General features: G+C 68.5%; 103 protein-coding genes, 1 tRNA gene, 1 other RNA gene and 2 riboswitches (2 of these 107 only partly in view). Of the genes, 62 read left to right on the top strand and 43 right to left on the bottom strand.

Annotation, left to right across the window (positions count from 1 at the left end; genetic code table 11):
• Both BW949_RS09110 and BW949_RS09105 read left to right on the top strand, forming a co-directional pair.
• On the top strand, positions 1-608 hold the 3' portion of the coding sequence (locus BW949_RS09110) for a DNA alkylation repair protein (RefSeq protein WP_076365318.1). It extends 85 nt beyond the left edge of the window; the window shows 608 of its 693 coding nt (coding positions 86-693); the start codon falls outside the window, past its left edge; it ends in the stop codon at positions 606-608.
• 218 nt (positions 609-826) lie between these two features.
• On the top strand, positions 827-1,702 hold the full coding sequence (locus BW949_RS09105) for a hypothetical protein (RefSeq protein ID WP_076365316.1): 876 nt from the start codon (positions 827-829) through the stop codon (positions 1,700-1,702).
• A 255-nt stretch (positions 1,703-1,957) separates the two neighbouring features.
• Here BW949_RS09105 and BW949_RS09100 read toward each other — a convergent pair whose 3' ends face one another.
• The gene (locus BW949_RS09100) at positions 1,958-3,034 is read right to left on the bottom strand and encodes a Hint domain-containing protein (RefSeq protein WP_076365314.1); all 1,077 of its coding nucleotides are present in this window, start codon (positions 3,032-3,034) and stop codon (positions 1,958-1,960) included.
• 914 nt (positions 3,035-3,948) lie between these two features.
• Between BW949_RS09100 and BW949_RS09095 the strand changes: the two genes are divergently transcribed.
• Positions 3,949-5,430, top strand: coding sequence for a cobyric acid synthase (locus BW949_RS09095; RefSeq protein ID WP_235816260.1), 1,482 nt, complete (start codon positions 3,949-3,951; stop codon positions 5,428-5,430).
• A gap of 74 nt (positions 5,431-5,504) precedes the next feature.
• Entirely contained in the window at positions 5,505-6,950 is a 1,446-nt protein-coding gene (locus tag BW949_RS09090) for a cobyric acid synthase (RefSeq protein ID WP_083947691.1), read from the top strand.
• A gap of 209 nt (positions 6,951-7,159) precedes the next feature.
• Here BW949_RS09090 and BW949_RS09085 read toward each other — a convergent pair whose 3' ends face one another.
• The 3 genes from BW949_RS09085 to BW949_RS09075 all read right to left on the bottom strand — a co-directional run bounded on the left by BW949_RS09085 (position 7,160) and on the right by BW949_RS09075 (position 12,874).
• Complete coding sequence (locus BW949_RS09085; RefSeq protein WP_076365310.1) at positions 7,160-7,495, bottom strand: cysteine-rich small domain-containing protein; 336 nt, start codon at positions 7,493-7,495, stop codon at positions 7,160-7,162.
• A gap of 92 nt (positions 7,496-7,587) precedes the next feature.
• A riboswitch (cobalamin riboswitch) is annotated at positions 7,588-7,777 on the bottom strand.
• Between the two features lie 263 nt (positions 7,778-8,040).
• Positions 8,041-8,898 (bottom strand): aldo/keto reductase, encoded by an 858-nt coding sequence (locus BW949_RS09080; protein ID WP_076365308.1) that lies wholly within the window; start codon positions 8,896-8,898, stop codon positions 8,041-8,043.
• Positions 8,899-9,199: 301 nt separating this feature from the next.
• A complete protein-coding gene (locus tag BW949_RS09075) occupies positions 9,200-12,874 on the bottom strand; it encodes a vitamin B12-dependent ribonucleotide reductase (RefSeq protein ID WP_083947680.1) in 3,675 nt (1,224 codons plus the stop codon).
• A gap of 1,179 nt (positions 12,875-14,053) precedes the next feature.
• Between BW949_RS09075 and BW949_RS09070 the strand changes: the two genes are divergently transcribed.
• A complete protein-coding gene (locus tag BW949_RS09070; protein ID WP_083947679.1) occupies positions 14,054-16,204 on the top strand; it encodes a sigma 54-interacting transcriptional regulator in 2,151 nt (716 codons plus the stop codon).
• A 258-nt stretch (positions 16,205-16,462) separates the two neighbouring features.
• On the opposite strand, the gene guaA is transcribed toward BW949_RS09070, so the two are convergent.
• Entirely contained in the window at positions 16,463-18,022 is a 1,560-nt protein-coding gene (gene guaA / locus BW949_RS09060; RefSeq protein ID WP_076365306.1) for a glutamine-hydrolyzing GMP synthase, read from the bottom strand.
• 93 nt (positions 18,023-18,115) lie between these two features.
• Positions 18,116-18,784: a transcriptional regulator BetI gene (gene betI / locus BW949_RS09055; RefSeq protein WP_076365304.1), complete on the bottom strand. Its 669-nt coding sequence runs from the start codon at positions 18,782-18,784 to the stop codon at positions 18,116-18,118.
• Between the two features lie 142 nt (positions 18,785-18,926).
• Between betI and choX the strand changes: the two genes are divergently transcribed.
• Positions 18,927-19,847: a choline ABC transporter substrate-binding protein gene (choX, locus tag BW949_RS09050; RefSeq protein ID WP_076365302.1), complete on the top strand. Its 921-nt coding sequence runs from the start codon at positions 18,927-18,929 to the stop codon at positions 19,845-19,847.
• The gene (locus tag BW949_RS09045; RefSeq protein WP_076365300.1) at positions 19,844-20,761 is read left to right on the top strand and encodes an alpha/beta fold hydrolase; all 918 of its coding nucleotides are present in this window, start codon (positions 19,844-19,846) and stop codon (positions 20,759-20,761) included. The genes choX and BW949_RS09045 overlap by 4 nt, the downstream gene beginning before the upstream one ends.
• Before the next feature lie 72 nt (positions 20,762-20,833).
• Here BW949_RS09045 and BW949_RS09040 read toward each other — a convergent pair whose 3' ends face one another.
• The 9 genes from BW949_RS09040 to ssrS form a co-directional block, all read right to left on the bottom strand.
• Positions 20,834-21,571 (bottom strand): ABC transporter permease, encoded by a 738-nt coding sequence (locus BW949_RS09040; protein WP_076365298.1) that lies wholly within the window; start codon positions 21,569-21,571, stop codon positions 20,834-20,836.
• Positions 21,568-22,293, bottom strand: coding sequence for an ABC transporter ATP-binding protein (locus BW949_RS09035; RefSeq protein WP_076365296.1), 726 nt, complete (start codon positions 22,291-22,293; stop codon positions 21,568-21,570). The genes BW949_RS09040 and BW949_RS09035 overlap by 4 nt, the downstream gene beginning before the upstream one ends.
• Positions 22,290-23,228, bottom strand: coding sequence for an ABC transporter substrate-binding protein (locus BW949_RS09030; RefSeq protein WP_076365294.1), 939 nt, complete (start codon positions 23,226-23,228; stop codon positions 22,290-22,292). Before BW949_RS09030 ends, BW949_RS09035 begins: the two co-directional genes overlap by 4 nt.
• Positions 23,229-23,505: 277 nt before the next feature.
• Positions 23,506-23,595: riboswitch (TPP riboswitch) on the bottom strand.
• A 129-nt stretch (positions 23,596-23,724) separates the two neighbouring features.
• Positions 23,725-23,801, bottom strand: a tRNA-Val gene (locus BW949_RS09025).
• Between the two features lie 201 nt (positions 23,802-24,002).
• Positions 24,003-25,001, bottom strand: a complete 999-nt coding sequence (locus BW949_RS09020; RefSeq protein ID WP_076365292.1) for a helix-turn-helix transcriptional regulator — start codon at positions 24,999-25,001, stop codon at positions 24,003-24,005.
• Between the two features lie 153 nt (positions 25,002-25,154).
• Complete coding sequence (gene tpiA / locus BW949_RS09015; RefSeq protein ID WP_076365290.1) at positions 25,155-25,901, bottom strand: triose-phosphate isomerase; 747 nt, start codon at positions 25,899-25,901, stop codon at positions 25,155-25,157.
• Positions 25,902-26,022: 121 nt separating this feature from the next.
• Positions 26,023-26,367, bottom strand: coding sequence for a HesB/IscA family protein (locus BW949_RS09010; RefSeq protein WP_076365288.1), 345 nt, complete (start codon positions 26,365-26,367; stop codon positions 26,023-26,025).
• A gap of 11 nt (positions 26,368-26,378) precedes the next feature.
• The gene (locus BW949_RS09005; RefSeq protein ID WP_076365286.1) at positions 26,379-26,759 is read right to left on the bottom strand and encodes an SUF system Fe-S cluster assembly protein; all 381 of its coding nucleotides are present in this window, start codon (positions 26,757-26,759) and stop codon (positions 26,379-26,381) included.
• A gap of 189 nt (positions 26,760-26,948) precedes the next feature.
• Positions 26,949-27,105: non-coding RNA, 6S RNA (gene ssrS, locus BW949_RS17800), on the bottom strand.
• Between the two features lie 277 nt (positions 27,106-27,382).
• Here ssrS and BW949_RS09000 point away from each other — a divergent pair.
• The 4 genes from BW949_RS09000 to BW949_RS08985 all read left to right on the top strand — a co-directional run bounded on the left by BW949_RS09000 (position 27,383) and on the right by BW949_RS08985 (position 29,252).
• Positions 27,383-27,805 carry an MmcB family DNA repair protein gene (locus tag BW949_RS09000; RefSeq protein WP_159440058.1) on the top strand — a complete coding sequence of 141 codons (423 nt, stop codon included), beginning with the start codon at positions 27,383-27,385 and terminating at the stop codon, positions 27,803-27,805.
• A gap of 146 nt (positions 27,806-27,951) precedes the next feature.
• A complete protein-coding gene (locus tag BW949_RS08995; protein ID WP_076365282.1) occupies positions 27,952-28,302 on the top strand; it encodes an H-type lectin domain-containing protein in 351 nt (116 codons plus the stop codon).
• A 29-nt stretch (positions 28,303-28,331) separates the two neighbouring features.
• Positions 28,332-28,820 carry a lytic transglycosylase domain-containing protein gene (locus BW949_RS08990; RefSeq protein WP_076365468.1) on the top strand — a complete coding sequence of 163 codons (489 nt, stop codon included), beginning with the start codon at positions 28,332-28,334 and terminating at the stop codon, positions 28,818-28,820.
• A gap of 225 nt (positions 28,821-29,045) precedes the next feature.
• Positions 29,046-29,252: a cold-shock protein gene (locus tag BW949_RS08985; protein ID WP_076365280.1), complete on the top strand. Its 207-nt coding sequence runs from the start codon at positions 29,046-29,048 to the stop codon at positions 29,250-29,252.
• 176 nt (positions 29,253-29,428) lie between these two features.
• Here the strand turns inward: BW949_RS08985 and BW949_RS08980 are convergent, their stop codons facing one another.
• From BW949_RS08980 to BW949_RS08970, 3 genes are all read right to left on the bottom strand, one after another.
• The gene (locus BW949_RS08980) at positions 29,429-29,944 is read right to left on the bottom strand and encodes an alkylphosphonate utilization protein (protein ID WP_076365278.1); all 516 of its coding nucleotides are present in this window, start codon (positions 29,942-29,944) and stop codon (positions 29,429-29,431) included.
• A gap of 140 nt (positions 29,945-30,084) precedes the next feature.
• Positions 30,085-32,040 carry a DNA topoisomerase IV subunit B gene (gene parE / locus BW949_RS08975; RefSeq protein ID WP_076365275.1) on the bottom strand — a complete coding sequence of 652 codons (1,956 nt, stop codon included), beginning with the start codon at positions 32,038-32,040 and terminating at the stop codon, positions 30,085-30,087.
• 250 nt (positions 32,041-32,290) lie between these two features.
• On the bottom strand, positions 32,291-32,950 hold the full coding sequence (locus tag BW949_RS08970; protein WP_076365273.1) for a glutathione S-transferase family protein: 660 nt from the start codon (positions 32,948-32,950) through the stop codon (positions 32,291-32,293).
• Positions 32,951-33,067: 117 nt separating this feature from the next.
• On the opposite strand from BW949_RS08970, the gene ppk2 reads away from it, so the two are divergent.
• From ppk2 to rpoN, 18 genes are all read left to right on the top strand, one after another.
• The gene (gene ppk2 / locus BW949_RS08965) at positions 33,068-34,135 is read left to right on the top strand and encodes a polyphosphate kinase 2 (protein ID WP_083947678.1); all 1,068 of its coding nucleotides are present in this window, start codon (positions 33,068-33,070) and stop codon (positions 34,133-34,135) included.
• Between the two features lie 97 nt (positions 34,136-34,232).
• Positions 34,233-34,826 (top strand): SAM-dependent methyltransferase, encoded by a 594-nt coding sequence (locus BW949_RS08960; RefSeq protein WP_076365271.1) that lies wholly within the window; start codon positions 34,233-34,235, stop codon positions 34,824-34,826.
• A 116-nt stretch (positions 34,827-34,942) separates the two neighbouring features.
• Positions 34,943-36,334 carry an MATE family efflux transporter gene (locus BW949_RS08955; protein WP_076365269.1) on the top strand — a complete coding sequence of 464 codons (1,392 nt, stop codon included), beginning with the start codon at positions 34,943-34,945 and terminating at the stop codon, positions 36,332-36,334.
• A gap of 283 nt (positions 36,335-36,617) precedes the next feature.
• Positions 36,618-37,493: a nitrogenase iron protein gene (gene nifH / locus BW949_RS08950; protein ID WP_076365267.1), complete on the top strand. Its 876-nt coding sequence runs from the start codon at positions 36,618-36,620 to the stop codon at positions 37,491-37,493.
• A 78-nt stretch (positions 37,494-37,571) separates the two neighbouring features.
• A complete protein-coding gene (gene nifD, locus BW949_RS08945; RefSeq protein ID WP_076365265.1) occupies positions 37,572-39,050 on the top strand; it encodes a nitrogenase molybdenum-iron protein alpha chain in 1,479 nt (492 codons plus the stop codon).
• A 119-nt stretch (positions 39,051-39,169) separates the two neighbouring features.
• Positions 39,170-40,690, top strand: coding sequence for a nitrogenase molybdenum-iron protein subunit beta (gene nifK, locus BW949_RS08940; protein ID WP_076365263.1), 1,521 nt, complete (start codon positions 39,170-39,172; stop codon positions 40,688-40,690).
• 69 nt (positions 40,691-40,759) lie between these two features.
• On the top strand, positions 40,760-42,226 hold the full coding sequence (gene nifE / locus BW949_RS08935) for a nitrogenase iron-molybdenum cofactor biosynthesis protein NifE (RefSeq protein WP_076365261.1): 1,467 nt from the start codon (positions 40,760-40,762) through the stop codon (positions 42,224-42,226).
• Position 42,227: 1 nt separating this feature from the next.
• Positions 42,228-43,610: a nitrogenase iron-molybdenum cofactor biosynthesis protein NifN gene (gene nifN / locus BW949_RS08930; protein ID WP_076365259.1), complete on the top strand. Its 1,383-nt coding sequence runs from the start codon at positions 42,228-42,230 to the stop codon at positions 43,608-43,610.
• 13 nt (positions 43,611-43,623) lie between these two features.
• A complete protein-coding gene (gene nifX / locus BW949_RS08925; protein WP_235816254.1) occupies positions 43,624-44,073 on the top strand; it encodes a nitrogen fixation protein NifX in 450 nt (149 codons plus the stop codon).
• A complete protein-coding gene (locus BW949_RS08920) occupies positions 44,070-44,546 on the top strand; it encodes a NifX-associated nitrogen fixation protein (RefSeq protein WP_076365255.1) in 477 nt (158 codons plus the stop codon). The genes nifX and BW949_RS08920 overlap by 4 nt, the downstream gene beginning before the upstream one ends.
• Positions 44,547-44,649: 103 nt before the next feature.
• Positions 44,650-44,952 carry a ferredoxin III, nif-specific gene (gene fdxB / locus BW949_RS08915; protein ID WP_076365253.1) on the top strand — a complete coding sequence of 101 codons (303 nt, stop codon included), beginning with the start codon at positions 44,650-44,652 and terminating at the stop codon, positions 44,950-44,952.
• Entirely contained in the window at positions 44,945-45,523 is a 579-nt protein-coding gene (locus tag BW949_RS08910) for a nitrogen fixation protein NifQ (RefSeq protein WP_097177015.1), read from the top strand. The genes fdxB and BW949_RS08910 overlap by 8 nt, the downstream gene beginning before the upstream one ends.
• A 190-nt stretch (positions 45,524-45,713) precedes the next feature.
• Positions 45,714-46,034, top strand: a complete 321-nt coding sequence (locus BW949_RS08905; RefSeq protein WP_076365249.1) for an iron-sulfur cluster assembly accessory protein — start codon at positions 45,714-45,716, stop codon at positions 46,032-46,034.
• A 14-nt stretch (positions 46,035-46,048) separates the two neighbouring features.
• Positions 46,049-46,903, top strand: a complete 855-nt coding sequence (locus BW949_RS08900) for an iron-sulfur cluster assembly scaffold protein (protein WP_076365247.1) — start codon at positions 46,049-46,051, stop codon at positions 46,901-46,903.
• A gap of 24 nt (positions 46,904-46,927) precedes the next feature.
• A complete protein-coding gene (nifS, locus tag BW949_RS08895) occupies positions 46,928-48,109 on the top strand; it encodes a cysteine desulfurase NifS (RefSeq protein ID WP_076365245.1) in 1,182 nt (393 codons plus the stop codon).
• A complete protein-coding gene (gene nifV, locus BW949_RS08890; RefSeq protein ID WP_456238430.1) occupies positions 48,106-49,293 on the top strand; it encodes a homocitrate synthase in 1,188 nt (395 codons plus the stop codon). Before nifS ends, nifV begins: the two co-directional genes overlap by 4 nt.
• Positions 49,294-49,337: 44 nt before the next feature.
• Positions 49,338-49,700 (top strand): nitrogenase-stabilizing/protective protein NifW, encoded by a 363-nt coding sequence (locus BW949_RS08885; protein WP_076365242.1) that lies wholly within the window; start codon positions 49,338-49,340, stop codon positions 49,698-49,700.
• A 490-nt stretch (positions 49,701-50,190) separates the two neighbouring features.
• Entirely contained in the window at positions 50,191-51,573 is a 1,383-nt protein-coding gene (gene rpoN / locus BW949_RS08880; protein WP_076365240.1) for an RNA polymerase factor sigma-54, read from the top strand.
• 156 nt (positions 51,574-51,729) lie between these two features.
• Here rpoN and BW949_RS08875 read toward each other — a convergent pair whose 3' ends face one another.
• A complete protein-coding gene (locus BW949_RS08875) occupies positions 51,730-52,335 on the bottom strand; it encodes a 50S ribosomal protein L25/general stress protein Ctc (protein WP_076365238.1) in 606 nt (201 codons plus the stop codon).
• Between the two features lie 162 nt (positions 52,336-52,497).
• Positions 52,498-53,661, bottom strand: a complete 1,164-nt coding sequence (locus BW949_RS08870; protein ID WP_076365236.1) for an alpha-hydroxy acid oxidase — start codon at positions 53,659-53,661, stop codon at positions 52,498-52,500.
• A gap of 199 nt (positions 53,662-53,860) precedes the next feature.
• Between BW949_RS08870 and fabG the strand changes: the two genes are divergently transcribed.
• Positions 53,861-54,598 (top strand): 3-oxoacyl-ACP reductase FabG, encoded by a 738-nt coding sequence (gene fabG / locus BW949_RS08865; RefSeq protein ID WP_076365234.1) that lies wholly within the window; start codon positions 53,861-53,863, stop codon positions 54,596-54,598.
• Between the two features lie 238 nt (positions 54,599-54,836).
• Positions 54,837-55,070, top strand: coding sequence for an acyl carrier protein (locus BW949_RS08860; RefSeq protein WP_076365232.1), 234 nt, complete (start codon positions 54,837-54,839; stop codon positions 55,068-55,070).
• Positions 55,071-55,261: 191 nt separating this feature from the next.
• Here BW949_RS08860 and BW949_RS08855 read toward each other — a convergent pair whose 3' ends face one another.
• The 8 genes from BW949_RS08855 to BW949_RS08825 form a co-directional block, all read right to left on the bottom strand.
• Positions 55,262-55,504, bottom strand: coding sequence for an FmdB family zinc ribbon protein (locus BW949_RS08855; protein ID WP_076365230.1), 243 nt, complete (start codon positions 55,502-55,504; stop codon positions 55,262-55,264).
• A gap of 295 nt (positions 55,505-55,799) precedes the next feature.
• Positions 55,800-57,437, bottom strand: coding sequence for an MORN repeat-containing protein (locus tag BW949_RS08850; RefSeq protein ID WP_083947677.1), 1,638 nt, complete (start codon positions 57,435-57,437; stop codon positions 55,800-55,802).
• Positions 57,438-57,641: 204 nt separating this feature from the next.
• Positions 57,642-58,637, bottom strand: a complete 996-nt coding sequence (dusA, locus tag BW949_RS08845) for a tRNA dihydrouridine(20/20a) synthase DusA (protein ID WP_268875846.1) — start codon at positions 58,635-58,637, stop codon at positions 57,642-57,644.
• 171 nt (positions 58,638-58,808) lie between these two features.
• Complete coding sequence (locus BW949_RS16785; protein WP_143524431.1) at positions 58,809-59,141, bottom strand: hypothetical protein; 333 nt, start codon at positions 59,139-59,141, stop codon at positions 58,809-58,811.
• Between the two features lie 36 nt (positions 59,142-59,177).
• The gene (locus BW949_RS16780) at positions 59,178-60,299 is read right to left on the bottom strand and encodes a hypothetical protein (RefSeq protein WP_143524430.1); all 1,122 of its coding nucleotides are present in this window, start codon (positions 60,297-60,299) and stop codon (positions 59,178-59,180) included.
• A 164-nt stretch (positions 60,300-60,463) separates the two neighbouring features.
• Positions 60,464-62,173: an ABC transporter permease gene (locus BW949_RS08835; RefSeq protein ID WP_076365223.1), complete on the bottom strand. Its 1,710-nt coding sequence runs from the start codon at positions 62,171-62,173 to the stop codon at positions 60,464-60,466.
• A complete protein-coding gene (locus tag BW949_RS08830) occupies positions 62,173-63,102 on the bottom strand; it encodes an extracellular solute-binding protein (protein WP_076365221.1) in 930 nt (309 codons plus the stop codon). Before BW949_RS08830 ends, BW949_RS08835 begins: the two co-directional genes overlap by 1 nt.
• A gap of 42 nt (positions 63,103-63,144) precedes the next feature.
• Complete coding sequence (locus BW949_RS08825; protein WP_235816253.1) at positions 63,145-64,164, bottom strand: ABC transporter ATP-binding protein; 1,020 nt, start codon at positions 64,162-64,164, stop codon at positions 63,145-63,147.
• Between the two features lie 248 nt (positions 64,165-64,412).
• Here BW949_RS08825 and BW949_RS08820 point away from each other — a divergent pair, with 248 nt between their 5' ends.
• The 5 genes from BW949_RS08820 to BW949_RS08800 all read left to right on the top strand — a co-directional run bounded on the left by BW949_RS08820 (position 64,413) and on the right by BW949_RS08800 (position 69,328).
• Positions 64,413-65,171 (top strand): DeoR/GlpR family DNA-binding transcription regulator, encoded by a 759-nt coding sequence (locus BW949_RS08820; RefSeq protein WP_159440057.1) that lies wholly within the window; start codon positions 64,413-64,415, stop codon positions 65,169-65,171.
• Positions 65,168-66,235 (top strand): ABC transporter ATP-binding protein, encoded by a 1,068-nt coding sequence (locus BW949_RS08815; RefSeq protein WP_076365215.1) that lies wholly within the window; start codon positions 65,168-65,170, stop codon positions 66,233-66,235. The genes BW949_RS08820 and BW949_RS08815 overlap by 4 nt, the downstream gene beginning before the upstream one ends.
• 60 nt (positions 66,236-66,295) lie before the next feature.
• On the top strand, positions 66,296-67,555 hold the full coding sequence (locus BW949_RS08810) for an ABC transporter substrate-binding protein (protein WP_076365213.1): 1,260 nt from the start codon (positions 66,296-66,298) through the stop codon (positions 67,553-67,555).
• A 76-nt stretch (positions 67,556-67,631) separates the two neighbouring features.
• Positions 67,632-68,525 (top strand): carbohydrate ABC transporter permease, encoded by an 894-nt coding sequence (locus BW949_RS08805; RefSeq protein WP_076365211.1) that lies wholly within the window; start codon positions 67,632-67,634, stop codon positions 68,523-68,525.
• Positions 68,522-69,328 (top strand): carbohydrate ABC transporter permease, encoded by an 807-nt coding sequence (locus BW949_RS08800; protein ID WP_076365209.1) that lies wholly within the window; start codon positions 68,522-68,524, stop codon positions 69,326-69,328. Before BW949_RS08805 ends, BW949_RS08800 begins: the two co-directional genes overlap by 4 nt.
• Before the next feature lie 58 nt (positions 69,329-69,386).
• Here BW949_RS08800 and BW949_RS08795 read toward each other — a convergent pair whose 3' ends face one another.
• Together BW949_RS08795 and BW949_RS08790 are read right to left on the bottom strand one after the other, a co-directional pair.
• Positions 69,387-70,331 carry a PHP domain-containing protein gene (locus BW949_RS08795; RefSeq protein ID WP_076365207.1) on the bottom strand — a complete coding sequence of 315 codons (945 nt, stop codon included), beginning with the start codon at positions 70,329-70,331 and terminating at the stop codon, positions 69,387-69,389.
• A 182-nt stretch (positions 70,332-70,513) separates the two neighbouring features.
• Positions 70,514-71,962, bottom strand: coding sequence for a tryptophanase (locus tag BW949_RS08790; protein ID WP_076365205.1), 1,449 nt, complete (start codon positions 71,960-71,962; stop codon positions 70,514-70,516).
• A gap of 219 nt (positions 71,963-72,181) precedes the next feature.
• Here BW949_RS08790 and BW949_RS08785 point away from each other — a divergent pair, with 219 nt between their 5' ends.
• Positions 72,182-73,081 (top strand): AEC family transporter, encoded by a 900-nt coding sequence (locus tag BW949_RS08785; protein ID WP_083947676.1) that lies wholly within the window; start codon positions 72,182-72,184, stop codon positions 73,079-73,081.
• A 534-nt stretch (positions 73,082-73,615) separates the two neighbouring features.
• Positions 73,616-73,897 (top strand): hypothetical protein, encoded by a 282-nt coding sequence (locus BW949_RS17165; protein WP_179747539.1) that lies wholly within the window; start codon positions 73,616-73,618, stop codon positions 73,895-73,897.
• A gap of 458 nt (positions 73,898-74,355) precedes the next feature.
• Here BW949_RS17165 and BW949_RS08775 read toward each other — a convergent pair whose 3' ends face one another.
• The 9 genes from BW949_RS08775 to BW949_RS08735 form a co-directional block, all read right to left on the bottom strand.
• Entirely contained in the window at positions 74,356-74,745 is a 390-nt protein-coding gene (locus BW949_RS08775; RefSeq protein ID WP_076365201.1) for a hypothetical protein, read from the bottom strand.
• Positions 74,742-75,128, bottom strand: a complete 387-nt coding sequence (locus BW949_RS08770; RefSeq protein ID WP_076365199.1) for a response regulator — start codon at positions 75,126-75,128, stop codon at positions 74,742-74,744. Before BW949_RS08770 ends, BW949_RS08775 begins: the two co-directional genes overlap by 4 nt.
• Positions 75,119-75,997 carry a CheR family methyltransferase gene (locus BW949_RS08765; protein ID WP_076365197.1) on the bottom strand — a complete coding sequence of 293 codons (879 nt, stop codon included), beginning with the start codon at positions 75,995-75,997 and terminating at the stop codon, positions 75,119-75,121. The genes BW949_RS08770 and BW949_RS08765 overlap by 10 nt, the downstream gene beginning before the upstream one ends.
• Before the next feature lie 11 nt (positions 75,998-76,008).
• A complete protein-coding gene (locus tag BW949_RS08760) occupies positions 76,009-76,476 on the bottom strand; it encodes a chemotaxis protein CheW (protein ID WP_076365195.1) in 468 nt (155 codons plus the stop codon).
• A gap of 5 nt (positions 76,477-76,481) precedes the next feature.
• Complete coding sequence (locus BW949_RS08755) at positions 76,482-78,743, bottom strand: chemotaxis protein CheA (RefSeq protein ID WP_076365193.1); 2,262 nt, start codon at positions 78,741-78,743, stop codon at positions 76,482-76,484.
• A gap of 12 nt (positions 78,744-78,755) precedes the next feature.
• A complete protein-coding gene (locus tag BW949_RS08750; protein ID WP_076365191.1) occupies positions 78,756-79,121 on the bottom strand; it encodes a response regulator in 366 nt (121 codons plus the stop codon).
• Positions 79,118-79,396: an STAS domain-containing protein gene (locus BW949_RS08745; protein WP_076365189.1), complete on the bottom strand. Its 279-nt coding sequence runs from the start codon at positions 79,394-79,396 to the stop codon at positions 79,118-79,120. The genes BW949_RS08750 and BW949_RS08745 overlap by 4 nt, the downstream gene beginning before the upstream one ends.
• Positions 79,397-79,578: 182 nt before the next feature.
• The gene (locus BW949_RS08740; RefSeq protein WP_076365187.1) at positions 79,579-80,544 is read right to left on the bottom strand and encodes a glucokinase; all 966 of its coding nucleotides are present in this window, start codon (positions 80,542-80,544) and stop codon (positions 79,579-79,581) included.
• A 57-nt stretch (positions 80,545-80,601) separates the two neighbouring features.
• The gene (locus BW949_RS08735; RefSeq protein WP_076365185.1) at positions 80,602-81,951 is read right to left on the bottom strand and encodes a family 1 glycosylhydrolase; all 1,350 of its coding nucleotides are present in this window, start codon (positions 81,949-81,951) and stop codon (positions 80,602-80,604) included.
• Between the two features lie 325 nt (positions 81,952-82,276).
• Here BW949_RS08735 and BW949_RS08730 point away from each other — a divergent pair, with 325 nt between their 5' ends.
• The 7 genes from BW949_RS08730 to BW949_RS17035 all read left to right on the top strand — a co-directional run bounded on the left by BW949_RS08730 (position 82,277) and on the right by BW949_RS17035 (position 89,683).
• Complete coding sequence (locus BW949_RS08730) at positions 82,277-83,641, top strand: ABC transporter substrate-binding protein (protein WP_407947259.1); 1,365 nt, start codon at positions 82,277-82,279, stop codon at positions 83,639-83,641.
• Positions 83,642-83,649: 8 nt separating this feature from the next.
• Complete coding sequence (locus tag BW949_RS08725) at positions 83,650-84,651, top strand: carbohydrate ABC transporter permease (protein ID WP_076365183.1); 1,002 nt, start codon at positions 83,650-83,652, stop codon at positions 84,649-84,651.
• The gene (locus tag BW949_RS08720; RefSeq protein WP_076365181.1) at positions 84,648-85,754 is read left to right on the top strand and encodes a carbohydrate ABC transporter permease; all 1,107 of its coding nucleotides are present in this window, start codon (positions 84,648-84,650) and stop codon (positions 85,752-85,754) included. Before BW949_RS08725 ends, BW949_RS08720 begins: the two co-directional genes overlap by 4 nt.
• 43 nt (positions 85,755-85,797) lie before the next feature.
• Positions 85,798-86,874 (top strand): ABC transporter ATP-binding protein, encoded by a 1,077-nt coding sequence (locus tag BW949_RS08715; protein WP_076365179.1) that lies wholly within the window; start codon positions 85,798-85,800, stop codon positions 86,872-86,874.
• Positions 86,875-86,946: 72 nt separating this feature from the next.
• A complete protein-coding gene (locus BW949_RS08710) occupies positions 86,947-88,491 on the top strand; it encodes a trimethylamine methyltransferase family protein (RefSeq protein WP_083947675.1) in 1,545 nt (514 codons plus the stop codon).
• A 122-nt stretch (positions 88,492-88,613) separates the two neighbouring features.
• Positions 88,614-89,504 carry a GTP pyrophosphokinase gene (locus BW949_RS08705; RefSeq protein WP_076365175.1) on the top strand — a complete coding sequence of 297 codons (891 nt, stop codon included), beginning with the start codon at positions 88,614-88,616 and terminating at the stop codon, positions 89,502-89,504.
• A 32-nt stretch (positions 89,505-89,536) separates the two neighbouring features.
• Positions 89,537-89,683 carry a hypothetical protein gene (locus tag BW949_RS17035; protein ID WP_159440056.1) on the top strand — a complete coding sequence of 49 codons (147 nt, stop codon included), beginning with the start codon at positions 89,537-89,539 and terminating at the stop codon, positions 89,681-89,683.
• Between the two features lie 45 nt (positions 89,684-89,728).
• Here the strand turns inward: BW949_RS17035 and gatB are convergent, their stop codons facing one another.
• From gatB to BW949_RS08690, 3 genes are all read right to left on the bottom strand, one after another.
• On the bottom strand, positions 89,729-91,246 hold the full coding sequence (gene gatB / locus BW949_RS08700; RefSeq protein ID WP_076365172.1) for an Asp-tRNA(Asn)/Glu-tRNA(Gln) amidotransferase subunit GatB: 1,518 nt from the start codon (positions 91,244-91,246) through the stop codon (positions 89,729-89,731).
• 253 nt (positions 91,247-91,499) lie between these two features.
• Positions 91,500-92,021: a DUF1178 family protein gene (locus BW949_RS08695; protein WP_076365170.1), complete on the bottom strand. Its 522-nt coding sequence runs from the start codon at positions 92,019-92,021 to the stop codon at positions 91,500-91,502.
• A gap of 127 nt (positions 92,022-92,148) precedes the next feature.
• Complete coding sequence (locus BW949_RS08690; protein WP_076365168.1) at positions 92,149-93,120, bottom strand: threonine dehydratase; 972 nt, start codon at positions 93,118-93,120, stop codon at positions 92,149-92,151.
• A gap of 398 nt (positions 93,121-93,518) precedes the next feature.
• Here BW949_RS08690 and BW949_RS08685 point away from each other — a divergent pair, with 398 nt between their 5' ends.
• The 14 genes from BW949_RS08685 to BW949_RS08620 all read left to right on the top strand — a co-directional run bounded on the left by BW949_RS08685 (position 93,519) and on the right by BW949_RS08620 (position 108,795).
• Entirely contained in the window at positions 93,519-94,604 is a 1,086-nt protein-coding gene (locus tag BW949_RS08685) for an NAD(P)/FAD-dependent oxidoreductase (RefSeq protein ID WP_076365166.1), read from the top strand.
• Between the two features lie 55 nt (positions 94,605-94,659).
• Positions 94,660-95,007 carry a carboxymuconolactone decarboxylase family protein gene (locus BW949_RS08680; protein ID WP_076365164.1) on the top strand — a complete coding sequence of 116 codons (348 nt, stop codon included), beginning with the start codon at positions 94,660-94,662 and terminating at the stop codon, positions 95,005-95,007.
• 124 nt (positions 95,008-95,131) lie between these two features.
• On the top strand, positions 95,132-95,869 hold the full coding sequence (locus BW949_RS08675; protein ID WP_076365162.1) for an EF-hand domain-containing protein: 738 nt from the start codon (positions 95,132-95,134) through the stop codon (positions 95,867-95,869).
• Between the two features lie 428 nt (positions 95,870-96,297).
• Positions 96,298-97,548, top strand: coding sequence for a Zn-dependent hydrolase (locus BW949_RS08670; RefSeq protein WP_076365160.1), 1,251 nt, complete (start codon positions 96,298-96,300; stop codon positions 97,546-97,548).
• 235 nt (positions 97,549-97,783) lie between these two features.
• Positions 97,784-99,238, top strand: a complete 1,455-nt coding sequence (gene hydA / locus BW949_RS08665) for a dihydropyrimidinase (protein WP_076365158.1) — start codon at positions 97,784-97,786, stop codon at positions 99,236-99,238.
• A 6-nt stretch (positions 99,239-99,244) separates the two neighbouring features.
• Positions 99,245-100,033: an ABC transporter ATP-binding protein gene (locus BW949_RS08660; RefSeq protein ID WP_076365156.1), complete on the top strand. Its 789-nt coding sequence runs from the start codon at positions 99,245-99,247 to the stop codon at positions 100,031-100,033.
• Between the two features lie 151 nt (positions 100,034-100,184).
• Positions 100,185-101,048, top strand: a complete 864-nt coding sequence (locus BW949_RS08655) for an ABC transporter permease (protein ID WP_076365460.1) — start codon at positions 100,185-100,187, stop codon at positions 101,046-101,048.
• Positions 101,045-101,902 carry an ABC transporter permease gene (locus tag BW949_RS08650; RefSeq protein WP_076365154.1) on the top strand — a complete coding sequence of 286 codons (858 nt, stop codon included), beginning with the start codon at positions 101,045-101,047 and terminating at the stop codon, positions 101,900-101,902. Before BW949_RS08655 ends, BW949_RS08650 begins: the two co-directional genes overlap by 4 nt.
• 80 nt (positions 101,903-101,982) lie before the next feature.
• A complete protein-coding gene (locus BW949_RS08645) occupies positions 101,983-102,963 on the top strand; it encodes an ABC transporter substrate-binding protein (protein ID WP_200805136.1) in 981 nt (326 codons plus the stop codon).
• A gap of 105 nt (positions 102,964-103,068) precedes the next feature.
• Complete coding sequence (locus BW949_RS08640; RefSeq protein WP_076365152.1) at positions 103,069-103,506, top strand: hypothetical protein; 438 nt, start codon at positions 103,069-103,071, stop codon at positions 103,504-103,506.
• 98 nt (positions 103,507-103,604) lie between these two features.
• The gene (locus tag BW949_RS08635) at positions 103,605-104,954 is read left to right on the top strand and encodes a helix-turn-helix domain-containing protein (RefSeq protein WP_076365150.1); all 1,350 of its coding nucleotides are present in this window, start codon (positions 103,605-103,607) and stop codon (positions 104,952-104,954) included.
• Positions 104,955-105,119: 165 nt separating this feature from the next.
• Positions 105,120-105,623, top strand: coding sequence for a response regulator transcription factor (locus BW949_RS08630; protein WP_083947689.1), 504 nt, complete (start codon positions 105,120-105,122; stop codon positions 105,621-105,623).
• Complete coding sequence (locus BW949_RS17335) at positions 105,623-106,081, top strand: hypothetical protein (RefSeq protein ID WP_235816252.1); 459 nt, start codon at positions 105,623-105,625, stop codon at positions 106,079-106,081. Before BW949_RS08630 ends, BW949_RS17335 begins: the two co-directional genes overlap by 1 nt.
• Entirely contained in the window at positions 106,081-108,795 is a 2,715-nt protein-coding gene (locus BW949_RS08620; RefSeq protein WP_076365148.1) for an ATP-binding protein, read from the top strand. Before BW949_RS17335 ends, BW949_RS08620 begins: the two co-directional genes overlap by 1 nt.
• Positions 108,796-108,822: 27 nt before the next feature.
• Here BW949_RS08620 and BW949_RS08615 read toward each other — a convergent pair whose 3' ends face one another.
• The gene (locus tag BW949_RS08615) at positions 108,823-109,191 is read right to left on the bottom strand and encodes a DUF6476 family protein (RefSeq protein WP_235816251.1); all 369 of its coding nucleotides are present in this window, start codon (positions 109,189-109,191) and stop codon (positions 108,823-108,825) included.
• Between BW949_RS08615 and BW949_RS08610 the strand changes: the two genes are divergently transcribed.
• The 3 genes from BW949_RS08610 to rpoH all read left to right on the top strand — a co-directional run.
• Entirely contained in the window at positions 109,175-110,224 is a 1,050-nt protein-coding gene (locus tag BW949_RS08610) for an RluA family pseudouridine synthase (protein ID WP_097177014.1), read from the top strand. The two genes, BW949_RS08615 and BW949_RS08610, sit on opposite strands and share 17 nt — an antisense overlap.
• Positions 110,225-110,282: 58 nt before the next feature.
• On the top strand, positions 110,283-111,617 hold the full coding sequence (locus BW949_RS08605) for a hypothetical protein (RefSeq protein WP_076365144.1): 1,335 nt from the start codon (positions 110,283-110,285) through the stop codon (positions 111,615-111,617).
• A gap of 226 nt (positions 111,618-111,843) precedes the next feature.
• Positions 111,844-112,434 carry the 5' portion of an RNA polymerase sigma factor RpoH gene (rpoH, locus tag BW949_RS08600; RefSeq protein WP_076365142.1) on the top strand. 315 nt of this gene lie beyond the right edge of the window, so 591 of the gene's 906 nt are visible here — the first part of the coding sequence; it begins with the start codon at positions 111,844-111,846; the stop codon falls past the right edge of the window.

The raw sequence follows: 112,434 nt of genomic DNA, 5'->3' as shown, positions 1-112,434 counted from the left end.
TGGCACGCCTCTATCTGGGCGTGCCCGTCCCCGAGATCGACGCGCTGGTGGCCGAATGGCGCGCCGCGCACGACATCGACGGGCGCGTGGCGCTGGCGCAGGCGCTGTGGCAGAGCGACATCCACGAGGCCCGGATCGCGGCGGCCAAGCTCTTGACCCAGGCGCGCCTCCGGCCCGATACGGCGGTGTGGGATTGCGTCGCGGGCTGGGTGGATGATTTCGACGCCTGGGCGATTGCCGATCACGCCGCCAAGGCCATTGACCGGCGTCTTCAGGCCGACCCCGGCCGGATCGAGGTCGTTGAGACCTGGCTCGACAGCGCCAACCCCTGGGCGCAGCGCGCGGCGCTGGTGGCGACGCTGCCCTGGACGCGGCAGAACTTTCCCAAGCCCCGGGATCTGGAGATCCGCGACCGCGTTCTGGGCTGGGCTGCGCGTCTGGCCGAGGCGCGCGACCCGCTGCTTCAGCGGGCGGTCGCCTGGTGGCTGCGCGATCTCTCGCGCCACGATCCGGATCGGGTCACGGCCTGGCTGGTCGAACATGGGGACCGGCTCCGGCCCTTTGCCCGGCGCGAGGCGACGCGGCATCTGTCGCCCTCGGGCGGCTGAGCCCGTCGGCCAGGGCGTCCGCCCCGCGCGCAATTCGTGATCCGCCGCGGCTGTGCCGCCCGTTCTGCGCTGAGCCGTTCTGCGTCGCATGGCCGCGCGCCACAATCCTTGCGTGAATTCCGGTTGTCTTGCCGCCCGCATTCAGGGAGGTTTGAAACAAGGTGTGGGTTTCAGATGTTCGATAGTCGTGTTCCGGTGGCGCGCACGGGGGGTCCGCGATGCGGTATTTTCTGGGTCTTTCCGTCCTGGCGGTGATCGCGCTGGAGGTGGGGGCGCGTCTGCTGGGCGCCGTCGATTTCCCGATCTACGACGCAGATAATGTCGTGGGCTATGTGCCCGCCCCCAATCAGTCGGGATCGTTTCTCAACCGCAACGACTGGGTGGTGAATGATCGCGGCATGGGGGTTGCGCAGCCCTGGCAGGATGGGCCCGACGATGTGCTTCTGGTGGGCGACAGCATCGTCTGGTGCGGCAATTCCTACGCGCTTCGGGACCGTCTGGGGCCGCGGGTGCAGGAGGCGCTGGAGGGGGAAGGCAAGACGGTCTGGCCGATCAGCGCCGGCAGCTGGGCCGTGGTGAACGAGGCCAATTGGCTTGAGGCGAACCGCGATGTCCTTGAGGCGGCCGAGACGCTGGTCTTCGTCTTCAACAGCGCCGATTTCGACGCGCCCTCGTCGTGGCAAAGCCCGCTGACCCATCCGCGCGCGCATCCCTTGTCGGCGGTTCTCTATCTGGCGCAGAAGCGTCTGATCCGGCCCGAGGCGGCCCCGACGCCCGCCGATCTACAGGTGCCGAGGCGCGATCCGGTGGCCGCATTGGCCGATGTGGTGGCGGGCTGCGATTGCGACGTGCAGGTCTGGCTTTATCCGACACGCGCGGAATTGGCCGACCCCGATGCGGCGTTCACTGCGCTGGAGGCCGGGTTTGCGCCCTTTGCCGAGGCTCTGGGCGACAGGATCGCGCTCTACCGAGTGGGCCAGATCCCCGGCTGGCGGGCGGCGCTCTATCGTGATCCGATCCACCCCACACCGGAGGGCACGGCGCTTCTGGCCCGGGCCATTGCGGCGGCCCTGCCGCGCGGCGCTCAGCCCTGAGCGGGACGGTCCTTCGGGCGCGGCGCGCGCGGGGGGCATTTGGCGCCTGTGGGCGCGGCTGAGGACGGGGCCGCCTGTGGGGGGGGAGCCCGTCCGCGCGCCATCGAGGCCCGCGGCCGGGCCGCGCCGCCCTTCGGGACGGCGCGGGGCGCGCCTGGTGCGGTTGGGGCAGGTGAAGGGCCCCCGCCTGCGGGGGGCGGGCTCTGGTGGGCGGGGCTCAGGCGGGTTTGGGTGGGCAGGGGCGCGGCGCGCGGCTCAGGCGGCCATGTCGTGGCGCAGGATCGCCGCTTCGGAGCGGGTGAGCGCGCGCCGTGCGGTCGGGCCATAGCCACGCCCGCCAGGATCTTGATCCCGAAGGGTGGCCACCAGGGCGCTGCGATCCTGCGGGGCGATCATCTCGAGCGCGGTGGCGTCGGGGTGGAAGCTTTCGCTTTCGATCCCGTTGGCGCGCAGGATCTGGTGGCGGGCGAACATCAGGTGGACATAATCGACCTCGCGCAGGCCATGGAACACCTGGATCGTGCGGTCGTTGACCAGATCGGCGGCCGCGACCAGCACTTCGGGCGCGTTGAAGAGCGCGCGCGCCGCCTTTCCGCGCAGCACGATCCGGTGGCGCGGCGACACGATCAGATCGGCGTCGGGGCGGGCGGGATCGAGCGCGGCCGCCCTCAGCCGCACCGGACGCAGATGCGGCAGCGCCCGCAGCCGCGCCCCCGACAGCCGCCGGCTGCCGCGCCACAGCACCGGCTGCGGGCCGTCGTCGCAGGTCTCGACCAGATCGCCCGGGGCCAGGGTCTCGACGGGGCGGCGGCCGCGGGGCGTGTCGATCAGCGTGCCGCGGGCAAAGCAGATGACACCGGGCGTCGGGCCGGGGCGCGCGGGCAGATCCAGCCCCGCCGCGCGCTCGACGACCCAGAGCGCGCGGTCGCGCGGCGGCACCGGGCCCGAGAACATCGCCAGGCGGGTGCCGTGTTCGGGCGCCTCGATCACGGTCACGACAAAGGCCATGCGCCCGTCGGTCACGGTGAAGCTGGTGTCCGTTTCGGCAAAGGGCGTGTCGGCGGGGTCGGGAGCGGGCAGCTCGGGCGCGCCCTGGCCGCCCCCCGCCAGCGACAACAGCCGATGCACCGCGCGGGCGGCGCGGGCCCGGCGGGCGCGCTCGCTTTCGGGCCGGGGCAGGCGCAGCACATCGGCGGGGCCGTCGATGCGCAGGGCTTCGCCACGCCAGCGCCATTCAGCGCCGATCTCCAGCGCTGCGGGCGGGGCGCCGCGCAGACCGTCGGTTTCGGTATGCGTCCACGCCACCACGAACGTGCCTGTCAGCCCGGTCATTTCGCCTGTCCTGTCTTCGGGGCCGCGGGGGCCCGATCTGCTCGGGTCGGGCGGGACGTTGCCCGGCCGGTGGCGCCTTGGTGGCACCTTGTGGATAAATCTAGCAAATGCGCAGGGTCTTGCAAAGTCCCGCGGCGGCGGGCGGTGCGGGGCCCCGGAACGCGGTGTGCGGGCGAAGGCCGGGCTCGCGCGAAGGACGGGGCGCCCGCGAAGGACGGGGCGCGCGACGGGGGGCGCGACGGGGGGGCGCGACGGGGGGCGCGACGGGGCGGCGCGGATCACGCCTGCGGGACCGCCCTTCTTTTGGGATGGACAGGCCGGGCCGCTTTGATAGAACGGGCGCGCTCGAAGGGCGCCCTGTCCTGCAAGGGCCCGACGCATGGCCGCGGCCAGGACGGCCGATCCGCTGCCCGTGCGCAGGGCGGCAGATGACACGGGCCCGCCCCGGTCCTGTGGGTCGGGCCGCGCCCGACATGGCACGGGCCGGGTTTCCCGGCGGCGCGGACTTCGGCAGCAATGTCCACGGGCGGGGGGCCCGCGGGCCGGGCCGCTTCCGGTGCCGGCCGTGCCCGTTCCGTCACTTGTCTCGGGTGAAGACCACATGACCAGATCCGTTCCTGCCCTGCCGCCGTGTCCTGCGGTGCCGCTGCGCATGGCGGCGCCTGCGCGCCTGTCCGTCCGCGCGCGGGGATGACGCCGGCCTGCGCGCCCCGGAACGGGCCCCCGCCCGCGGCACACACCGCCCGCAAAGCCCCCGCCCACTGTTCCCATAACCGCCGCGCCCGGCCTTGCCGCCCCGGCGCGCCCCGAAGATGGCTCCGATGACGTCTGAAACGACCCGCCCGATCCCCTCGCTCGATGATCTTGACCTGAGCGCGTTCCACGAGGCCCGGCCGCGCAAGGCGCGCGCGCTGATGATCCAGGGCACCAGCTCGGATGTGGGCAAGTCGCTGCTGGTGGCGGGGCTCTGCCGGGCCTATGCGCGCCGCGGGCTGAAGGTCGCGCCCTTCAAGGCGCAGAACATGTCCAACAATGCCGCCGTCTCGGCCGACAGCGACCTGCCGCCCGCGCCCGGCCCCGATGCGCCGCCCCCCCCGCGCGGCGAGATCGGGCGCGCCCAGGCGCTTCAGGCGCGGGCCTGCGGGCTGCCGGCCTCGATCCACATGAATCCGGTCCTGCTCAAGCCGCAATCGGGCGTGGGCTCGCAGGTGGTGCTGCGCGGCCGGCCGCTGGGCAATTGGCCGGCGCGCGAATATCACCACCTCAAGCCGCATCTGATGCCCGCGGTGCTGGACAGCTTCGCCCGCGTGGCGCGTGACGCCGATCTGGTGCTGGTCGAGGGGGCGGGCGCTGCGACCGAGGTCCATCTGCGCCATTGCGACATCACCAACATGAAGCTGGCGCTGGAGGCCGATCTTCCGGTCGTCCTTCTGACCGACAACGACCGCGGCGGCGCGCTGGCGGCGGTGGTGGGCAGCTGGCTTCTGCACGACGAGGCCGAGCGCGCCCGCGTCAAGGGCTATATCGTCAACAAGTTCCGCGGGCATTTCTCGCTCTATGAACCCGGCTGCAAGGTGATGACGGAACACACCGGCTGGCCGCTTCTGGGGGTGGTGCCGTGGTTCGATGCCGCGGCCCTGCTGCCGGCCGAGGATTCGCTGGCTCTGGCGCGCAACCTTTCGGAGGGCGGGCAGGGGCTGCGCGTTGCGGTCCCGCAACTGGGCCGGATCGCCAATTTCGACGATCTCGATCCGTTGCGCGCCGAACCGGGGGTCGAGCTGATCCTGGTGCGCCCCGGCACCCCGATCCCCGAGGCCGACGTGGTGCTTCTGCCCGGCTCGAAGACCACGCGCGCCGATCTGGAGTCGCTGCGCGCCGAAGGCTGGGATGGCGACATCCGCACCCATCTGCGCCGCGGCGGCCGCGTCGTGGGGATCTGCGCCGGTTTCCAGATGCTGGGCCGTCTGGTCCGCGACCCCGAGGGCATCGAGGGCGAGCCGGGGGTGACGCCGGGCCTCGGCCTTCTGGACATCGAGACCACGATCACGCCCGAGAAACGCCTGACCGAGATCTGCGCGCAGGACAGCCTGTCGGGGACCGAGGTGCGCGGCTACGAGATCCACATGGGCCGCAGCAGCGGCGCGGGGTTGACCCGGCCCTGGCTGATGCTGGACGGCCGCCCCGAGGGCGCGATCTCGGCCGACGGGCATGTGTCGGGCTGCTATGTGCACGGGCTCTTCGGCTCGGACAGCTTCCGCCGGCACTGGCTGTCGGGGCTGGGCGCGGCGGTCTCGGGGCTGGATTACGAGGCCCAGGTCGAGGCCACGCTCGACGCACTTGCCGATCATGTCGAGGCCTCGCTCGATCTCGACGCGCTGCTGGCGCTGGCGCAATGACCTCGGACGCGGGACGCTCGGATCCGGGCCGCTCGGATCTGGGCCGCTCAGGCGCGGGGCCCGCCCGGCGCCTGATGGTGATGGGCACGGGCTCGGATGTCGGCAAGAGCCTGATCGTGGCCGGGCTCTGCCGGGCCTTTGCGCGCCGCGGGCTGAAGGTCGCGCCCTTCAAGGCGCAGAACATGTCCAACAATGCCGCCGTCACCCAGGACGGCGGCGAGATCGGGCGGGCGCAGGCGCTTCAGGCGCGGGCCTGCGGGCTGGCGCCGCTGGTGGACATGAACCCGGTGCTGCTGAAGCCCGAGACCGATGTCGATGCGCAGGTGGTGCTGTCGGGCAAGGTGCTGGGGCGGCATTCGGCGGCGGAATATCAGGCGCTCAAGCCCGGCCTGCGTCCGGCGGTGCGGGCGGCGCTGAACCGGCTGGGGACGGGGCGCGACCTGGTGCTGATCGAGGGCGCGGGCTCGGGGGGCGAACGCTATCTGCGCGCGCAGGACATCTCGAACATGGGGCTGGCCGAAAGCGCCGATCTGCCGGTCGTGCTGCTGGGCGACGAGTCCCGCGGGGGCGTCACGGCGGCGGTGCTGGGCCATCACCTGCTCTGGAGCGCCTCCGAACGCGCCCGTGTCGTGGGCGTTCTGGTCAACAAGTTCCGCGGCGATCCGGCGATCTTTGCCCCCGCCGCGCAGGAGATCGAGGCGGCAACCGGCTGGCCTTTGCTGGGGCTTCTGCGCTGGTCCGAGGCCGCGCGCGCCCTGCCCGAGGAAGACAGCCTTGGCCTGGCCCGCGCCGGGCGGCGCACGGGCGCGCGGCTGCGCATCGTGGTCCCCGAACTGCCGCGGATTGCCAATTTCGACGATCTGGACCCGCTGGCCGCCGAACCGGGGCTTGAGGTGATCTTTGCCCGCCGCGGCGCGCCGCTGCCGCGCGCCGATGTGATCGTGCTGGCGGGCTCCAAGGCCACGCGCGCCGATCTGGCCACGCTGCGCGCCGAAGGCTGGGATATCGACATCCTGGCCCATCACCGGCAGGGCGGGCGGGTGCTGGGCATCTGCGGCGGCTATCAGATGCTGGGGCAGGTCATCGCCGACCCGCAGGGGATCGAGGGCGCGCCGGGGCAGGATGCGGGGCTGGGTCTTCTGAGGGTCGAGACCGTGTTGACGGGCGAGAAGCGTCTCGAACGGATCGCGGCGCGCGACGGGCTGAGCGGCGCCGCGCTCGCGGGCTATGAGATGCACATGGGCCGCACAACGGGCCCCGACCGCGCGCGCCCCTTCCTGCGGCTGGATGGGCGCGATGCGGGCGCGGTCTCGGCCGACGGGCGGGTCGCGGGGTGCTATCTGCACGGGCTTTTCGCGTCGGACGCCTTCCGCGCGGCCTGGCTTGCGCCCCTGGGCGTGGGGGCGCAAACGGCCTTCGAGACGCGGATCGAGACCGCGCTCGACCGGCTGGCCGATGACATCGCCGCCGATCTGGATCTGGACCGGCTCTGGGCGCTGGCCCGCCCGCCCCGGAGCTGAAGGCGCGCCGGGGGCGCCTTGCCGCGGCCCCCCCCCCTTGCCGCCACCCCCCTCACCGCTGCCCCCTTGCAGCCGCGGTCGCCGGCGCCGCCCCGTTCCGGCACGGACGCGCCCGCCAAAGTGGGGGAATGCGCGGCGGGTGGCGGGGGCACGGACGCGCGCGCGCGCGCGCCCCGCGGTCTTCGGATAAGGGGGGGCGGGCGCCGGTGTCAGGCGGCGCCTTCGGGGCGGGGACGGGCGCGCGGCGGATCGGTCTGCGGCTGGCCCTTCCAGACCACGGGATAATCCAGCCATTTCTGGATGAAGTTCCAAGATTGCTGATAGCCGTCATGCGGCAGCGTGCAGGCCGAGCAATCCTTGCGCACCACGCCGTTCGAGCCGGTGAACACCTGATAGGGGCCGGGGCATTCATAGGCGATCAGCGGGCAATAGCAGAACAGGCAGTTGAATTCGCGCTTCACCCCCTCGTGGCAGGGGTGAAAGGGGCATTCGGCATTGGTGAAGCCCTTGAAAGCTTCGTTCTTCGTCAGATCCTTGGGCTCCATGGGCTTCCTCCGCGCCGCTGGCCGAAGGGCGGCGAAGGCGGGCAGGGGGCGCGCCGCGCGCCCCGACCCGGTCTTCGGACCCGTCGTCCGGGGGTGACCGTCATGCCCTGGCAGGTCTCCTGGCTTGCGGGTCAGGGGCCCGCTCCGCCTTCCCGGCCCTTTCGCGGCCAGTGGCAATCGGAGGGGGCCTCGCCGCTCACAGTTGCGGGGGCAGCGCCGGATCTGCACCGGCTTCCCTTTTCACCCCCGCGAACCGGGGGCACCAAAGCTCCCCCAATGTCGTGCAAAGCCCCCGAAGGTCAAGCCCGGCGGCCCGAAATTCCCTCCCCACACACGCTGCCGCGGTCGGGGCTGTCCGGTGGCGGGGGGGGCTGCGGACATGCCAAACGGCGCGCCCCGAGCTTGCGGGACGCGCCGTTCCTTTCGCCTGGTGCACGCGATCGCGCATCGGCGTGCTCACTGGGCCTGATCTGTGGGGGCCCTGATCCACGAGGCCCTGATCCGCGGGGGCCGCTCTCAGCGGTCCCCCTTTCCGCTGACGGGGCTCAGGCCTTGCCGCTGAAGACCGGGAACACGCTCGCATCGCCGTAATCGCGCGCGGTGATCGCCTTGAGCACGTCCATATCGGCGGCCGAGATCTCGAAATCCACCTCGGCATTCGCCTGCATATGCGCCGGATTGCCGGTCTTGGGCAGCGCCAGGCAGTCCAGTTGCAGGATGTAGCGGATGCACAGCTGCGGGATCGACACCCCGTATCTGGCCGCCATCGCGCCGATTTCGGCATTATCGAGGATCTTGCCATGCGCGATGGGCGAATAGGCCTCGACCAGCAGGCCCTTGGACTGGGTGTAGTCGATCAGTTCGAAGGGGGTGTTGCCGATATGGGCCAGCACCTGGTTGATCATCGGCTTGACGGCGGCGTTCTCAAGCAGGTTGTCGAGGTCCGGCACCTGGAAGTTCGACACGCCGATGGCGCGCAGCTTGCCCGCCGCCAGCGCCTCTTCCAGCGCCTTCCACGCCGCCAGATTGCCCTCGAAGAAGCGGTCCTCGACGGCCCATTGGCCCCAGGGCTGCGGGCTGTGGATGATCATCAGGTCGATATAGTCGAGCCCCATCGTCTCCAGCGAGCCCTCGATCGCGGCCTTGGCGCCTTCGTAATCCTTCACCTCGGCGGCCAGCTTGGTCTGCACGAAGATCTCTTCGCGCGGGATCCCGCAGGTGCGCACGCCTTCGCCCACGCCGCGTTCGTTGCCATAGGCCTGCGCGGTGTCGATATGGCGATAGCCGATCTCGACGGCGGCTTTCACGGCCTCAGCGGCCTTGTCATCGTCGATCATCCAGGTGCCCAGCGCGAGCTTGGGGATCGCAACACCATTGGGCAGCGTCATGGTTTCCTTGAGCATGTCTTCGGTCTCCTGTTCCTGCGGCTTTGGCAGGCCGGTTTCGATAGGGCGAAGGGCGCCCGACAGGAAAGGATATAGAGCACCGGGCGCGATGGGATAACCGGGCTGTAATCGCTGGAACTCATGATTGACATTCATCAATCACGCACGCCCCCGGCGGCGATGGCGGCATTTCGGCGGCGCCGGATCGGCCCGGCCCGGAACGCAAAACCCCCGATCCGGAACGCAAAACCCCCGCCGCGCGGCCGGCGCGGCGGGGGCAGGGGATGGGGCGGCATGGCAGGGGCCGCGGGCGGCGGGCTCAGCTGCAGCCCGAGGTGGCGCCGCAGGTGTTGCACTTCATGCAGGTGCCGTTGCGCACCAGCGTGTAGTTGCCGCATTCGCCGCAGGCCTCGCCCTCGTAGCCCTGCATCTTGGCCTTGGCGCGCGCATCCATCGTCACGACCCCCGAGCTGAGCGCGGTGGCCCCGGCCACGGCAACGGCGCTGCCGGCGGTTTCCGGCACCAGCATGTTCAGCGCGCTGACCGGGTCGCCCTGGCTGCCCTGGCCGCCCTGAAGCACCACCAGTTCCTTGGGCAGGCGCTTGCGCAGATAGCCCGAGGACGAGATCTGGCGCAGCACCTCAAGCGATTTCGACGCCGTGCGGTCGGACACTTCGGCCACGTTCGGCCGGCCTTCGCCCTCGCCGCCGCCCAGCTCGTCGAAGCGCGCGCCCTTGGGCGTCACATGCGCCAGGTCGGTGCGGTCGAGATAGCTGACCGCCAGTTCGCGGAACACATAATCAAGGATCGAGGTCGCGTTCTTGATCGAGTCATTGCCCTGCACCACGCCCGAGGGCTCGAACTTGGTGAAGGTGAAGGCATCGACGAATTCCTCGAGCGGCACGCCATATTGCAGGCCCACCGACACCGCGATGGCAAAGTTGTTCATCATCGCCCGGAAGCCCGCGCCTTCCTTGTGCATGTCGATGAAGATCTCGCCCAGGCTGCCATCGGCATATTCGCCGGTGCGCAGATAGACCTTGTGGCCGCCGATGATCGCCTTCTGGGTATAGCCCTTGCGGCGCTCGGGCAGCTTCTCGCGGTGGCTGCGCACGATTTCCTTGACGATGACCTTCTCGACGATCTTCTCGGCCAGCACGGCGGCCTTCTGGGGCGCGGTGCCGGTGGCCAGGATCTCCTCGGCCTCCTCGTCGTCCTCGACCAGCGCCGCGGCCAGAGGCTGGCTCAGCTTCGAGCCGTCGCGGTAAAGCGCGTTGGCCTTGATGCCCAGGCTCCAGCTCAGCTCATAGGCCGATTTGACATCCTCGATCGAGGCGGAATTGGCCATGTTGATGGTCTTGGAGATGGCGCCCGAGATGAAGCTCTGCGCCGCGGCCATCATGCGGATATGCGCCTCGACCGACAGATAGCGCTTGCCGGTCTTGCCGCAGGCATTGGCGCAGTCGAAGACCGGGTAATGTTCGGGCTTGAGGAAGGGCGCACCCTCCAGCGTCATCGTCCCGCAGACATGGTCATTGGCCGCGTCGATCTGGGCGCGCGAATAGCCCAGGTGACGCAGCAGGTCGAAGGTGGGATCGGCCAGCTTCTCGGCCGGGATGCCCAGCGTGCCCGTGCAGAAGTCCTCGCCCAGCGTCCATTGGTTGAAGACGAAGCGGATATCGAAGGCCGAGGGCAGCGCGGCTTCGATCCTGGCGATCTCGGCCGGGCCGAAGCCCTGTGCGCCCAGCGTCGAATGGTTGAGGCCGGGGCAATTGCCCAGCGTGCCGTGACCCACCGCATAAGCCACGATTTCCTCGATCTGGGCGGGGCGATAGCCCAGCGTGGCCAGCGCCGCGGGCACCGAACGGTTGATGATCTTGAAATAGCCGCCGCCGGCCAGCTTCTTGAACTTGACCAGCGCGAAATCGGGCTCGATGCCGGTGGTGTCGCAATCCATCACCAGACCGATCGTGCCGGTGGGCGCGATCACCGAGACCTGCGCGTTGCGGAAACCATGCGCCTCGCCCAGGGTCAGCGCCTCGTCCCAGGCCGAGCGCGCCAGCGCCACCAGACGGTCGTCGGGGCAATGCGCGGCATCGAGCGGGACCGGGGTGACATTCACGCCTTCGTAGGTGTCGCTGTCATGGGCCGCGGCGCGGTGGTTGCGGATCACGCGCAGCATGTGCTGGGCGTTGCGTTCATAGCCGGCAAACGGGCCCAGCTCCTTGGCGATCTCGGCCGAGGTGGCATAGGCGATGCCGGTCATGATCGCGCTCAGCGCACCACACAGCGCCCGGCCCTCGGTGCTGTCATAGCCCATGCCCATGGTCATCAGCAGGCCGCCGATATTGGCATAGCCCAGGCCCAGCGTGCGGAAATCATAGGACCGCTGCGCGATTTCCCTGGACGGGAACTGCGCCATCATCACGCTGATTTCCAGCGTCAGCGTCCACAGCCGGGTGGCGTGGACATAGCCGTCGGCGTCGAATTCGCCGTCGCGCAGGAAGGTCAGCAGGTTCATCGACGCCAGGTTGCAGGCCGTGTCGTCGAGGAACATGTATTCCGAACACGGGTTCGAGCCGCGGATCTGGCCATCCTCGGGGCAGGTGTGCCAGGCGTTGATCGTGTCGTGGAACTGCACGCCCGGATCGGCGCAGGCCCAGGCGGCATGGCCGATCTGTTCCCACAGATCGCGCGCCTTGATGGTCTTGGCCACGCTGCCGTCGGTGCGGCGGATCAGCGCCCAGTCGGCGTCATCGCGCACGGCTTGCAGGAAGGCATCGGTGATGCGCACCGAGTTGTTCGAATTCTGCCCCGAGACCGAGACATAGGCCTCGCTGTCCCAGTCGGTGTCATAGGTCGGGAATTCGATCGCGGAATAGCCCTGGCGGGCGTATTGCAGCACGCGGTTGACATAGGTTTCGGGGATCATCGCCTTCTTGGCGGCGCGGATCGCGGTCTTCAGCGCGGCGTTGCGGGCCGGATCAGTGGCATCCTCGACGGCGCCGTCCCAGCCGCGGATGGCGGCGAAGATCTCGTTGAGCTGGCGCTCGTGCATCTTCGAGCCCGCCACCAGCGAGGCGACCTTCTGTTCCTCGATGACCTTCCAGTTGATGAATTGTTCGATATCGGGGTGGTCGAGATCGCAGATCACCATCTTGGCGGCGCGGCGCGTGGTGCCGCCCGACTTGATGGCGCCGGCCGCGCGGTCGCCGATCTTGAGAAAGCCCATCAGCCCCGAAGACCGCCCGCCGCCCGACAGGCGCTCGCCCTCGCCGCGCAGGTCCGAGAAATTGGTGCCGGTGCCCGAGCCATACTTGAACAGCCGCGCCTCGCGCACCCACAGGTCCATGATGCCGCCGTCGTTGACCAGATCGTCCGAGACCGACTGGATGAAGCAGGCATGCGGCTGGGGATGTTCATAGGCGCTGTCGGACTTGACCAGCTTGCCGGTGCGGTAATCGACGTAATGATGGCCCTGGCTGGGCCCGTCGATGCCATAGGCCCAATGCAGGCCGGTGTTGAACCATTGCGGGCTGTTCGGCGCCGCCATCTGGCGCGCCATCATGTGCCGCATCTCGTCGTAATAGGCGCGGGCGTCGGCTTCGGCGGTGAAATAGCCCCCCTTCCAGCCCCAATAGGTCCAGGCGCCGACCATGCGGTCGAAGACCTGCCGCGCCGAGGTTTCCGAGCCATAGCGATCGGCCTCGGGCAGCGCGGCCAGCGCGGCCTCGTCGGGGACCGAACGCCACAGGAATTCGGGCACGTCCTTTTCGCGCACGCGCTTGAGGCGCGCCGGCACGCCGGCCTTGCGGAAATATTTCTGCGCCAGCACGTCGGCGGCGACCTGGCTCCAGCCCGCGGGCACCTCGACCGCGTCGTTGCGGAACACCACCTTGCCGTCGGGATTGCGGATCTCGGAGGTCGTGACCGAGAATTCCATCCCGCCGTATGCGCCGGTCTCTGCCTGCGTGAACTTGCGTTCGATCTTCATGACTCTGCCCCGTTCTGTGGTGTTCGTTGGCCCCGCGATCGGGCGTTCCGCCCGGCTTGCCGCAAATTCGCACCGACCCGGCGGGCATCTGTCCGCAGACCGCTCCTGCACACCCGGAGCCTTGTCGCCTGAAGGCGGTGAAAACCTGCGGACCCCGTCCCAGATCGTCTTCCCCGCGGGTCTGGCGCTGCTCCGCCGTGGAACCCGAAAGGTTACTACATCTAGTGGTCGCCCTAGCAAGCTTGCACAAATTGGCGCGAAATCTGGCCTCGGGTCAACAGAACTTTAAGCGATTTTGGAGACGATTTTGGGTTGACGGCCCACATCTGGTAGGCGCCTCGATTCCTCCACAGGCAGGGCATGCGCCGCCCGCCGCGCGGGGCAGCGCGATTTTTCCAACTCCCGCACGGGATTGGCCCGAGAAGGTCACCGCTTGGGTGAAGTGATCCACATGGCGCAAAATCTTGTGGGTAACTTCGGGGTGTGGCCGTGATCCCACACTGCCGCGCGCTGCCCGGTGCCGGCCCAGGGCCGAAGCAGGCCGCGGGGGCCCCGGCGCCGAAGGGCCGGGCGAGTCGGCCGTGCCCCGCATCATGTCTTCCCGCGTCATGCCCGCGGCCCGGCGTGTTGGGGCAGGGCGCGCCGCTCCGGGTTCGTGCGGCCGGGTCTCTGCGCTGCGGAAAAATGCGGCGCCTGCACGGGCGGGGCGCCTGTCTCCTGTGCTCCGGTCCCGCGCCGCGACCGATACACGCAACGGTGAGTGCGGGGCTTGTGGACTCGCGCCCGGTTGGGATTACGCTCAGGTCTCGAGAGGGTCTCCCGTCACGATACCAAGCGTTCGACGCGGGGCTGCGTGCAGCGGTCCCCGGCGGTCCCGGCACCGGGGGCGCAGCGCAAGCCGGGTCGGACGGGGCGGCCCCAAATCCCATCGCCGACGCAACCCGATCCGGTGCGCCGACCCGAGTTCCAGACGAGATGACACGCGACCCCTCTGAGACAGCTCCCCCAGTTTCGGCGTCCCCAGTTTCGGGGTCCGCCCCTTCGGGGCCCGCACCTTCGCCCCCCCCTGCATCGGGGCCGGCGGCGTCGGGGGCGCGTCCTGCCGGCCGTGGTCCCCTGCGCAAGGCCGCCGCCGCCCCGGACCCCGGTGCCCCAGCCGCGGAGAAGACAGAGAGACCGATGACGGAGCAGCCCGAAGCCGAATCTGCCGCCCCCCACGACGAATGCTTTCCCATGGATGCGCTGTGCGAGGCCGCGCGCATCCTGACCGGGGCATCCGACCCGATCGCGGCGATGCCCTCGGTGCTCAATGTGCTGTCGTCCTTCATGGGGTTGCAGCTGGGGGCGATGGCGCTGTTGCAGGAAAGCGCGCAAGGCATGGGCGGGGCGGCGCAGGTCAATCCCTATGTCATCGCCGCCACCACCGCCGGATCGACGCCGCGCCCGGCCGGCTGCGGGGCGATCCCGCCCAAGGTCGCGCGGCTGGTGCTGCGCACGGGCGTGGCGCTGGTGTCGCGCAATCTGGTCGACGAATTCGGCGAAGACGCGCTGCCGCCCGGCGCGCCGCATGACCGTTTCGCGCTGCTGGCGGTGCCGATCCGCGATCAGGCGCATTCGCCCTTCGTGCTGGGCGTGCTCTGCGCGCTGCGCGACATCCGCGGCCACGGCGCCGAGCATCTGGACAGCGACCTGCGCGTGATGAACATGATCGCGTCGATCCTCGAGCAGTCGATCCGCTTCCGCCGTCTGGTGGCGCGCGACCGCGACCGGCTGATGCAGGAGGCGCGCGACGCCATCCGTGCCGCCGCCGAGGCCGCCGAGGCCGCCACCCGCGCCGAGGGCGCGCGCGCGCTGGCGCAGCCGATCTCGGGGATCATCGGCCAGTCGCAGGCGATCCATCAGGTGATCGGCCAGATCCGCAAGGTCGCGGCCACCCAGACGCCGGTGCTGTTGCGCGGCGAATCCGGGACCGGCAAGGAATTGTTCGCCCGCGCCGTCCATTCGCTGTCGGACCGCCGCGACAAGCCCTTCATCAAGGTCAACTGCGCCGCGCTCTCGCCCACGCTTCTGGAAAGCGAATTGTTCGGCCACGAGAAGGGCGCCTTCACCGGCGCGGTCTCGCAGCGCAAGGGCCGTTTCGAGATGGCCGACAAGGGCACGCTGTTTCTCGACGAGATCGGCGAGATCGGCCCCGAATTCCAGGCCAAGCTGCTGCGCATCCTCCAGGAGGGCGAATTCGAGCGCGTCGGTGGCCACCAGACCTTGCGCGTGGACGTGCGTCTGGTCACCGCGACGAACCGCAACCTCGAGGAGGCGGTGGCGCAGGGCGCCTTCCGCGCCGACCTCTATTTCCGCATCTGCGTGGTGCCGATCGTGCTGCCGCCGCTGCGCGAGCGCAAGGAGGACATCCCCGTCCTGGCCCAGGCCTTCCTGTCGCGCTTCAACGAGAAGAACGACATGGCCAAGGAGCTGTCGCCCGAGGCGCTGTCGACCCTGGCGGCCTGCAATTTCCCCGGCAACGTGCGCGAGCTGGAAAACTGCATCGCACGGGTGGCGGCGCTGTCGCCCGGCCAGGTGATCGGCTCGGACGATCTGGCCTGTCATCAGGACCATTGCCTGTCGGCGGATCTGTGGCGGTTGCAGACGGCGGACCGCTTCCCCGTGGGCGGGCTGGCCTCGAACCACCAGATCCCGCTGCCGGTGCTGGCGCGCAGGCCCCCGCCGGGTGCGCCGGCCTATGGCGATGTCTATGCCGCCAGCCGCGCGCCCGCGCCGCATGAGCCGCCGGGCGGCTATGCCGGGGCGCAGGGCTATGCCGGTGCACCGGGGTATGCCGGGGGCGATGCGCGCGCGCCGATGTCGCCCCAGCATGGCGCGGTTCAGCATCCGGGGGGACAACATGGCGGGGCGCAACATCCGGGGGCGCAACCTCTCCGACTGCACTCGCATGCCGGCCAGCATGGCGTCCCGCCGCAAGCGCCGGGCTATCCGCCCGCGGGGGGCGGGGCGGCGCAGGCCGGCTATCCCGCCGCGTGTGCGGGGGGCGGCTATCCGCAGGGCTATGGCGCGCCGGGGGGCGCCGCCGTCCCGCCCGCGGGATATGGCCAGCCGCCGCAGCCCGGTTACCCCGCTCCACCGAATGCCCCACAGAATGTCCCGCCGCCCGCGCAGGATGGCCCCGCCGACGAGGAGGACGAGCGCACCCGCCTCATCGACGCGATGCAGCGCGCGGGCTGGGTGCAGGCCAAGGCCGCGCGTCTGCTGGGACTGACCCCGCGCCAGATCGGCTATGCGCTGAAAAAGCACAATATCCGCATCGAGAAATTCTGAGCCCGCGCGCGCGATTCCAGACCCGCGCCTGGTTCCAGACCCGCGCGCGGAATAACCCCGCGCGCGGTTGCGCCGTGCGAGCGCGCGGGGGGAGCGCGCCGTGGGGTTGCGCCGTGGGGCCGCAGCATGCGTCCGGGCAGGGCCATGCAACGCGGGCGGCACATCCCGCCCGCCCCGCAGAGGCCATGTAAAAAGGGGCGGGAAATCCCGCCCCCTTGTCCGTCTTGCCCCTGCCGCGCGACCGCGCCGCCGAAGGGGTCATTCCCATTCGATCGTGCCCGGCGGCTTCGAGGTGATGTCATAGGTCACCCGGTTGATGCCCTTGACTTCGTTGATGATCCGCGTCGCGGTCTCGCCCAGGAAATCGTGGCTGAAGGGGTAGTAATCCGCCGTCATCCCGTCGACGCTGGTCACCGCGCGCAGGGCGCAGGCGTAATCATAGGTGCGCCCGTCGCCCATCACGCCCACGGTGCGCACCGGCAAGATGGCCACGAAGGCCTGCCAGATCTCATCGTAAAGGCCGTGCTTGCGGATCTGGTCGATATAGACCGCATCGGCCTTGCGCAGGATCTCGAGCTTCTCGCGGGTGATCTCGCCGGGGCAGCGGATCGCCAGACCCGGACCGGGGAAGGGGTGGCGGCCGATGAAGCTTTCGGGCAGGCCCAGTTCGCGGCCCAGCGCGCGCACCTCGTCCTTGAACAGCTCGCGCAGCGGTTCGACCAGCTTCAGCCCCATCTTCTCGGGCAGCCCGCCCACGTTGTGGTGGCTCTTGATCGTGACCGACGGCCCGCCCGAGAACGACACGCTTTCGATCACGTCGGGATAGAGCGTGCCCTGGGCCAGGAATTCGGCGCCCTCGATCTTGTTGGCCTCGCGCTGGAAGACGTCGATGAACAATTTGCCGATGGTCTTGCGCTTGACCTCGGGGTCCGAGACCCCCTCGAGCGCGCCGATGAAGAGGTCGGCCTCCTCGGCGTGGATCAGCGGGATGTTGTAATGGTCGCGGAACATCGAGACCACCTCGTCGGCCTCGTTGAGCCGCATCAGCCCGTGATCGACGAAGACGCAGGTGAGCTGGTCGCCGATGGCCTCGTGGATCAGCACCGCCGCGACCGAACTGTCGACGCCGCCCGACAGCCCGCAGATCACCTGCTTGTCGCCGACCTGGGCGCGGATCTTGGCAATCGCGTCGTCCTTGTAGGAGGCCATCGTCCAGTCGCCGGTGAAGCCCGCCAGACGCACGAAATTCTCGTAGAGTTTCGCGCCGCGCGGGGTGTGGTGCACCTCGGGGTGGAACTGCACGGCATAGAAGTTGCGCGAGACATCGGCGGTGATGGCAAAGGGCGCACCGGGCGAGGTGCCATAGACCTCGAAGCCCGGCGCGATGCGGCTGACGTGGTCGCCGTGGCTCATCCAGACCTGTTCACGGCCCTCTGCAAACCAGCCCTCCAGAAGCGGCAGGCGCGTGTCGGTGGGGGTGACGAAGGCGCGGCCGAATTCGGCGGTGTGGCTCTGGCCGGCCTCGATCAGGCCGCCGAGATCCTGCATCATCACCTGCTGTCCGTAGCAGATGCCCAGGATCGGCACGCCCAGCGTGTAGGCGGATTTCGGCGGGCGGGGCGAGCCTTCGCGGGTGACCGAATCCGGGCCGCCCGAGAAGATGATGGCTTGGGGGGCGAAATCGGCCAGGAAGGCGTCGGTGACCTTCTGGTAGGGGTGGATTTCGCAATAGACCTTCAGTTCGCGCAGGCGCCGGGCGATGAGCTGGGTCACCTGCGAGCCGAAGTCGATGATGAGAAGGCGCTGATGCTGGGTCATGCGCTCCCATAGGCCCGCGCCCCTTCGGATGCAAGGGTCGCGTGCGTCTGCGGGGGCGCGCGTGCGGGTCGGGCGCGGTGCGGCGCGGGAATGTCAGGCGGGCGCGCGGTCGCTGCGTCCGCGCGCCTTGATCAGGATGCGGGCCACCTCGCGCATGCGCAGGCGTGCTGCGCGCCGCGCCGCGCTGTCGGGCAGGCGCGCGTCCAGAACCGCCTCCAGTTGCACGCGGGCTTCGTCCTGGCTTACGCCGTCAAGGCTCAGCCCGCAGCGCAGCCAGATCCCGTCGATGGCCGTGGTCATCAGATCCGACATCAGCGCGGCATCCTCGCGGGGGAGAAGCCGGCGCAAGGGGCCCATCAGGTTCGACCGCATGCGCGCATAGATCACCGTCTGGATGCGCTGATAGGCCGGCACATGCGGCACGCCCGCACAGAGCGCGATCCAGGCATGGGCGACCTCGGGGCGGAACGAGGTCGGCGAGAGATTGGTCTCGATCACCGCATAGATCCGTTCAAGCGGGCTGCGGGCCTCGCCCAGCAGAAGCACCGCCTCGCGCAGCAATTCGGCATTGGCATGGCGCAGCGCGGCGGCCAGAAGGGCCTCCTTGGTCTTGAAGTAATGCAGCACATTCGCCTTCGAGGCGCCGGCTTCCTCGGCGACGCGGGCCAGCGACGTGCCCTGGTTTCCGTGCCGCATCAGCGCACGATAGGCCGCGGCCGCATATTCCGCGCGTCGGATCTCGGAAATGTCCCTGCGCCCCATGCCGATGCCCCCCTGTTGCGCGCGCCTGCCCCTTGGCCCGGCGGCCCTTTCGCAAATTAGATTGACTGCACGATCAATCCATTCAGGGATCCAATTGATCAATCTATCGGTTCATAAATTGACCGAAAGGATCATATTCGCCATGGAACCGCGTCTTGCCACGGCCGACGCGATCGCCCTTTGTGCAGCCCTTCCGGCCTGGGCTGATTGCTCCATGGTCCGCATGGCCGAACCGGGCTGGACCGATCTGGCGCTGACCTCGGCGGTCACGCAGGGTCTTCTCGAGGGGATGGGCCATCAGACGCGGGTCGATATCCTGGGGATCCCGGTGATCTACGAATCGATGAAGCGGGGCGATCTCGATGCCTTCATGGGGTATTGGGATCCGGCGATGGAGACCTATTTCAACGCCTACCGCGACAGCGGCGCGATCGAGACCATCCATGTCAATCTGGAAGGGGCCAAGTTCACCTGGGCTGTTCCCGCCTATGTCCATGAGGCCGGGGTGACGTCCTTTGCCGATCTGGCCGCGCATGCCGACCGGTTCGAGCGCACGCTTTACGGCATCGAGCCGGGCTCGAACGAGATCATGCTGGATATCGTCGCCCGCAATGCCTTCGGGCTGGGCGATTGGGAGGTGCGGGAAAGCTCGGAACAGGGGATGCTGGCCCAGCTTGCCCGCGAGGAACGGCGCGGCAACTGGATGGTGTTCCTGGCCTGGGCGCCGCATCCGATGAACACCCATTTCGAGATCCGCTATCTGGAAGGTGGCGATGATTATTACGGCCCCGATTTCGGCGGGGCGACGGTCTCGACCCAGGTGCGCAAGGGTTATGTCGAGGAATGTCCCCAGGTGGGCAAGTTGCTGAACCAGTTGACATTCGATGTCGCGCTCGCGAGCGAGGGCATGGGCTATATCCTCGACGAGGATCCGAGCCCAAGGGACGCCGCGCGCCGTCTGATCGCGCGCCACCCCGAGCGTCTGGAGGGCTGGCTTTCGGGGGGGCGCACGACCGACGGTGGCGATACGCTGCCGGCGGTGAAGGCGGATCTGGGTCTTTGAGCCCCGCCCGCAGCCCGGCGGCGGACCGGTTCGCGGATCTGGACGGGGTCCGGATCTGCTACCGCGCGGACGGGCCGTCCGACGCGCCCGCGGTGTTTCTGATCGCGGGGCTGGGGATGCAGCTGATCGAATGGCCCCCGGCGCTGGTCGCAGGGCTTGCCGCGCGCTTCCGGGTGATCCGCCCGGACAATCGGGATGCGGGGCTTTCGGGGCGCCTGGGCGGCCCGTTCGCCCGGATCCCGCCGGGCTTTTCCTGGGCGGGCAGTGCGCGCGGGCTGGCCGCCTATGACCTGACGCAGATGGCGCGGGACATTCTGGCCCTGGCCGATCATCTGGCTATCGGGCGCTTTGCCTGCGTCGGTTTCTCGATGGGGGGGATGATCGCGCAGTGGCTTGCGGTTCTGGCGCCCGCGCGGGTGACGCGGTTCGTGTCGCTGTCGAGCACCGGGGGCGCGGGCGCGCTCACCGCCGATGACCGATCCTTGCGGCTGATGGAGCGGTTCTTCCTGCCGTTTCCATCCGAGACCGCGGCGATTGCGGCCGTTCTGGACAGCAATGCACATTTCTCGCTGGGGCTGATCCCGAAGGGGGGTGCGGAGAACCACGCGCTGGCCGCGGCGCTGGTCCGCCGCGGGGCGGATGAGGGCGGCTATCTGCGCCAGGCGCTGGCCTTCACCACCGCGCCGCCGTGGGGGGAGGCGCTGGCGGCCCGGGCGACGCCGGCGCTGTTCGTGCATGGCGACAGCGATCCCTGCATCAGCCCGCGGTCCGCCCAGCTTCTGGCCGCGCGCATGCCGCGCGCGCGGTTCCAGGGCCTTGCGGGGCTGGGGCATTGGATGGATGCCCGCACCTGCCAGCACTGCCTTGCGTTTCTGCCCCTCCCTCGCGTGGCGCGCCGTCGACCGCAGGGCTGACGCGCCGAGCGCCGCGGCGGCCGGGGTGGGGGCCGGGGTGGGGGCCGGGGTGGGGGGGGGGGGGGGGGGTGGTCATCCGTCTTCCCAGACAAGCCGGTCGAGGCACCAGCTGGCCAGGCGATAGAGAGCGACGGTCGAAATCGCCAACACCGCCAGGCAGGCAAACATCAGGTCGGTCTTGGCACGACCATTTGCCAGAAGCATCAGATAGCCCAGGCCGCGCGAGGCCCCGACCCATTCGCCGATCACCGCGCCTATGGGGGCGTAGACAAAGGCCATTTTCACCCCCACCGCCAGGGAAGGCAGCGCATGCGGGATGCGCAGCCGCAGCAGCGCCTGCGCGGGGCGGGCATTCATCACCGTGCTCAGGTCGCTCAGCCCCGGCGGCATGCGGGTCAGCCCGTCGTGAAAGGCGCTGAGCACCGGAAAGAAGATGATCAGCGCCGCCATCAGCACCTTGGAGACCATCCCATAGCCGGCCCACAGCGTCAGGATCGGCGCGAGGGCAAAGACCGGCACGGCCTGCGTCAGCACCAGCATTGGCATGATCACGGAACCGAGCCGTTCCGAGCGCGCCAGCATGATGGCGGCCAGCGCACCGATCACGATGCCGAGGCTCAGCCCCAGAAGCACTTCGCTCAGCGTGACGCCTGCGTGTTCGATCAGAAGCGAGCGGTTCTCCCATCCGACATGCGCCACGCGCGCCGGAGACGGCAGGATGAAAGGCGGCGGCGCGGCCAGCCAGACCACGCCTTGCCAGAGCCCGAGACCCAGCGCCGCCGCGATCAGGGCAGGGGGAACCCGGATCATCGCTGCCCCCGCAGGATCGCCATCAGCCCCGCCTGTGCCGCGACGCAGTCGGGCGCAAAGGCGTCGCGCGGCGTTCTGGCCGGGGGCACTGGGTAAAGATGCGCGCCCGCGGCGGTCAGAACCACGATCTGATGCCCCAGCCGGACCGCCTCGGCCGGATCATGCGTCACCAGAAGCACCGTCTTGCCCGCAAGGCTTTCGGCGGCAAGCTCCTGCATGGCCGCGCGCGTTTGCGCATCAAGCGCCGAGAAGGGCTCGTCCAGAAAGGCGATCGGGCGATCTTCGAGCAAGGTGCGCGCCAGGGCCACGCGCTGGCGCATCCCGCCCGACAGCGCGCGCGGCCGCGCCTGCAGATGCGCGCCAAGGCCGATGCGGCACAGCAGCGCGCGCGCCCGCGGCAGATCGGGGGCCTCGCCGCGCAGCCGCGCGCCCAGCACCGCGTTTTCCAGCACCGAAAGCCAGGGCAGCAACAGGTCGGTCTGCGCCATGAAACTGGCGCGCCCGGAGACCGGCTTGCCGTCCGAGGTGGCGATCTCGCCCACAAAGCGGCCCGCGCATGCGAGCCCCGCCACCAGCCGCATCAGCGTGGTCTTGCCGATGCCCGAGGGGCCCAGAAGGCAGGTCCATTCCCCGGCGCCGATCCGCAGCGCGACCGGGGCGAAGAGCGCGCGCCCCGCCACCGCGTGATGGCCGCAAATCGTGATCGCGGGGGCCGTGCTCATGGCGCGGTCACGTCGATGGCGATCTCGGAGGCCGGGGTCGTGGCGGGGATCAGCCCGGCTTCGTGCAAGAACCGTTCATAGGCGTCATAGCGCCCGGCATCCAGCGCCGCGGGCCGCAGGGCAAAGCGCGGCAGCGTGTCGGCCCATGCGCGGCGGTTCAGCGTGTCGTCCAGTTCGGGCGCGGCGGCGGCGAACAGCGCCCAGCTTTCCTCGGGGTGGTTGACGATGAACTGCGTGGCCTTTTCGGTCGCGCCCAGAAAGCGGCGGATGCTGTCACGGTCCATGCGGTCGGGATTGGCAACATAGATCAGCTCGTCATAGGGCGGCAGGCCTTCTTCCTCGACGTTGAAACACCGGCCCGGCACGCCTTCGATTGCCATCTGGGTCAGCTCGAAATTGCGAAAGGCGCCGATCACCGCATCGACCTGACCCGCCATCAGCGCAGGTGACAAAGACCAGTTGACGTTGACCATCTCGACTGCATCGGGCGCAAGGCCATGGGTGGCAAGGATCTGCGCCACCACCGCCTCTTCGATGCCGCCGACCGAAAAGCCGACCTTGCGGCCCCGAAGATCGGCGGGCGTGTGGACCGGGCCGTCCTGCCGCACCAGCAGGCAATTCAGGGGCGTGGCAATCAGCGTGCCGACGCGGCGCAGCGGCAGGCCCTCGTGACGCTGAAGGTGCAGTTGCGGCTGGTAGGAGATCGCCAGATCGGCCTTTCCGGCGGCCACCATCTTGGGCGGGTCGGCAGGGTCGGCCGGGGCGATCACCTCGACCGTCAGCCCGGCCTCGGTGAAATAGCCCTTTTGCTGCGCGATGATGACCGGGCCGTGGTCGGGATTGACGAACCAGTCAAGCACCAGCGTCAGCTTGTCCTGTGCCATGGCGGGCAGTGCGGTCCAGATCAGCAAGGTTGCGGTGAGAAGGGGTTTCATGGGCGTGCTCCTTGGGAGAATGGCTCTGGTTGCGGTGTGGCGGGCGGGCAGGTCACGTGTCGGGGGATGTCCTGTCCCGACGCGCAGAAGGCATGCCGGGGCGATGGCAGGCGGGGGGGGGGGGGGGGGCCGCGGCCCGCACCAGATCGGCGGCGATGCGGATCGCACCGCCAGTGCCGATGATGGGGGGTGCGCGGGCAAGTCTGTCAGAAGGTCTTCGGTCATCGTGCTCTCGCGCCGCGCGGGAAAGACGGTGCGCGCAGATCGAACGACCGAACGCAGACTGACCGTGCTCTCCCTCCGCCGGCATTATCCGGTTCAGGTTCAAAGGGTGCTTCTCAGCCTTTCGGCGCCCCTGGCGAGACCGACCCTATCCGGCCCGCACCGGAAGGTCAAAGCGATTGCGCACGGCCGCGGCGCTCAGGAGAAACGGCACCACAAGCCGCCCAGGGGCGGAGGCGTCAGATGCAAGATGTTGGAGGGAGAGGCTGGTGTGTGGTGGGTGATGAGAGATTCGAACTCCCGACATCCTCGGTGTAAACGAGGCGCTCTGACCAGCTGAGCTAATCACCCCCGGCGCGGTGGCATGGCCATAGCGCTCCGCTGGCGGCCCGTCAATCCGGGGCCAGGCGCGCGGGCCGCGGTTTCAGGGTGCTGCGGTTTCAGGGCCCTTCGGGGGCGGGGTCGTTCGGGGGCTGGGCGTCGGGGCGGATGCGTTCGGGGCGGGGGCTCGCGGGACAGGGTCGCGGGACAGGCAGGAGGAGAGGGGCCGGCTCAGGGCAGGGCGGGGAAATCCGCGCGCCGGTGGGCCTGGGTCAGCGCGCGCAGCGCGGGCGGCGCAAGCACCTCGACCGCATCGCCCCATTGATAGAGATGCCAGGCCATCTCCAGATGCCCGGCGGCGCAGAAGCGCACGACCAGCGATCCGTCGGCCTGATCGGTCATTTCCTGCGCCGGGTGAAAGATGAATTCGCGGGCCACCGCCGCGGCCTCGGGCGCGAACCGCCAGACCACCGGGCCGAACTCGGCCTCGTCGAAATAGGAACCGAAGGCGCGCGCGGCATGCGCGCTCAGGTCAAAGTCGGGGTCGCGCTGGAAGGAGGAGGCGCGCAATTGCGCCTCCACGATCCGGTCGAGCCGAAAGCTCTGCATCCGCCCGCTTCCGCCGACCTCGCGCGCGATCAGATAGCGCCGGGTGCCCAGAAGCAGGCCGTGCGGCTCGATCAGCCGCGGCCGCGGCGCGTCGTCCTGCGCCCCCTGATAGCCGATCGACAGCTGATGCGGGCCCTTCAGCGCCTGGGCGATCACGCGCAGCAGATCGGGGCGCGGGCGCAGGCGGGGGCCGGGCCGCGAGGCAAAACCATGGGCTTCGAGCACCGCCTCGGCGTCGGCCTCGACCCGGCGCGCCATGGCCCCCGGCATCGCCGCCAGAAGCCGGTCGCGCAAGGCTTCCAGCGCGCGCTGCTCGACCGCGGCGCCTTCGCGTGCGGCCCGCCGGATGGCGATCTCGAGCGCGGACAGCTCGCTGTCGCGCACGCCCTGCGCCAGCATCAGCCGGGCGTCGCGCGCGTCGATCTTCCAATATTTGCGGCGGCTGTCGTCGGTGCGGGTGCGGCAATGGGGAAAGGCGGTCTCCAGCGCGCGGGTCATGCGCTGCGCAGTGCGCCGGTCGACGCCGAAGCTGGTCTCGATGTCGCTGAGCGAGACACCCTCATAGGTCGCGCTGGCCATTTCGGCCAGGCGCAGCAGGTCAGTGGCCTTGGCAAAGGACATGGAGGCCCCATCCGTGACAGGTTCTGACACGATGATGGCACAGAGGGCGCACCGGCGCGAGCCAGGAAATGCGCGCCGGGAAACGCGCGCCGGGAAAGGGGCCGTGACGCCCCCGCCGCGGTCGTTTTGGGCGGGGGCGGAAGGCGTGCGCGTTCAGGCGGCGTCGAGCGCCGCGACGATGGCGCCGAAATCGGCGGCCTTGAGGCTGGCGCCGCCGACCAGCGCCCCGTCCACGTTCGACACGGCAAAGATCTCGGTCGCGTTCGAGGGCTTGACCGACCCGCCATAGAGCAGCCGCATCCCCGTGCCTTCGGCGCCGAAGCGCGCCTCGAGGCGGGCGCGCATGAAATCGTGCACCTCGGCGATCTGCTCGAGCGTGGGCGTGCGCCCGGTGCCGATGGCCCAGACGGGTTCATAGGCGATGACGGTGGTGGCGGCCGTGGCGCCCTCGGGCAGCGAGCCGTCGAGCTGCGCGCCGATCACCGCCAGCGTCTCTCCTGCGTCGCGCTGGGCCTCGGTCTCGCCGACGCAGACGATGGCGATCAGACCCGCATCCCAGGCGGCCTGGGTCTTGGCCGCGACCTGGGCGTCGGTCTCGCCGTGATCGGCGCGGCGCTCGGAATGGCCCAGGATGACGTGGCTGGCGCCCGCTTCGACCAGCATGGCCGCGGCGATGTCGCCCGTATGCGCGCCCGAGGTCTTGGCGTGGCAATCCTGCCCGCCCACCTGCACCGGCGTTCCGGCGGCCACCTCGGCCATCGGCGCGATCAGCGTCGCCGGCGGGCACAGCAGAACCTCGCAGCCCGGCGCGGGATGCGCCCCGGCCAGGGCCGTGACCTCGGCCAGCGCGGCGCGCGCGCCATTCATCTTCCAGTTTCCGGCAGCAAGCTTGCGGCGCATGAAATGACCTCCCCTTTTTCTGGTTCGGGGGTTCTTCTATGCGCAACCCGGCCTCTGCGCCAAGCGCAAATGGCCGCGCAATCGGGCGCGCTGCCCGACTTTCATGCGCCGGGCGAACGGATCAGGCCGGGTCCGAGAACTTGATCGATTCGCCGCAGCCGCAGGCTTCGACCACGTTGGGGTTGTCGAAACGGAAGCCCGATTCGACCACGCCGATCGCGTAATCAATGCGCGTGCCGAACAGGAACATCTGCGCCATGGGCGCGATCAGCACCCGCGCGCCGTCCTGTTCGACCGCGGCATCCATCGGGTCGACCTCGGCCTCGGTGACCACCTCGAGGGTGTATTCCATGCCCGCGCAGCCGCCCTTCTTGAGGCCCAGGCGCAGGGCATGGGCGTTCTCGCGCTCCATCAGGCGGCGGATCTCCGCGGCGGCGGCGGGGGTCAGGGTGACGGGCTGGCTCATCGGATCGGCCCTTACATGAAGCCCAGTTCGAGGCGGGCCTCGTCGGACATCATCTCCATGCCCCATTCGGGTTCGAAGGTCAGGTCCACGTCGACCGCGCTCACGCCCGCGACACCGGCCACGGCATCCTGCACCCAGCCGGGCATCTCGCCGGCGACGGGGCAGCCCGGCGCGGTCAGCGTCATGACGATGGCGACCTTGCCCGCGTCCGAGATCTCGATCGTGTAGATCAGGCCCAGGTCGTAGACATTGACCGGGATCTCGGGGTCGAAGACGGTCTTGCAGGCCTCGACCACCTGCTCGTAGAGCGGATGGTCGGTCGAGGACGGGCGGATCATGGGGGCACCGGGAAAGCTGTCGGTTTCGGCGGCGGAAGAAGTCTGTGCGGTCATCGGACCCTCGCGTCAATTGCTGACTGAATATATAGGGAATGTGGCCGCCGGGTAAAGTCACAACGCGGAGCGTGGGGGCAGGGCAGAGCAAGGGGGAAGGGCAGGGTGTGGGGCAGGCTGCGCCCTGCCCCGGCAAGGGCGCGCCTCCCCGAAGCACCGCGGGAACCGCCCCGCCAGGGGCCAAGTGTGGCAGGAACCGCAGCATCCGTGTCGGCGTGAAATTCCCGAGAGCCTGAACATATCAGGTGGGCGCCAGATAACGAGACCAGGATCCCGCCAGAGCCAGCCCCCTCGGAAAGCTTATCGGCCACCGGAATAGGGCCGCGCACGAGAAGAGCAGAAACCTGCCACGAGATCAGATAGTGCGCGTCCGGACCGTCGGCAAGGGGGGCGGATGCCGACCTGCGCCCAGGGGGGGCAGCCCCCCCCCGGTCGTGTGGGGGAAGGTTCCGACCTCCGGCCGGGGGGCAGGTTCCGACCTCCGGTCGTGCGGGAGGCACGGGTTCGGGTCCGCGGCCCAGAGGGGGGGCGCGCATCTTGCGGGCGGGCGCGGGCCGGGGCAATCTGGGCCGATGTTGCCCGCCTCCGGCCCCGCCGCCGCCGTCCCCCTTGATCCCGCCCGCATGAGCCCCGGCCAGCGCATTGCCCGCGGCGTCTGCCGGGAACTGGCCGCGCGCGGTCTGGCCTGCCTGACCGAAATGGTGCCCGCGCCGGGGCTGCGGGTCGATGTCATGGCGCTGGGGCCCAGGGGCGAGATCTGGATCGTCGAATGCAAATCCTCGCGCGCGGATTTCACCGCCGATCACAAATGGCGCGGATATCTGGCCTGGTGCGACCGCTTCCTGTGGGCGGTGCCGCCCGATTTCCCGCGCGAGATCCTGCCCGAGGGGGCCGGGCTGATGCTGACCGATGCCCATGGCGCCGAGCTTCTGTCCGAGGGGCCGCGCGATCCGCTGGCCCCGGCGCGTCGCCGCGCGCTGAGCCTGAATTTTGCCCGCACCGCCGCGCAACGGCTGCACCTTCTGCGCGATCCCGGCGGATCGTGAGTCGGGCACCTGTTTCCACCCGGCGCAGGCTTTCCTTGACGGCAGCCGCGGGCTAGGAAGAGAGACCGGCCCCGATTTCGGCCCCCTTTCCCGGCGGGGGTATGGCGCGCTGGCGAAGGACGTGACGGGAACAGGAAAGGTCAGGAATGCTACGTCTGGACTCGCATGCGATCGGAGTGGGGCGGGGGTCGCTGATGCTCTTTTCCGACTATCAGGACGGCGGGGCGATGTGGACGGGCGAGGGCCCGCGCGAGCTGCGCCGGGTCGTGGAATTCGACGAGGCCTTCATCGACCCGCCGGTGGTGCAGGTGTCGCTTTCGATGTGGGACATCGACCAGAAACACAACGGCCGCATGGATATCTCGTCCGAGATGGTCACCCGCGAGGGATTCGTGATCGTCTTCAAGACCTGGGGCGATACGCGCGTGGCGCGGGTGCGGGCCGATTGGCTGGCCATCGGCGCGATCCGTCACGAAGACGATTGGGTGATCGAATGAGCGCGCCGACGCGGATGGAGGGCGTGCAGATGGGCGTATCGCAGGCGCCGTCGGGCGGCGCGTCGCGCCGCGGGCTTTTGTGCGGCGCGGCGGCGCTTCTGGCGCTGGCGGGATGCGGCGGCGGGCGGCGCAGATCCGCGCCCGTGTCCGGCGGCCGTTCCGGCCGGCCCGAGATCGACGCGCTGATTTCCCGCCACGCGCGGCACTATGGCGTTCCCGAAAGCCTGGTGCATCGCGTGGTCAAGCGCGAGAGCGGCTATAACCCCGCGGCGCGCAACGGCCGGTATGTGGGGCTGATGCAGCTCGATCCGCAGACGGCGCGCACGATGGGCTATCGCGGTCCGGTCGAGGGGCTGTTCGATGCCGACACCAACCTGCGCTATGGCGTTAAATATCTGCGCGGTGCCTGGCTGGTGGCGGGGGGCGATCATGACGCCGCCGACCGCTGGTATCAGCGCGGCTATTACTACGAGGCCAAGCGCCTGGGATTGCTGCGCGAAACCGGCCTGCGCAGCTAGGGCTGCGCCGGGGCGGCGGGCGCAGCTAGGGCCGCGCCGGGGCGGCGGGCCCTGTTTCGCCATTTCGGTCATTAGAGGTTGCGAATTTCGCGCCTTGCGGGTATGAAGGTTGGGCAAAGCTTCTTCCTTCGACCTTCTGTCTCCTTCCGGCTTCAGTTGATCTTATGACGACACTGAGCCAGGCCGCTGCGTCTTGTGGGCGGCACCCAGACAGGAGACATCACGATGGCCAATGGCACCGTGAAATGGTTCAATTCCACCAAAGGTTTCGGCTTCATCGCCCCCGAGCATGGCTCGCGCGACGTGTTCGTGCACATCTCGGCGGTCGAACGCGCCGGTCTGCATCAGATCGCCGACGGTCAGGCCGTGACCTTTGACGTCGAGCGTGGGCGCGACGGGCGTGAATCGGCGACGAACCTCGCCCTTGCGTAAGACGCGGGGATCCCGCGCAGACGGATGACGAACAAGAAGGCGGGCCCCGGTGACGGGTGCCCGCCTTTTCCTTTGGTCAGAGCGCGCTTCGCCCCAACGCACCGCCCCAACACCGCGCCGCTACGGGCGTTGGGGCGGGGGCGGGCCTTCGGTGCGCCGGTCGCGGGCCGTCCTGCTCAGGCCTTCTTGACGAATTGCGTCAGGATGATGATGCGCTGGCCCTCGACCCGGCCCTCGATCTGGCCCTCGTTGTCGGGCACCAGCGAGATGTTGCGCACCGCCGTGCCGCGCTTGGCGGTGAAGCCCGCGCCCTTGACCGGCAGATCCTTGATCAGCGTCACCGTATCGCCCGCCGCCAGCACCGCGCCGTTGCTGTCGCGGTGCACGATCTCGGGGGCGGTGGTCAGGCCCGCCTCGGCCCAGTCCTGCACCTCGGGTTCCAGATAGGCGATATCCAGCAGATCGCGCGCCCAGGCGTCTTCGGGCAGCGCCTTGAGAATGCGCCAGGCCAGCACCTGCACCGCCGGGTCGGGGCTCCAGATCGCGTCGTTCAGGCAATGCCAATGCGGGTCGGATTGCGGCCCCTCGGTCACGCCGGTCAGGCAGGTCGGGCACAGCGCGACGGTCTCCTCGCGCGGGTGAACGGGGACGGGCCGGGCCTCGGCGGCAGAGCAGAGGGCGCATTCGGTCATGGGGATCTCCTGTCGTCGGGCTGCCCCCCCCCGATAGGTGTTCCGCGCGCGCCTGTCCATGCGCGCCTTGGTCTCGGGGGCGCGCATGCGGCGGGCGTCGCCCGCGCCGGGGGGGCAAGGGACGCCCGAGCGCAGGCGGATCAGACGTCGAGGTCTTCGACGAAGCGCGCGTTCGCCTGGATGTATTCGAAGCGCAGTTCGGGCTTCTTGCCCATCAGCCGTTCGACCAGATCGCCGGTCTCGCCCTGCTCGTCCTCGTCGATCGACACGCGGATCAGCTTGCGCGTGGCCGGGTTCATCGTGGTCTCGCGCAGATCCTTGGCGTCCATCTCGCCCAAGCCCTTGAAGCGCTGCACCTCGATCTTGCCCTTGCCGCCCAGCCCCTTTTCCATCCAGCGCGTCTTCTCGGCGTCATCCGAGACATAGAGCCGGCGCGCGCCCTGCGTCAGCCGATAGAGCGGCGGGCAGGCCAGATAGAGATGCCCGCGGTCGATCAGCGGCCGCATCTGGGTGAAGAAGAAGGTCATCAGCAAGGACGCGATATGCGCGCCGTCCACATCGGCGTCGGTCATGATGATGATCTTTTCATAGCGCAGATCATCGACGTTGAAACGCGTGCCCATGCCGACCCCCAGCGCCTGGCACAGGTCGTTGATCTCGGCGTTGCTGCCCAGCTTCGAGGAGGCCGCGCCCAGCACGTTCAGGATCTTGCCCCGCAGCGGCAGAAGCGCTTGCGTCGCGCGTTCGCGCGCCATCTTGGCCGAGCCGCCCGCGCTGTCGCCCTCGACGATGAACAGCTCGGTCCCCTCGCGGTTCGAGGCCGAGCAATCGACCAGCTTGCCCGGCAGGCGCAGCTTCTTGGTGGCCGACTTGCGCGCGGTTTCCTTCTCGGCGCGGCGGCGCAGGCGTTCCTCGGCGCGCAGCACCAGGAAATCCAGGATCGCCCCGGCGGATTTGGTGTCGGTGGCCAGCCAGGTGTCGAAATGGTCGCGCACCGCGCCCTCGACCAGCCGCGCGGCATCGGTCGTGGCCAGCCGGTCCTTGGTCTGGCCGACGAATTCGGGCTCGCGGATGAAGCACGACACCAGCGCCGAGCCGCCGGCCACCAGATCCTCGCGGGTGATCTGGGCGGCCTTGCGGTTGCCGATGCGCTCGCCGTGGGCGCGGATGCCCTTGAGGATCGCGGCCCAGAAGCCGGCCTCGTGGGTGCCGCCCTCGGGGGTGGGCACGGTGTTGCAATAGGACTGGATGAAGCCGTCGCGCGCGGGCGTCCAGTTGATCGCCCATTCGACCGAGCCCGGCACGCCGAATTTCTCGGGGAAGCCGACCTTGCCGGCGAAGGGGCGCTCGGCATAGGTGGTAGCGCCCTCGAGCACCTCGGACAGGTAATCGGCAAGCCCGCCGGGGAAGTGGAAGGTGGCCTCGAGCGGGGTGTCGCCGTCCTCGATCTCGGATTTCCAGCGGATCTCGACGCCCGAGAACAGATAGGCCTTGGAACGCACCATCTTGAGAAGCCGCGCCGGCCGGAAGCGGTGATGGCCGAAGATCTGTTCGTCGGCATGGAAGGTGACGGTGGTGCCGCGGCGGTTGGGGGCGGCGCCGACCTTCTGGACCGGGCCCTGCGGCACCCCGCGCGAGAAGCGCTGTTCGTAAAGCTCGCGGTTGCGCGCGACCTGCACCACCATGCTGTCGGAGAGCGCATTGACCACCGAGGCGCCGACGCCATGCAACCCCCCCGAGGTGGCATAGGCATCGCCCGAGAACTTGCCGCCCGCATGCAGCGTGCACAAGATCACCTCGAGCGCGGACTTGTCGGGAAACTTGGGGTGCGGGTCCACCGGGATGCCGCGGCCGTTGTCGCGCACGGTGACGGAATGATCCGCGGCCAGCTCGACCTCGATGCGGCTGGCATGGCCCGCGACGGCCTCGTCCATGGCGTTGTCGAGGATCTCGGCCACCATGTGATGCAGCGCGCGTTCGTCGGTGCCGCCGATATACATGCCCGGCCGCTTGCGCACCGGCTCGAGCCCCTCGAGCACCTCGATCGAGGAGGCGTCATAGCCGGTGGAGGCATCCGACAGAAGGTCACTCGGCATGGCGGGCCTTTCGCTGCGCGTTGGTCTTGGGGCCGCGGTCTCGTGGGGTCGCGGTCGTTCAGGGCCGGTGTCTTGTGCTGGCTTGCCCCGCAGATACCGCATCTTGGCGGGGCAGGGCAACCGTCCGGGCGCGCGCCGGGCGGGCGGCGCACGGGGGGCGGATCACCGGGGATGGATCACGGGGGGCAGGGTCACGGGGGGCAGGGTCACGGGGGGCAGGGTCACGCGGTTCAGGTTCATGGCGGGCGGGTCACTCGGGTTCGGCCAGCCGCATTTCCCACATGCGCGCGAAGGCCGGCCGGGCGTGACAGGCTGCAAGCCAGCGCGACACCGCCGGATAGGGCGCCAGCGCCGGCCCGTGCGCCTGGGCATAGCGCACCATCTCCGACAGGTTGATGTCGGCCACGGTGAAGCGCTCGCCCATCAGCCAGTCGCGGGTGGACAGATGCGACTCGAGCACCCGCAGCGGCCGTTCCAGCGCCGCCATCGCGCGGTCGATCCGGGCTGCGCCCTCAGGGGTGGCGTGGCTGTCGTCGCGGTAGGCAAACGAGATCTCGAGCGCCGGCCCCTCGATCGCGGTGGCGCCGTAAAGGCTCCATTGCGCGGCCAGCGCGTCTTCCTGCGGGGTCTCGGGGGCCAAGGGCCCGCCGAAGCGGCGCGCAAGATAGAGATTGATCGCCAGCGATTCCGTCAGCGTGAAGTCCCCGTCCTGCATCACCGGGACCGCGCCCTGGGGCGAGATGTCCAGAAACGCCGGGCTGCGGGTGTTCAGCGGCGCATCGGGCGCCAGGGGATCGGGCAGGCGATAGGCCTGGATCACCGGGACCAGCTGCCATTCGGCGCCCAGTTCCTCGAGCAGCCAGATGTTGCGCGTGGCCCGCGACCGGGCGACGCCAAGGATGCGGATCATGTGCTTCTCCCTCGGGGCGTTGTCGGTTTTGCAACATTTGCGTGACAGGGCTTGATGCGCGTCAACGCGTCTTGCGGCAGAATGTCCCATTCTGGGCGCATGTTGAAGGAGAAACCGATGGACGACCTGCCCCCCGCCGCCCCGCTTGGTTCTGCTGCGCCGCTTGCCGATGCTGTCCCGCTGGAAGAGGCCGCGCCCGTGGCCGATGCCACGCCCCTGCTCGAGGCCACGCCCTTGGCCGATGCCGCCCCCCTGGCCGATCCGGCCGCAGAGGCCCCCGCCCCCGCGGGGGAGGACGAAAGCGTGGGGCCGCGCGCCTTTCCCAAGGTGCCCAGGGACAAGCACGGCTTCGAGGCGCGCCGCCATCCCTATACCCGCCGCATGGGGCGCGTGGTCTACGAGGCCGAGAAGGCGCGCCTGCAATCGGAACTGCTGAAGGTGCAGCGCTGGGCGCAGGATACGGGGCAGAAATTCGTGATCCTGTTCGAAGGGCGCGACGCCGCCGGCAAGGGCGGCACGATCAAGCGCTTCATGGAGCATCTCAACCCCCGCTTCGCGCGTGTCGTCGCGCTCAACAAGCCCTCGGATGTCGAGCGCGGGCAATGGTTCTTCCAGCGCTACATCGAGCACCTGCCCACCGCCGGCGAGATGGTCTTCTATGACCGCTCCTGGTACAATCGCGCGGGCGTCGAGCGGGTGATGGGCTTCTGCTCGCCCACCGATTACCTGGAATTCATGCGCCAGACCCCCGAGCTGGAACGGATGTTCGTGCGCTCGGGCGTGCGGCTCTACAAATACTGGTTCTCGGTGTCACGCGCCGAACAGCGCCGCCGCTTCAAGGCCCGCGAGACCGACCCGCTCAAGCGCTGGAAACTGTCGCCCATCGACCTGGCCAGTCTGGATAAATGGGACGATTACACCGAGGCCAAGGAGGCGATGTTCTTCTATACCGACACCGCCGACGCGCCCTGGGTGATCGTGAAATCCGACGACAAGAAGCGCGCCCGCATCAATTGCATGCGCCATTTCCTGTCGACGATCGACTATCCCGACAAGGATCCCGAGATCGCCCAGGCCCCCGACCCGCTGATCGTGGGGCACGCAAGCCATGTCGTGCACAATTCCCAGCATATCCTGGGCACGGCCCTTCACCCCGGCCAGCGCCGCGCCCGTCCGGCATCCTGAGCCGGCCGCGCCGCCCCCTTGGCCGATCCCTGCGCGCCCCTTGCCGGGGGCGCCTTCGGCCCCTAGCTCTGTCTCGGGCAGGGATAAGGGGATTGCCATGTGGGACAAGCGCTTCGCCGGAGAGGATTATTTCTACGGCAAGGCCCCCGCGGCCTTTGTCGCGCGTAACGCGGGGCGCATTGCGCCGGGCGGGCGGGTGCTGAGCCTGGCCGAGGGCGAGGGGCGCAACGCCGTCCATCTGGCGGGGCTGGGCCTTGAGGTGCATGCGCTCGAGCGGTCGCCCGTGGCGCGGGCCAAGGCGCGCAAGCTGGCACAGGAATGCGGTGTGACGATCGCCCTCGAGGATGCGGATCTGACCGCCCATGACTGGCCCGAGGCCGCCTTCGACGCGGTGCTGGGCATCTTCATCCAGTTTTCCGCCCCCGATGACGGCGCGCGCATCCTGGCCGGCGCGGGCCGTGCGGTGCGTTCGGGCGGGCTGGTGCTGCTGCATGGTTTTGCGCGCCGGCAGGTCGATTACGGCACCGGCGGGCCGCCCGATGTCGCCAAGCTGTGGGATCTGGATCTGCTGCGCGCGGCCTTTCCCGGCTGGGCGGTCGAGGTCGCCGAGGATTACGACGCCGATCTGGGCGAGGGCCGCGGCCATGACGGCCGCGCGGCGTTGATCGATTTCGTGGCCCGCAAGCCCTGATCCGCGCGGGCCGATTTGCGCGGGCAGGGCGCGCGCGCCCTGATGGTGCGTCATGGCGCCCTTGCGGGGTGTTCGCAACGCTTGCCGCGGGGCTGGGGCGGGCTTAAGGCTCGGCCATGAGCACGCTTCCTGATCCTCTTGCCGGGCCGCGGACCCGGCCTGTGTCCTTCGCGGCGCATCTGCGCGCCACGATGGTGCTGGGCCTGCCCCTGATGGGCAGCCAGCTGGCGCAGATGTCGCTGCATGTCACCGACACGATCATGCTGGGCTGGTACGGGGTTGCGGAACTGGCCGCGGTGGTTCTGGGCGCGGCCATGCTCTTTGCGCTTTTCGTGCTGGGCTCGGGCTTCGGGGTGGCGGTGCTGGGGCGCGTGGCCGCGGCGCTGGGCCGTGAAGACGACACCCAGGTGCGCCGCGATGTGCGCATGGGGCTGTGGCTGTCGGCGATCTATGGCCTTCTGACCATGCCGGTGATGTGGTTTTCCGGCCCGATCCTGGTTGCCTGGGGGCAGGAACCGCGGATCGCCGAGCTGGCGCAGGACTATCTGCGCATTGCCGGCTGGGGCATGGTGCCTGCGCTCTTCATCATGGTGCTCAAGAGCTATCTGTCGGCCAACGAGCGCACGCAGATGGTGATGTGGGTCACGCTGGGGGGCGTTGTCGTCAACATCGCGCTGAACTGGGCGCTGATCTTCGGCCATTGGGGTGCGCCCGAACTGGGGCTGCGGGGGGCGGCCATTTCGTCGGTGGTGGTGCAGGCAACCGGGGCGTTGGCGCTGGCGCTCTATGCCGCCTGGCTGCCGGCGCTGCGCCGCTTTGCGCTATTTTCACGCTTCTGGCGCCCCGACCGTGAAGGCATGGCGATGCTGTTCCGGCTGGGGGTGCCGATCGGGATCACCGGTCTGGCCGAGGGTTTCATGTTCCAGGCCGCGGCGCTGATGATGGGCTGGATCGGCACGATCGAGCTGGCCGCGCATGGCATCGCGCTCGAGATCACGGCGATGGGCTTCATGTTGCACATGGGCTTGTCGGCGGCGGCCACGGTGCGGGTGGGGCGTGCCGACGGGCGGGGCGACGCGCGCGGGGTGATCGACGCAAGCCTGGCCGCCATCGTGCTGAGCCTTGCGCTCTGTGTCGTGCTGATCGGGATGCTGCTTTTGGTGCCGGGCTTCCTGGTGGGGCTGTTTCTGGACCTGTCGGCGCCCGAAAGCCCCGCGATTGTCGCCTTTGGCGTCAAGCTTCTGGTCGTGGCGGCGGCGTTTCAGGTCTTTGACGCGATGCAGGTCGTGGGGTTGGGCCTCTTGCGCGGGGTGCAGGACACCAACCGCCCGATGTGGCTGGCCACCTTTTCCTATTGGCTGGTGGGGATCCCCGCCAGCTATCTGCTGGCCTTTCCGCTGGGGCTGGGGGGCGTGGGTCTCTGGGTGGGGCTGGTGCTGGGGCTGGCGGCGGCCTCGGTGCTGCTGATGTGGCGCTTCTGGCGCCCCCGCCTGACTGTCCCCGCCTGACATTCGCGTCCGAAAGCGCCCCCCGAAAGTGCCTCCTGATCCCCGCCGTCTGACGGTCGGACACCCTACATATGGCCCTTTGGCGGCTTTTGTCGGCAAATTGTCGGGTTCGTCACATTTCCAGCACAGGCATGCCTTCCGGACCGCTTGGATTTAAAGCCATGAAATAAAACGATATTATAACTTCATTCAGACTTGGCACGCCCCTTGCTGAACAGGGTTTCGAGACCGGCGCGTCCGCGCTTCTCCCCAAACACGGACCCTGCAGCTTGAGGAATACATCATGGGCAAACTGAGACAGATCGCCTTCTACGGCAAAGGTGGCATCGGCAAGTCGACCACCTCGCAAAACACCCTGGCCGCTCTGGTCGAGATGGATCAGAAGATCCTGATCGTCGGCTGCGACCCCAAGGCGGACTCGACTCGTCTGATCCTGAACACCAAGCTTCAGGACACCGTGCTGCACCTGGCCGCCGAAGCCGGCTCGGTTGAAGATCTCGAGCTCGAAGACGTGATGAAGGTCGGCTACAAGGGCATCAAATGCACCGAAGCCGGTGGCCCGGAGCCGGGCGTCGGCTGCGCCGGCCGCGGCGTCATCACCGCCATCAACTTCCTGGAAGAAAACGGCGCCTATGACGACGTGGACTACGTGTCCTACGACGTTCTGGGCGACGTTGTGTGCGGCGGCTTCGCCATGCCGATCCGCGAGAACAAGGCCCAGGAAATCTACATCGTCATGTCGGGCGAGATGATGGCGCTCTATGCCGCCAACAACATCGCCAAGGGCATCCTGAAATATGCCAACTCGGGCGGTGTGCGTCTGGGCGGCCTGATCTGCAACGAGCGCAAGACCGATCGCGAGCTGGAGCTGGCCGAGGCGCTGGCCGAGAAGCTGGGCTGCAAGATGATCCACTTCGTGCCGCGCGACAATATCGTGCAACACGCCGAGCTGCGCCGCGAGACGGTCATCCAGTATGACCCGAACAGCAAGCAGGCCAACGAATACCGCGAGCTGGCCCGCAAGATCCACGAGAACTCGGGCAAGGGCGTCATCCCGACCCCGATCACCATGGAAGAGCTGGAGCAGATGCTGCTCGACTTCGGCATCATGCAATCCGAAGAGGACCGCCTGGCCGCCATCGCTGCCGCGGAATCCTGAGTTTCGAGGGCTGGCGCGCCGATCGCGCGCGCCAGCCGCCGCTTCCCCGATCGCTATCTCTCCCCGAAGGAGCCCTCGATGGCCAAAGACCTCAATGACGCCGATCAGAATGCCAAGCTGATCGAAGAAGTCCTGTCCGCCTATCCCGCGAAAGCCGCCAAGCGGCGCGCCCGCCACCTGAACGTGGCCCAGCCCGCCGAGGAAGGGGACACCGAGATCGTGTCGAAATGCGACACGGTGAAATCCAACATCAAGTCGCTGCCCGGCGTCATGACCATTCGCGGCTGCGCCTATGCCGGCTCGAAAGGCGTGGTCTGGGGCCCGGTCAAGGACATGGTCCACATCTCCCACGGTCCGGTGGGCTGCGGCCATTACTCGTGGTCGCAACGTCGCAACTACTACACCGGCACCACCGGCGTGGACAGCTTCGTGACGATGCAATTCACCTCGGACTTCCAGGAAAAGGACATCGTCTTCGGCGGTGACAAGAAGCTCGAGAAGATCATGGACGAGATCGCCGAGCTGTTCCCGCTCTCGAAAGGCGTCACCGTCCAGTCGGAATGCCCGATCGGCCTGATCGGCGACGACATCGAAGCCGTGGCCAAGAAGAAGAAGGCCGACATCGGCAAGACCATCGTGCCGGTTCGCTGCGAGGGCTTCCGCGGTGTGTCGCAGTCGCTGGGCCACCACATCGCCAACGACTGCATCCGTGACTGGGTGCTCGAGGCCGAAGGCGGCGAGGGCAAGAACCACGAGCCCGGCCCCTATGACGTGAACATCATCGGCGACTACAACATCGGTGGTGACGCCTGGTCGAGCCGCATCCTGCTTGAGGAAATCGGCCTCAACGTCATCGCGCAATGGTCGGGCGATGCCACCCTCTCGGAGATCGAACGCGCCCCGAAAGCCCGGCTGAACCTGATCCACTGCTACCGCTCGATGAACTACATCTGCCGCCACATGGAAGAGAAACACGGCGTGGCGTGGATGGAATACAACTTCTTCGGGCCGAGCCAGATCGCCGCCAGCCTGCGCGCCATCGCCGCCAAGTTCGACCAGACGATCCAGGACAATGCCGAGAAGGTCATCGCCAAGTATCAGCCGCTCGTCGATGCGGTGAAGGCGAAATACATGCCGCGTCTCGAAGGCAAGAAGGTCATGCTCTACGTCGGCGGCCTGCGCCCCCGTCACGTCGTGACCGCCTATCACGATCTGGGCATGGAAATCTGCGGCACCGGCTACGAATTCGCCCACGGCGACGACTACAAGCGCACCGGCGAATACATCAAGGAAGGCACGCTGATCTACGATGACGTGACCGGCTACGAGCTGGAGAAGTTCATCGAGAACATCCGTCCCGACCTGGTGGGCTCGGGCATCAAGGAAAAATACCCGACGCAGAAAATGGGTATTCCCTTCCGTCAGATGCACAGCTGGGACTACTCGGGCCCCTACCACGGCTATGACGGCTTCGCCATCTTCGCGCGCGACATGGATCTTGCGATCAACAACCCGGTCTGGGGTCTGTTCGACGCGCCCTGGAAAAAGTCGGCCTGATCACCGGCTTTTCGGGGGGGTGGCCTGCCCCTCGGGTTCGCCCCCCCGATCCCTCCCTTCCTCACGATACTTCTTGCGGCGCGTCTCGGAATGCGGACGGCCAGCGAAAGGAAACGAAGATGCCTCAATCGGCTGACAAGGTGCTCGACCACGCGGAACTGTTCCGGGAACCCGAGTACAAGGAAATGCTCGACAACAAGCGCGCGAAATTCGAGTGCGGCCATCCCTCGAACATGGTCACCGAGATCGCGGATTGGACCAAGTCGTGGGAATACCGCGAGAAGAACCTGGCGCGCGAAGCCCTGACGGTGAACCCCGCCAAGGCCTGCCAACCGCTGGGCGCCGTCTTCGCCGCGGCCGGCTATGAAGGCACGCTGAGCTTCGTGCACGGTTCGCAAGGCTGCGTGGCCTATTACCGCTCGCACCTGGCGCGCCACTTCAAGGAGCCGTCCTCGGCGGTGTCCTCGTCGATGACCGAAGACGCGGCCGTGTTTGGCGGCCTGAGCAACCTGGTCGACGGCCTGGCCAACGCCTATGCGCTCTATTCGCCCAAGATGATCGCCGTCTCGACCACCTGCATGGCCGAGGTCATCGGGGATGACCTCAACTCGTTCATCATCAAGGCCAAGGAAAAGGAAAGCGTGCCGGAAGACTTCCCGGTGCCCTTCGCCCACACCCCGGCCTTCGTCGGCAGCCATGTCGACGGCTACGACAACATGCAAAAGGGCATCCTGTCGAACTTCTGGAAAGGCGCCGAGCGCACGCCGGGCGAAGGCATCAACATCATTCCGGGCTTTGACGGCTTTGCGGTCGGCAACATCCGCGAACTCAAGCGCATGCTGGGCCTGATGGGCGTCGAAGCCACCATCCTGTCGGATGTGTCGGACGTCTACGACACCCCCTCGGACGGTGAATTCCGCATGTATGCGGGCGGCACCACGATCGACGAGATCAAGGAAGGCCTGAACGCCAGGACCACGATCTCGATGCAGGAATATTGCTCGAAGAAAACCCTCGAGTTCTGCGAGGAAGTCGGTCAGGAAACCGCCTCCTTCAACTACCCGCTGGGCGTGAAGGGCACCGACGAGTTCCTGATGAAGATCGCCGAGGTTGCCGGCGTCGAGATCCCGGAATCGCTGCGTCTCGAGCGTGGCCGCCTGGTCGACGCGCTGGCCGACAGCCAAGCCTATCTGCACGGCAAGACCTACGCCATCTACGGTGACCCGGACTTCGTGCTGGCCATGGCGCAATTCGTCATGGAAATGGGCGGCGAGCCCAAGCACTGCCTGGCCACCAACGGCTCCAAAGCCTGGGCCAAGAAGACGGAAGAGCTGCTGGCGTCGTCGCCCTTCGGGCAGGGCTGCCAGGTCTGGGCCGGCAAGGATCTGTGGCACCTGCGCTCGATCCTGGCGACCGAGCCGGCGGATATGCTGATCGGCAACAGCTACGGCAAGTATCTGGAAAAGGATCTGGGGATCCCGCTGATCCGCCTGAACTTCCCGATCTTCGACCGTCACCACCACCACCGCTTCCCGATCTTCGGCTATCAGGGCGCGATCTCGGTCGTGGTCAAGATCCTCGACACGATCTTCGACAAGCTCGACACCGAGGCAGACATCTCCTTCGACCTCACCCGCTGAGGACGTCGGCGGCCGGCCCCACAGCGGGGCCGGCCTTCTCAATTTCCATCAAGGCTTGAGGGGGCCACGATGAGCGAAGCGTTGAAAAATCAGGTCGCGGCGGTTCTGAACGAACCGGCCTGCGCCACGAACCGGTCCAAGGACGATGCCGCCCGCAAGAAGGGCTGCACCAAGCAGCTGACGCCCGGTGCCGCGGCGGGGGGCTGTGCCTTCGACGGGGCCATGATCGCGCTTCAGCCCGTCACCGATGTGGCCCATCTGGTCCATGCGCCGCTGGCCTGCTGGGGCAACGGCTATGACAACCGCGGCTCGGCCTCGTCGGGTTCGGATCTCTACCGCACCGGCTTCACCACCGACCTGAGCGAGCTGGAAATCGTGATGGGGCAGGGCGAGAAGAAGCTCTTCCGTGCCATCCGCGAAGTCATCGAACAGCAATCCCCCGCCGCCGTCTTCGTCTATTCGACCTGCACCACCGCCCTTGTGGGCGACGATATCGTGCCGGTCTGCAAGGCCGCCGCGGAACGTTTCGGCACCCCCGTGATCCCGATCGACGTGCCCGGCTATGTCGGCTCGAAGAACCTGGGCAACAAGCTCGCGGGCGAGGCGCTCTTCAAATATGTCGTCGGCACGATGGAGCCCGAGGTCTCGACGCCCTACGACATCAACATCATCGGCGATTTCAACCTGTCGGGCGAATTGTGGCAGGTCAAGCCGCTCCTCGACAAGCTGGGCATCCGCATCCTGGGCTCGGTCGCGGGCGACGCGCGCTATGCGCAGATCGCCAAGATGCACCGCGCCCGCGTGACCATGCTGGTCTGCTCGAAGGCGCTGATCAACATGGCGCGCCGTCTTGAGGAAACCTATGGCATCCCGTTCTTCGAGGGCTCGTTCTACGGCATCTCGGACACCTCCGCGGCGATCCGCACGCTGTGCGCGATGCTGGTCGAGCGCGGCGCGCCGGCCGATCTGATCGACCGGGCCGAGGCGCTGATCGCCGAGGAAGAGGCCTGCGCCCGCGCCGCACTCGAGCCGTTCCGCCCGCGCGTGGCCGGCAAGCGCGTGCTGCTCTACACCGGCGGGCACAAGAGCTGGTCGGTCGTCTCGGCGCTGCAGGAGCTGGGCATGGAGGTGGTCGGCACCTCGGTGCGCAAGGCCACCGAGGAAGACAAGACCCGCATCGCCGAGATCATGGGCACCGAAGCCCACATGTTCGAGAACATGGCCCCGCGCGACATGTATGCCGCGCTGCGCGCCGCGCGTGCCGATGTGCTGATGTCGGGGGGGCGTTCGCAGTTCGTGGCGCTGAAGGCGCGCGTGCCGTGGGTCGACGTGAACCAGGAAAAGCATGAACCCTACGCGGGTTACATGGGCATGGTGAACCTGCTCGACGCGATCGACCGGGCCATCAACAACCCGCTCTGGGCCGATCTGCGCACGCCCGCGCCCTGGGATGCGCCGCCCGCACCGGCCGCCCCCGTGACCCCGCTCGATCTGTCGGCCATGGCCGGCACCCGCGCCGATTTCGAGGATTGCTGACATGACCCGGATCACCCATCCCGACCGCGCGCTGTCCACCAATCCGCTCAAGGTCTCGGCGCCCTTGGGCGCGGCCATGGCCTATCTGGGCATCGAAAGGGCGATTCCGCTCTTTCACGGGGCGCAGGGCTGCACCGCCTTTGCGATGGTGCATCTGGTGCGCCACTTCAAGGAGGCGATCCCCCTCCAGACCACCGCGATGAACGAGGTTTCGGCGATCCTGGGCGGCGGCGAGCAGATCGAGGAAGCCATCGAGAACCTGCGCAAGCGCGCCAATCCGCGCTTCATCGGCATCGCCTCGACCGCGCTGACCGAAACCCGCGGCGAGGATGTCGCCGGCGAATTGCGCGCCATGCTGGCCCGGCGCGAGGATTTCGCCGATACCCGCGTGGTCTATGCCGCAACCCCCGACTTCCACGGCGGCCTCGAGGAGGGCTGGGCCCGCGCCGTCGAGGCGATCATCGACGCGATGGTCCCCGAGACCGCCGCCGGCCCGCGGCTGCCGGCCCAGGTCAACCTGCTGCCCGGCAGCCATCTGACCCCGGCCGAGGTCGAGGCCATCGCCGATCTGGTGCGTGCCTTCGGTCTGGACCCGATCGTGCTGCCGGATCTGACGGATTCGCTTGACGGGCATCTGGCCGAGGATTGGTCGGGCTGTTCGCTGGGCGGCACGCCGCTCGCGCGCATCCCGCTGATGGCGCAATCGGGCGCCACCATCGCCATCGGCGAGGCCATGCGCCCCGCCGCGGAACGTCTGGCCAGGCGCGGCGGGGCGGCCCATGTGCTGCAAACGCCGATCGGGCTGCGCGCGACCGACGCCTTTGTCGCTGCGCTGATGGAGATCGCGGGCACGCGCGATGTGCCCGCGCGCCTCAAGCGCGACCGTGCGCGCCTTCAGGATGCCTGTCTGGATGCGCATTTCCACACCGCCGGCCTCAAGGTCGCGCTGGGGGCCGAGCCCGATCTGGCCGCGGCGCTGGGGCAGGCGATGGTGGCTATGGGCGCGCAGATCGTGGCCGCCGTCTCGACCACCTCGACCGCGGCCACGGCGCAGATCCCGGCTGAACAGGTGCTTCTGGGCGATCTGGGCGATCTGGAACGCCTCATCCCCGAGACCGGCGCCAAGATGCTGATCACCCATGCGCAGGGCCGGATGATGGCCGAGCGGCTGCATGTGGCGCATCTGCGCGCGGGCTTCCCCATCTTCGACCGTCTGGGCGCGCAGGATGTCTGCCGCGTGCTCTATGCCGGGTCGCGCGCCTTCTATTACGAGGTCGCCAACCTGGTCCTGTCGCATCCCCATCGTCCTGCGCCCGAGGATTTCGGCGCGCTGCCCATCGACGAGGAGTTCACCCATGCCCCCGCGCCGTCTGCGCGTCATTGAAGCGGAGTCCCCCATGTCCGAGACCGACGATCCCGCCCTGCGTGTCGCCATTGCGACCAACGACCTGGAAAACCTGAACGCCCATTTCGGATCGGCGCGCAACTTCGCCATCTACGAAGTGTCGGCCAGCGCCGCGCGCCTGCTTGAGGTGGTGGCCTTCGACAGCCCCACCGCCCAGAGCGCCCGGCATGACGACGAGGTCGACCGCATCGGCCCCAAGATCGAGGCGCTCGAGGGGGCCGCGCTGATGTTCGTGCTGGCCATCGGCGGGCCGTCGGCCGCGCGGGTCGTGCGCGCCGGCGTCCATCCGATCAAGCGCAAGGAGCCCGAACCGATCTCGGCCGTGATCGAGCAGGTCCAGACCATGCTCAAGGGCAACCCGCCGCCCTTCCTGCGCAAGGCGCTGGGGATGAAGCGGTCGGATTTCCTGGATGACCTGATCAGCGAGGAGAGCGAGGCATGAGCGACACCGCGACCGAAACCGCCCCGCGCGGCGGCGCCTGGCCTGACAGCCCCTTCCTGCGCCAGCTGGCCGCGGTGGTCCGGGCCGAGGACGCCTATGGCAACTGGGAAGGCAAGCCGGATTCCGAGCTTCTGGCCGAATATATCCTGACCGCCGAGGAGCGCCGCGAGATCCCGATCATCGGCGATCCCGACCCCGAGGTGATCTGGCGTATCGAGAAATTCTATACCGCCATCGGGCTGATGCTGGAACGCCAGACCGGCTGCATGGCCGCGCCGATCGCCAAGTTCAACCACGAGGGCTGGGGCCGCATCGTGCTGATCGCGGGCCGTCTGGTCGTGATCTCGAAGCATCTGCGCGACATCCACCGCTTCGGCTTCGAGACCTGGGAGAAACTGGCCGAGGCCGGCGACAAGATGCTGGCCGATGCCAATGACATGACCGAGCGCTTCCCCGAAGCCGCGCGGATGTGACCCCAACTCGGGCGGCGTCCGCCCGAAGATCGACCCTGAGCGGCGCCCGCCGCCCCATGACGCCAACCCCGGCCCGACCGGGGACCAGCCAGAAGGACAAGACATGCGCACCTATCTCACCCGCGGCGGCCAGGAATTTGTCCCCGCCTTCCTGTCGGAGATCGACGCCGAGAAATGCATCGGCTGCGGGCGCTGCTACAAGGTCTGCGCGCGCGACGTGATGACCCTGAAGGGCGTGACCGAAGATGACGACATCGTGGACATCGACCCCGATGACGACGATGACGACGACGAGATCGTGCGCAAGATCATGGTCATGTCGAATGCCGACGATTGCATCGGCTGCGGGGCGTGCAACCGCGTCTGCCCCAAGGATTGCCAGACCTTCGAGCAGCTCGATGCCTGAGCCTGCGGCCCCCGATCCAGCTGCGGCGGCCGCTGCCGGGGCTGGCGCGCCCTTGAACCCCTATGCGGCCGATCCGGCGGCCGATGCTGCCGATCTGGCTGCGATCGTGGCGCATGCGCGCGCCACGATGGAGCCCGAGGGGCTGGCCGCGGCGCTGGGGCTGGCGCCGGCGCGGCTGGAACGGCTGGCCGTGCGCTGGGGGCTCGATCTGCCCGACACCGGGCCGGGCGCCGGCGCGCCCCCCGCCGAGGAGGCGCATTCGATCGCGCTTCTCCTGATGTGGCGCGGCGGGCTGATGGGCGAGGACACCGATGCGATCGCGCAGATCCTGGCGCGTCGCGCGCAGGAGCCGCGGCACCTGTGGGAAGATCTCGGCCTGCCCGACCGGGCCCGGCTGGGCCGTCTGATCGCCCGGCATTTCCCGCGCCTGCACGCGGCCAATGTCAACAACATGCGCTGGAAGCGGTTCTTCTATCGCCAGATCTGCGGCACCGGCGCGGCCCGGCTTTGCCCCGCGCCCAATTGCGAGGCCTGCCCCGAGAAGACGGCCTGCTTCGCCCCGGACGCCTGATCCGGCGGGCGGTGTCGCAAACCCGTCACTCGCCTCCATGTGATGGTCGATAGCCGACAACGCCGCGACCTTCTGCCACCAGACCCCCGAAGCCCCGCGCTTCGGGGGTTTGATTTCGTTAAACAATCATGACTTGGCATGGAGCGTGCTAAACTTCTGGCAGACCCCCTGTCGGTTAAGGAGTAGCCCGATGCTGACCCTCACCCCCGCCGCTTGTGATGCCATCCGCAGCGCCATCGAAGGCGCCGGCCAGCCTGTCGCCGGCCTGCGCGTCATGGTTCAGGAAGGCGGTTGCGCCGGCCTGAAATATGGCATGGCGCTGGAACTGGAAGCCGCCACCGATGATGCCGTGATCGAGGCCTCGGGCGTCACCGTCCTGGTTGACCCCGCCAGCCGTGACTGGCTGACCGGCGCCACCATCGACTTCGTGACCTCGGTCGAAGGCTCGGGCTTCGTCTTCGACAACCCGAATGCCAAGGGCGGCTGCGGCTGCGGCAAATCCTTCTGCTGAAAGGGGGCAGGGCCATGCAGGATTTCTCGGACACGCTGCGCGATCACTTCTTCAACCCCCGCAATGTCGGCACGCTGGACGGCGCCAATGCCGTGGGCGAGGCCGGCTCGATCGAGGCCGGCGCGATGCTGCGGCTGATGTTGCGCGTCGATCCGCAGACCCGCCGGATCGAGGACGCCCGCTTCCAGAGCTTTGGCGGCGGTGCGGTGATCGCCTCGGGCTCGGCGCTGACCGAACTGGTCGCGGGGCGCACCGTGGACGAGGCGCGGGCCCTGACCGAAGACGATATCGACAGGGCCCTGGGCGGGCTGCCCGAGACCCGGCGCGCGGTCTGTGCGCAGGGCCGCGCCGCGCTTGACGCCGCGCTGGCCGATTTCGGGCCCGTGCGCACCGAAGCCGCCGCCATGCCCGACCCCGCCATGCCCGCCCCCGACCGCCAGCCGCCGGCCTATCGCGCGGCCCTGGCCCGTGCGCAGGGCAAGCCGCGGCAGATGCCGAGCGGCATCCCGATGCCCGCCGCCTGGGCCGAGAAGGGGGCCGAGAAGGGGGGCGCGTCGCAACCGACCGCGACCGCCGAGAACCCCGCCGCCTGCCGGAGCCCCGGCGCCGATGACGCGCGCATCCTGCCCGCGACCGAGGCCCAGGAGGCCATCGCCGTCGCCCGCATCATCGAGGAAATGCGCCCGACCTTCCGCGCTGATGGCGGCGATGTCGAGCTGGTCGATTTCACCGGCAACCGCGTCGAGGTGCATCTGTCGGGCGCCTGTGCGGGCTGCCAGCTGGCCTCGATGACGCTGGCCGGCCTTCAGGCGCGCATCATCAAGACGCTGGGTCGCGCGGTGCGCATCGTGCCCGTGGGCAAGAACTGAACGAAACGAAAGGGAGACGGGGCGATGGAGCGCATCTATCTCGATGCCAATGCGACCACCCCGCTTGCGCCCGCGGCGCTGGCGGCGATGATGCCCTATTTCTCCGAGCATTTCGGCAATCCGTCCTCGCAGCATGCCTTCGGGTCTGCTCCTGCGAAGGCGCTGCGCCGGGCGCGGGGACAGGTCGCGGCCCTTCTGGGCGCTGCGCGCGAGGACGAGATCCTGTTCACCTCGGGCGGGACCGAGGCCAATGCCACCGCCATCCGCGCGGCGCTGGCGGCCGATCCGAACCGGCGCGAGATCATCACCTCGACGGTCGAGCATCCGGCGGTCCTGGCCTGTGTCGATGCGCTCGAGCGTGACGAGGGCGTGATCGTGCACCGGATCGGCGTCGATGCCGAGGGGCGGCTCGATCTGGACGCCTATCGCGCCGCGCTCTCCGAGGATGTGGCCCTGGTCACGCTGATGTGGGCCAACAACGAAAGCGGCACGATCTTCCCGATCGAGGGGCTGGCCGAATGGGCCCATGAGGTCGGCGCGCTCTTTCACACCGATGCGGTGCAGGCGGCGGGCAAGCTGCCGCTGGATCTGGCCGCGGCCGGGGTCGACATGGCTTCGGTCAGCGCCCACAAGATCCACGGGCCCAAGGGGGTGGGCGCGCTCTACATCCGCCACGGCACCCGTTTCGCGCCGCTGATCTGGGGCGGCAAGCAGGAGCGCGGCCGCCGCGCGGGCACCGAGAATATCCCCGGTATCGTGGGCTTTGGCGCCGCTGCCGAGATGGCCGATCCGGCCGGGGCCGCGCAGCTTGCCGCGCTGCGTGACCATCTCGAGACCGAGATCACGAAGGCCGTGCCGAAGGTGCGCGTGCTGGGCGACCGGCGCGACCGGCTGCCCAACACCTCGCTGATGGCGTTCGAATTCGTCGAGGCCGAGGCGGTGCTGATGATGCTCGACCGCGCCGGGATCGCGGCCTCGTCGGGCTCGGCCTGTTCGTCGGGCATGATCGAGCCCAGCCATGTCCTGCGCGCGATGGATGTGCCCTTTACCGCCGCGCATGGCGCGATCCGCATCTCGCTGACGCGCGAGACCACGCGCGCCCAGATCGACCGGGTGATCGCCGAACTGCCCCCCGTCGTGGCGCGCCTGCGCGAGATGTCGCCCTTCTGGACGCAGGTCGTCGAACAGGGGGAGGCGGTGTCGTGAACGCGCTTTCTCCCGCGATGGATGTCTTTTCGCCCTCGGGGCCGGCGCCGGTCCTGTGCGACACCACCTTGCGCGACGGCGAACAGACCGCCGGCGTCGTCTTTGACCTGGCCGAACGCTGCGCCATTGCCTCGGCGCTCGATGCCGCGGGCGTGGCCGAGATCGAGCTGGGCGTCGCCGCGATGGGTGCCGCCGAGATCGGCGCCATCCGCCAGATCGCCCGCGGTCTGGTCGCGGCCAGCCCCCTGGTCTGGGCCCGCGCCCGCGCCGAGGATATCGCCGCCGCGCATCAGACCGGCGTGCGCCGGGTGCATGTGGCGGTGCCGCTTTCGCCCTGCCATCTGGCCGGCAAGCTGCGCGTCGATGCCGATTGGGCCCGCACCCAGGTCCGCCAGCTGGTGAGCCTGGCCACCGGCATGGGGCTTGCGGTCTCGGTCGGCGCCGAGGACGGCTCGCGCACCGATCCCGCCTTCGTGGCCGAGATCGCCACCATCGCCGCCGAGGCCGGCGCGATCCGCTTCCGGCTGGCCGATACGCTAGGGGTGCTGGATCCCTTTGCCGCGCATGATCTGGTGCGCCGGCTGGTGGCCACGCAGCCGCTGCCGATCGAATTTCACGCCCATAACGACCTGGGCCTGGCCACGGCCAACACGCTGGCCGCCGCGCGTGCGGGCGCAAGCCATCTGTCGGTGACGGTGGGGGGGCTGGGTGAACGCGCCGGCAATGCCGCGCTCGAGGAAGTGGCCGCGGTCCTGGCCGCGCAGGGCCGGCCCACCGGCGTCGGGCTGGATCGTCTGGTGCCGCTGGCCGAGATGGTGGCCCGTGCTGCCGGCCGCCCCGTGCCCGCGGCCAAGCCCATCGTCGGGCCGGCGGTCTTCTCGCACGAGTCCGGCATCCATGTGGACGGGCTGCTGAAGGACCGCACCACCTACGAATCCGCCGGCCTGCGCCCCGAGGTCTTTGGCCGCGCGCACCGGCTGGTGCTGGGCAAGCATTCGGGGCTGGCGGGCGTGGTCCACGCCCTGCGCGAAGCGGGGCTGCGCCACGACGACGCCTTTGCCCGCGCGCTGTTGCCGATGGTGCGCGCCGAGGCCGAGCGCCTCAAGCGCGCGCTCGAACCCGCCGACCTGATCCGCCTGGCGCGGGGGCTCTGCCCCGGTGCGCAGGGCGTCGCCCAGTCCTGACGCCGTTTTCAACATTGCAGAACCCCGAACCCGGAGACACCGCCATGACCGCCACATCCGCCACCCCGCAAGCCTCGGTTCTGGACGACATCGCGCGTCTGTCCTCGGCCGAGGAGATCTTCACCTTCCTGCTGCTGCCCTTCCGTCAGGACGTGCTGAATGTGGCGCGGCTGCATATCATGAAGGCCTTTGGCCAGAAGCTGCGCAAGATCGACATCGACACGATGGATGCCGACGGCGCCTTCCTGGCCGCGCGCGAGGCGCTCAAGGAAACCTACGAACAATTCGAAAGCTCCAGCCCGCGCGAACAGGGCGTGCTGGCGGTGTTCTCGCGCACCGCGCCCAAGGGGGGCAATTTCGTGCCCTTCACCGCGCTGCGCGGTCCCAAGGCCGATCCGGCGGGGTGAACCGGTGGGGCGGGTCCGGGCCGTCGGGGTCCGGGCCCGCACGGGCCTTCCTGCGTCCTGGGCCGCCTTTGCCTTGGCCGCCTTTGCCTTGGGCGTTGGGCTGCTGAAATGAAAGGCAGTTCCCCACGGGCTGCGCGGCGGTTTGCGCAGGCCCCGGCGCCCGTGGCGGGCGGGGGCGGGCCTCGGCGCGGCGGTGCTCAGGCGGGGTTCTGTCGGTCGGATTTTCAGGGAAGCTCTTTCAAAGCAGGGTCTTGAGAGGGGCGCCATCCTTTGGGGCGCCTTTTTTCACGCCCGCCGTCGCCCCCATCGCCGCCTCTGCCGCGATTCCCGGACGCGCCGCCGGATCTCTTTTTCAAAAGCTGAGGATTTGGGCGATCGACGCCAGCGCATGGGCAGGGGGCAGGGGCAGGGGCATCACAAGCACGTCACTTTCCCCTCTGGCCTCCGTGTCGCAGCCCGCATGCGCGCGTCGGGGCGGTAAGATGGGCACATGGATATGATCCACGCCCAGAGACAGGTCACGCAGCTTGCGATGACCGCCGATATGCAGACCGCGCTGAAGGTTCTGCAAATGACCAACGCCGATCTTTCGGCCTTTCTGGTCGAGGAGGCGCAGACCAACCCCTGCCTTGAGGTCGCGCCGCCCGCGCCGGCCGCGGCGGGCCGGGCTGCCCCTGCACCGGCGGCACGCCGGGCCGAGCTGGAGCGCGGCGCCGCGCGCGCGCCCTCCGATTTCGATCCGGTCGCGGTGCTGCCCGAGGGCAAGCCGTCGCTGCATGATCATCTGTCGCGGCAGATCCTGCTGGAATTCGATCCCGGCCCCGAACGCGAACTGGCGCTGGCACTTGCCGGCGCGCTCGAACCCTCGGGCTGGCTTCTGACCGACCCCGAGATCGTCGCGCTGGGGGTCGACCTGCCGCCCGAGATGGCGCCAGAGGTGCTGCGCCGCTGTCAGGGGCTGGAGCCGACGGGGGTATTCGCACGTAATCTTTCGGAATGCCTGAAATTACAGGCGGAAGAGAAGGGGATACTCGACTGGGGGTTCGGCGTCATTCTCGACAATCTGGATCTTCTGGCGGAAGGGCGGCTTGAGGCGCTGGCCCGCCTTTCGGATGGCACGGTCGCGGATGTGCGCGCCGCCCTGGCCCAGATCCGGCGGCTGAACCCCAAGCCCGGCGCTGCCTTCCAGCATGACCCCGCGCCGATCCTGCCGCCCGACCTCAAGATCCGGCGCGAGGGCGGCGAATGGGTGGTCGAGATGAACCGCGCCAGCCTGCCGGCGCTGCGCATCGACGCCCCGCCCGTGGCCGCCGGGGCGGCCGGGCGCTCCGAGGCGCGGGCCTATCTGCGCAAGGCGCTGTCGCGGGCGCGCTGGCTGGAACAGACCATCGCCCGGCGCGAGGCCACCCTTTTACGCACCGCGGCCTGTCTGATCGCGCATCAGGGGGCGTTTCTGGAACAGGGCGCGCGCGCGATCCGGCCGCTGGGGATGGAGGAGGTGGCCCAGGAGCTGGAGCTGCATCCCTCGACCATCAGCCGCGCCACCGCCGACCGTCTGATCGAGACGCCGCGGGGCACGCTGCCGCTGCGGGCGTTCTTCTCGCGCGCGGTGACGCCGCAGGTGATGCCGGGCGTGGCCGTGCCGGTGGATGAGGCCGTCGAGACCCAGGCGCAGGATGCGCTGATGGCGCTGGTGGCCGAGATCGTGGCCAAGGAAGACCCCGCGCGTCCCTTGTCGGACGCCGCCATCGTCGAGCGCGCCAAGGCCGCCGGGGCACGTCTGGCGCGCCGCACGGTCACCAAATACCGCGAGGCACTGAACATCCCGTCGTCCTATGACCGCAAGCGCCAGGCCTTGTTGCGCACGGCCTGAGCGGGCGTCAGACTTCCATCATTCCTGAATTTCCGTGCATTCCGGGAGGTTTCGGCATCTGATGCCGGTGGTCTAGCCCCCCGAACGGAAAACGCCCCCGACCGCGGGGCCGGGGGCGTTTCCAGTCAGGTTCCGCAAGGCGCGGGCGCCGGGGGATTATTCCTCGGCGGCTTCGGCTTCCGCCGAGGCCAGGCCCTTCGGCGCCGCCAGGTTGGCGATGACGAAGTTGCGGTCGATGGTCGGTTTCGCGCCTTCGGGCAGCGCGATGTCGTTGATGTGGATCACATCGCCGATCTGACGACCTTCCAGGTCCACGGTGAGGTGGTCCGGAATGTCACCCGCCAGCACTTCCAGTTCGACTTCGGGGCGCACCACGGTGAGCGTGCCGCCGCGCTTGAGGCCCGGCGATTTCTCGTGGTTGATGAAGTCCACGTGGATGAACAGGTTGATGCGCGAGGCGCGGTGCAGACGCATCAGGTCGACGTGCGTCGGCAGGTCTTTCACAACGTCGCGCTGAACGCCGCGGCAGATGACGCGGACGTCTTCCTGGCCCTCGACCTTGAGGTTGAAGAGCGTGGACATGAAGCGCCCCGCCTTCAGCATTTTCAGCAGCTTGTTGTAGTTGATCTTGATGGCGAGCGGCTCCTTGCCGTCGCCATAGACGATGCCGGGTACGTAGCCCTCACGACGAGCTTGACGAGCGGCCCCCTTGCCTGTCCCCGTCCGCACCTCGGCCACAAGATCCGGAATCTCTTTGGCCATTGGTCTTCTCCGATAGAGTATGGGAGCGGACATCCTCCAAGGGTGCATGCCCGCGAGCCGCCCGCATAGAGGGGAAAGGCCGTGATTGCAAGGTCAAATGACCCGTGCGCGGCGCTTTTGCAGCGGCGCGGGGGCAGGCGGCCCCCACGCCCTGTGCGGGGCTCATGCGTAGCGGTCGAAGAAGCCCTTGGGCACCAGCAGGTTCTCGCGCGTCATGTCGGACACGTTCTTTTCGCCGCACAGCGCCATGGTGATATCCATTTCCTTGGCGATGATCTCGAGCGCCTTCATCACGCCCTTCTCGCCCATCGCGCCCAGCCCGTTGATGTAGGGCCGGCCGATCCAGGTGCCCTTGGCCCCCAGCGCCAGCGCCTTGAGCACGTCCTGACCCGAGCGGATGCCGCCGTCGATATGAACCTCGGTCTTGCCGCCGACGGCGCGGACGATCTCGGGCAGCATGCGGATCGAGGACAGCGCCCCGTCAAGCTGCCGGCCGCCGTGGTTCGACACGATGATCGCATCGGCCCCGAAATCGGCGGCGCGGCGGGCGTCCTCGGCGTCCAGGATCCCCTTCAGGATCAGCTTGCCGCCCCATTTGTCGCGGATGCGCGCGATCTTGTCCCAGTCCAGGCAGGGGTCGAATTGCTCGGCCGTCCAGGAAAACAGCGACGAGGCATCGGTGACGCCCTTGGCGTGGCCGACGATATTGCCGAAGCTGCGCCGCTTCGTTCCCAGCATGCCGACGGCCCATTCCCATTTCAGCGCCATGTCCATCAGCACCGGCAGCGTCAGCTTGGGCGGCGCCGAGAGCCCGTTCTTGAGATCCTTGTGCCGCTGGCCCAGGATTTGCAGGTCAAGCGTCAGCACCAGCGCCGAACAGCCCGCCTTGCGCGCGCGCTCGAGGATGGCATCCACGAAGTCCTCGTCGCGCATGACGTAAAGCTGGAACCAGAAGGGTTTCGAGGTATGCGCGGCCACGTCCTCGATCGAGCAGATCGACATGGTCGACAGCGCGAAGGGCACGCCAAAGCGTTCGGCGGCGCGCGCGGCCTTGATCTCGCCGTCGGCGCATTGCATTCCCGTCAGCCCCACCGGCGCCAGCGCCACCGGCATGGCGACGGTCTCGCCCACCATCTCGCCCGCGATCGACCGGCCCGACATGTCCACCGCCACCTTCTGGCGCAGGCGGATTTCCGCGAAATCCGAGATGTTGTCGCGGAAGGTCTGTTCGGTGTAGCTGCCGCTTTCGGCGTAATCGTAGAACATCTTCGGCGTGCGCTTGCGGTGCAGTTGGCGCAGGTCGTCGATGGTGGTGATGACGGGCATGGGTGGGGCCTCCGCAGTCGTGATGCCCTTCCTTTAGCGGGGGGCGGCGGCGCTTGTCCACGCCCGCAGCGAGCCCGCGGGTGCGGCGCATGCGGCCGCCCCGGGGCTTCGCGGCCATTCCACGCAAGCGCCGCAAGGATATGGAAACCCCGCGGATCGGCTGCTAAGGGAGCCCGGAGCCGGAATGTAGGAGGCATGAATGTTCGATCTGACGGGGAAGACGGCGCTGGTGACCGGCGCTTCGGGCGGGATTGGCGGCGCGATCGCCGAGGCGCTGCATGCGGCCGGGGCGACGGTGGCGCTGTCGGGCACGCGCGCGGCGCCGCTTCAGGAACTGGCCGAGAAGCTGGGCGACCGCGCACATGTGCTGACCGCCAACCTGGGCGAGGCGGCCTCGGTCGAGGAACTGCCCAAACGCGCGGTCGAGGCGATGGGCGGGCTCGACATCCTGGTCAACAACGCCGGCATCACCCGCGACCAGCTGTTCATGCGCATGTCCGATGACGATTGGGCGCAGGTGCTCGAGGTCAACCTGACCTCGGCTTTCCGGCTGTGCCGCGGGGTCATGCGCCCGATGATGAAGGCGCGCTGGGGCCGGATCGTCAACATCACCTCGATCGTGGGCACGACCGGCAATCCCGGCCAGGGCAATTACTGCGCCGCCAAGGCCGGGCTGACCGGCATGTCCAAGGCGCTGGCCCAGGAAGTGGCGGGCCGCGGCATCACCGTCAATTGCGTGGCGCCGGGCTTCATCGCCACGCCGATGACCGACAAGCTCAACGACGACCAGAAGGGGCGCATCCTGGGCGCCATCCCCGCGGGCCGCATGGGCACCCCCGAGGAGATCGCCGCGGCGGTGCTCTATCTGGCCAGCCCCGAGGCGGGCTATGTCACCGGCACCACGCTGCACGTCAACGGCGGCATGGACATGGTGTAAGCCCTCCCGGTCGCCGGGGCACGTTCGGGCCGCGACAGGTCGCCCGCCGACCCCTTCCGGGGTGCGAAACGGGTTGCCTTCGATCTCGAACATGCTATAGGCGGCAGGGACCGGCCGGGGGGCTCCGTGCCTGTCGGTGGCTTCGCAGGATGCCGACGCAGCCTGCCGGGCAACGAGCCGCTCGGAACGAGCAGGGACATTAGCGATCGGGCGCAAGCCCTGAAATTGAGGACTGGACATGAGCGACATCGCTGAGCGCGTGAAGAAGATTGTCGTCGAACATCTTGGCGTCGAGGAAGACAAGGTGACCGAGGCTGCCTCGTTCATCGACGATCTGGGCGCCGACAGCCTTGACACCGTGGAACTGGTGATGGCTTTCGAGGAAGAGTTCGGCATCGAGATCCCGGACGACGCGGCCGAGACCATCCAGACCTTCGGCGACGCGGTGAAATTCATCACCGAAGCCGCCTGATCCCTTTGGCGTTCTGCCGGGGTCTTCCCGGCGGCACGCATGGATCGACGAATCGAACGGCGCCCTCCTTTGGGGGCGCCGTTTGCATTTTGGCCTGCCGTGAATGGGGGCGAATGCGTTCCAGATGATCGTCCCGCGCGCGCCACCGTCCGGTGCGCGCGCGCGCCGCCCGGTGCGGCGATCTTGTGCGATCAGATCTTGGCATCCTTGCGTTCGGCGCGGGAATAGTTCGAGAAATGCCCCTCGGCCTTGGCCAGCTTGCGCGCCCCGGAAATGATCTTGTCGGTCTGGCCGGGCCGCGCCACCCGCGACAGAAGCCGGCTCAGGCGCGTGCTGCCGCATTCTGGGCAGGCGGGCGGTTCCTCGGCGCCCAGCGATACCAGCTTCTCGAATTCGGCGGTGCAATCTTCGCAGCGATAGGCATAGAGCGGCATTTCAATCCTCTGCGCTGAGGGGCCATGCGGTCGGGCCCGGACAAGAAGGGCCGGCGCAAAGTTGCGGCCGGGGTTCCCCGCGACAGAGCGGCACGCGCTGGCGCCCCGTCAATGGCGCGGGGCGGACGTGCGGCCCGCGCGCGGGGCCGCGGGCGGGCTCTGCCGATGCGCAGGGCAATTCGCCAAAGAGAAAGGCAGCGCGGGAACGGCGCGAGCGCGGGAGCGGCGCGAGCGCGGGAGCGGCGCGAGCGCGGGAGCGGTGGTCCATCATTCTCCGCCCGTCACGTCCCGCCCGTCATTCCCCGCCCGGCGCCAGCGTCGCGGGTGAGGGGGTCTCGTCCGGGCTGGCCGGGGTGGTGCTGGTCGCGCCCGCCGCGGGGGCGGCGGCGGCGGGGTCTGCGGCGGCAGGGTTTGCCGTGGTGGGGCTTGCGGCCGCGGGATCGCTTTGCGGCCCCTGCGCGGGCGTCTCTGCTGCGGTCTCGGCCTGCTCCGTGTCCGCGGCGCTTTCGGTCTCGGCGGGCGGGGGCGTGGTGCCCAGCCAGCGATCGGCCTGCCAATAGCCCTCCAGCCGGCCGCCGTCCTTGCGCGTCAGCACGCCCTTGCCCCAGCGCTGCCCGGCGCGAAAGCCGCCCTCGTAGACATCGCCATTGGGATATTCGGCGCGGCCCTGGCCCTCGATCTCGCCGGCGCGCCACGCGCCCTGGTAGATGAACCCGTCGGGCATCACGATGCGACCCAGGCCCTCGCGGCGGCCGCGGGCAAAGGCGCCCTCGTAGCGGGTGCCGTCGGCATAGAGCGCCGTGCCTTGCCCTTCGCGCAGCCCGTCCACCCAGTCGCCGTCATAGGAATAGCCGTCGGGATAGGTCATCACCCCGCGCCCCTGCGTGCGCCCGGCGCGGAACGCGCCGCGATAGACCAGCCCCGAGGCATAATGTGCCTCGCCCTCGCCGTCGATCTCGCCGGCGTTCCAGTTGCCTTCGTACCACGAGCCGTCGGGATAGGTGATCCGCCCCTGGCCCTGCGGCAGATCATTGGCGAACCGGCCTTCGTAGATCGTGCCGTCGGGATAGGTGACGCGGCCCTGGCCCTCGATGCGGCCGGCCTTCCATTCGCCTTCGTAGACATAGCCGTCGGTGCCGCGGAAGACGCCCTGGCCGTGGCGGCGGTCCTCGGCAAAGCCGCCCTCGTAGATATCGCCGTTGGCATAGCTCACCTTGCCCGAGCCCTGCCGCCGCCCGTCCAGCATCAGCCCTTCGTAGACATCGCCCGTGGGCTGGGTCAGCTTGCCGTGGCCCGACATCTGCCCGGCGTGGAAGCCGCCCTCGTAGATCATGCCGTCGGGCAGGGTCAGCCGGCCCTGGCCCTCGGGCTGGTCGGCCTTCATCGGGCCTTCGTAGATGGCGCCGTCGGGGAAGGTGATGCGGCCCTGGCCTTCCTTGCGGCCGGCGACCCAGTCGCCTTCGTAGACATAGCCCGAGGGGTTCGACAGCCGCCCTTTGCCGTGGTGCAGCGCGCGGCGAAAGCCGCCCTCGTAGAGCGCGCCATTGGCATAGCTGGCGCGGCCCTGGCCGGTGATCTCGCCGGCTTGCCAGTCGCCGTCATAGGTCGAGCCGTCGGGATAGGCGATGCGGCCCTGGCCGTCGGGCTTGCCGTCGGTGAAATGGCCCTCGTAGACGGACCCGTCGGGATAGCGCACGCGGCCCTGGCCCTCGATCCGGCCCTCGACCCAGTCGCCTTCGTAATCATAGCCCGAGGGCAGGCGGTAGCGGCCGTGCCCGTGCTGGACGCCGTTGCGGAATTCGCCCTCGTAGATGCCGCCGTTGTCGTATTGCTTGAGCAGCACCTCGGCCGCGGCGGGCAGCGTCCCCTGCGCAAGGCCCAGCGCCAGCCCCAGCGCAGCGCCGATCACACGTCCCCGATGGCGGTCCTGCATGCAAAGTCTCCCGGAAGGTCTGCCCGCGCGGCTTGGGCCGCTTGTGGCCCCGGAACGGGGCGCGACAAACCTATGCGCCGGCGGGGCGCGTGACAAGCGTCGCGCGGGGTCAGGCAGGTGCGGGGTCAGGCGGGTGCGGGGCCGGCGGGTGCGGGGGTCAGCCGGGGGCAGGGCCCGGCGGGGGGCCGGCTGGGCAGACGCGCGTCAGCCGGGGCGCACGGCGGCCAGCGCGGCGCGATAGACCTCAAGGCCCGCACCGTCGCCCGTGGCGCGTTCGGACAGGATGCGCCGCCAGCCGCGCGCGCCGGGGCGGCCATGAAACAGCCCCAGCATGTGGCGCGTGACCTGATGCAGCCGCCCGCCCCGCGCCAGATGCGCCTCGATCCAGGGTTCCATCGCACGGGCCACGGCAAAGGGATCGGCCGTCCTGGCATGCCCCCACAGCCGGGCATCGGCCGCGCCCAGGATGTTGAAGGGCTCGGCATAGGCGGCGCGGCCCACCATCACCCCGTCCAGCCCCTGCGCCAGCAGCGCCTCGGCCTCGGCCAGGCTGCCCACGCCGCCGTTGAGCGAGATGTGAAGATCGGGAAAGGCGCGCTTCATCTCCAGCACCAGCGGATAATCCAGCGGCGGGATTTCGCGGTTGTCCTTGGGGCTGAGCCCCTGAAGCCAGGCCTTGCGGGCATGGATCGTCAGCCGGCGCAGGCCGATGCCGCGTAGCCGCTCGATCAGGGCGGGCAGGATCTCGCGCGGTTCCTGGTCGTCGACGCCGATGCGGCATTTGAGCGTGACCGGAACCGGGCTTTCGGCCATCATCGCGGCCAGACACTCGGCCACCAGCTCGGGCGTCTTCATCAGCACCGCCCCGAAGGCGCCCGATTGCACCCGGTCCGAGGGGCAGCCGCAATTGAGGTTGATCTCGTCATAGCCCCAGTCGGCGGCGATGCGGGTCGCCTGGCCCAGCTCGGCGGGGTCCGAGCCCCCCAGCTGCAACGCCACCGGCCCGTCGCCGTCGTGGCCCAGCAGGCGTTCGCGGTCGCCGTGGATGACCGCCGGGGCGGTCACCATTTCCGAATAGAGCAGCGCCTCGGAGCTGATGGCGCGGTGAAAGCGCCGGCAGTGGCGGTCGGTCCAGTCCATCATCGGGGCCACCGACAGGCGTGCGCCTCGCTCGGATTTTTGTTTAATTTTTACAGTCACTTGTCAGACCATGGGTTTCGATGCCGTGCGTTCTAGCATACACAACGAGCGGAAATGAGCCACAATATGCAGTCGGAGCAACAAAAGTTGTTCCAAAATGTTGTTTGTTGTTCCGCTTTGTCGCTCCCGTCCGAGATGGGGCGGACAATAGCGTTCCAGATGCAGCACTCCTTAATCGTCGCTTCTAGCCCGCACTTGCGCAGAAATAATGCGCTCCACCCACTCATCATCCTCCCCGAGGGTTTCGACTAATCGCTCTCTGAATTCCGCTGCTTCAATCCCGCTCCTTGCATGCTCAGCTATGTCCTGAAGATGGTTCGGCATCACGTTTTGGGTGGAGACAATGCTGTCGAACGACAACATTTCAAATGCGGCGCGAGCAATGAATTGCGAGGATACTCCATAATAGGCGCCTGTTTCGCTGTGCAGGCATTGAATCGAGTACTGCTCGTTTGGTCTGTATCGCACTTCCCAACCATCTTGCTCGAAACGCCTCGCCAGCAATTTTCCCTCTATGAAGACAAGGATGTAAATTCTGCCTTACAGAAATTCTAATATATGTTCTGAATTTCGAATGGTTAGCAAGAAGGGTAAGTAGAAAGCCCACCCATGGCCATTCTTAAAGTGATTTAGGTCGAATATCTCGGGCGCATCCAAGTCCAGAGATTCAAAAAGCTGATCAAGTTCAAACTTTTCGGACAGTTCACCCGTTTTGATACAGGCAATACTGAAGCCGGCCTCAGGAGAGCATGTGGCAAAACCCTCTGAGTGCGCGCGCTCGATGGTAGCGTTGAGAGCGTCGTCGTAGTATTTGAGTTCGCCAGAAACAATTCTATTCGTAGACCCCCTAAAGCCACGAAAGTCGTTGGCGTTGTCATTTTCAAGAAAGCTATGCAGTTCTTCAAGCTTCGCCTTTTGCCGCTTTCCCCGCTGGTTAAGGCCGGGTGTTGTCTTTACTTCGATGGGAAAAGGGTCAGATTCTCCCAGCAGACATATGTCGCCAAACCTGAGAGTGTTTGTGAGATCGCATAATATCGCAGGCATCCCGTTATTGAGCGCATCATCGAGCACACTCATTTCTGCGATCAGCCCGCTTTTGCCTCCAAGCTGCCCGGCGCCTCGTTTCACCTCGTATTTCGTAGTATCGAAAAACATGTGCTTGATCGACAATGGATCGAGGTAAGTAAATGCTAGCGCGTCGCCAAAACACTTCCAAACGTACACTTGATCATTCTGTGCCCTGATGTATACGTCTGTAAGCTTGATTTTGCGGCGCAACAAATCAGCCTCAACTCTAGAGGGCCTGTCGTTCTTGAGTCGCCTACGCAATTCCTTCTTCTCAGCTGTATGGCGTGCGATTGCTTTTTCGCCTGCGAGCAAGAGATCGATCAACCTGCGATTCAGTTCTCTTACAGCTTCGATGTTGTCACGGTCCTCCTCTATGCTTCTTAGAAGCCCGACCAACTCTCGAAATGCGCGTTTTTTTGCGAATGTACATGGCTTCTTCTCCCAAAGCGCGCCGCAAAAACATACCAAAATTTTGAAGCTAACGCTATTGACAAGTGTAGCCGGTGTCCAATAGAGAAATTGTGGAGCAACATTCGCCGAAGCAACAGTGCAATATTCTGTTCTTATTAGAACTTTTTTACTCTTCAATTCCATCCATCATCGGGGCGACCGACAGGCGTGCGGCCGCGGCGGCCCTGTCGGATGTCTGCGCGTGGTTCATCTGTGCCCCCTCCTGGCGCGGTCGCGGTCTTGCCGCCCCGCCTAGCACAGTCGCGCGCCGGGCAAAACGGCCAGTTCGGGGGGGGAAGGGCGCGCGCTCAGGCCGGGTGCAGGCCGGGCGCACCCTGCCGCGACAGCCGGCGCAGCACCGCAATCAGCGCCAGCGGGATCAGCGTGGTGATGACGATGGCGCAGAAGGCCATGGTCATGCCCATCCCCACCGAGCCCTGATCGAACTGCCGCCAGATATAGACGGCGATGGTCTCGAAACCGATCGGCGCGACCAGCAGCGAGGCGACCAGCTCGCGCGAGGCGACGGCGAAGACCAGGATCATCGAGGTCAGGATGCTGGGCGCGATCAGCGGCAGCACGATCCGCAGGAAGGCGCGGTTCGCCCCCGCCCCCGAAACCTGCGCCGCCGCTTCCAGATTGTCGCCCAGCTGCGAGAGCGCGGCATTGGCATAGCGCACGGGCTGGGGCAGCAGGATGCAGGTATAGGCCAGCAGCAGGATCAGCGGCGTGTTATAGGGCGACAGCGGCAGCCAGGGCTGGTTCCAGGCCAGGATGATGCCGACGGCCACCACCACGCCCGGCATGGCGTTCGGGGTCAGCGACAGCCCGTCCAGAAAGCCGCGCATCCGCCCGCGGCCCTTGACCACCGCATAGGCGGTGATCGCGCCCAGAAGGCCCGCCACCACCGCCGTGCCCCCGCCCAGCGCCAGCGAATGGCCCAGCGCGGTCAGCCCCGATCCGCCGGCATCGAGAAGCGCTGCGAAATTGTCGAGCCCCATGTTGGCCGGGCGCAGCCCGCCCGAGATCGTGCGGCAGAGCGCCGAGGCCAGGATCGCCAGCACGGGGATGAGCGTCGCCAAGCTCGAGACCAGCGCAAAGAGCAGCACCACCGGCACCGTCCAGCCGCCCAAGGGGCGCTTGACGATCATCTGGGGCTTGCCGCCGATGATGCGGAAGTCGCGCCGGCTCAGCAGCCAGCGTTGCAGCACGAAGGCCGCCAGCGCCATCGTCACCAGCACCAGAGACAGCGTGGCCGCGCCGGGCAGGTCGATGGGCCATTCCGACACCCGGTTCTCGATCCCCGTCACCAGCACCTCGAAGCCGATGCGCCGGCCCAGCGCGGCGGGGGTGCCGTATTCCTCGATGGTCATGGCAAAGACCAGCAGCAGGCTGGCGGCGATGCCGGGCGTGGCCAGCGGCAGCGTGATGCGGGCAAAGGCCCGCCAGGGCCCGGCGCCGAACACCCGTCCGACATCGGAATAGCGCGCGCCCACCGTCTCGAAGGTGCGCGAGAGAATGAAATAGACCACCGGAAAGGTGTTCAGCGCCATCAGGATCATGATCCCCGGCACCGAGAACAGCAGCCAGCCCAGGTTGACCCCGGTCAGTTGTTCCATGTAGCCGCGCGGCTGCAAGGTCATGATCCAGCTCAGCGCCGCGATATAGGGCGGGATCATGAAGGGCACCAGCATCAGCACGTCCCACAAGAGCGCGCCCGGCACCCGGAACAGCGCCCGCAGCGCGGCCAGCGGCACCGCCAGAAGGGCGGCCACGCTCACCGTGCCGGCGCCCATCAGCAGCGTGTTGCCGCCCAGCCGCGCCAGATCGGGATCGGCCAGCGTGTCGATCAGATGCACGAAGGGAGCGGCCAGCGAGCCGCTCCCGATCCTGGGGAAGATCGCCACCAGGACGATGAACAGCGCGGGCAGCGCGACGACAAGCAGCAGGCCAAGCACCGAGACCCACAGGAAGGTCCGGCTGCCCTGCGAGCCGGCCGCCGCCGTGCCCGCCGCCATCAGTTGAACAGGCCCGAGAAGGTGGCCAGAACCGCCTCACGCGCGGGCGCGCCCTCGGTCGGCAGCAGCTTCAGGTCGCCGATCAGCGGGCGGTCGGCGGTGATGTCGGTGCGCGAGGGCATCAGGAACACCTTGGCGACCATGGCCTGGCCTTCCTCGGACAGCACATAATCGACAAAGGCCTTGGCGTCGTCGGCATTCTCGGTCGATTTCAGGATCATCATCGGACGCGGCGCCACGACGGTGCCCGAGGTCGGGAAGATCGCCTCGACGGTCTCGCCCTTGGCGGCGGCGCCCATGGTGATGTAGTCCACACCGGCAAAGACGGCCGCCTTGGCGCCCTGAAGCACTGGGTTCAGCGCCGCCTTGTTGGCCCCGGCGACGATGGCGCCATTGGCGGCCAGACCTTCCAGAACGTCGGTCATGCCATTGGCGACAAAGGCTTCGACCAGGGTGAAGGTGCCGCCCGAGGCCGCCGGATCGGGCAGCGTCACCAGATCCTTGTATTCGGGTTTGGCCAGATCGGCCCAATCGCTGGGCCGGGGCGTGCCCGAGGCGGGGTTCCAGGCGATGACCAGGCCCGCCACGCCCTGCGCCACGGCGCCCGGCATCTTCAGGTAATCGGGCACGGTGGCGGCATTGGGGCTGTCATAGTCGAGCAGCAGCCCTTCTTCGGCAAATTGCGTCGCCGTCCCCCACGCGGCCGAGATCACCACATCGGCAACCGGGTTGGCGGCCTCGGCCTCGAGACGGGCCATGACCTTGCCGGTGGTGGCCTGAAAGACGTTGGTCTGGATGCCGGTCTTGGCGGTGAAGCCCGCGGACAGATCCTTGATCAGCCCGCCGGGGCCGGCCGAATAGATGGTGACATCGGCCTGGGCGGCACCGGCGGCCAGGGCCAGAAGCGCGGCAAGAAATCCGGTTTTCATGATGAGAAAGCTCCCTTGGAGGTTGGACATGCGATGGCCGGTCTATCCCGCCTGGGGAAACCACCGCAGGGCGTCGGGTGAATAGGACAGGGCGAGCATCTCGCCCGGACGGGCGGGATGGGCACTGAGCAACCGCACCGGCAGGTCGGTGCCGGCAATCGTCAGGGACAGGGCAAAGCCGGTGTTGCGCACCTGCATGCTGCGCACTTCGGCGCGCAATTGCGCCGGGCCATGGGTGCCGGGCGCCAGGCTGCGTTCGGGCAGCAGAACCTGCGCCGCCGCCGCATCGGGGCCCGGCCCCAGCGCGATATCCGTGCCCTTGATCACCCATTCCCCGTCGCTGCAGCGCGCGGGCAGCAGCGTGCCCAGCCGCAGGAACTCGGCCACGGCGGCACTGGCGGGGCGGTCGATCAGCTCGGCCGGGCTGGCCAGCTGCGCGATGCCGCCGCGATGGATCACCGCGATCCGGTCGGCCAGCGCCAGCGCCTCGGCGTGGTCATGGGTGACATAGACCGCCGACAGCTCGAGATTGGCCACCAGCGCGGCCAGATCCTCGACCATGCCCTCGCGCAATTCGCGGTCCAGATTGGACAGGGGCTCGTCGAAAAGGACCAGCGGCGGCGCCCCCACGATGGCGCGCGCGATGGCCACCCGCTGCTGCTGTCCGCCCGACAATTCCGACGGGCGGCGGTCGGCCAGATCGCCCAGCCCCACCCGCGCCAGCGCCTGGGTGACGCGGGCGGCGCGCTCGGCCGCGGGCAGGCGCTGCATCTCCAGCGGGAAGGCGACATTGCGCGCCACCGAAAGATGCGGCCAGAGCGCGTAATCCTGAAACACCATGCCCAGCCCGCGCTTTTCGGGCGGCAGCACGACGCCGCGTTCGGGCGCGGCCACGGTCTGCCCGGCGATCTCGACCGTGCCGGCCGTCGGCATCAACAGCCCCGCCACCAGCCGCAGAAGCGTGGTCTTGCCCGACCCTGACGCGCCCAGAAGGGCCAGAACCTGGCCTTTCGGCAGATCAAGGTCGATCCCGTCAAGAACCACCTGGTCGCCGTAGGCCATGCGCAGGCCACGGAGGGAAAGGGCAAGGGGATGGGCAGAGATCATGACACGAAAGGATCCATTTCGGCCCGTCATAGGTGGGCCATGTAACGGATTGGCGACAGCCTGCGGGGCCGTCTGGTCGCACCTTCGCGGGGCTGCTCGGGGCTGGTTGGTGCGGGGGGGTGGCGCCCCTGCGCGCTGTCATCGGGGCGTCACGGCGCTGTGCTCACTTGAGCATGGGAGGTGCGCTTATGGACAGGCGTTCGATGATTCTTGCGGCCGCGCAGCGTCAGGGACGGGTGATGGTCGACAGCCTGGCCGCCGAGTTGGGCGTGTCGGCGCATACGATCCGGCGCGACCTGAACGCGCTGTGCGAGGACGCCAAGCTGCGCCGGCTGCATGGCGGGGCCGAATTCATCGACGGCAGCGCCAACATGCCCTATGCGGCGCGTTCGGTGCTCAACCTCGAGGCCAAGCAGGCCATCGCCCGCGCCACCGCCGCGCTGGTGCCCGATGGCGCCACCGTCTTCATCTCGATCGGCACGACGCCCGCCCTTGTCGCCCATGCGCTGGCCGACCGCGAGGGGCTGACGGTCGTGACCAACAACCTCAACGCCGCGCTGGCGCTGTCGGGGAACGGCGCGCATCGCATCATCCTGCCGGGCGGCGAATTGCGCCTGCCCGATCTCGACATCCTGGGCGCGGCCGCGCTCGAGATGTTTGCCGCCTATCGGGCTGATATCGGCATCTATGGGGTCGGCGGCATCGACAGCGACGGCAGCCTTCTCGACTTTCACGAACCCGAGGTGCGCGTGCGCGAGCAGATCCGGGCCGGCAGCCGGCGCGCGGTTCTGGTGGCCGATTGCAGCAAGTTCGGGCGCCGGGCCGCGGCGGTGGGCGGCCGGCTCGAGGCACAGGATCTGATCGTGCTGGACCGCCGCCCCGAAGGCGCTGCCGGCGCGCTTCTGGCGCCGCTGGGCGCGCGGGTGATCATCGCCAGCGAAGCGCAGGAGGCCCGGCCATGACGCAGCAGCCGCCATTCGTCACCCTCGAGGGCGTCACCCGCCAATGGGACGGGCGCGGCGGCGTGCGCGACGTGTCGCTTGCGGTGCCCGAAGGCGCCTTCGTCTCGATCCTGGGGCCGTCGGGCTGCGGCAAGTCCACGCTGCTGCGGCTGATCTCGGGGCTGGAGATGCCCGACGCCGGCCGCGTGCGGATCGGGGGGCGCGACGTGACCGGGCTGCCGCCGGCGGACCGGGGGCTGTCGATGGTGTTCCAGTCCTATGCGCTGTTTCCGCATCTGAGCGTGCGCGAGAATATCCTGTTCGGCATGCGGGTGCGCCGGGTGCCGCGGGCAACGCGCGCGCACAAGCTGGCCGAGGCGGTGGCGATGCTGGGGCTCGAGGGGCTCGAGGGGCGCAAGCCCGCCGCGCTGTCGGGCGGGCAGCGCCAGCGGGTCGCGCTGGCGCGGGCGGTGGTCTCGGGCCATCCGCTCTGCCTGATGGACGAGCCGCTGTCGAACCTGGACGCCAAGCTGCGCCATTCGGTGCGGCGCGACATCAAGGCGCTTCAGCGCCGGCTGGGGCTGACGCTGGTCTATGTCACCCATGACCAGACCGAGGCGATGTCGCTGTCGACCCATGTCGTCTTGATGCGCGATGGCCAGGTCGAGCAGATCGCCACGCCGCGCGCGCTCTATGCCGCGCCTGTCAGCACCTTCGCGGCCGAATTCATCGGCGATCCGCCCATGGCCATCGTCGAGGGCGCGGCGCTGGGCAGGCCCGGCGCGCTGGTCGGTCTGCGCCCCGAACATCTGGCGCTGGCGCCCGCAGGGGCGGCACATCTGACCGGCACCCTGCGCGAGGTCGAATACATGGGCGCCGAGACCCATCTGATCGTCGCCCATCCCGCCGGGCGCGGGCTGATCGTGTCGGTGCCGGGCCATGCCGCCTGGCAGCCGGGCCAGCAGATCGGCCTGTCGCTGCCCGAAGAACACCGGGTTCTCTTCGATGCCCAGACGGGCAGGGCACGAGAGCGACCCGCCCCCGGATCGCGGGGACATCCGGCGCCTGTCGCGCCCTCTCCGTGATCGCCGCAAGGCGCCTGCCCCCCCCTTTTCCCGCTGTCCACCAAACCGAGAGGAAGCCCCATGCTTCGCCACGCACCTGCCGCCCTGATGCTTGCCGCCGGCACCGCGCTTGCCCTGCCGGCTGCGGCCGAAACCGAACTGACCATGTATTACCCGATCTCCGTCGGCGGTCCGCTGACCCAGGTGGTCGACGCCATGGTCGCCGAATTCGAGACCGCCAACCCCGACATCAAGGTCAACGCGATCTATGCCGGCAATTATGACGACACCCGGATCAAGGCGCTGTCGGCGCTGAATTCGGGCGAGCCGGCGCAGCTGGCGGTGATGTTCTCGATCGACGCCTATGACCTGATCGAACAGGATCTGATCGTGCCCTTCGACGATGTGATCGCCGAAGAGGACAAGGGCTGGCTGGACAGCTTCTATCCGGCGCTGATGGCCAATGGCCGGATCGAGGGCAAGACCTGGGGCGTGCCGTTCCAGCGTTCGACCATCGTCGCCTATTACAACAAGGACATGTTCCGCGAAGCCGGTCTCGACCCGGAAAAGGCGCCCACCACCTGGGACGAGATGGTCGAGATGGGCAAGGCCCTGACCAATGACGACCATTACGGGCTGATGATCCCCTCGACCGGCTATCCCTACTGGATGTTCCAGGCGCTGGCGATCCAGAACGGCAAGGAGCTGATGTCGAACGACGGGCTGACCACCTATTTCGACGATCCGGCCGTGCTCGAGACGCTGGAATTCTGGAAATCGCTGTCGACCGAGCATGGCATCATGCCCGAAGGCACCGTCGAATGGGGCACGCTGCGCCAGGCCTTCCTCGAGGGCAAGACCGCGATGATGTGGCATTCGACCGGCAACCTGACCGCGGTGAAGAATAACGCCAGCTTCGATTTCGGCGTGGCGATGCTGCCCGCGCATACCCGTCTGGGCTCGCCCACCGGCGGCGGCAACTTCTACCTGTTCAAGGACGCGACCGACGCCGAGAAAGCCGCCGCGCTGAAGCTGGTGCAATTCATGACCTCGCCGGAAAAGGCGGCCGAATGGTCGATCGCCACGGGCTACATGGGGGTGTCGCCGGCCGCCTACGAGACCGACGCGCTCAAGGCCTATACCGCCGAATTCCCCCCGGCGCTGGTTGCGCGCGATCAGCTTGAACATGCGGTCGCCGAATTCTCGACCTTCGAGACCGCCCGCGTGCGCGAGGGGCTGAACAACGCCATCCAGTCGGCGCTGACCGGCACCAAGGCGCCCGCCGCGGCGCTGGCCGAGGCCCAGGCCGCCGCCGAGCGTCTGCTGGCCGCCTATCGCTGAGCGCCCGCGCGCCCCTGATCCCCAAAGACCGGCGCCGGTTATCCCCGGTGCCGGTCTTCCGCCAAGGCCGCCCCCGATGTCCGACCCCCACCGTCTTCGCCGCCGCGCTCAGGCCATCCACGGATGGCTGCTGCTGACGCCTGCGCTTGCGATGCTGACGACCTTTGCCTTCTACCCCACGGTGGCCACCTTCTGGGCCAGCCTGTTCTCGCGCGGCACAAGGCGGCGTCCCACCGAATTCGTGGGGCTCGAGAATTACCAGCGCCTGTTCGACGATCCGACCTTCTGGCTGGTGGCCAAGAACAACCTTCTTTACGCAGGCGTCACGATCCCGGTGTCGATCCTGCTGGCGCTGGCCATGGCGCTGTGGGCCAATGCCAAGATCCCCGCCCGCAGCTTCGTGCGCACCGCCTATTTCACGCCCACCGTCCTGCCGATGATCGCCGCGGCCAATCTGTGGCTGTTCTTCTATACCCCCGGCTTCGGCGTCCTCGATCAGATCGGCGCGCTGTTCGGGGCGGCTTCGGTCAATTGGCTGGGCCAGCCCGAGACCGCGCTCTGGGCGGTCTGCGTGGTGACGATCTGGAAGGAGGCGGGCTTCTTCATGATCTTCTATCTGGCCGCCTTGCAGACCATTCCGCCCGACCTGCGCGAGGCCGCCCAGATCGAGGGGGCCTCGCGGCTGGCCTATACCCGGCGGATCGTGCTGCCGCTCCTGATGCCGACGACGCTGTTCATCCTGGTCAATGCGATGATCAATTCGGTGAAGCTGATCGACCACCTGTTCATCCTGACCAAGGGCGGGCCGTCGGATGCCTCGAAGCTGATCCTCTATTACATCTGGGAAAACGCCTTTGCCTTCTTCGACGCGCCGGCCGCCGCGGCCATGACCGTGCTCATGCTGGCGGTCCTGGGGGCGCTGGCGGCCTTCCAGTTCTTCGTGATCGACCGCCGGACCCATTACCGATGACCCTTCTGCACCGTCTCGAACCGCTTCTGGCGCTGGCACTGGCCGTGCTCTGGATCTCGCCGCTGGCCTTTGCCTTCTGGGCGGCCTTCCACGCCAGCACGGATGCGGTCAATTTCAACCTCGCCGCCCCCTGGACCCTGGAGAATTTCCGCACCGCCTGGCAGGGCGCGCCCTGGCTGCGCTATTTCCTGAATTCCGTGATCCTGGTGACGACGGTCCTGATCGGGCAATTCGTGCTGACGACGCTGGCGGGATTTGCCTTCGCGCAGGTGGAATTTCGCGGCAAGGATGTCGTCTTCGTGCTGGTCCTGTTGCAGCTCTTCATCCTGCCCGAGGTGCTGATCGTCGAGAATTACAAGATCGCCACGCAGCTGGGGCTTCTCGACACGATCCTGGGGATCGGGGCGCCCTACATGGCCTCGGCCTTCGGCATCTTCCTGATGCGCCAGGCGTTCAAGTCGGTGCCGAAGGAACTGGACGAGGCCGCGCGCATCGAGGGCTGTTCGCTGATGGGGGTGCTGTGGCGGGTCTATGTCCCGGCGGCGCGGCCGACCTATCTGGCCTATGCGCTGGTCTCGGTCTCGACGCATTGGAACAATTTTCTCTGGCCGCTGGTGGTCACCAACAACGCGAGCGCCCGGCCGCTGACCGTCGGTCTGTCGATCTTCGGCGCGCCCGAGAACGGGGTGGATATCTCGGTCATCTCGGCCTCGACGATGATGGTGATCGCGCCGCTTCTGATCCTGTTCCTGGCCTTCCAGCGCCAGTTCGTGCAGGCCTTCCTGCGGGCGGGGATCAAGTAGCCTGCTCCACGCTCGGGGCGCGGGGCGCGGGGCGACCCGGCCCCGCACCCCGGCGGGATCAGCCCCGCCCTTGCGCCGCCGCCGGGTTGGGCAACGGGTTCGACCAGGCCCGGCGCCCGGCGCGGTCGATCACGGTGACCCTGAGCCAGGGGCTGTGTGCAGCCCGCGCCAGCACCAGATCGGTGCGCGTCAGCGCCTCGCCCTGCACCGCATCGGCCGCCGACCCCGCGCCTTGCACGATCACCGTGGTGACGGCCGAGCTGTCGACATGGACCGTCCCGTTCTCCAGACGCAGGTCATGCAGCGCCGGGCCCTGCGTGGCATAGAAGGCGCCGTCCTTCAGCGCCGCCAGCAGCGCCTCGGGGGTGTTCTCGAGCGCCTTGACCATGACCCAGCCGCCGAAATGGTCGGGGCCGTGGAAATGGGCGTCATCGGTGGCCACCAGCGTCAGCGCGCGCCCCTCCGACAGCAACAGGTCCAGCGTGTGGAACCCGTCCGCCCGGTCCGCGCCGGTGGCGCAGCCGTGGTTATAGACCTCGACCGCATGCGCGTCTGCAAGGCTGCGGGCATCCGCCAGCGTCAGGCCCGACCATTGCGGATGCGCGATGGCGACGAAGGCCCCGGCCGCGCGCGCCCGTGCGGCGATCTCGGGGCCGGTCTCCTGGCCCTCGACCGGCGCAAAGCCCGGCGCCCTGGCCGGGGCGAAATCCGTCGGCAGCCCCACCGCAAGGATGTGCCACAATTCGCCGTTCTCCATCGCCCCGGAATGCAGCTCGGCGCCCAGAAGCGTGGTGAAGCCGGGGCTGCGAAACGGGCGCGTGTCGGCGATGGGATAGCCGTAAGCGCCGATGAAATGATCGGTCAGCGCAATGAAATCATAGCCTTCCGCGCGGTAACGGCGACAGACCTCGGCCGGCGCAAGCGCGCCGTCGGACAGGTTCGAATGGGTGTGCAGGTTGCCCCGGAAGAAGCGGCCGGGACGGGCAAAGGCAAGGGGCTGCATCGGGCTCTCCTGAGAATTGCGCGCGCGGGGGGCACAGGGGCGGGTGTCGCGCAATTCGGTGACAGCCGTGCGACGGCCGCCGGCATGCAGAAGCCGGGGGAGGCAGATCCCGGGGGGCGCAGGACAGCAAAGGGCCCGGACCGTGGCGGCGGTCCGGGCCCCGAAACGCGCGGCGCGGCCCCTCAGAGGCTGTCGCCGAAATCGGCCTTGAACTTGGCCACCAGGCGCTCCTGCCAGTCGTTGACCGGGGCCAGCCGGCCATAGAAGAAGCGCAGGATCTCGGGCTCTTCGATGAATTTCAGCCCGCCCACGATCGCGCGGTTCTGCCAGAGCCAGTCGATCCGGTCGATGGCGTATTTCACCTGGCTCAGCGTGAACACCCGACGCGGCATGGCCAGGCGCACCAGTTCCATGTTGGCCAGCGGCTCGGTGCCGTCGGGGTTGCGCTGCTCGGACAGGGTGCCGCGTTCCATCCCGCGCACGCCCGACACCAGATAGAGCGCCGAGGCCAGCGCCCCGGCCGAATATTGCGCCTGCGGCACATGATCGAGGAAGCGCATCACGTCGATGTGGCAGCCCAGACCGCCCGCCGGCGTGATGACCGGAATGCCGCGGCGGTCCAGTTCGTTCACCATATAGGCGATGAACTGCGGACCCTGGCTGATCATGTCCTCGTCCATCGTCTCCTCGAGCCCGACGGTCAGCGCCTCGATCTCGCGCACCGACATGCCGCCATAGGTCAGGAACCCCTCATAGAGCGGGACCAGCGCGCGCATGCGGTTATACATCTCCTCGGTGCGGATGCAGATCGCGCCGCCGCGCGCACAGCCCAGCTTGCGTGCCGAGAAATAGATGATGTCGCACAGATCGGCGATCTCGCGGGTGATCTCGCGGATCGAGCGATCCTTGAGCGCGGGGTCGCGCGTCTTGAGGAAATGCAGGTTGTCGGCCATCAGGCTGGCGTCATAGACCAGCGTCAGCCCGTGCCGGTCGCAGACCGCGCGCACCGCGCGCATGTTCTCGAGCGAGACCGGCTGGCCGCCGATCAGGTTGGTGCCGGCCTCGATGCGCACGAAGGCGATCTTCTCGGGGCCGTTCTCGGCCACCAGACGTTCCAGCGCGGCCACGTCCATGTCGCCCTTGAACGGCAGATCCGAGGTCACCGCCAGGCCCGCCTCGGTGATGATCTCCTCGACCGTGCCGCCGTTGAGCACGATATGCGCCTTGGTCGTGGTGAAGTGATAGTTCATCGGCACGATCGAGCCGGGCGTCACCAGAACCTGCGACAGGATGTTCTCGCAGGCGCGGCCCTGGTGGGTGGGCAGGATGTAATGCATCCCGAACAGCTCGCGCAGCTTGCTTTCCAGCCGGGTATAGGTGGCCGAGCCGGCATAGCTGTCATCGGCCACCATCATCGCGGCCATCTGCTGGTCGCTCATCGCGTTCACGCCGCTGTCGGTCAGCATGTCCATGAACACGTCGCGGTTCTGGAGAAGGAAGGTGTTGTTGCCGGCCTCGGTGACGGCCTTCAGCCGGTCGTCGATCGGCGGCAGGTTCAGTTTCTGGACGATGCGGACCTTGTGCATTTCCAGCGGCACCATCTCGCCGCTGAAGAATTTGACGTTTGCCATTCTTTCCTCCTCCGGGGGCAAGCCGAAATAATGTTGCCCTGGGGCGAGTTTCCGGGGCGGCGGCGGGCTTGGCAATTCGCCATTGCGCCGTGCGGGTGTGCAACAAGGTCGCGGTTTGCGCTTTTCTCCGGCGCGGGGCTGGGGCAAGAGGCGGGGCAGGGATCGACCCGCAACCTGTCCCGGAGGCGCCATGACCTGTCCGTCCCGGCCGATCTGGCCATGAGCCCGGTTCTGGGCGTGCTGTTGCCCGATGCGCTGGTGATCGGGCTGGGGGTGGTGATGCGCCGTTTCGTGCCCGATGCGGGCTGGGCAGGCATCGACCGGCTGAATTTCCAGATCCTGTTTCCGGCGCTGATCTTCCAGGCAGCCGCTGCCCGGGCGCCGGGGCTGAATGATCTGGCGGTGATCGGCGGCGGGGTCTGGGCGATCATCCTGCTGGGCTTCGGGCTGGGCCTGCTGCTGCGCCCGCTGGGGCCGGCGCGGTTTCTCGATTTCGCCGGAGCCTGGCAGACGGCCTGGCGGTTCAATTCCGCAATCGGCCTCGTGGCGGTGCAGGCGCTGCCCGAAAGCGCGCGCGGGCTGATGTCGATCGCCATCGGCTTCGCGGTGCCGCTGGCCAATCTGCTGGCGGTGGGGGCGATGTCGCGCGGACAGTCGATGTCGCTTGGGGCCACGGCGCGGATGGTGGTGCTGAACCCGTTTCTGCTGGCCAGCACGCTGGGGATCGGCATGGCTACGGCGGGGCTGCATCTGCCCGACCCGCTGTCCCCGATGGTGGGGCTTCTGGCGCAGGCGGCGATCCCGATGGCGCTTCTGTCGATCGGGGCCGCGCTCGAGATCCGGGCGGTGACGCGGCTGGACCCGTTTCGGGGTGGGCTCAGCCTCATCAAGCTGGTGGTGTTGCCCGCGCTCACGCTGGGCGCGGTGCGCCTGATGGGGCTCGAGGCCGATGCCGCGGCCGTGCTGGTCGTCTTCGCCGCCCTGCCCACGGCGTCGGCGGCGCATGTGCTGGCCTCGGTCTTCGGCGCCGATCGCAGCCTCGCGGCGGGGGTGATTGCGCAATCGACCGCGCTGGGATGCGTGACCCTGCCCCTGTGGTTGATGGGGCTTCAGGGCTGAACGGCGCGTTTGGGCGGAACCTCGGGCTGTGGGTGTGGTCGTGTCGAGACGGTGGCCGCGGTTGACGGGCGCCGGGGCTGGCAGAACGTCCGGGGCGAGACCGGATATGGCGTGCCGGATCGGCTGGACCTGCGGGCGCGTCGAGACCGAACATCGCGGCCGGGTCGCGCATCGAGACAGGCGCGCGGCGACTGCCGGGCTGCTGGAGCGCTGAGACTGAAAACCGCAGCCGGATCGAAAGGGCCGCCTGGGCTACGCGGGCGTCGCGCGCATTCCGTCTGAGAAGACCATTGGGGCTTGGCGGATCATGCGGTCCTTGGGGATCGGCCGGGCGGAGCGGGTCGTTCGGCCCCAGAGGGTGGCCCGGAACGAGGGGGAGCGTTGGGGCTGACACGGCGCCTTGGTCAGCCCTTCGTGTCGGGACGTTCCCGCAAGGGCGCACGTTTCCCCCGGCGTCTTTCCCAATCTTGCGTCCTTCCACCCGTATCCTTCCGATAGTGACTATTGTTCTGCGTGATCTTCTCGTGGGAAGGATTGCTGCCACGCCGTCCGGCGATGGCGGTGGCGCGGGCATTTGGCGGTTGCGCGCCTGCGCGGCGCGGACATGCTCTTCGGCTGGTGCTGGTGCTGGTGCTGGTGCTGGTGCTGGTGCTGGTGCTGGTGCTGGTGCTGGTGCTGGTGCTGGTGCTGGTGCTGGTGCTGGTGCTGGTGCTGACGAAGGGCGTGCGATCTCGTGCGCGCGACCGGGCGAAGGCGGCTTTCGGGTTGTCCCGCGCGACGAAAACGCGCCCCATGAGCCATGCCTTCCGAAGCTGATGTGCCGAAGCGACGCCGGCACGGGCCGCGTGATGTTCGCGCCAAGGCATGGGCCGCGTTATGTCCTCGCCAGGGTGGCGGATCTTGAGCGCGCGGCGGCGCGATGGCGGGGTCCGGGACGGCTCGCGCTTTGCCAAGCGGCGAATAGATTTCCTAACCCGCGCCGTCCGAAGCTGATGTGACAACGCGCGCGCAGGCCGCGGGATGGCCTTGCCACAGGGATGCGGGATCTTGCGTGCAAGGCCTGGCGCCGACTGGGCCGCCGACTGGGGCCGTCTCACGCTCAGCCGCAGGGCGCCTGTCGCTTGCCTGTGGTGTCGCTTGCGTGTGGCGCCGGGGCCAATGCGCCGCCGACCTCGGCCCGGCAAGCTTTCATTGCGCCCGAGCTCTGCGACGGAAATGCCTGACGCGCGGTTGCGACGTTCAGGATCGCCGCGCGCCGCCAATGCGCATCGGCCTCAGAACCACTGGATCTCGCCTTCGTCCTCGTCTTCCACGGCGGCGGTGCGCTCGACGGACGGATCGAGATTATTCACCAGCTCATGCAGACGCAGACGCGACAGGATCGGCACGGCGTGAAGGTTCACGTCGCGTGGCATTTCGGTCGAGACCGCGCTCATCAGACGCCCGAGATCCTCGAGCGCCTGCGTGATGCGGTCGATCCCCTGAAGCCCGCGGATGGCCGAAGGGTCCGTGTGCTCGGAAAAGATGCACAGCGACAGCGCGCTCTGCACCTCGGCCGAGAGCGCGGCCAGCGATTCCAGCTCGTCTCCGATCCTGGCGGCGAGCGCGTCGAGTGGCAGATCGCGGCACTCGGGTGCGCGAGGCGGAGGCAGATTCTGGATCACAGCCGGCCCACCACCGCCTCGATGCACGCCTTGAGTTCCTGGGGCGTGAAGGGCTTCTTGAGGAAGTTGTTCATGCCGTTCTTCTTGCCCTCGTTGATCAGGGCGGCATCTGCGCGCCCGGTGATGAGGATGAAGCCAACGCCCTTGGTGCGCGGATTCTGCCGCAGCGCCTGAAGCAGCTGGATGCCGTTCATGCCGGGCATGTTGTAATCCGAGATCACCATGTGAACCGGGCTTTTCTCGAGCGTCGTGAGCGCGCCCGGCCCGTCGGTTGCATAGCCCACCTGGCGGATCCCCATCGCGTCGAGCGCCTGGGTGATGAGGCCGCGGCTCGTGGACATGTCGTCCACGACCATGATCCTGAGTTGATCCCTCAATGCCATGTCTGCTCTCCTTTTCGTGGGCCCGTTGGCGACAGGCGATAGGTCGTGATGCCGGACGATACGAAGGGCGAGCTGCCCTCGGTCGGGACGCGTTCGGAATGGCCGACATAGAGCCAGCCCTCGGGCTTGATGGCCTGTGCGAAACGGTCCCACAGCCGGCGTTGTGTCGGTGCGTCGAAATAGATGACGACGTTGCGGCAGAAGACGATGTCGAATTGCCCCTTCATCGGCCAGGTGCCGTGCAGGTTGAGCTGCTTGAAGCTGACCAGCCGCCGCAGACGCTCGTCGATCCGCTCGCCCTCGGGGTCGGCGGCGAAGAAGCGCCGGCGCATCTCGGTCGGCAGCGAATCGAGGATCGTCCCATCGTAGAGTCCTTCGGAGCCCTTGCGTACGACGACCGGGTCGATATCGGTTGCAAGAATGCGCACGTCGAGCCGGTCGAGATCCTGCGCCATGTCCGACAGGACCATGGCGATGGAATAGGCCTCGGCCCCGATCGAGCAGCCCGCCGACCAGATCCGCACCTTGTCGCCCTTGCGCGCCCGTTCGAGAAGCGGCGGCAGCGCAGTCGTGCGCAGGTGGTCGAAGTGATGGTTCTCGCGGAAGAAATGCGTGACGTTGGTGGTCAGCGCCGAGATCATCTCGCGCATTTCGGCCGAGCCGTCGGGCGATCGGACCAGCTTGATGTAGCTGGCGTAATCGGGCAGGCCCAGCGCCCGCAGGCGCTTGGCAAGCCGCGATTGCACCATCGAGGTCTTGCCGGGGGCGATGACGATCCCGGCGGCCTCGTGCAGGATGGACGAGATCTGCGACAGTTCGTCGGGCGTCGGCGGCGTGGCCGCGGTCACGAAGGGGTTGCGCGCGTTCATGGGGTCAGGTCTCAGGCGGCTTCCGCGGTTCCGTCGGGCAGAACTGCTTGCAGGTCGAGAACGCGGATCATGCGCCCCTCGACGATGGTCAGTGCCTCGATGTAGCTGTGGGCGGCATCGGCCGCGAGATCGGGCGGCGGTTGCAGCTCCGAGCGCGGCAGCGCCAGAATATCGGACACGGCATCGACCAGAAGCCCGGCGGCCTGGCCGGCGACCTGGACCACGATGATGACGTTGCGCGCATCGCCCTTGACCGGCGGCATCCCGAGGCGCGTGGACAGATCGACGACCGGCAGCACCGTGCCGCGCAGGTTGATCACGCCGCGCACATGGGCGGGGGCATGGGGCAGGGGCGTGGCACGGGTCCAGCCGCGGATCTCGCGCACGGACATGATGTCGACGCTGTATTCCTGTTCGGCCAGTCGGAACGACAGAAGTTCCACTTCGCCGGTGTTTTTCACATTGGGTTCATCGGTCATGGGGATCATCCTGCAAGGTCGAGGTCGGCAACACGGGTGCGTCCGCTCGCGTTCTGAACAAGGTCGGCGGGGTCGAGAATGAGAGCGATCTGGCCGTCGCCCAGGATCGTCGCCGCCGCGACGCCGGGGATATGGCCGTAGCTTTGCTGCAGCCCTTTGATGACGACCTGACGCTGTTCCATGATGGCATCGACGACCAGCGCCGATCGGGCGCCATCTTCCTGTGCGGTCAGAAGGACAATGCCGCCTTCGTAGGTGGTCTGCGGCGCCCGATAACCCAGTTCGGCGCCCAGATCATAGAGCGGCACGAAGGCGCCGCGCACATGGATCACGTTCGTTTCCGGCCCGAGCGAGCGGATGTCGTTCTGGGTCAGCGTTGCGGTTTCCACGATCGAGGACAGCGGCACCACGAGGGTTTCGCCGGCGACGTTGACGACCATGCCATCGAGAACCGCCAGGGTGAGCGGCAGCGAGATCGAGAATTTCGTGCCCTTGCCGGGTTCGGAGGTGATCGAGATGCGTCCGCCCAGCGACTGGATCGCCTGACGCACGACATCCATGCCGACCCCGCGGCCCGAGAGGGCCGAGACCTGATCGGCGGTCGAGAAGCCGGGCAGGAAGAGCAGGTTGTCAATTTCGCTGTCGGTGAGGTTGGCATCCGCGGGGACAAGCCCCTTCTTGATGGCGATATCGCGGACCTTGGGCCGGTTGATGCCGGCGCCGTCGTCCTCGATCTCGATCACGACGCGGCCCGAACGGTGCAGCGCCGAGAGGGTGATCACCCCTTCGGGCGGCTTGCCGGCGGCCACGCGCTTTTCGGGCGTTTCAAGGCCGTGGTCGACCGAGTTCCGGATCATGTGGGTCAGCGGGTCGGCCAGCCGTTCGATGACGGTCTTGTCGACTTCGGTGCTCTCGCCCTCGGTGCGCAGGCGCACCTGCTTGCCGACCGCGGCCGAGGATTCGCGCACGATCCGGCCCATCCGCTGGAACAGCGGCTTCACGGGCTGGGCGCGGATCATCATCACACTGTCCTGGATGTCGCGCGTGAGCATCATGAAGGCCTCGAGGCCGTTCATGACCGCCGAGGTCGGCGGCAGCCCGGCTTCGGCCACGCTTTGCGACAGCATCGCCTGGTTGATGACCAGCTCGCCCACGAGGTTGACCAGGCGGTCGATCCGTTCGAGGTCGACCCGCACCGTCGCCGAGGCATGCTCGCCCCCCCCGCCCGATGCGGCGGGTTTGGCGGCAGGCTTGGCCGGTGCGGCCGCGGCCGGGGCGGGTGCAGGGGCATCCGCGACGGCTTCGGCAGGCGTGCCGGCATCGGCCGCGGGCGCGGAGGGCGCCGCGACAGCCGGTGCGGTGGCCGACGTATCGGCGGGTTCAGAAGTCAGATCAGCCGGGGGCAGCGCAATGTCAGAAGACGCCACGGGCGCTGCACCGGGCGCGGTCTCTTCCGCCGAGTCGATCTCCTCGTCAGCGCCGCCGTCCAGCGGCGTGATGTCGATCTCGCAGACATCCTCGATGAAATCGAAGAGGTCGCGGACCTCGTCTTCGGCCACCGGGGCCATGAGGCGCGCGGTCCAGCTCAGATAGGCCTGTTCGGGGTCGATCGCGGCCAGATCGGGCAGCCGGGCGGTGTCGATCTCGGTTTCGCAGGGGCCCAAAGCCGAAAGCTGCTTGAGCACCTGGAGGATCTCGTTGCCCGAGGCATAGAGCCCGCTTTGCGGGGTCAGCCGGATCTGCCAGCCCGGTTTCTGGGTGGGCAGTTCCTCGGTGGCGTCGGGCGGGGAGCCGAAGTCGAAGTCCATGTCGAGCTCGAGCGACAGGCCCATCGGCTGGAAGTCGGTGACTTCTTCCTCCTGCTCGGCAATCGCGGCCGGCCCGCCCATCAGCGCTTCAAGTTCCTGAAGCACCTCCTCGGCGCCGGCGGGGACGGGGCCACCGTCACGTGCGGCGGCCACATGGTCGGACAGAAGGTCCGCGGCGGCAAAGAACAGCCGCATCGCGTCGGGCGTCACATCCAAACGACCCGAACGCACTTCATCCATGACGGTCTCGTAGCGGTGCGCGAACGCCACGAGCGCGTCGAGCCCGAAAGCCCCGGCGCCACCCTTGATCGAGTGCACGGCCCTGAAGACGACGTTGATCGTCTCGTTGTCATGGTCCCCCTCGTCCATGCTGACAAGGGCATCCTGAAGGCTTTCCAGAAGTTCTTCGCATTCGACGAAGAAGGAGGCGCGGATTTCCGCCATAGGGTCCAGGGCCATGACGACGCTCCTTTAGCTGACGACCATATTGAGCGCCTTGACCAGCTTGACCGGGTCGAAGGGCTTGACGATCCAGCCGGTGGCACCGGCTGCGCGGGCGCGGGCCTTGAGCTCGGGCGCGCTTTCGGTGGTCAGGACAAGGATCGGCGTGGCGCGATGCTTGCTCTGGCCGCGGACGGCTTCGATGAAGCCGAAACCATCGAGACGCGGCATGTTGATGTCCGAGATGATGGCATCGGGTTCGATGTCCTCGAGCACTTCGAGACCGTGCACACCGTCCTCGGCCAGGTGCAAGGTGATGCCGGCGTCGTTCAGTGCAAGCTTCAGCATGTCGCGGATGGTGCGGCTGTCATCGACAGCAAGGACCGTCATGCTCATGGATTGCCCTCCGATTCGAACGTCTCGGCGGAAACCCCGAACAGCGCGACTGCGTCGTCGAAGGCTTTGGACCGAGGAGCGATGATGAACTGATGGCCAGCCGCGCGCGCAGAGGCCGCGGCCGACAGGAGAAGTTGCAGACAGAGCCCGCCGATATGCGCGACGGTGGAGGCGTCGACCTGCATGTCCTCGCCGGAATTGGCGCGCAGCGCGTCGGCAAGCGGCCGGGCCGCAGGCAGATCGAGCCGGTTTGGCAATGCAAGGGCGGCGGTCATTTCCGGCCCCCCGCGCTTTGGATGTGAAACAGGCGCACTTGTTCCCCTTTCGATCTTGGATGGAAAAGGGATAGGCGGTGCAAGTTAAGATAGGTTTGACGCCGGCGCGTTCCGCGAGACTTGTCAAAATTCCAGATCGGCCCGCGAGGAGCGTCTTTGGGGCATCGGGAAGGGGGCGTCCCTCAGGCCCCGATCGGGACCGGGCGCGCCGCCAGGCGGGCACAACCCCACAGCGCGGCATAATCGTCTTCGATCACGGAAACGGGGAAATCCGCCATCAGGGCGCTGAAACGGCCCTTGTCTGCAAAGGCGCGATCAAATCCGTCACGCAAAAGCGACGGCGCCATGGCCCGTGCCAGCCCCCCGCACAGCCAGATCCCGCCGAAGGGCAGATGCACCAGCGCCAGATCCCCCGCGGCCCGTCCCAGAAAACGCGCAAAAAGCGCACCAGTTTTGAGTGATTCGCCCGCGTTGATCGCGGCGACGATCTCGGGGGCGGGGCGCGGATCGGGCGGCAGGCCGTCTTCGGCGCGGGCAAAGGCATGCAATTTCAGGATGCCGCGGCCCGAGAGCGCATCCTCGACCACCGCCCCCCCGGCCAGCGCGACATGACGGGCCAGCCGCAGGTCATCGGCGTCGCGCAACGCCAGCGCCATCTGCCCGGCCTCCGAGGCCGCCACCACAGGCCCCGCGGGCGTGGGCAGCACCAGCGCTGCGTTGAACCCCGTGCCGATGCCGATCACCAGCCGCGTGCCGTGCGGCTCGGCCGGGGCCGCGATCAGGGGCCGCGTGCGCGCGGGCGGCAGCACGTCAAGCGCGTGGCCCTGCGCCTGAAGGTCGTTGAGGATCTCGATCCGCCCGGCGCCGGTGGCGGCGCGCAGATCCTCGGGGGTGATGGCCCAGTCAAGATTGGTCAGATGCGCCCGCCCGGCCCGCACGGGGCCTGCGACCGCAACGCAAAGCGTGCCGATCCGCGGCGCTCCGGCCTCGGCCAGGGCCTGCGCCAGCACCGCCGCCAGTCCCGGAAAGTCGCGGTTGGCATAGCGGCGGATGTCGCCCGTCTCGACCGCCCCGGCGCGCGCCAGCGCCACGCGGGTATTGGTGCCGCCCACATCGGCCACCAGATCAAGGGTCGGGCTGTCGGTCATCACTCGGGTCCGGTTACGGGTCTGACGGCCTGGGCCCTGGCGCCGGGGCGCATCAGCTCAGACCCGGCGGCCCAGTGCCGCCGTCACCGCGTGATAGGACGCCTTGGGCCTGCGCTGCAAGCTGTCGTGATCGACCTCGACCAGGCCGAAGCCCGCGGAAAAGCCCGCCTCCCATTCGAAACCGTCCAGAAGCGACCGGATCATGTAGCCCGCAAGCGGCACCCCTTCGGCGATGGCCTCGCGGCAGGCATCGAGATGTTCGGCCAGAAACAGCACCCGGTCGGCATCCAGGATCATGCCGTCGCCGTCGCGCTGGCGGTCGGGCGCGGCCATGCCGTTTTCCGTCACGATCAGCGGCAGATCGCCCGTCAGCGTGTCGCGCAGCCACACCAGCCGCTCGAGCAGGCCCTCGGGCGCCGATTCCCGGCCCAGAACGCAGGTGGGGCGCGTGCCGGGCCCGGTGCTCAGCGCAGGCCAGGGCGCGTTTGCCGGCGCGACCAGGCGGCGGGTGTGATAGCTGACCCCCAGCCAGTCGAGCGGCTGCGCGATGGTGTCCAGATCCGCTTCGGCCCGGCGCGGCAGATGCGGGCCCAGCGCCTCGAGAAGTGCGGCCGGATAGCCCTGCCCGAAAAGCGGCCCGAGCACGGCGCGATGCTGCATCAGGTCGTGACGCGCGGTGGCCTCGGCGGCGGCGGGACGTTCGTCTGCGGGCAGAAGCTGCGTGAAATCCAGCACGGCGCCGATCTGCGGGCCTGCGGCCGCGCGCAGGGCCTGCACCCCCAGCCCCTGCGCCAGAAGCGCGTGATGGAGCGCGCGGCTTGCGGCGCGGATGTCGCGCAGGCCGGGCGCATGGCGGCCGTGGAAATGCCCCGCCCAGGCCAGCTCGGCGGGGGCGTTGACGGGCGCCGCGCTCCACAGCCGGTCGCCCAGCCGCGCCCCGACCTGCGCCGCCAGATCGGCCAGCCGCAGCGCCGTGTCGCGGTTGGCCCAGCCGCCGCGATCGGCCGCCCAGGCCGGCAATTCGCCGTGATAGAGCGTCAGCGCCGGTTTCATGCCGCGCGCGCAGATCCCGTCCACCAGGCGGTCGTAGAAGGCCAGCCCGCGCTCCGAGAAGCTCTCGGGCCCCTCGGGCTGGAGCCGCGCCCAGGAGGTCGAGAACCGCCAGGCATCGACCCCCGCCGCCGCGGCCAGGTCCAGATCCTGCGGAAACAGCACCCGATGCCCGCAGGCCTGCCGCCCATTGACCCCGCCCCGCACGCTGCCGGGCGTGGCGGCGAAACTGTCCCAATGGCAGGGGCCGGCACCCGCCGTGCCCTCGATCTGATAGGCCGCCGCGCTCAGGCCGAAGACAAAGCCCGCCGGGAAATCGGCGCGCGCGGGCAGGCTGGGAAAACCTTGCGGCAGCATCGAACCCCCATGCGCAGGAAGGATTGCAAGACAGCCTAGGCACGGGGCAACAGGCGGTCAATCATTCCCGCGATCTGCGGGGGCAAAATGCACGCAAGGGATGAAAGTCGCGCGTTGACAAGGGTCTGCACATGGGAAAGGCTGGGCCTGTCGGCTGTTGTCGGCCCGAGCTTGAGGCCCGCGAGTGTGGCCCGGCGCCGCCGGCCCGCACCGGGTCTGGCCCCGGTCCCATCGGCCGACAGGAAGGGGGACGACGATGGTCAAACGCGACATGATCTGCCCCGCGCGGATCCGGTCTGTGACGCGGGGCCTGGTGGGGGCGCTGCTGCTGGCGGGTGGCGTTTCCGGTGGCGCTATGGACGCGGCAGCGGGAGGCGGAGCGGCGGGGGATCTCGTCTTTCCCCCCGGTGCCGACCCGCGCTTTCACTGGGACGACCTTGCCGCGCTTGCCGATCATGACCTCTCGGGGCAGACGATCACCATCCTGTCGCCCTGGACCGGCCCCGACAAGGCGCTGGTCGAAAGCGTCATCGCCTATTTCGAGACCGCAACCGGCGCGCGCGTCCTGCATGGCGGGTCGGACAGTTTCGAGCAGCAGATCCTCATCGACGCCGAGGCCGGATCGCCCCCCGACATTGCCGTCTTTCCCCAGCCGGGGCTGGTGGCCGATCTGGCCGCCAAGGGCCATCTGCGGCCCATGCCCGCCGACACCGCTGACTGGCTGTCTGCCCATTACGCCGCCGGGGACAGCTGGGCGGGGCTGGCGCGCCACGCAGGGCCGGACGGCGTGCCGCGCCTTTATGCCTTTCCCTACAAGGCCGAGCTGAAGTCGCTGGTCTGGTATGTCCCCGAGAATTTCGCCGAGGCTGGGCTGAGCCTCCCCCGCAGCCAGGAGGATCTTCTGGCGCTTTCCGACCACCTCGTGCGTTTGGGCGAGACGCCCTGGTGCATCGGGCTGGGATCGGGCGGCGCGACCGGCTGGCCCGCCACCGATTGGGTCGAGGAATTCATGCTGCGCCTCTATCCGCCCCAAGTCTATGACGCCTGGGTTTCGCACGCGATCCCCTTCGATGATCCGCGCGTGATCGCCGCGATCGAGGCCTTCGGCGCCTTCGTGCGCACCCCCGGCTATGTGGCCGGCGGCCCGGCCGCCGTCGCCGCGACCGATTTCCGCGACAGTCCCGCGGGGCTTTTCACCCTGCCGCCACGTTGCTGGATGCACCGCCAGGCCAGTTTCATCCCCACCTTCTTTCCGCCCGGAACCCAGATCGGGCGCGATGTCGATTTCTTCTACTTTCCCGCCTACGCCGACCGCGATCTGGGCCAGCCGGTTCTGGGCCAGCCGGTTTTGGGATCGGGCGCCTTCTGGGCCCGGATGAGCGACGCCCCCGCCGCGGCGGTGTTCCTTTCGTTCCTGCGCAGCCCCCTCGCGCATGAGATCTGGATGGCTCAGAGCGGTTTCCTGACGCCCCACCGCGGCGTGAACCCCGACCTTTACGGCGATCCGACCCTGCGCAAGATGGGCGCGATCCTTCTGGGCGCCAGCCTCTTTCGCTTCGACGGATCGGACCTGATGCCGGGGGCGATCGGGGCCGGGGCCTTCTGGACCGGCATGCTCGATTATGTCGCCGGCGCGCCCGCCGCGCAGGTCGCAGCACAGATCCAGAAGACCTGGGACAGCCTGGATTAGGTGCCGCGATGCCTGAGGCCCTGACGCTGGCCGCCGCCACGATGCTGAGCGTTCTTTTCACCTGTGTGGCATGGGTTTGGGGGGCGAACCGCATGCTGGACCTGATCTGGCCCGCAACCGGCAGGCGGGCGGGGCGCAACAGCGCGCGCGCCGGTCTGATCCGGCCCTGGCTGTTTCTGGGGCCGGCGCTTGTGTTCATGGGGCTCTATCTGGTGTGGCCGGTGCTGCGCACGGGCTGGCTGGCGCTGCATGACGCGACCGGGGCCCGGTTCGTGGGCCTTGAGAACCTGCGCTGGCTGGCAAGCGACGCGCGGCTGTACGAGGCGCTTGGCAACAGCCTGGCCTGGCTTCTGGTGGTGCCCGCGGTCTCGACGGCGCTGGGGTTGATCGCGGCGGTTCTGACCGACGGGCTGCGCTGGGGGGTGCTGGCCCGCGCCGTCCTGTTCATGCCGATGGCGATCTCGTTCGTGGGGGCGGCGGTGATCTGGAAATTCATCTATGCCTTCACCCCCGAACCCGCGCCCGAGATCGGTCTTCTGAACGCGCTGGTGACGGCGGCGGGGGGCGCGCCGCAGGCCTGGCTGACACGGGCGTTCGTCAACGATCTGGCGCTGATGGTGGTGGTGATCTGGATGCAGACGGGCTTTGCCATGGTGATCCTGTCGGCGGCCCTGCGCGCCGTGCCCGAAGAGACGCTGGAGGCCGCGCGTCTGGACGGGGCGGGTCCGTGGACGATCTTCACCCGCATCCAGGTGCCCCAGATCCGCGGCACGCTGGCCGTGGTCTGGACCGCGATCACGATCATGGTCCTCAAGCTCTTCGACATCGTCTTCGTGATGACCAACGGCCAATGGGGCACGCAGGTTCTGGCCAATCTGATCTATGACTGGATGTTCCGCGGCAGCCCCGATGCGGGGCGCGGCGCGGCGGTGGCGCTGGTGCTGATGGCGCTGGTCACGCCGCTGATGATCTGGAACATCCGCGCCGCCCTGCGCGAGGAGCGGGCATGAGCGCCCTTGCCCTGCTGCGCCATCTGGCGGTGGCGGCGCTGGTTGCGCTGTGGCTGCTGCCGACGGCGGGCCTTCTGGTGACGGCGCTGCGCGATCCGGGCCAGATCACGGGGGCGGGCTGGTGGAGTGCCCCTTTCCCGGCGACGGTCACGGTCTTTCGCCGGCTTGCGCCCACGACACCGGCGCGCGCCGACGGGGATGCCTGGCTGCACGAGGGGCAGCTTCTCGGCCCGGACGAGACGCTTCTGGCCTGGGGTCTTTCGGCGCGCGATCCCGCGGCGCTGGCGCCGGGGGCCGAGATCGCCACGCGGGCGGGCGATCTGCGGGTCGCGGCAAACGGGCGCTATGTCCTGCGCAGCCCGCAGCCCGAGGCCGCGCCGGGCCTGCGGGTGTTCCTGCGCCTGCGCGTGCCGCCGCGCTTCACCTTCGAGAATTTCGCCCGCGTGATCGGCGCCGAGGGCATGGGCCGGGCCTTCCTGAATTCGCTGATGGTGACGGTTCCGGCCACGGTGCTTCCCATTCTGGTTGCCGGCTTCGCGGCTTACGCGCTGGCCTTCATGCGATTTGCCGGCCGCGCGCTGATCGTGGCGGGGGTGGTGGCGCTTCTGGTGGTGCCGCTGCATCTGACCTTGATCCCGCTCTTGCGGCTGCACAATGCGATCGGCCTTGGCAAGGGCTTCCTGGGGGTGTGGCTGGCGCATACGGGCTTCGGGCTGCCGCTTGCGGTCCATCTGTTGCGCAACGCCATGCTGGCCCTGCCGCGCGAGATCGTGGATTGCGCGCGTCTTGACGGCGCCTCCGAGCTGCGGATCTTCTTTCGGATCGTGCTGCCGCTCAGCTTTCCGGCGCTGGCGGCCTTTGCCACGTTCCAGTTCCTGTGGGTCTGGAACGATCTTCTGGTCGCTTTGGTGTTTCTGGGCGCGGGCCCCGATCAGCAGGTGCTGACGGGCGCCCTGCGCGAGATGATGGGCGCGCGCGGCGGGGAATGGGGGCTTCTGGCGGCCGCGGCCTTCGTGGCCATGGCGCTGCCGCTGGCGGTGTTCTTCGGGCTTCAGAGATCGCTCGTGCGCGGGCTGCTGACGGGGGCGGTGAAGGGGGGATGACCGCCTGGCAGGCGCGGCCCCACATTAAGGCGATAGTTCAATCATGACATCCATAATATTGGAAAACATAGCAAAATCATTTGGAGGAACGCGGGTTCTGGACGGGATCGACCTGGCCGTCGCCTCGGGCGAGCTGCTGGTGATCGTGGGGCCGTCGGGCTGCGGGAAAACCACGCTCCTGCGCCTGATCGCGGGGCTCGAGCCGATCACCTCGGGGCGGCTCATGATCGGCGGACAGGTGATGAACGACATCCCCCACGCGCGGCGCGGCATCGCCATGGTGTTTCAGAACTATGCCCTCTATCCTCATATGAACGTTCGGGAAAACATGGCCTTTGCGCTGCGGGTCGCGGGCGTCGGGCGCGACCGGATCGAGACGGCGGTGACGCGCGCGGCCCGCCTTCTGGATCTTGAGGACTGTCTCGACCGTTTCCCGCGCGCGCTGTCGGGCGGTCAGCGCCAGCGCGTGGCCATCGGCCGGGCGATCGTGCGCGAACCGGCGGTGTTTCTCTTCGACGAACCGCTCTCGAACCTGGATGCGGGGCTGCGCGGGGCGATGCGGCTCGAGATCGCGCGGCTCAAGGCGCGGCTCTCCGACCGCACCATGATCCATGTCACCCACGACCAGCTCGAGGCGATGACGCTGGCCGACCGGATCGTGGTGCTGGCCGGCGGGCGCATCGCGCAGGTCGGCCGGCCGCTGGATCTCTATGAGCGCCCCGAGACCGAATTCGTCGCCCGCTTCATCGGCAGCCCGGCCATGAACCTGATCCCCGCGACCGTGATCGCGGCCGGGGCGGTCACGCGGTTGCGCCTGGCCACGGCCGAGATCAGCCTGGCCCGCCCCACGCCGCCCGATCTGGCCGGGGCCGAGGTCAATCTGGGTGTGCGCCCCGAGCATCTGTTTCCCTCGGGCGGACCCGGTCTGGTCGCGGGGCGGGTCGATGTGGTCGAGGCCCTGGGCGAGGTCAGCCTGATCCATCTGGGCGGCATCACCGCCAAGCTGGCGGGCACGCGTCAGGATCTGGGCGGCCAGACGCTGCGCCTGTCGGCCGATCCGGCGCATCTGCATCTTTTCCACCGCGGCCGTTCGGTCATGTCGCATTTGCCCTTGGGATGACGCAAACCGGTCGGTTTCCGCCCGGCGCCGCGGGTATACCGGACGATGTGGTCATCTGGAGGAGAGAGCGGGATGGAACAGACGGCACCGGGGCGGCGTGGCCGCGGCGGGGGCGGGGCGGCGCGTCGGGCCGAGCGGCGCGCGACCAAGGTCGAACTGGTCCGCTTCATCGAGCGCAACATCCCCAACCTCGAGATCCTGAACGAGGAGGCGCTGGCCATCATCGAGGCCAATGCCGAGACCCTGCTCGAGGAAATCGGCGTCAATTTCGTGGAAAACCCCGCGGCGCTGGAACGCTGGCGCCAGGCCGGGGCCGATGTGCTGGGCGAGCGCGTGCGCTTTCCGCGCGGTCTGGTGCGCCAGCTCTGCGCCACCGCGCCCGCCAGCTTTGTCCAGCACGCCCGCAACCCCGACCGGAACGTGACCATCGGCGGGCGCAACCTGGTGCTGGCGCCGGTCTACGGCCCGCCCTTCGTGCGCGACATCGAAGGCGGGCGCCGCTATGCCCGGATCGAGGACTTCCGCAATTTCGTCAAGCTGGGCCAGATGTCCAAGTGGCTGCACCATTCGGGCGGCACGGTCTGCGAGCCCACCGACGTGGCCGTCAACAAGCGCCACCTCGACATGCTGCATGCGCATATGACGCTGTCGGACAAGCCCTACATGGGCTCGGTCACCGAACCCTCGCGCGCGGCCGACAGCGTCGAGATGTCGAAGATCCTGTTCGGGGCGGATTTCGTCGATCAGAACACGGTTCTGACCTCGCTGGTCAACATCAACTCGCCGCTGACCTTTGACGCCACGATGATGGGCGCGCTCGAGGTCTATGCCGCGGCCGGGCAGGCCTGTATCGTGTCGCCCTTCATCGTCGGCGGTGCGATGGCGCCGGTTTCGGTGGCCGGCACGCTGACGCAGGTTCTGGCCGAGGTGATGGTGGGCGTGGCCTACAGCCAGTTGATCCGCGCCGGTGCGCCGGTGATCTTCGGCACCTTCGTCACCTCGATCGACATGAACTCGGGCGCGCCCACCTTCGGCACGCCGGAGGCCGCGCAGATCACGCTGGGCGCGGGGCAGCTGGCGCGGCGCATGGGGCTGCCCTATCGCTCGGCGGGGTCGTTCTGCGGCTCGAAACTGCCCGATGCGCAGGCCGCCTACGAGACCGCCAACACCCTCAACATCGGGCTTCTGGCGGGGGTGAACTTCATGCTCCATGCCGCGGGCTGGCTCGAGGGGGGGCTTGTGGCCTCCTACGAGAAATTCGTGATGGATGCCGACCAGCTGGGCACGCTGCACCGGCTGGCGGCGGGGGTGGACATGTCGGCCTCGGCGCAGGCGATGGACGCGCTGCGCGAAGTGGGGCCGGGGGGGCATTTCCTGGGCTGCGCGCATACCCAGGCCCATTTCAAGGAGGCCTTCTGGCGGACCGAACTGCTGGATTACAAGCCCTTCGAAACCTGGGAGGAAGAGGGCGCGCGCGACACCGTCACCCTGGCCACGGCGCGGGTGAAAAAGCTGCTGGGGGCCTATGAGGCGCCGCCGATCGACCCCGGCATCCTCGAGGCGCTTGACGCCTATGTCGCGCAGAAGAAGGCCGCCGTGCCCGACGCCTTCCTCTGATCGCGCCCCTTCGCGGTGAAGGGCGGTGTTGACACGACCACAAGACGCGGCGTCTGCTGAAAGGCAGGGGCCGCGTTTTTCGTTGGCCTCCGGCATCGGGTGATCTTGGAGGGCGACGTTTCATGGCGTTCGACGAAAACCTCATTGACCTGGCGGTTGCGCGCTTTCGCCGCGAACGCGACCGCTATGTGAAATTGGCCGACCGCGTGGCCCAGATCTGCCGCGAAGACATCTGTGACGCGAATGCGATCCGCGCGCAGGTCACCGGGCGCGTCAAGAGCGAGAAATCGCTGGAGGGAAAGCTACGGCGTTTTCACGCGGCGGGGGAGAAGAGCTTTTCGGACGTGGACGATATATTCCACCAGATCAGTGACCTGGCGGGCGTTCGTATCGCGGCCTATCAGCATGAGGATTGCGCGCGGATCGTGGCGGCGCTGCAAGGGAAATTCGAACTGGTCGGCGCCCCGGACGCAAAGGACAAGAACCGGAACGATCCCGCGAACTATTATCGCGCGACGCATGTTCAGGTGAAATTGTCCGATAAGGACCTCGAGATCCGGCTTTATGACAATCTGGGCGATATCAGCTGTGAGGTCCAGGTCTGCACCATGATGGCCCATGTCTGGAACGAGATCGAACATGACATCGGCTACAAGAAGGACGGGGATCCTTCGAAAGATGAATGTCATTATCTGGAGCAACTGGGCCGGACGGTGCGGCAGGGGGATCTGGAAATCTCTTCGCTTCTCAAGGCGCTGGATCATCGGCGCGCGCAGGGCGAAACCCAGCCGTTCCACGATGTGCATGATTTCATCGCCCGGTCGCGCGGTTTGCTGGGCGGGAAGATGACCGATATTTCAAGGGAATCCGAGCAGGTCTTCGACATGCTGCGTGATCTGGGGATTACCCGCGCGGCGGAGCTGAAAACGCGGTCTCGGGCTGTGATCCGGACGCGCTGGTGCACTCCGTTCGGGACTTCAACGCGTATCTTGAGCAAAGCGGGGATCGGCTGACGCTTGACCCGGCCTCGGCCGATCTTCTGCTGATGGCGCTGCTCGAGACGAAGCTGGCGGAGATGGACGCGGCGCTGGAAGGGCGCGCCGGGCGCGGACGTGGGAGGGGGACCCGTTTGCACCAGATCGTGCGGCGCTATCAGAAGATGACGGGGGGCCAAAGCGCCGCTGAAACGTGAAAGGCGCGCCCGGCGGGGCGCGCCCTGTCTTGCGCGGCGGTTGCCTTAGAGGCCGAGTTTCTTCGCCACGATCTCGTTGACGGCGGCCGGGTTGGCCTTGCCGCCCGAGGCCTTGAGCACCTGGCCCACGAACCAGCCGGCCAGCTTGGGGTTCTGCTTGGCCTTCTCGACCTGGGCGGGGTTGGCGGCGATGATCTCGTCGACTGCGGTCTCGATCGCGCCGAGGTCGGTGACCTGTTTCATGCCGCGCGCCTCGACGATCTCGGCCGGGTCGCCGCCTTCGGTATAGACGATCTCGAACAGATCCTTGGCGATCTTGCCCGAGATGTCGCCCGACTTGATCAGCTTCACGATCCCGCCCAGCTGCGCCGGGCTGACCGGGCTTGCGCCGATCTCGTGGCCTTCCTTCTTGAGCCGGCCGAACAATTCGTTGATGACCCAGTTCGCGGCCAGCTTGCCGTCGGCGCAGACGGCCACGACCGCCTCGAAGTAATCGGCGTTCTCGACCTCGGCGGTCAGCACCGAGGCGTCGTATTCCGACAGGCCCAGATCCTTGACGAAGCGGGCCTTCTTGGCGTCGGGCAGCTCGGGCATGGTGGCGGCGATGTCGTCGACCCAGGCCTGTTCGATTTCCAGCGGCAGCAGGTCGGGGCAGGGGAAGTAGCGGTAGTCATGCGCCTCTTCCTTGGAGCGCATCGAGCGCGTCTCGCCCTTGTCGGGGTCGTAGAGGCGGGTTTCCTGATCGACCTTGCCGCCGTCCTCGACGATGGCGATCTGGCGGCGCGCCTCGTATTCGATGGCCTGCTGGATGAAGCGCATCGAGTTCATGTTCTTGATCTCGCAGCGCGTGCCCAGGACCGAGGCGTCGCCGGTCTCGATGAATTTCTCGTAATCGCCGGGGCGGCAGATCGAGACGTTGACGTCGGCGCGCAGGTTGCCGTTTTGCATGTTGCCGTCGCAGGTGCCCAGATAGCGCAGGATCTGGCGCAGCTTGGCGACATAGGCGGCGGCTTCCTCGGGGCCGCGGATGTCGGGGCGCGAGACGATCTCCATCAGCGCGACGCCCGTGCGGTTGAGGTCCACGAAGGACATGTTGGGGTCCATGTCGTGGATCGACTTGCCGGCGTCCTGTTCGAGGTGGATGCGTTCGATGCGCACGCGCCGCGCCACGCCCGGCCCCATGTCGACGATGATTTCCCCTTCGCCGACGATGGGGTGATAAAGCTGGCTGATCTGATAGCCCTGCGGCAAGTCGGGGTAGAAGTAGTTCTTGCGGTCGAAGGCCGAGCGCAGGTTGATCCCGGCCTTGAGGCCAAGCCCCGTGCGCACCGCCTGGGCCACGCAGAATTCGTTGATGACGGGCAGCATGCCGGGCATGGCGGCATCGACGAAGGCGACGTTGGAATTGGGCTCGGCGCCGAAGGTGGTGGAGGCGCCCGAGAAGAGCTTGGCGTTCGAGGCGACCTGGGCGTGGACCTCGAGGCCGATCACCAGTTCCCAATCCTCGCGCGCGCCGGCGATGCGCTTGGGCTCGGGGGCGCTGAAGGCGAGATGGTCGAGCATGCGGGACTCCTGTCGGCGGATGCGGTTTGGCGCGGTTTTAGGCGAGGGGGCGCGCGGGAGCAAGGGCCGTGGTGGCGGGCGACGGGGGTGTGCCGGGGTGTCTGGAGGGGAGGAGCGGGCCTTGGCCCCATCGAGGGGCCGCGGCCCGCGCCGCCGCCCCGTCGGGGCGTCGGGGGCACGGGGGGGGGGCAAGCGGCGGGAATGTCGGAGGCCGGCGGGGCGCGCGGTTGCCTTCCCCCGCAATCCCCGCGGATCAGTTGGTCTTGCGCGTGGGGATGAAGGGCAGCGGCAGGACCGGGATGCCGTCTTCGAGGAGCTGGCGGGCTTCGTCGAGGCGGGCCACGCCGCGGATGGCGCGTTCGGGGGTGCGGCCTTCGTGCATGGCGCGGGCCTCGCGGGCGAAGGCGGTGCCGACATCATCGGTGCTGGCCTCGATCTCGGCGCGCAGGGCGCGGAGCTTTTCCTCGATCTCGCCGGAGGGGCGGGCGAGGGGGCGGGCCGCGGTTGCCGAAGGGGCGGGCGCTGTGGCGCCGGGCGCGGCGCCTGCGGGGGACGTGTCGGGCTGGGACGCATCGGACTGGGACGCATCGGGCCGCGCGGGGGTGCGGCGCGCGGGGCGGACGGCCGGCGCCATCAAGGTTTTCTCGACCTGCGTGCTGCCGCAGATCGCGCAGCTGACAAGGCCGGCAGCGGCAAGCTTTTCATAGGCTTCGGCGGACTGGAACCAGCTGTCGAAAGCGTGGTTGCGGTCGCAGCGCAGGGAATAGCGGATCATCGTCGGGGCCCGGGGAGGAAGAGCCCCCAGAATGCCGCCTTCGCCTGCCCGGATGCAAGCCCCCCCAAACGGCCATGTCCCCAGATGTCCCCGCTCCATGCCGGGGCTGCCGGCGCGCGCCGGGGCCTCAGCCCGGCGTGGGGATGCCCCCCGACAGAAGCGTCGCCATCCAGGGGCTGTCGATGTTGCCCCCCGACACGATCACCCCCAGCCGCTTGCCGCGGTTGATCTCGGCCTCGGCCAGAAGGCCCGCGTAGGCGGCCGCGCCCGCGCCCTCGGCCACGGCATGGATGCCCGAGAAGAGCGCACGGATCGCCGCCGCGATCTGGTCATCCGACACGGTGAGAACGCGCGCCGCCCCCGCCCCGTAGATCGCCAGCGCCTCGGGCACCGGCACGCGCACGGCCAGCCCGTCGGCGAAGGTGTGCGCAGGCCCGGTCTCGACCACATGGCCCGCGGCGAAGGACAGCGCCGCCCCCGGTGCGCCCTCGGCCACCACCCCCACGATCTCGGTGGCAAGGCCCAGCGCATCGCGCGCCGCGATCACCCCGCAGATGCCCGAGCCGCAGCCGATCGGCACATAGACCCGGTCAAGGGGCGGCGCGGCGCGGAACAGCTCGAGCGCATAGGTCGCAACGCCCCGCACCAGCTCGGGGTGAAAGGGCGGCACGGCATAGAGGCCCTCGGCCGCGGCGACGCGCATCGCCTCCTCGCGGGCGGTGTCGAAATCGGGGCCGTGCTCGCGCAGCTCCGCCCCGAAGGCCCGCATCGCGGCGTTCTTCTCGACCGAATTGCCGTGCGGCACATAGACCACCGCGCGCAGGCCCGCCGCCACCGCCGCGCGCGCCTGCGACTGGCCGTGGTTGCCGCGCGTGGCGGTGATGATGCCGGGGCAGTCGGGATGGGTGCGGCGCAGCCAGTCGATCAGAGTGACACCGCCGCGCACCTTGAAGGCGCCGGTGGGGGCGGCGTTCTCGTGCTTGACCCAGACCTCGGCGCCCAGATCGGCGCCCAGCTGCGGCCAGTGGATCTGGGGCGTGGGCGGCACCTGGGCATGGACCAGATCCAGCGCCGCTTCGAGTTCGTCGAGTGTGAACATGGGATCTCCGGGCTGGGCAGCGCAGTGAAGCGCAGCCCCGTGCACGATGCAATCCTTTCGATCGGTGTCATGCGTTTCGCGCAAGGCCGCCCCCTGCCATCAGAGGTTGTGACGCGGCCGCGCCCGAACAATCCTGCACCCGGCCCCCTTGCGGGAGAACGACCCAGGAGAGCGAACATGAGACGTCCCGCGCTGGCCGCCCTGGCGGTATCCCGAAGCGGTGTCCCCCGCCATCCGGCCCCGTTCGTGGCCGCCGGCGGCGGTGGCTGAGCCGCCACACCATTTCCGGTCGCCCCGTTTCCGGTTTCTGCGCGCCGACGTCGCAGACGGGGCGGGAACCTCCATTGCCGCGCACCGCCCCCTTTCACCCGCGCGCCCCTCGTGTCAGAACTACGCTCATGCAGAACGATTTCCTCATCATCGGCGGCGGCGTCGCCGGCATCTCCGCCGCGGCGCGGCTGGCGCCCCTGGGGCGCGTCGCCCTTCTCGAGACCGAGCAGAGCCTCGGCTATCACGCCTCGGGCCGCTCGGCGGCGCTGTTCGAACCCCGCTACGGCAAGCGCCCGGTGGTCGAATTGTCCTTTGCCTCCGAGGATTACCACGCCCGCCACAACGGCGGTTACCTGACCCCGCGCGGGATCATGGTCGTGGCCCGCCCCGGCGCCGAGGCCGAGGCCTTCGAGGCCGAGATGGCGCAGATGGAACTGCCCGAGATCAGCCGCGACGAGGCGCGCACGATCCTGCCGATCCTGCGCCCCGAGATGGTGGCGCGCGCGGGCTATGCCACCCATGCCTTCGATATCGACACCGACCGGCTGATGGCCGATTTCCTGCGCGAGGCGCGCAACCACGGCGCCGCCGTCTATACCGCGACCCCGGTGCAAGGCATCCGGCGCAGCCTGCAAGGCTGGGCCGTCACCACGCCCAAGGGCGTCTTCGAGGGGCGCATCCTGGTCAATGCCGCGGGTGCCTGGGTGGACCGGATCGCGCAGATGGCGGGGGTGGCCCCCCTGGGCTTCACGCCGCTGCGCCGGTCGATGGCGCGCATTCCGGCCCCCGGCGGGCATGACGTCTCGACCTGGCCGATGACGCTCAATGTCGGCGAGACCTGGCATTGCAAGCCCGATGCCGGAGCGCTGATCGTGTCGCCGGCCGATCAGGACCCGGCCGAGCCGCATGACGCCTGGGCCGACGACATGGTGCTGGCCGAGGGGCTGGCGCGCTACGAGGAGATGGTGACCGAGCCGGTGACGCGGCTTCTGGCCAATTGGGCGGGTCTGCGCACCTTCGCGCCCGACCGGGTGCTGGTGATCGGGCCCGACCCGACCGACCCGTCCTTCGTGTGGTGCGCCGGGCAGGGGGGCTATGGCTTCCAGACCGCGCCGGGGGCCTCGGCGCTTCTGGCCGATCTGATGGCGGGCCGCCCGTCCGAACTTGACGGCGAAACGGTCGCAGCCCTTGCACCCGGCCGCTTCCGACAATAATTCAAGCCTGCGAATATGAAGCCGGTCCTCCCCCCGGCATGCAAGGAGAAGTCGAATGACCTACAAGACCAAGATCGACGACATGCGCACCGAGCTGCGCGAGCTCTACAAGCTCTGCCCCGAACAGACCAAGGGCTTCGGCGCGCTGTCCAAGGCCGTCAAGGAAGGCGGCGTCCTGTCGGTCAAGGAAAAGGAATTCGTGGCCCTGGGCATGGCGCTGGCGACCCGCTGCGAGCCCTGCATCAACTTCCACGTCGAGGCGCTGATGAAGGCCGGTGCCACCCGCGAGGAACTGGGCGACGTGCTGGCCATGGCGGTCCAGATGTCGGGCGGTCCGGGGCTGATGTATGCCGGCCATGCGCTGGCCTGCTGGGACGAGCTGGCCGCACAACAAGCCGGCTGAGCGATGTCTCCCGCCTGAACATGAGGAACGGCCCGCGACGGAAATCGCGGGCCGTTTCGTTTCCCAAACGTCACTTTAGCGGCGTCACTTCAGGGCGCCAGGTTCACGACAGGGAGGGCACGTCATGCCCAAGATGAACGTTTCGATCTCGCTGGCCCTTGCGGTTGCGCTGGGGATCGGTGCCGGGCCGGGTCTGGCGCAGAACACCACGCGCGGGCAGACCTTCTTCGAGCAATGGGACGCCGATGGCGACGGCAAGGTGACCCCGGCCGAGGCCCGCAGCCGCCGCGCCGATGTCTTCGAGATGTTCGACGCCGACGGCGACGGTGTCTTCTCGGATGCGGAGCTGAAATCCCTGAACGACATGCGCAATGCCATGCGCGAGAGCGCCCGTCCCGATACGCCGCTGATGCAGGGCCGCGCCATGGGTCAGGGCCGTGGCATGGGCCAGGGGCGCGGCATGAGCCAAGGACAGGGCATGGGCCAAGGACAGGGCATGGGCCAAGGACAGGGCCGGATGCAGGGCATGGCCGGCGCCGACCAGCCGCGCGGCATGGGCCCCGGTCAGGGCCAGGGGCGCGGTATGGGGCAGGGCCGTGGCATGGGACAGGGCCGAGGCATGGGGCCGGGTCAGGGACAGGGCCGGATGCAGGCCGCGCCGCAGGGCCGCGGACAGCGCGGCGCGGGGCGCGGCGGGGTCTTTGCCCAGGACATGCAGATGTTCGACCGGCCCTCGGTTCTGGACGGCAACCGCGACGGCAAGCTCTCGCGCGATGAATTCCTGCGCGGCACGCAAGGGTTCTTCCAGCGCCGCGACCGCAACGGCGATGGCGTCATCACGCCCGAGGATTTCGGCCGCTGAGACGCCGCCCGCGCCCCTGCGCCCCATTGCAGAGCCGGGGCCGCGGGGGGGGCGGCAGCATGGATGAGACGACCGACAGGGGCGCCCGCGGGGGCGCCCTTTTCCGTGACACCCGCGCACGTGGCGGATCTGCGCGGTGGGGCCTCGGGGGCCCCGAGTCGCGCCTGCGCCGCCTTGCGTGATCGTGCGTGATCTTTTCGTGTTGCCTGAATTCTGGGCACGGGGCATTCAATGGGACCGATGCAGCAGGCAGCCGCGAAGCCCGCGCCGCAGGTGTGCGGCCGGCCCGGTCCGGTCCGGCATTTTTCGTTGACGGGCGGGGCGGGGGCGTGGCTCTCTCGCATTTGACCAGATGGTCAGAACTGATCCTCTGGGTGCAAACGACAGTCGCAAGAGGCCGGGAGCGGCCCACCGACAGGGAGAACGCCATGACCGAACTCGGGGCCAATACCCGGATCAATTCCGCACGTCTCTGGGACAGCCTGATGGAGATGGCGCGGATCGGACCCGGCATCGCGGGGGGCTGCAACCGCCAGACCGTGACCGATGCCGATGCCGAGGGCCGCGCGCTGTTCCAGCGCTGGTGCGAGGCCGCCGGCATGAGCATGGGCGTCGACCGCATGGGCACGATGTTTGCCACCCGTCCGGGCACCGACCCCGAGGCGCTGCCGGTCTATGTGGGCAGCCATCTCGACACCCAGCCCACGGGCGGCAAGTTCGACGGGGTGCTGGGCGTGCTGGGCGCGCTCGAGGTGGTGCGGACGATGAACGATCTGGGCATCCGCACCCGCCATCCGATCGTGGTCACCAACTGGACCAACGAGGAAGGCGCGCGCTTTGCGCCGGCGATGCTGGCCTCGGGGGTCTTTGCCGGGGTGCATACGCTCGAGTATGCCTATGACCGCGAGGACGGCGAGGGGCTGAAATTCGGCGCCGAGCTGGCGCGGATCGGCTGGGTCGGCGACGAGGAGGTGGGCGCGCGCAAGATGCATGCCTATTACGAGTTGCATATCGAGCAGGGGCCGATCCTCGAGGCCGAGAACAAGGAGATCGGCGTCGTCACCCATTGCCAGGGTCTGTGGTGGCTTGAATTCACGCTGACCGGCAAGGAGGCGCATACCGGCTCGACGCCGATGCCGATGCGGGTCAATGCCGGGCTGGCGATGGCGCGGATCATGGAGATGGTGCAGGAGGTGGCGATGGCCGCCCAGCCCGATGCCGTGGGCGGCGTGGGCCAGATGCGCTTCAGCCCCAATTCGCGCAACGTGCTGCCGGGGACGGTGGTCTTCACCGTCGATATCCGCAGCCCCGATCAGGCCAAGCTGGACGGGATGCGCGCCGAGATCGAGGCGCGCGCGGCCGAGATCTGCGCCGCGCTGAAGGTGGAGTGCGCGGTCGAGGCGGTGGGCCATTTCGATCCGGTGACCTTTGACCCCGCGCTGGTGGGGGCGGTGCGGCGCGCGGCCGAGAAGCTGGGTTATGGGCACATGGACATCGTGTCGGGGGCGGGGCACGATGCCTGCTGGGCGGCCCGCGTGGCGCCGGCGACGATGGTGATGTGTCCCTGCGTCGACGGGCTGTCGCACAACGAGGCCGAGGACATCACCCCCGCCTGGGCCGCGGCCGGGACGGATGTGCTGTTCCATGCGGTTCTGGAAACGGCCGAAGTGGTCGCATGAGGCGCGGCCGGGGGGCTGTCTGCCCCCCGGACCCCCCGAGGATATTTGGGCCAGCTCGAAGGCCGAGCGTTCAAGGGCCGGGGTGGCGCGTCCCGGTTTGACGGGCACGGCGGTTCTGGTCGACACTATCGGCGGACCACGCGCGGTGGGCGCCAGGCGAGATCGAAGAGGCGCGGACGCGGCGCGGACGGCGTGAAGAGGCGCCCGCATGCGTTCGGTGACAGGAGAACACCACATGAGCACGGTTATCAGGAACGGAACCATCGTCACCGCCGATCTGACCTACAAGGCGGATGTGCTGATCGAGGACGGCCGCATTGCGGCGATCGGGACGGGGCTTGTCGGCGACGAGGTGCTGGACGCCACGGGCTGCTATGTGATGCCGGGGGGCATCGACCCGCATACGCATCTGGAGATGCCCTTCATGGGCACCTATTCCAGCGATGATTTCGAGATCGGCACGCGTGCGGCGCTGGCGGGCGGGACCACGATGGTGGTCGATTTCGCGCTGCCGTCGCCCGGTCAGGGGCTGATGGATGCGCTCAAGATGTGGGACAACAAGTCCACCCGCGCCAATTGCGACTATTCCTTCCACATGGCGATCACCTGGTGGGGCGAGCAGGTCTTTGACGAGATGGCCGAGGTGGTCGGGCGCGGCATCACCACCTTCAAGCATTTCATGGCCTACAAGGGCGCGCTGATGGTCAATGACGACGAGCTGTTCGCCAGCTTCCGTCGCTGTGCCGATCTGGGCGCCATTCCGATGGTGCATGCCGAGAACGGCGATGTCGTGGCCGAGCTGTCGGCGCGGCTTCTGGCCGAGGGCAACACCGGGCCCGAGGCGCATGCCTATTCGCGCCCCTCGCAGGTCGAGGGCGAGGCCACCAACCGCGCGATCATGATCGCCGACATGGCGGGGGTGCCGCTCTATGTCGTGCATACCTCCTGCGAGGAGGCGCATGAGGCGATCCGGCGCGCGCGGATGAACGGCAAGCGCGTCTGGGGTGAGCCGCTGATCCAGCATCTGACGCTGGACGAGAGCGAGTATTTCGACAAGGACTGGGACCATGCCGCGCGCCGCGTGATGAGCCCGCCCTTCCGCAACAAGAAGCACCAGGACAGCCTGTGGGCCGGGCTGTCGGGGGGGACGCTGTCCTGCGTGGCCACCGACCATTGCGCCTTCAGCACCGAACAGAAGCGCTATGGCGTGGGCGATTTCACCAAGATCCCGAACGGGACCGGCGGGCTCGAGGACCGGATGCCGATGCTGTGGACCTATGGCGTGGGCACCGGGCGGCTGACGATGAACGAGTTTGTTGCCGTGACCTCGACCAATATCGCCAAGATCCTGAACATGTATCCGACCAAGGGCGCGGTCCTGGTGGGGGCGGATGCCGACCTCGTGGTCTGGGACCCGGAGGCGCGCAAGACCATCTCCGCCACGAGTCAGCAATCGGGGATCGACTACAACGTCTTCGAGGGCAAGGAGGTCAAGGGCCTGCCGCGCTATACGCTGAGCCGCGGCCTGGTGTCGGTGGCCGAGGGCAAGGTCTGCACGCAGGAAGGCCATGGCCGCTTCGTGGCGCGCAAGCCCGGCGAGGAAGCCGTGGGCCGGGCGCTGTCGACCTGGAAGGCGCTGACTGCGCCGCGCCCGGTCGAGCGGTCGGGCATTCCGGCGAGCGGGGTGTGATCCGGCATGAGCCTGCATGAAGCCCCGGCCATCGAGGCCAAGGAAGTCAGCCTGACCTTCGAGACCGCGGACGGCCCGGTCCATGCGCTGAGCGATGTCAACCTGACCGTTGCGCGGGGGGATTTCGTCAGTTTCATCGGCCCTTCGGGCTGCGGCAAGACCACGTTCCTGCGCTGCGTGGCGGCGCTGGAACATCCCACCGAGGGGTTGTTGCGCGTCAACGGTCTGAGTGCCGACGAGGCGCGGCGGCGGCGCGCCTTCGGCTATGTGTTCCAGGCGGCCGGGCTCTATCCCTGGCGCACGATTGCCGGCAATATCCGCCTGCCGCTCGAGATCATGGGCTTTCCACGCGAGGAACAGGACCGGCGCGTCGAGGAGGTGCTGGAACTGGTCGATCTGAAGGGGTTCGGGCGCAAGTATCCCTGGCAATTGTCGGGGGGGATGCAGCAGCGGGCCTCGATCGCGCGGGCGCTGTCCTTCGATGCCGATATCCTGCTGATGGACGAGCCGTTCGGCGCGCTGGACGAGATCGTGCGCGACCGGCTGAACGAGGAGCTGCTCAAGCTCTGGGCGCGGACGGGCAAGACCATCGGCTTCGTGACCCATTCGATCCCCGAGGCGGTCTATCTGTCGACCAAGATCGTGGTGATGAGCCCGCGGCCGGGACGGATCACGGATGTGATCGAGAGCTCGCTTCCGCGCGAGCGGCCGCTGGAGATCCGCGACACGCCCGAATTCATCGAGATTTCCCATCGCGTGCGCGAGGGGCTGCGGGCGGGACATTCGTATGAATAAGGGGCGGGCCCATGAATAAGGTGAGGGCCTTGCGGGATGCGGGGGAGGGGGGCTGTCTGCCCCCCGCCAAGGCGGGGCCTTGGCCCCCCCGAGGATATTTGAGCCAACTCGAAGGGGCGCGGGGCCGGGGCGAAGGGAGGCGGGTGCGATGATGAGATCGGTGCTTCCGGTTCTGACCGTGGTGGGGGTGATCGTGGCGCTGTGGTATGGCGCGGCGGTGTGGATGAATGCGCCCTGGGCGCGCGATCAGGCGGCGCGGGCGGGGGTCGAATTGAGCCTGTCCGAGCTTGTGGCCGACACGATGGTGCAGGAGCGCCCGGTTCTGCCGGCGCCGCATCAGGTGGCCGAGGGGCTGTGGACGGGGGTGACCGGGCAGAAGGTGACCTCGAAGCGCAGCCTGGTGCGGCATGGCTGGGTGACGCTGTCGGCGACGCTGGCGGGCTTTGCCATCGGCGCGGGGCTGGGCATCGCGCTGGCGGTGTCGATCGTGCAGAGCCGGGCGATGGATCTGTCGCTGATGCCCTGGGCGATTGCCAGCCAGACGGTGCCGATCCTGGCGATTGCGCCGATGGTGATCGTGGTGCTGGCGTCCCTGGGGATCAAGGGATTGATCCCCAAGGCGATCATCTCGGCGTATCTGTCGTTCTTCCCGGTGCTGGTCGGCATGGTCAAGGGGTTGCGCGCGCCCGATGCGATGCAGCTGGATCTGCTGAAGACCTATAATGCCTCGGGCATTCAAGGGCTGTGGAAGCTGCGGCTGCCCGCCTCGATGCCCTATCTCTTTGCCTCGCTCAAGGTGGCGATCGCGGCAAGCCTTGTCGGCGCCATCGTCGCCGAATTGCCCGCCGGGGCGACCTCGGGGCTGGGCGCGCGTCTGCTGTCGGGCAGCTATTACGGCCAGACGATCCAGATCTGGGCGGCGCTGATGGCGGCGGCGATCCTGGCGGCCGGGCTGGTGGCGATCGTCGGCCTGCTCGAGAAGGTGGTTCTGCGCAAGATGGGGATGGCACGATGAGTTGGGCATCGGGGAGCTGGGCTGCGGGGGCGCTTCTGTTCTGGCTGGCGGCCTGGGCGTTCAACTCGCTGGCCTCGGCGCGCTGGTCGCATCTGGCGGCGGTGCGCCTGCTGATCCCGGCGCTGTTCGGGGTGACGCTGCTGGTGCTGTGGGAGGGGATGGTGCGCGGCTTTGCCGTCAGCCCGGTGATCCTGCCCGCGCCGTCGGTGATCGGGGCGCGCTTTGCCGAGAGCCTGCCGATCCTGTGGGGCGATTTCACCCAGACCATCGTGAAGGGCGCGCTTTCGGGCTATCTGATGGGCTGCGGGGCGGCGGTTCTGGTCGCCATCGCCATCGACCGCTCGCCCTTCCTGCAACGCGGGCTGCTGCCGGTGGGGAATTTCATCGCCGCGCTGCCCATTGTCGGGATCGCGCCGATCCTGGTGATGTGGTTCGGTTTCGACTGGCAGTCGAAGGCGGCGGTGGTGGTGGTGATGGTCTTCTTTCCGGTGCTGGTCAACATGGTGGCCGGGCTGAAGGCGACCGATCCGCTGCAACGCGACCTGATGGCGACCTATTCGGCCAGCTATGGCCAGGCGCTGGTCAAGATGCGCCTGCCCGCGGCGATGCCCTTCCTGTTCAACGGGCTCAAGATCGCCACCACGCTTGCCCTGATCGGCGCCATCGTTGCCGAATTCTTCGGCAGTCCGACGCGCGGCATGGGCTTCCGCATCTCGACCGCGGTGGGCCAGCTTGATCTGGCGCTGGTCTGGGCCGAGATTGCGGTGGCGGCGCTGGCGGGCTCGGGGTTCTACGGGCTCGTGGCGCTTGTCGAACGCGGGGTGACCTTCTGGCACCCCTCGCAACGCCGCTAGGGCGGCGGTTCAACGCATCGGGGCCGAACCCCGGGCAGATCAACATTCAACGGAGGTTCTGGAAGATGATGCGCAAGACGATGACGGCCCTTCTGGCGGGCACCACGCTTCTGGCGGGAGCCAGCGCGGCGCTGGCGGCCGATGCGGTGACGCTCCAGCTCAAATGGGTGACCCAGGCCCAGTTCGCGGGCTATTACGTGGCGCTGGAAAAGGGCTTCTTCTCCGAGGAAGACCTCGACGTGACGATCCTGCCGGGCGGTCCCGACATCGCGCCGGGCCAGGTGATCGCGGGCGGCGGCGCCGATGTGGTCGTGGACTGGATGCCCTCGGCGCTGGCCGCGCGCGAGAAGGGGCTGCCGCTGGTCAACATCGCCCAGCCCTTCAAGCAATCGGGCATGATGCTGACCTGCCTGGCCGAGACCGGCATCACCACCCCCGAGGATCTGCGCGGCAAGACGCTGGGCGTGTGGTTCTTTGGCAATGAATATCCGTTCCTGTCGTGGATGAGCACGCTGGGCATTCCCACCGACGGAAGCCCCGAGGGCGTGACCGTCCTCAAGCAGGGCTTCAACGTCGACCCGCTTCTGCAAAAGCAGGCCGCCTGCATCTCGACCATGACCTACAACGAATATTGGCAGGTCATCGACGCGGGCATCACCCCCGAACAGCTGGTCACCTTCAAATACGAGGATCAGGGCGTCGCCACGCTCGAGGATGGGCTCTATGTCCTCGAGGAGAACCTCTCGGACCCGGCCTTCGAGGACAAGATGGTCCGTTTCGTGCGCGCGGCCATGAAGGGCTGGAAATGGGCCGAAGCCAACCCCGAGGAGGCGGCGATGATCGTGCTCGATTATGACGAGACCGGCGCGCAGACCGAAAAGCATCAGGTCCGCATGATGACCGAGGTCGCCAAGCTGACCGCGGGCTCGAACGGGGCGCTGGACCCGGCCGATTACGCGCGCACCGTCTCCACGCTGCTGGCGGGCGGGTCGGACCCGGTGATCTCGGCCGAGCCGGTGGGCGCCTGGACCCATGCCATCACCGACAAGGCGCTGGACTGATCCCGCGTAGAATGCGTGAAACAGGGGAAGGGGCGTGCCATGCATGCCCCTTTTTCATTTGTTAAGGGGGATGTGCTGTCATGAAGGTCGGGGAAAGGGACCATCATGCCACGCACCGCCACGCGCCGGATCAAGGATGACGAGCTTTCGCCCCGCGTGATCTGGGGCGGGGGGCTGGCGCTGGCCGTCGTGGTGCCGCTGCTGTTCTGGCTGGTCTGGAAATCCCAGTTCGCGGCGCCGCCGGGCTATCTGTTCGGAACGCCGACCCTGCCGGTCGAGGCCGGCTATTGCCTGGCCGTCACCCATCACATTTCCCCCATGGGCGTGCCGCGGGGCAGCTACTTCGACCAGGCGGCCGATTTCTGGATCCAGCGCATGATCGGGTTGGACGCCGATCTGGCCAGTGCCATCGCCGCGGGCGAAGCGCGGCTGTCGCGCGACATGAACGCCGCGCCCACGCGCAACGGCTGGCTGCAATATGCCATGGATCAATGCTCCTATCGCGCGGTCAATTACGGGGCGCGCTTTCGCGTCTTTAACTAGGCCTGGCGCCGATCCTTCGTGAAAAGAACAAGCCAAGGGATTGATCCGGCTGGCCCCTTCTGTAAATCTGCGGTCGGTTCCTGGGGGGAGACAGGCGCATGGTCCGTTCGGCCCTGGCCGGCACGCGCATCCGCGAACGGCGCAGCCTGCGCGGCTTGCGCCAGGCGGATCTGGCGCGCGCGGTCGGCATCTCGCCGGCCTATCTCAACCTGATCGAGCACAACCGCCGCCGTCCGGGCCCCGAGCTTCTGGCCGCCTTGGCCGCCGAGCTGGGCGTCGAGCCGATCGCGCTGTCCGAAGGCAGCGAGGGCGCGCTCTACGAGGCCCTGCGCGAGGCCGCCGCCGCTGCCGCCGAAGCCGGCCCCGGACAGGGCGCCGACACCCCGCCCGAGCTGGACCGGATCGAGGTCTTCGTGGGCCGCTTTCCCGGCTGGGCCGCGCTTCTGGCGGCGCAGCGCGCCCGCGTCGGCGCGCTGGAGCGCGTGGTCGAAGGCTATGCCGAGCGCATGGCCCAGGATCCCTTTCTGGGCGCCAGCCTGCACGAGGTGCTTTCGGCGGTGGCCTCGCTGCGTTCGACCGCGGCGATCCTGGCCGAATCGGAGGACATCGAACCCGAATGGCGTGCCCGCTTTCACCGCACCATCCACGAGGAAAGCTTGCGCCTGTCGGCCACGGCGGAAGGGCTGGTGGCCTATCTCGACACGCTCGAGGAGGCCGAGACGGGCCTTTCCTCGCCGCTCGAGGAGCTTGAAGCCTGGCTGGCGGGGCGGGGCTGGCATGTCCCCGAGACCGAGACCGGCGCGACCGCCGGGATCCGCGCCGCGATCGCCGGGGCCGGGGTGGCCGAGCTGGCCTCGCGCGCAGCGCGCGCGTTGGCGCTGGCGCATCTGGACCGCGCCGAGGCCGAGGCGCGCGCGCTGCCGGCCCCGGCCTTGGCCGAGGCCCTGGCGCGCCTTGGCCCCGCGCCCGACCGGATTGCCGCCGATCTGGGGGTGCCGCTCCTGACCGTCCTGCGGCGTCTGGCGCTGGGGCCTGCGACGGGGGCCGGAGGCGCGCTGGGGGGCGCGGGCTATGTCGGCTGCGATGCCGCCGGCGGGTTCCTTCTGCGCAAGCCGCTGGCCGGTCTCACCCTGCCGCGGTTCGGGGCGGCCTGCCCGCTCTGGCCGCTCTATCAGGCGCTGTCGCGGCCGCTCCAGCCGATGCGTGCGCGCGTCGAGATCGCCGGGCGCATCCCGCAGCGCTTCCTGTGTCATGCGGTGGCCCAGCCGTCCTGGCCGCTGGGGCTCGATGGTCCCGAGGTGCTCGAGGCGGGGATGCTGATCCTGCCCGACCCCGACCCCGATCCCGGCACCGCCGCCCAGCCGGTGGGGCTGGCCTGCCGGATCTGTCCGCGCCCCGAATGCCTGGCCCGGCGCGAGCCCTCGATCCTGACCGAGGGGCTGTCCTGAGCCGCGCGCGGGCGGGAAAACGGGGGCTTGGGCACGGGGGGGGCCGCGGCTTTTGACATTCCCTGCGGCTGCCGCAATAGTCGGCACCAAGGGGGAGCTGCTTCGCATGGGGCGGCCGGGGTGGCGGCCCGCCGGGGCCGCGCGAATTCGGAGGAGGTGGCGCGCATGCGATCGGGGCGGACCGATGCGGCGCTGTCGGGCGTCAGGGCCCCTGCCGGGCGCGGCGGGGCCGGAGGGGCGCCCGCGCGGCGGCTGTTGCTTGTCGAGGACGAGACCAACATCGCCGAGGCGATCCGCTTTCTTCTGTCGCGCGACGGCTGGGAGGTCATGCATTGCCGCGACGGTGCGGCCGCGCTGGCGGCGCTGGCCGAGGCGCGCCCCGATGTCGTGGTGCTGGATTTCATGCTGCCGGGGCGATCGGGGCTCGAGATCCTGGGCGCGCTGCGTGCCCGTCCCGAAAGCGCGGGCCTGCCGGTTCTGATGCTGACCGCCCGCGGCCAGGCGCGCGACCGCGAGGCCGCCTTGCGCGCCGGGGCCTCGGCCTTCCTGGCCAAGCCCTTTGCCAATGAGGCGCTGCTGGCGGCGGTGCGCGGTCTGCTGGACGCCGCCAGGGCCGCCGCCTCCGCGGTGTCCGCCACGCCCCCCGGCCCGGCGGCGGGTCAGGGCTGATGCCCAAGACCACGGCCCCCCTGTTCCTGGCGCGCCGGTCCTATCGGCGGCGGCGGATGATGGATGCCGCGCGGCTGTTGCCGATCTTCGGGCTGGCGCTGTGGATGGTGCCGGCGCTCTGGCAGCCGGCGAGCTCGCCCGCGCCCGACACCGCGCGCGGCGCGATCTATCTTTTCGGGGTCTGGGCGGTCTTGATCGTGGCCGCGGCGCTGCTGGCGCGGGGGCTGGCGCCGACGCTGGCCGACGAGGAAGAGCCCGAGGGCGGTCCCGTCGTGCTGCCGCATCTGGGCGGCGGTCCCTTCCGCGGGGCGCCGCCGTCGCTTGTGCCTGCGCCCGAGACCGAGACCGAGACCACGCCTGGCCCCGAGACCACGCCTGGCCCCGAAACGGACCCCGAGACGCAGCGCACGGCGCCCCCCGCACCCCTGGACCCGTCCAAGCCGGGAGGGCGCGGCTGATGCCCTTTGATCTGCTGGTCGCGGTCTGCCTTGTCTATGTGTCGGTCCTCTTCATCGTGGCCTTTGCCGCCGAGGGCCGGGCCTTGCGCGGGCGCGCCAACTGGCTGCGCTCGGCGCCGGTCTACACGCTGTCGCTGTCGATCTATTGCACCGCCTGGACCTTTTATGGCGCGGTCGGCTATGCAGCGCGCTCGGGGCTTGAATTCGTCACCATCTATCTGGGCCCGACGCTGGTTCTGGTGGGCTGGTGGTGGGCCCTGCGCAAGCTGGTGCGGATCGGCCGGGCCGAGCGCGTCACCTCGATCGCCGATCTGATCTCGTCGCGCTTTGGCAAGTCGAACCTGCTGGGCGTGATCGTGACCGCGATGGCGGTGCTGGCCTCGACGCCCTATATCGCGCTGCAATTGCAATCGGTCACGCTGTCCTTCGGGGTCTTTGCCTCGGACACGCCCGAGGGCTGGGCGCTGCCCGATCAGGGGGCGACGGCGCTGTGGGTCGCGGGGGGGCTGGCGTTGTTCACCATCCTCTTTGGCACGCGCAATCTCGACGCCAACGAACGCCATCACGGGGTGGTCACGGCCATCGCGCTGGAAGCCGTGGTCAAGCTGGTGGCGCTGCTGGCGGTGGGGATCTTCGTCGTCTGGGGTCTGGGCGGCGGCGTCTCGGGGGTGCTGGCGCGGATCGACGCCTCGCGGCTGGCGGAATGGAACCTCGATTTCGGCCGCTGGGCGGGGCTGACCTTCGTCGCGGGGGCGGCGGTGCTGACGTTGCCGCGCATGTTCCAGGTGCTGGTGGTCGAGAATGCCGACGAGCGCCACCTGGCCACGGCCAGCTGGGCCTTCCCGCTCTATCTGCTGCTGATGAGCCTCTTCGTGCTGCCGATCGCGGTGGTCGGCCTCGAGCGGATGCCCGCGGGTGCGAACCCCGATCTCTTCGTGCTGACGCTGCCCCTGTCCGAGGGGCGGGGGATGCTGGCGCTGCTGGCCTTCCTGGGGGGCTTTTCCTCGGCCACCTCGATGGTGATCGTGGCCTCGATCGCGCTGGCGACGATGGTGTCGAACCATGTGGTGACGCCGCTGTGGCTGGCGCTGCGCTGGCCGGGACGGGGGCAGGCGGGCCATCTGGGCGATGTGCGCGGCCTTGTCCTGATGTCGCGGCGCATCTCCATCGGCGGGGTGCTGGCGCTTGGCTATTTCTATTACCGCTTTTCGGGCGGGACCGAGGCGCTGGCCGCGATCGGGCTGATCTCGTTCGTCGGCACGGCGCAGATCCTGCCCGCGCTTCTGGGCGGGATCTACTGGCGCGGGGCCACGCATTGGGGCGCGGCGGCGGGTCTTGTCGGGGGGCTGGCGGTCTGGCTCTATGCGCTGTTCCTGCCTTCGGTCGGGGAGGGCGGGCTGATCTCGCAGGCGGTGATGACCCATGGTCCCTTCGGCCTGTCCTGGCTGCGCCCGCAGGCGCTTTTCGGGATCGAGGGGCTCGATCCGCTGCTCCATGCGCTCTTGTGGTCGATGTCGGTCAATGTCACGCTGTTCACGCTGGGCTCGCTGGTGACGATGCCCGGCCCGATGGAGCGGCTCCAGGGGCTGGCCTTCGTCAACATCTTCGACCAGACCACGGGCACGGGCGCCTGGGGGCGCGGCACCGCCGGCGCCGAGGCCGAGGATCTGCTGACCATGTCCCAGCGCATCCTGGGCGCGCAGGTGGCGCAGGACTTCTTCCAGACGCAGGCGGCGGCGCAGGGCAAGGCGGGCTTCCTGCCCGATACCACGCCCGAATTCCTGACCCGGCTGGAGCGCAAGCTGGCCGGGTCGGTCGGCGCGGCCACGGCGCATGCGATGATTGCCCAGGTCAGCCGCGGCGCCGCCGTTTCGGTCCAGGATCTGATTGCGGTGGCAGGCGAAACCCTCGAGATCAAGGAATATTCCGCCCGTCTCGAGGCCAAGTCCGAGGAGCTGGCGCGCACCGCGCGCGCGCTGCGCGAGGCCAATGACAAGCTGACCGAGCTGTCGATCCAGAAGGACGGCTTCCTGAGCCAGATCAGCCACGAATTGCGCACGCCCATGACCTCGATCCGGGCGTTTTCGGAAATCCTGATGGAACCCGACCTGCCCGAGGAGATGCGCGCCCGCTATGCCGAGATCATCCACGAGGAATCGCGCCGGCTGACGCGGCTTCTCGATGACCTGCTGGACCTGAGCGTTCTGGAAAACCGGCGCGCGCAACTGAACGTGGGCGTGGCCAACCTGCACGACCTGATCTCGCGCGCGGCGATGGCGGCGTCGTCCACGCGCCCCGAACGCGCCTTCCAGATCGAGCGCGACTTTCCCGCCGAGCACATGGCCATCTTCACCGACACCGACCGGCTGGTGCAGGTGTTCATCAACCTGATCTCGAATGCGCGCAAATATTGCGATGCCGACCGCGCGGTGCTGCGGATCGAGGTCAACCGGCGCGGTGAGAGGGTCGAGGTCGATTTCATCGACAACGGCTCGGGCATTCCCAAGAAATCGCAGGCGGTGATCTTCGAGAAATTCGCGCGGCTGGGCGATCCGGCGGGGGCCGGGGGCGCGGGGCTGGGGCTGGCCATCTGCCGCGAGATCATGGCCAATCTGGGCGGCAGCATCGACTATCTTCCCGGCCAGGGCGGCGCGGCCTTTCGCGTCAGCCTGCCGCTGCGCCGCCGCGGCGCGCGGGTGCAGGCGGCGCGCTGACGGGCTGCGCGCGAGACGGGGCTCGGCTCAGGGCGCGCGCAGCTCGGCCTGTCCGCGCAAGGCGCCGTCGGCCCCGTAGAGAAGCACCGTGCCGGGGCGGGCCGGGTCATCGGTTTCGGTCAGGATCACGATCTGGCCCGTGGCGGTGAAGCTGACGGCCGCGGGGCGCACCCCTTCGGGCAGCGCCAGCGTCGGGGGCAACCGGTAGGTGACGCCAGGCGCCGCGCCAGTGCCGCCGCCCCCCGGCAGGCGGATGACAAGCAGCGCGATGATCGTTACAAGGCCCGCAATCATGGTCGCGGTCAGCACCGTCACCAGGATCTTCAGGAAACGCACTTCGGGGGGGCGCGCATCGGGCGCGTCGGGCGGGATCTCGGACATGGACGACTCGGGCATCGGCGAACGCATCCTCCGGGTGGTGATCGGGCCAAACCCGCCCGCGCGTCTTGATAAGGCGCTGGCCGGCGAAATTCCAGAGGAAGCGGCGATCTCGCGCTCGCGGCTGGCCCGTCTGATCGCCGAAGGTGCCGTGGCAGGCCCCGCGGGGCCGGTCGCGGATCTCAAGGCGCGCGTGGCCGAGGGCGAGGTCTATACCATCACCCTCCAGCCCGCCCGCGAGGCCCGCGCCCGCCCCGAGGCCATCGCGCTCGACATCGTCTGGGAGGACGACGATCTGATCGTCATCGACAAGCCCGCGGGGCTGGTCGTGCATCCCGCGCCGGGTGCGCCCGACGGCACGCTGGTCAATGCGCTTCTGCATCATTGCGGCGACAATCTCTCGGGCGTGGGCGGCGAGAAACGTCCCGGCATCGTGCACCGGATCGACAAGGACACCTCGGGTCTGCTGGTTGTCGCCAAATCCGACCGGGCCCATCACGGGCTGGCCCGCCAGTTCGAGGCCCATACCGTCCACCGTCATTACCAGGCGCTGGTCCATGGCGTGCCCTCGGCCGCCGATCCGCGGTTGCGCGGCCTGCGCGGGGTGGGCTTCGAGACGGGCGGCATCCTGCGCATTGCCTCGCAGCTGGCGCGCCACCCGACCGACCGCCAGCGCCAGGCGGTGCTGTTCGAGGGCGGCCGCCATGCGGTGACGCGCGCGCAGGTGCTTGAAGGCTTTGCCGGGGCGGTGGCGCGGGTCGATTGCTGGCTCGAGACCGGGCGCACGCATCAGATCCGCGTGCATATGGCCTATGCCGGGCATGGCCTTGTGGGCGACCCGACCTATGGCGGCAAGCGCCGGGTTTCGGCGCGCACGCTGGGCGCGGCGGCGGCCGAGGCGGTTGCGGCCTTTCCGCGTCAGGCGCTCCATGCCGCGACGCTGGGCTTCACCCACCCCCTCAGCGGCGAGGATCTGCGCTTCACCTCGCCCCTGCCCGCCGATTTCGCGCAATTGCTGGCACTTCTGCGGCAGGGCGCGGGGGCGGATTAAGGCGGCCTTTGCCTTTCCGGTTCAGGCTTTCGCGGGTATGTCCCCAAAGGGCCTTGCCATGACGATGAATTCTTCCACCACCGCCCTTGCGCTTGTCTCGACGGCCCCGCGGCCACGGCAGGATGTCGCCAGCCTCTATGCCGAGGACGAGAAGGTCCGCGCCGCCGAATTCGCCGCGAACACCGCGCATATCGAGGCCGTCAGCGCCGGGGCGCCCGCCTTGGGCAGCCGCTCCGGGACCGGCTCCGTCACGGGCACCGACACGGGCGCGACCACCGGCCGCCGGACCGGCGCCGTCAGCAGCCGCGAGGCCACGCGCCTCAGGGCTCGCGCGGCGGAGCTGGGCAAGGCGCTCGACCGGCTGATGATGTCGACGGGCACGGCCCCTGAAGGCACGGTTCTGGCGCTGATCCATGGTGCGGCCTCGGGCAAGGGCGGGGTGACGCTTGCGGCCTCGGCCGATCGGATCGTCGGGGTCTATACCGACGACAAGGCGGGCCTCTCGCCGCAGCGCTATTACAACGACGCCCGGCTTGACGACCAGCTGGCGCTGCGCGCGGGCGAGGTCGGCAGCGTCTACACCGACGGCGGCGACGATGTGGTGGCGATCGAGGCCGATCTGGTCGAGAGCATCTACACCGGCAACGATTCCGACGTGGTGGCGATCACCGGCAACGTGGTGCGCAGCGTCTACACCGACAATGACGCGCGCCATACGCCGCAGGGCCGGGCAGGAACGGATGCGGTGGCGATCAACGCCCGATATGTGGACAGCGTCTATACCGGCGGCGGTGCCGATGCGGTGGCGATCAACGCCCATGTGGTCGAAAGCGTCTATGCCGGGGCGGGCAATGACGCGATCCGCATCTCGGCCGATCTGGTGGCGGGCATCCATGGCGATGACGGCGACGATGTGATCGACGTGACCGCCACCGCGGGCCGGGCGGATGGGTTTGTCGGATTTGCGCCGTCCATGCCGGATCTGTCCACGACCGAAGGGCGCATGGCGGCCACGGCGCTCGTGGGCGGTGTCGATGGCGGCGCCGGCAATGACACGATCCGCGTCGCGTCCCAGGGCCCGATCGAGGTGGCGGGCGGCACGGGCGACGATTCGATCCGTCTCGAGGGTGGCACGGTCGGCCTGGTCTGGTCCGCGGGCGACGGCAACGATCAGGTGGCACTTGGCGCCGGGACCGAGGTGGTGGTGCGGCTCGATGCGCGCGCGGGCAGCTTTTCGGTCGAACGCGGCGAGGACAGCCTGACGCTGCGCATGGGCACGGGCGGCGCGATCACCTTCACCGGCGTCAGGGATGCGGGGATGATCGCCGTGACCGGGGGCATGACCCCCATGAGCGTTCTTTCCGAAGGCGCCATGCTGGACCGCAGCGCCTGAGGGCGGGATCCCGGCGCCGGCGGCGGATCGGGCGGGTCGGCGGCGGATTGGGGGGCGATCACGCTCGCGTCATCGCCGCTTGTGTTGCGACGGAAAGCCGTTCATCTTCCGTTCAGTTTCCGTCGCATAAGTGGTTGCGCCGGGCAACGCGTCCCGCGAAGGTGCCGGTCTGGACCGCGCCTGGCCCCTTTTGGGGGCGCGCACGAACAAGGGAGAACGACGCAGCATGACCAGTTACGCCAATCTTCCCGCCCCGAGTCCCGAACAGGGGCTGAACCGTTATCTTCAGGAAATCCGGAAGTTCCCGCTGCTGGAGCCTGAACAGGAATACATGCTGGCCAAGCGCTGGGTAGAGGATCAGGATACCGAGGCCGCGCATCAGCTTGTCACCTCGCATCTGCGGCTGGCCGCCAAGATCGCCATGGGCTACCGCGGCTATGGGCTGCCGCAGGCCGAGGTGATCTCGGAGGCCAACGTGGGCCTGATGCAGGCGGTCAAGCGGTTCGACCCGGAAAAAGGGTTCCGGCTGGCCACCTATGCGATGTGGTGGATCCGCGCCGCCATTCAGGAATACATCCTGCGTTCCTGGAGCCTGGTGAAGCTGGGCACGACCTCGGCGCAGAAGAAGCTGTTCTTCAACCTGCGCAAGGCCAAGGCGCGGATCGGCGCGCTCGAGGATGGCGATCTGCGCCCCGAGAACGTGGCCCGCATCGCCCATGATCTGAACGTGACCGAAGATGAGGTCATCGCCATGAACCGGCGTCTGTCGGCGTCGGATGCCTCGCTCAATGCGCAGATCGGCTCGGCCGATGGCGAC

It is taken from the genome of Phaeovulum vinaykumarii, assembly GCF_900156695.1.
GTDB classification, from domain to species: Bacteria; Pseudomonadota; Alphaproteobacteria; order Rhodobacterales; family Rhodobacteraceae; genus Bieblia_A; species Bieblia_A vinaykumarii.
Note: the sequence above shows the minus strand (reverse complement) of the source record. Positions and strands in the feature narration are given on the sequence as shown.

Excerpts from the sequence above, each read along its gene's own strand:
- BW949_RS09105 (WP_076365316.1), top strand. The coding sequence starts at position 827 with ATGCGGTATTTTCTGGGTCTTTCCGTCCTGGCGGTGATCGCGCTGGAG.
- BW949_RS09100 (WP_076365314.1), bottom strand. The coding sequence starts at position 3,034 with ATGACCGGGCTGACAGGCACGTTCGTGGTGGCGTGGACGCATACCGAA.
- BW949_RS09095 (WP_235816260.1), top strand. The coding sequence starts at position 3,949 with ATGATCCAGGGCACCAGCTCGGATGTGGGCAAGTCGCTGCTGGTGGCG.
- BW949_RS09090 (WP_083947691.1), top strand. The coding sequence starts at position 5,505 with ATGGTGATGGGCACGGGCTCGGATGTCGGCAAGAGCCTGATCGTGGCC.
- BW949_RS09085 (WP_076365310.1), bottom strand. The coding sequence starts at position 7,495 with ATGGAGCCCAAGGATCTGACGAAGAACGAAGCTTTCAAGGGCTTCACC.
- BW949_RS09080 (WP_076365308.1), bottom strand. The coding sequence starts at position 8,898 with ATGCTCAAGGAAACCATGACGCTGCCCAATGGTGTTGCGATCCCCAAG.
- BW949_RS09075 (WP_083947680.1), bottom strand. The coding sequence starts at position 12,874 with ATGAAGATCGAACGCAAGTTCACGCAGGCAGAGACCGGCGCATACGGC.
- BW949_RS09070 (WP_083947679.1), top strand. The coding sequence starts at position 14,054 with ATGACGGAGCAGCCCGAAGCCGAATCTGCCGCCCCCCACGACGAATGC.
- guaA (WP_076365306.1), bottom strand. The coding sequence starts at position 18,022 with ATGACCCAGCATCAGCGCCTTCTCATCATCGACTTCGGCTCGCAGGTG.
- betI (WP_076365304.1), bottom strand. The coding sequence starts at position 18,784 with ATGGGGCGCAGGGACATTTCCGAGATCCGACGCGCGGAATATGCGGCC.
- choX (WP_076365302.1), top strand. The coding sequence starts at position 18,927 with ATGGAACCGCGTCTTGCCACGGCCGACGCGATCGCCCTTTGTGCAGCC.
- BW949_RS09040 (WP_076365298.1), bottom strand. The coding sequence starts at position 21,571 with ATGATCCGGGTTCCCCCTGCCCTGATCGCGGCGGCGCTGGGTCTCGGG.
- BW949_RS09035 (WP_076365296.1), bottom strand. The coding sequence starts at position 22,293 with ATGAGCACGGCCCCCGCGATCACGATTTGCGGCCATCACGCGGTGGCG.
- BW949_RS09030 (WP_076365294.1), bottom strand. The coding sequence starts at position 23,228 with ATGAAACCCCTTCTCACCGCAACCTTGCTGATCTGGACCGCACTGCCC.
- BW949_RS09020 (WP_076365292.1), bottom strand. The coding sequence starts at position 25,001 with ATGTCCTTTGCCAAGGCCACTGACCTGCTGCGCCTGGCCGAAATGGCC.
- tpiA (WP_076365290.1), bottom strand. The coding sequence starts at position 25,901 with ATGCGCCGCAAGCTTGCTGCCGGAAACTGGAAGATGAATGGCGCGCGC.
- BW949_RS09010 (WP_076365288.1), bottom strand. The coding sequence starts at position 26,367 with ATGAGCCAGCCCGTCACCCTGACCCCCGCCGCCGCCGCGGAGATCCGC.
- BW949_RS09005 (WP_076365286.1), bottom strand. The coding sequence starts at position 26,759 with ATGACCGCACAGACTTCTTCCGCCGCCGAAACCGACAGCTTTCCCGGT.
- BW949_RS09000 (WP_159440058.1), top strand. The coding sequence starts at position 27,383 with ATGAGCCCCGGCCAGCGCATTGCCCGCGGCGTCTGCCGGGAACTGGCC.
- BW949_RS08995 (WP_076365282.1), top strand. The coding sequence starts at position 27,952 with ATGCTACGTCTGGACTCGCATGCGATCGGAGTGGGGCGGGGGTCGCTG.
- BW949_RS08990 (WP_076365468.1), top strand. The coding sequence starts at position 28,332 with ATGGGCGTATCGCAGGCGCCGTCGGGCGGCGCGTCGCGCCGCGGGCTT.
- BW949_RS08985 (WP_076365280.1), top strand. The coding sequence starts at position 29,046 with ATGGCCAATGGCACCGTGAAATGGTTCAATTCCACCAAAGGTTTCGGC.
- BW949_RS08980 (WP_076365278.1), bottom strand. The coding sequence starts at position 29,944 with ATGACCGAATGCGCCCTCTGCTCTGCCGCCGAGGCCCGGCCCGTCCCC.
- parE (WP_076365275.1), bottom strand. The coding sequence starts at position 32,040 with ATGCCGAGTGACCTTCTGTCGGATGCCTCCACCGGCTATGACGCCTCC.
- BW949_RS08970 (WP_076365273.1), bottom strand. The coding sequence starts at position 32,950 with ATGATCCGCATCCTTGGCGTCGCCCGGTCGCGGGCCACGCGCAACATC.
- ppk2 (WP_083947678.1), top strand. The coding sequence starts at position 33,068 with ATGGACGACCTGCCCCCCGCCGCCCCGCTTGGTTCTGCTGCGCCGCTT.
- BW949_RS08960 (WP_076365271.1), top strand. The coding sequence starts at position 34,233 with ATGTGGGACAAGCGCTTCGCCGGAGAGGATTATTTCTACGGCAAGGCC.
- BW949_RS08955 (WP_076365269.1), top strand. The coding sequence starts at position 34,943 with ATGAGCACGCTTCCTGATCCTCTTGCCGGGCCGCGGACCCGGCCTGTG.
- nifH (WP_076365267.1), top strand. The coding sequence starts at position 36,618 with ATGGGCAAACTGAGACAGATCGCCTTCTACGGCAAAGGTGGCATCGGC.
- nifD (WP_076365265.1), top strand. The coding sequence starts at position 37,572 with ATGGCCAAAGACCTCAATGACGCCGATCAGAATGCCAAGCTGATCGAA.
- nifK (WP_076365263.1), top strand. The coding sequence starts at position 39,170 with ATGCCTCAATCGGCTGACAAGGTGCTCGACCACGCGGAACTGTTCCGG.
- nifE (WP_076365261.1), top strand. The coding sequence starts at position 40,760 with ATGAGCGAAGCGTTGAAAAATCAGGTCGCGGCGGTTCTGAACGAACCG.
- nifN (WP_076365259.1), top strand. The coding sequence starts at position 42,228 with ATGACCCGGATCACCCATCCCGACCGCGCGCTGTCCACCAATCCGCTC.
- nifX (WP_235816254.1), top strand. The coding sequence starts at position 43,624 with ATGTCCGAGACCGACGATCCCGCCCTGCGTGTCGCCATTGCGACCAAC.
- BW949_RS08920 (WP_076365255.1), top strand. The coding sequence starts at position 44,070 with ATGAGCGACACCGCGACCGAAACCGCCCCGCGCGGCGGCGCCTGGCCT.
- fdxB (WP_076365253.1), top strand. The coding sequence starts at position 44,650 with ATGCGCACCTATCTCACCCGCGGCGGCCAGGAATTTGTCCCCGCCTTC.
- BW949_RS08910 (WP_097177015.1), top strand. The coding sequence starts at position 44,945 with ATGCCTGAGCCTGCGGCCCCCGATCCAGCTGCGGCGGCCGCTGCCGGG.
- BW949_RS08905 (WP_076365249.1), top strand. The coding sequence starts at position 45,714 with ATGCTGACCCTCACCCCCGCCGCTTGTGATGCCATCCGCAGCGCCATC.
- BW949_RS08900 (WP_076365247.1), top strand. The coding sequence starts at position 46,049 with ATGCAGGATTTCTCGGACACGCTGCGCGATCACTTCTTCAACCCCCGC.
- nifS (WP_076365245.1), top strand. The coding sequence starts at position 46,928 with ATGGAGCGCATCTATCTCGATGCCAATGCGACCACCCCGCTTGCGCCC.
- BW949_RS08885 (WP_076365242.1), top strand. The coding sequence starts at position 49,338 with ATGACCGCCACATCCGCCACCCCGCAAGCCTCGGTTCTGGACGACATC.
- rpoN (WP_076365240.1), top strand. The coding sequence starts at position 50,191 with ATGGATATGATCCACGCCCAGAGACAGGTCACGCAGCTTGCGATGACC.
- BW949_RS08875 (WP_076365238.1), bottom strand. The coding sequence starts at position 52,335 with ATGGCCAAAGAGATTCCGGATCTTGTGGCCGAGGTGCGGACGGGGACA.
- BW949_RS08870 (WP_076365236.1), bottom strand. The coding sequence starts at position 53,661 with ATGCCCGTCATCACCACCATCGACGACCTGCGCCAACTGCACCGCAAG.
- fabG (WP_076365234.1), top strand. The coding sequence starts at position 53,861 with ATGTTCGATCTGACGGGGAAGACGGCGCTGGTGACCGGCGCTTCGGGC.
- BW949_RS08860 (WP_076365232.1), top strand. The coding sequence starts at position 54,837 with ATGAGCGACATCGCTGAGCGCGTGAAGAAGATTGTCGTCGAACATCTT.
- BW949_RS08855 (WP_076365230.1), bottom strand. The coding sequence starts at position 55,504 with ATGCCGCTCTATGCCTATCGCTGCGAAGATTGCACCGCCGAATTCGAG.
- BW949_RS08850 (WP_083947677.1), bottom strand. The coding sequence starts at position 57,437 with ATGCAGGACCGCCATCGGGGACGTGTGATCGGCGCTGCGCTGGGGCTG.
- BW949_RS16780 (WP_143524430.1), bottom strand. The coding sequence starts at position 60,299 with ATGGAATTGAAGAGTAAAAAAGTTCTAATAAGAACAGAATATTGCACT.
- BW949_RS08835 (WP_076365223.1), bottom strand. The coding sequence starts at position 62,173 with ATGGCGGCGGGCACGGCGGCGGCCGGCTCGCAGGGCAGCCGGACCTTC.
- BW949_RS08830 (WP_076365221.1), bottom strand. The coding sequence starts at position 63,102 with ATGAAAACCGGATTTCTTGCCGCGCTTCTGGCCCTGGCCGCCGGTGCC.
- BW949_RS08825 (WP_235816253.1), bottom strand. The coding sequence starts at position 64,164 with ATGGCCTACGGCGACCAGGTGGTTCTTGACGGGATCGACCTTGATCTG.
- BW949_RS08820 (WP_159440057.1), top strand. The coding sequence starts at position 64,413 with ATGATTCTTGCGGCCGCGCAGCGTCAGGGACGGGTGATGGTCGACAGC.
- BW949_RS08815 (WP_076365215.1), top strand. The coding sequence starts at position 65,168 with ATGACGCAGCAGCCGCCATTCGTCACCCTCGAGGGCGTCACCCGCCAA.
- BW949_RS08810 (WP_076365213.1), top strand. The coding sequence starts at position 66,296 with ATGCTTCGCCACGCACCTGCCGCCCTGATGCTTGCCGCCGGCACCGCG.
- BW949_RS08805 (WP_076365211.1), top strand. The coding sequence starts at position 67,632 with ATGTCCGACCCCCACCGTCTTCGCCGCCGCGCTCAGGCCATCCACGGA.
- BW949_RS08800 (WP_076365209.1), top strand. The coding sequence starts at position 68,522 with ATGACCCTTCTGCACCGTCTCGAACCGCTTCTGGCGCTGGCACTGGCC.
- BW949_RS08795 (WP_076365207.1), bottom strand. The coding sequence starts at position 70,331 with ATGCAGCCCCTTGCCTTTGCCCGTCCCGGCCGCTTCTTCCGGGGCAAC.
- BW949_RS08790 (WP_076365205.1), bottom strand. The coding sequence starts at position 71,962 with ATGGCAAACGTCAAATTCTTCAGCGGCGAGATGGTGCCGCTGGAAATG.
- BW949_RS08785 (WP_083947676.1), top strand. The coding sequence starts at position 72,182 with ATGAGCCCGGTTCTGGGCGTGCTGTTGCCCGATGCGCTGGTGATCGGG.
- BW949_RS08770 (WP_076365199.1), bottom strand. The coding sequence starts at position 75,128 with ATGGCATTGAGGGATCAACTCAGGATCATGGTCGTGGACGACATGTCC.
- BW949_RS08765 (WP_076365197.1), bottom strand. The coding sequence starts at position 75,997 with ATGAACGCGCGCAACCCCTTCGTGACCGCGGCCACGCCGCCGACGCCC.
- BW949_RS08760 (WP_076365195.1), bottom strand. The coding sequence starts at position 76,476 with ATGACCGATGAACCCAATGTGAAAAACACCGGCGAAGTGGAACTTCTG.
- BW949_RS08755 (WP_076365193.1), bottom strand. The coding sequence starts at position 78,743 with ATGGCCCTGGACCCTATGGCGGAAATCCGCGCCTCCTTCTTCGTCGAA.
- BW949_RS08750 (WP_076365191.1), bottom strand. The coding sequence starts at position 79,121 with ATGAGCATGACGGTCCTTGCTGTCGATGACAGCCGCACCATCCGCGAC.
- BW949_RS08745 (WP_076365189.1), bottom strand. The coding sequence starts at position 79,396 with ATGACCGCCGCCCTTGCATTGCCAAACCGGCTCGATCTGCCTGCGGCC.
- BW949_RS08740 (WP_076365187.1), bottom strand. The coding sequence starts at position 80,544 with ATGACCGACAGCCCGACCCTTGATCTGGTGGCCGATGTGGGCGGCACC.
- BW949_RS08735 (WP_076365185.1), bottom strand. The coding sequence starts at position 81,951 with ATGCTGCCGCAAGGTTTTCCCAGCCTGCCCGCGCGCGCCGATTTCCCG.
- BW949_RS08725 (WP_076365183.1), top strand. The coding sequence starts at position 83,650 with ATGCCTGAGGCCCTGACGCTGGCCGCCGCCACGATGCTGAGCGTTCTT.
- BW949_RS08720 (WP_076365181.1), top strand. The coding sequence starts at position 84,648 with ATGAGCGCCCTTGCCCTGCTGCGCCATCTGGCGGTGGCGGCGCTGGTT.
- BW949_RS08715 (WP_076365179.1), top strand. The coding sequence starts at position 85,798 with ATGACATCCATAATATTGGAAAACATAGCAAAATCATTTGGAGGAACG.
- BW949_RS08710 (WP_083947675.1), top strand. The coding sequence starts at position 86,947 with ATGGAACAGACGGCACCGGGGCGGCGTGGCCGCGGCGGGGGCGGGGCG.
- BW949_RS08705 (WP_076365175.1), top strand. The coding sequence starts at position 88,614 with ATGGCGTTCGACGAAAACCTCATTGACCTGGCGGTTGCGCGCTTTCGC.
- BW949_RS17035 (WP_159440056.1), top strand. The coding sequence starts at position 89,537 with ATGGCGCTGCTCGAGACGAAGCTGGCGGAGATGGACGCGGCGCTGGAA.
- gatB (WP_076365172.1), bottom strand. The coding sequence starts at position 91,246 with ATGCTCGACCATCTCGCCTTCAGCGCCCCCGAGCCCAAGCGCATCGCC.
- BW949_RS08695 (WP_076365170.1), bottom strand. The coding sequence starts at position 92,021 with ATGATCCGCTATTCCCTGCGCTGCGACCGCAACCACGCTTTCGACAGC.
- BW949_RS08690 (WP_076365168.1), bottom strand. The coding sequence starts at position 93,120 with ATGTTCACACTCGACGAACTCGAAGCGGCGCTGGATCTGGTCCATGCC.
- BW949_RS08685 (WP_076365166.1), top strand. The coding sequence starts at position 93,519 with ATGCAGAACGATTTCCTCATCATCGGCGGCGGCGTCGCCGGCATCTCC.
- BW949_RS08680 (WP_076365164.1), top strand. The coding sequence starts at position 94,660 with ATGACCTACAAGACCAAGATCGACGACATGCGCACCGAGCTGCGCGAG.
- BW949_RS08675 (WP_076365162.1), top strand. The coding sequence starts at position 95,132 with ATGCCCAAGATGAACGTTTCGATCTCGCTGGCCCTTGCGGTTGCGCTG.
- BW949_RS08670 (WP_076365160.1), top strand. The coding sequence starts at position 96,298 with ATGACCGAACTCGGGGCCAATACCCGGATCAATTCCGCACGTCTCTGG.
- hydA (WP_076365158.1), top strand. The coding sequence starts at position 97,784 with ATGAGCACGGTTATCAGGAACGGAACCATCGTCACCGCCGATCTGACC.
- BW949_RS08660 (WP_076365156.1), top strand. The coding sequence starts at position 99,245 with ATGAGCCTGCATGAAGCCCCGGCCATCGAGGCCAAGGAAGTCAGCCTG.
- BW949_RS08655 (WP_076365460.1), top strand. The coding sequence starts at position 100,185 with ATGAGATCGGTGCTTCCGGTTCTGACCGTGGTGGGGGTGATCGTGGCG.
- BW949_RS08650 (WP_076365154.1), top strand. The coding sequence starts at position 101,045 with ATGAGTTGGGCATCGGGGAGCTGGGCTGCGGGGGCGCTTCTGTTCTGG.
- BW949_RS08645 (WP_200805136.1), top strand. The coding sequence starts at position 101,983 with ATGACGGCCCTTCTGGCGGGCACCACGCTTCTGGCGGGAGCCAGCGCG.
- BW949_RS08640 (WP_076365152.1), top strand. The coding sequence starts at position 103,069 with ATGCCACGCACCGCCACGCGCCGGATCAAGGATGACGAGCTTTCGCCC.
- BW949_RS08635 (WP_076365150.1), top strand. The coding sequence starts at position 103,605 with ATGGTCCGTTCGGCCCTGGCCGGCACGCGCATCCGCGAACGGCGCAGC.
- BW949_RS08630 (WP_083947689.1), top strand. The coding sequence starts at position 105,120 with ATGCGATCGGGGCGGACCGATGCGGCGCTGTCGGGCGTCAGGGCCCCT.
- BW949_RS17335 (WP_235816252.1), top strand. The coding sequence starts at position 105,623 with ATGCCCAAGACCACGGCCCCCCTGTTCCTGGCGCGCCGGTCCTATCGG.
- BW949_RS08620 (WP_076365148.1), top strand. The coding sequence starts at position 106,081 with ATGCCCTTTGATCTGCTGGTCGCGGTCTGCCTTGTCTATGTGTCGGTC.
- BW949_RS08610 (WP_097177014.1), top strand. The coding sequence starts at position 109,175 with ATGGACGACTCGGGCATCGGCGAACGCATCCTCCGGGTGGTGATCGGG.
- BW949_RS08615 (WP_235816251.1), bottom strand. The coding sequence starts at position 109,191 with ATGCCCGAGTCGTCCATGTCCGAGATCCCGCCCGACGCGCCCGATGCG.
- BW949_RS08605 (WP_076365144.1), top strand. The coding sequence starts at position 110,283 with ATGACGATGAATTCTTCCACCACCGCCCTTGCGCTTGTCTCGACGGCC.